This window comes from Aquimarina gracilis, assembly GCF_035285365.1.
Lineage (GTDB): Bacteria > Bacteroidota > Bacteroidia > Flavobacteriales > Flavobacteriaceae > Aquimarina > Aquimarina gracilis.
The window spans coordinates 115,344-230,686 of record NZ_JAYKLX010000003.1 but is presented as its reverse complement, the minus strand read 5'-3'; the positions used below and the strand labels follow the sequence as shown (position 1 = coordinate 230,686).

At 34.4% G+C, this 115,343-nt stretch carries 99 protein-coding genes, 2 tRNA genes and 1 pseudogene (2 of these 102 cut by a window edge); 86 read left to right on the top strand and 16 right to left on the bottom strand.

The genetic code is table 11. The features are described from left to right. Positions 1-177: the 3' portion of a hypothetical protein gene (locus tag U6A24_RS07030; RefSeq protein ID WP_324179236.1), read on the top strand. Its footprint begins 387 nt before the window's first position; the window shows 177 of its 564 coding nt (coding positions 388-564); its start codon lies off the left edge, out of view; its stop codon occupies positions 175-177. A 493-nt stretch (positions 178-670) separates the two neighbouring features. Here the strand turns inward: U6A24_RS07030 and U6A24_RS07025 are convergent, their stop codons facing one another. After that, a complete protein-coding gene (locus tag U6A24_RS07025) occupies positions 671-1,849 on the bottom strand; it encodes an acyl-CoA dehydrogenase family protein (protein ID WP_324179235.1) in 1,179 nt (392 codons plus the stop codon). A gap of 382 nt (positions 1,850-2,231) precedes the next feature. Between U6A24_RS07025 and U6A24_RS07020 the strand changes: the two genes are divergently transcribed. Continuing rightward, the gene (locus U6A24_RS07020) at positions 2,232-2,543 is read left to right on the top strand and encodes a hypothetical protein (protein ID WP_324179234.1); all 312 of its coding nucleotides are present in this window, start codon (positions 2,232-2,234) and stop codon (positions 2,541-2,543) included. Positions 2,544-2,649: 106 nt separating this feature from the next. Here U6A24_RS07020 and U6A24_RS07015 read toward each other — a convergent pair whose 3' ends face one another. From U6A24_RS07015 to U6A24_RS07005, 3 genes are read right to left on the bottom strand one after another with little or no spacing between them, the layout of a single operon-like run. Beyond that, complete coding sequence (locus U6A24_RS07015) at positions 2,650-3,360, bottom strand: tRNA1(Val) (adenine(37)-N6)-methyltransferase (protein ID WP_324179233.1); 711 nt, start codon at positions 3,358-3,360, stop codon at positions 2,650-2,652. A 58-nt stretch (positions 3,361-3,418) separates the two neighbouring features. Further along, entirely contained in the window at positions 3,419-3,943 is a 525-nt protein-coding gene (gene rimM, locus U6A24_RS07010) for a ribosome maturation factor RimM (RefSeq protein ID WP_324179232.1), read from the bottom strand. A 14-nt stretch (positions 3,944-3,957) separates the two neighbouring features. Further along, a complete protein-coding gene (locus U6A24_RS07005; RefSeq protein ID WP_324179231.1) occupies positions 3,958-4,515 on the bottom strand; it encodes a 30S ribosomal protein S16 in 558 nt (185 codons plus the stop codon). A 346-nt stretch (positions 4,516-4,861) separates the two neighbouring features. On the opposite strand from U6A24_RS07005, the gene U6A24_RS07000 reads away from it, so the two are divergent. The 3 genes from U6A24_RS07000 to U6A24_RS06990 all read left to right on the top strand — a co-directional run bounded on the left by U6A24_RS07000 (position 4,862) and on the right by U6A24_RS06990 (position 11,585). Beyond that, a complete protein-coding gene (locus U6A24_RS07000) occupies positions 4,862-5,698 on the top strand; it encodes a DUF6252 family protein (protein WP_324179230.1) in 837 nt (278 codons plus the stop codon). 194 nt (positions 5,699-5,892) lie between these two features. Then, on the top strand, positions 5,893-10,278 hold the full coding sequence (dnaE, locus tag U6A24_RS06995; protein ID WP_324179229.1) for a DNA polymerase III subunit alpha: 4,386 nt from the start codon (positions 5,893-5,895) through the stop codon (positions 10,276-10,278). A gap of 74 nt (positions 10,279-10,352) precedes the next feature. Further along, positions 10,353-11,585 (top strand): multiheme c-type cytochrome, encoded by a 1,233-nt coding sequence (locus tag U6A24_RS06990; protein ID WP_324179228.1) that lies wholly within the window; start codon positions 10,353-10,355, stop codon positions 11,583-11,585. 2 nt (positions 11,586-11,587) lie between these two features. Here the strand turns inward: U6A24_RS06990 and U6A24_RS06985 are convergent, their stop codons facing one another. Continuing rightward, positions 11,588-11,950: a hypothetical protein gene (locus U6A24_RS06985; protein ID WP_324179227.1), complete on the bottom strand. Its 363-nt coding sequence runs from the start codon at positions 11,948-11,950 to the stop codon at positions 11,588-11,590. Between the two features lie 266 nt (positions 11,951-12,216). Between U6A24_RS06985 and trxA the strand changes: the two genes are divergently transcribed. From trxA to U6A24_RS06970, 3 genes are all read left to right on the top strand, one after another. Next, on the top strand, positions 12,217-12,534 hold the full coding sequence (gene trxA, locus U6A24_RS06980; protein ID WP_103865399.1) for a thioredoxin: 318 nt from the start codon (positions 12,217-12,219) through the stop codon (positions 12,532-12,534). Positions 12,535-12,606: 72 nt separating this feature from the next. Next, positions 12,607-13,536: a DUF58 domain-containing protein gene (locus tag U6A24_RS06975; RefSeq protein ID WP_324179226.1), complete on the top strand. Its 930-nt coding sequence runs from the start codon at positions 12,607-12,609 to the stop codon at positions 13,534-13,536. 86 nt (positions 13,537-13,622) lie between these two features. Next, positions 13,623-13,696 (top strand) — tRNA-Asp (locus U6A24_RS06970). A gap of 159 nt (positions 13,697-13,855) precedes the next feature. Here the strand turns inward: U6A24_RS06970 and U6A24_RS06965 are convergent. After that, positions 13,856-14,356 (bottom strand): DUF456 domain-containing protein, encoded by a 501-nt coding sequence (locus U6A24_RS06965; protein WP_324179225.1) that lies wholly within the window; start codon positions 14,354-14,356, stop codon positions 13,856-13,858. A 169-nt stretch (positions 14,357-14,525) separates the two neighbouring features. Here U6A24_RS06965 and U6A24_RS06960 point away from each other — a divergent pair, with 169 nt between their 5' ends. From U6A24_RS06960 to U6A24_RS06940, 5 genes are all read left to right on the top strand, one after another. Further along, positions 14,526-14,975 (top strand): hypothetical protein, encoded by a 450-nt coding sequence (locus tag U6A24_RS06960; RefSeq protein ID WP_324179224.1) that lies wholly within the window; start codon positions 14,526-14,528, stop codon positions 14,973-14,975. 185 nt (positions 14,976-15,160) lie between these two features. Then, positions 15,161-15,520 (top strand): BlaI/MecI/CopY family transcriptional regulator, encoded by a 360-nt coding sequence (locus U6A24_RS06955; RefSeq protein ID WP_324179223.1) that lies wholly within the window; start codon positions 15,161-15,163, stop codon positions 15,518-15,520. A gap of 4 nt (positions 15,521-15,524) precedes the next feature. Then, positions 15,525-17,309, top strand: a complete 1,785-nt coding sequence (locus U6A24_RS06950) for a M56 family metallopeptidase (RefSeq protein WP_324179222.1) — start codon at positions 15,525-15,527, stop codon at positions 17,307-17,309. Positions 17,310-17,339: 30 nt separating this feature from the next. Further along, a complete protein-coding gene (locus U6A24_RS06945; RefSeq protein WP_324179221.1) occupies positions 17,340-19,382 on the top strand; it encodes a M56 family metallopeptidase in 2,043 nt (680 codons plus the stop codon). Further along, positions 19,372-20,565 carry a tetratricopeptide repeat protein gene (locus U6A24_RS06940; protein ID WP_324179220.1) on the top strand — a complete coding sequence of 398 codons (1,194 nt, stop codon included), beginning with the start codon at positions 19,372-19,374 and terminating at the stop codon, positions 20,563-20,565. The genes U6A24_RS06945 and U6A24_RS06940 overlap by 11 nt, the downstream gene beginning before the upstream one ends. 78 nt (positions 20,566-20,643) lie before the next feature. Here U6A24_RS06940 and U6A24_RS06935 read toward each other — a convergent pair whose 3' ends face one another. The 4 genes from U6A24_RS06935 to U6A24_RS06920 all read right to left on the bottom strand — a co-directional run bounded on the left by U6A24_RS06935 (position 20,644) and on the right by U6A24_RS06920 (position 36,067). Beyond that, positions 20,644-24,540, bottom strand: coding sequence for a carbohydrate-binding protein (locus U6A24_RS06935; protein WP_324179219.1), 3,897 nt, complete (start codon positions 24,538-24,540; stop codon positions 20,644-20,646). Between the two features lie 123 nt (positions 24,541-24,663). Beyond that, positions 24,664-27,051: a cellulase family glycosylhydrolase gene (locus U6A24_RS06930; protein WP_324179218.1), complete on the bottom strand. Its 2,388-nt coding sequence runs from the start codon at positions 27,049-27,051 to the stop codon at positions 24,664-24,666. A 66-nt stretch (positions 27,052-27,117) separates the two neighbouring features. Beyond that, positions 27,118-33,465, bottom strand: a complete 6,348-nt coding sequence (locus U6A24_RS06925; protein WP_324179217.1) for a glycoside hydrolase family 48 protein — start codon at positions 33,463-33,465, stop codon at positions 27,118-27,120. 427 nt (positions 33,466-33,892) lie between these two features. Beyond that, positions 33,893-36,067 (bottom strand): RICIN domain-containing protein, encoded by a 2,175-nt coding sequence (locus U6A24_RS06920; RefSeq protein WP_324179216.1) that lies wholly within the window; start codon positions 36,065-36,067, stop codon positions 33,893-33,895. Between the two features lie 529 nt (positions 36,068-36,596). Here U6A24_RS06920 and U6A24_RS06915 point away from each other — a divergent pair. The 58 genes and pseudogenes from U6A24_RS06915 (at position 36,597) to U6A24_RS06635 (ending at position 90,785) form a co-directional block, all read left to right on the top strand. Continuing rightward, complete coding sequence (locus U6A24_RS06915) at positions 36,597-38,324, top strand: tetratricopeptide repeat protein (protein ID WP_324179215.1); 1,728 nt, start codon at positions 36,597-36,599, stop codon at positions 38,322-38,324. Positions 38,325-38,392: 68 nt separating this feature from the next. Next, on the top strand, positions 38,393-38,878 hold the full coding sequence (locus U6A24_RS06910; protein WP_324179214.1) for a hypothetical protein: 486 nt from the start codon (positions 38,393-38,395) through the stop codon (positions 38,876-38,878). A 55-nt stretch (positions 38,879-38,933) separates the two neighbouring features. Next, positions 38,934-39,491: a crossover junction endodeoxyribonuclease RuvC gene (gene ruvC, locus U6A24_RS06905; RefSeq protein ID WP_324179213.1), complete on the top strand. Its 558-nt coding sequence runs from the start codon at positions 38,934-38,936 to the stop codon at positions 39,489-39,491. Between the two features lie 74 nt (positions 39,492-39,565). After that, the gene (gene hemW / locus U6A24_RS06900) at positions 39,566-40,702 is read left to right on the top strand and encodes a radical SAM family heme chaperone HemW (protein ID WP_324179539.1); all 1,137 of its coding nucleotides are present in this window, start codon (positions 39,566-39,568) and stop codon (positions 40,700-40,702) included. Positions 40,703-40,720: 18 nt separating this feature from the next. After that, complete coding sequence (locus tag U6A24_RS06895) at positions 40,721-41,506, top strand: class I SAM-dependent methyltransferase (protein ID WP_324179212.1); 786 nt, start codon at positions 40,721-40,723, stop codon at positions 41,504-41,506. A 9-nt stretch (positions 41,507-41,515) separates the two neighbouring features. After that, a complete protein-coding gene (locus tag U6A24_RS06890) occupies positions 41,516-42,268 on the top strand; it encodes a cyclase family protein (RefSeq protein ID WP_324179211.1) in 753 nt (250 codons plus the stop codon). After that, complete coding sequence (locus U6A24_RS06885) at positions 42,265-42,627, top strand: DUF4260 domain-containing protein (RefSeq protein ID WP_324179210.1); 363 nt, start codon at positions 42,265-42,267, stop codon at positions 42,625-42,627. Before U6A24_RS06890 ends, U6A24_RS06885 begins: the two co-directional genes overlap by 4 nt. A gap of 98 nt (positions 42,628-42,725) precedes the next feature. Next, entirely contained in the window at positions 42,726-43,085 is a 360-nt protein-coding gene (locus tag U6A24_RS06880) for a hypothetical protein (RefSeq protein ID WP_324179209.1), read from the top strand. A 47-nt stretch (positions 43,086-43,132) separates the two neighbouring features. Then, complete coding sequence (locus tag U6A24_RS06875; protein ID WP_324179208.1) at positions 43,133-43,753, top strand: DUF4230 domain-containing protein; 621 nt, start codon at positions 43,133-43,135, stop codon at positions 43,751-43,753. Next, positions 43,753-44,157 (top strand): GNAT family N-acetyltransferase, encoded by a 405-nt coding sequence (locus U6A24_RS06870; RefSeq protein ID WP_324179207.1) that lies wholly within the window; start codon positions 43,753-43,755, stop codon positions 44,155-44,157. The genes U6A24_RS06875 and U6A24_RS06870 overlap by 1 nt, the downstream gene beginning before the upstream one ends. A 4-nt stretch (positions 44,158-44,161) precedes the next feature. After that, positions 44,162-44,518, top strand: a complete 357-nt coding sequence (locus U6A24_RS06865) for an MmcQ/YjbR family DNA-binding protein (protein WP_324179206.1) — start codon at positions 44,162-44,164, stop codon at positions 44,516-44,518. Between the two features lie 94 nt (positions 44,519-44,612). After that, positions 44,613-46,388, top strand: a complete 1,776-nt coding sequence (locus U6A24_RS06860) for a MutS-related protein (protein ID WP_324179205.1) — start codon at positions 44,613-44,615, stop codon at positions 46,386-46,388. Positions 46,389-46,410: 22 nt separating this feature from the next. Beyond that, a pseudogene (locus tag U6A24_RS06855) lies at positions 46,411-46,581 on the top strand (tyrosine-type recombinase/integrase); the annotation flags it as partial. A gap of 68 nt (positions 46,582-46,649) precedes the next feature. Next, on the top strand, positions 46,650-47,321 hold the full coding sequence (locus U6A24_RS06850; protein ID WP_324179203.1) for a hypothetical protein: 672 nt from the start codon (positions 46,650-46,652) through the stop codon (positions 47,319-47,321). A 30-nt stretch (positions 47,322-47,351) separates the two neighbouring features. Next, positions 47,352-47,903, top strand: coding sequence for an HD domain-containing protein (locus U6A24_RS06845; protein ID WP_324179202.1), 552 nt, complete (start codon positions 47,352-47,354; stop codon positions 47,901-47,903). Then, the gene (locus U6A24_RS06840; protein WP_324179201.1) at positions 47,896-48,180 is read left to right on the top strand and encodes a hypothetical protein; all 285 of its coding nucleotides are present in this window, start codon (positions 47,896-47,898) and stop codon (positions 48,178-48,180) included. The genes U6A24_RS06845 and U6A24_RS06840 overlap by 8 nt, the downstream gene beginning before the upstream one ends. Before the next feature lie 120 nt (positions 48,181-48,300). After that, entirely contained in the window at positions 48,301-48,603 is a 303-nt protein-coding gene (locus U6A24_RS06835) for a n-acetylglutamate synthase (RefSeq protein WP_324179200.1), read from the top strand. A 1-nt stretch (position 48,604) separates the two neighbouring features. Continuing rightward, a complete protein-coding gene (locus U6A24_RS06830; RefSeq protein WP_324179199.1) occupies positions 48,605-49,207 on the top strand; it encodes an NAD(P)H-dependent oxidoreductase in 603 nt (200 codons plus the stop codon). A 311-nt stretch (positions 49,208-49,518) separates the two neighbouring features. Continuing rightward, positions 49,519-49,890: a nuclear transport factor 2 family protein gene (locus tag U6A24_RS06825; protein ID WP_324179198.1), complete on the top strand. Its 372-nt coding sequence runs from the start codon at positions 49,519-49,521 to the stop codon at positions 49,888-49,890. Between the two features lie 168 nt (positions 49,891-50,058). After that, positions 50,059-50,601: a hypothetical protein gene (locus U6A24_RS06820; RefSeq protein ID WP_324179197.1), complete on the top strand. Its 543-nt coding sequence runs from the start codon at positions 50,059-50,061 to the stop codon at positions 50,599-50,601. 81 nt (positions 50,602-50,682) lie between these two features. Continuing rightward, a complete protein-coding gene (locus U6A24_RS06815; protein WP_324179196.1) occupies positions 50,683-51,543 on the top strand; it encodes a LytR/AlgR family response regulator transcription factor in 861 nt (286 codons plus the stop codon). A 115-nt stretch (positions 51,544-51,658) separates the two neighbouring features. Continuing rightward, positions 51,659-52,306, top strand: a complete 648-nt coding sequence (locus U6A24_RS06810) for a CPBP family intramembrane glutamic endopeptidase (protein ID WP_324179195.1) — start codon at positions 51,659-51,661, stop codon at positions 52,304-52,306. Between the two features lie 233 nt (positions 52,307-52,539). Further along, on the top strand, positions 52,540-53,943 hold the full coding sequence (locus U6A24_RS06805; RefSeq protein WP_324179194.1) for an AraC family transcriptional regulator: 1,404 nt from the start codon (positions 52,540-52,542) through the stop codon (positions 53,941-53,943). 80 nt (positions 53,944-54,023) lie between these two features. Beyond that, positions 54,024-55,427, top strand: a complete 1,404-nt coding sequence (locus U6A24_RS06800) for an amidohydrolase family protein (protein WP_324179193.1) — start codon at positions 54,024-54,026, stop codon at positions 55,425-55,427. A gap of 89 nt (positions 55,428-55,516) precedes the next feature. After that, positions 55,517-56,212 carry a hypothetical protein gene (locus tag U6A24_RS06795; protein ID WP_324179192.1) on the top strand — a complete coding sequence of 232 codons (696 nt, stop codon included), beginning with the start codon at positions 55,517-55,519 and terminating at the stop codon, positions 56,210-56,212. Between the two features lie 10 nt (positions 56,213-56,222). Then, positions 56,223-57,173 (top strand): nitrilase family protein, encoded by a 951-nt coding sequence (locus U6A24_RS06790; RefSeq protein ID WP_324179191.1) that lies wholly within the window; start codon positions 56,223-56,225, stop codon positions 57,171-57,173. Positions 57,174-57,378: 205 nt separating this feature from the next. Further along, positions 57,379-58,470 (top strand): alpha/beta hydrolase family protein, encoded by a 1,092-nt coding sequence (locus U6A24_RS06785; protein WP_324179190.1) that lies wholly within the window; start codon positions 57,379-57,381, stop codon positions 58,468-58,470. A 398-nt stretch (positions 58,471-58,868) separates the two neighbouring features. Next, positions 58,869-59,396, top strand: a complete 528-nt coding sequence (locus U6A24_RS06780) for a GrpB family protein (protein WP_324179189.1) — start codon at positions 58,869-58,871, stop codon at positions 59,394-59,396. Positions 59,397-59,453: 57 nt separating this feature from the next. Beyond that, on the top strand, positions 59,454-61,196 hold the full coding sequence (locus U6A24_RS06775) for a CocE/NonD family hydrolase (RefSeq protein ID WP_324179188.1): 1,743 nt from the start codon (positions 59,454-59,456) through the stop codon (positions 61,194-61,196). A gap of 564 nt (positions 61,197-61,760) precedes the next feature. Beyond that, positions 61,761-62,039: a hypothetical protein gene (locus U6A24_RS06770; protein ID WP_324179187.1), complete on the top strand. Its 279-nt coding sequence runs from the start codon at positions 61,761-61,763 to the stop codon at positions 62,037-62,039. Between the two features lie 6 nt (positions 62,040-62,045). After that, entirely contained in the window at positions 62,046-62,282 is a 237-nt protein-coding gene (locus tag U6A24_RS06765; protein ID WP_324179186.1) for a hypothetical protein, read from the top strand. A gap of 167 nt (positions 62,283-62,449) precedes the next feature. After that, on the top strand, positions 62,450-63,433 hold the full coding sequence (locus U6A24_RS06760; protein ID WP_324179185.1) for an aldo/keto reductase: 984 nt from the start codon (positions 62,450-62,452) through the stop codon (positions 63,431-63,433). Positions 63,434-63,817: 384 nt separating this feature from the next. Beyond that, the gene (locus U6A24_RS06755) at positions 63,818-64,672 is read left to right on the top strand and encodes a TolB family protein (RefSeq protein ID WP_324179184.1); all 855 of its coding nucleotides are present in this window, start codon (positions 63,818-63,820) and stop codon (positions 64,670-64,672) included. A 117-nt stretch (positions 64,673-64,789) separates the two neighbouring features. Further along, positions 64,790-65,317: a GNAT family N-acetyltransferase gene (locus tag U6A24_RS06750; RefSeq protein ID WP_324179183.1), complete on the top strand. Its 528-nt coding sequence runs from the start codon at positions 64,790-64,792 to the stop codon at positions 65,315-65,317. Positions 65,318-65,426: 109 nt separating this feature from the next. Beyond that, entirely contained in the window at positions 65,427-66,068 is a 642-nt protein-coding gene (locus U6A24_RS06745; protein WP_324179182.1) for a GntR family transcriptional regulator, read from the top strand. Between the two features lie 11 nt (positions 66,069-66,079). Next, positions 66,080-67,558, top strand: a complete 1,479-nt coding sequence (locus U6A24_RS06740; RefSeq protein ID WP_324179181.1) for a serine hydrolase — start codon at positions 66,080-66,082, stop codon at positions 67,556-67,558. Positions 67,559-67,941: 383 nt separating this feature from the next. Continuing rightward, entirely contained in the window at positions 67,942-71,133 is a 3,192-nt protein-coding gene (locus tag U6A24_RS06735) for an AsmA family protein (RefSeq protein WP_324179180.1), read from the top strand. 196 nt (positions 71,134-71,329) lie between these two features. After that, complete coding sequence (locus U6A24_RS06730) at positions 71,330-72,094, top strand: hypothetical protein (protein WP_324179179.1); 765 nt, start codon at positions 71,330-71,332, stop codon at positions 72,092-72,094. A gap of 147 nt (positions 72,095-72,241) precedes the next feature. Continuing rightward, positions 72,242-72,997, top strand: coding sequence for an isocitrate lyase/PEP mutase family protein (locus tag U6A24_RS06725; RefSeq protein WP_324179178.1), 756 nt, complete (start codon positions 72,242-72,244; stop codon positions 72,995-72,997). After that, entirely contained in the window at positions 72,998-74,068 is a 1,071-nt protein-coding gene (locus U6A24_RS06720; protein ID WP_324179177.1) for a bifunctional transcriptional activator/DNA repair enzyme AdaA, read from the top strand. Between the two features lie 252 nt (positions 74,069-74,320). After that, on the top strand, positions 74,321-75,241 hold the full coding sequence (locus U6A24_RS06715) for a GTP-binding protein (protein WP_324179176.1): 921 nt from the start codon (positions 74,321-74,323) through the stop codon (positions 75,239-75,241). A gap of 206 nt (positions 75,242-75,447) precedes the next feature. Then, positions 75,448-76,230 carry a DUF6090 family protein gene (locus U6A24_RS06710; RefSeq protein WP_324179175.1) on the top strand — a complete coding sequence of 261 codons (783 nt, stop codon included), beginning with the start codon at positions 75,448-75,450 and terminating at the stop codon, positions 76,228-76,230. Between the two features lie 390 nt (positions 76,231-76,620). Continuing rightward, the gene (locus U6A24_RS06705; RefSeq protein WP_324179174.1) at positions 76,621-77,538 is read left to right on the top strand and encodes a hypothetical protein; all 918 of its coding nucleotides are present in this window, start codon (positions 76,621-76,623) and stop codon (positions 77,536-77,538) included. A 32-nt stretch (positions 77,539-77,570) separates the two neighbouring features. Continuing rightward, positions 77,571-77,717, top strand: coding sequence for an AraC family transcriptional regulator (locus U6A24_RS23205; protein ID WP_344820962.1), 147 nt, complete (start codon positions 77,571-77,573; stop codon positions 77,715-77,717). 101 nt (positions 77,718-77,818) lie between these two features. Next, positions 77,819-78,358, top strand: coding sequence for a porin family protein (locus tag U6A24_RS06700; RefSeq protein WP_324179173.1), 540 nt, complete (start codon positions 77,819-77,821; stop codon positions 78,356-78,358). Between the two features lie 157 nt (positions 78,359-78,515). Next, positions 78,516-79,088: a hypothetical protein gene (locus U6A24_RS06695; protein WP_324179172.1), complete on the top strand. Its 573-nt coding sequence runs from the start codon at positions 78,516-78,518 to the stop codon at positions 79,086-79,088. A gap of 79 nt (positions 79,089-79,167) precedes the next feature. Further along, positions 79,168-80,382, top strand: coding sequence for a carboxypeptidase-like regulatory domain-containing protein (locus U6A24_RS06690; RefSeq protein WP_324179171.1), 1,215 nt, complete (start codon positions 79,168-79,170; stop codon positions 80,380-80,382). A gap of 181 nt (positions 80,383-80,563) precedes the next feature. Then, on the top strand, positions 80,564-81,049 hold the full coding sequence (locus tag U6A24_RS06685) for a DinB family protein (protein ID WP_324179170.1): 486 nt from the start codon (positions 80,564-80,566) through the stop codon (positions 81,047-81,049). 213 nt (positions 81,050-81,262) lie between these two features. Continuing rightward, the gene (locus tag U6A24_RS06680) at positions 81,263-81,826 is read left to right on the top strand and encodes a Crp/Fnr family transcriptional regulator (protein WP_324179169.1); all 564 of its coding nucleotides are present in this window, start codon (positions 81,263-81,265) and stop codon (positions 81,824-81,826) included. 135 nt (positions 81,827-81,961) lie between these two features. Further along, the gene (locus U6A24_RS06675; protein ID WP_324179168.1) at positions 81,962-82,351 is read left to right on the top strand and encodes a RidA family protein; all 390 of its coding nucleotides are present in this window, start codon (positions 81,962-81,964) and stop codon (positions 82,349-82,351) included. 286 nt (positions 82,352-82,637) lie between these two features. Next, on the top strand, positions 82,638-84,026 hold the full coding sequence (locus U6A24_RS06670; RefSeq protein WP_324179167.1) for an ankyrin repeat domain-containing protein: 1,389 nt from the start codon (positions 82,638-82,640) through the stop codon (positions 84,024-84,026). A gap of 64 nt (positions 84,027-84,090) precedes the next feature. Then, positions 84,091-84,903: an AraC family transcriptional regulator gene (locus tag U6A24_RS06665; protein ID WP_324179166.1), complete on the top strand. Its 813-nt coding sequence runs from the start codon at positions 84,091-84,093 to the stop codon at positions 84,901-84,903. 67 nt (positions 84,904-84,970) lie between these two features. Then, entirely contained in the window at positions 84,971-86,686 is a 1,716-nt protein-coding gene (locus U6A24_RS06660; RefSeq protein WP_324179165.1) for a serine hydrolase domain-containing protein, read from the top strand. Positions 86,687-86,848: 162 nt separating this feature from the next. Then, positions 86,849-87,007 carry a hypothetical protein gene (locus tag U6A24_RS06655; RefSeq protein WP_324179164.1) on the top strand — a complete coding sequence of 53 codons (159 nt, stop codon included), beginning with the start codon at positions 86,849-86,851 and terminating at the stop codon, positions 87,005-87,007. 84 nt (positions 87,008-87,091) lie between these two features. Next, the gene (locus U6A24_RS06650) at positions 87,092-87,616 is read left to right on the top strand and encodes a DMP19 family protein (RefSeq protein WP_324179163.1); all 525 of its coding nucleotides are present in this window, start codon (positions 87,092-87,094) and stop codon (positions 87,614-87,616) included. A gap of 192 nt (positions 87,617-87,808) precedes the next feature. Further along, positions 87,809-88,333, top strand: a complete 525-nt coding sequence (locus tag U6A24_RS06645; RefSeq protein WP_324179162.1) for a DinB family protein — start codon at positions 87,809-87,811, stop codon at positions 88,331-88,333. 32 nt (positions 88,334-88,365) lie between these two features. Beyond that, positions 88,366-89,562, top strand: coding sequence for an alpha/beta hydrolase-fold protein (locus U6A24_RS06640; RefSeq protein WP_324179161.1), 1,197 nt, complete (start codon positions 88,366-88,368; stop codon positions 89,560-89,562). 29 nt (positions 89,563-89,591) lie between these two features. Continuing rightward, the gene (locus U6A24_RS06635; protein ID WP_324179160.1) at positions 89,592-90,785 is read left to right on the top strand and encodes a ligand-binding sensor domain-containing protein; all 1,194 of its coding nucleotides are present in this window, start codon (positions 89,592-89,594) and stop codon (positions 90,783-90,785) included. Positions 90,786-90,793: 8 nt separating this feature from the next. On the opposite strand, the gene U6A24_RS06630 is transcribed toward U6A24_RS06635, so the two are convergent. Next, positions 90,794-91,642, bottom strand: coding sequence for an AraC family transcriptional regulator (locus tag U6A24_RS06630; protein ID WP_324179159.1), 849 nt, complete (start codon positions 91,640-91,642; stop codon positions 90,794-90,796). Positions 91,643-91,770: 128 nt separating this feature from the next. Here U6A24_RS06630 and U6A24_RS06625 point away from each other — a divergent pair, with 128 nt between their 5' ends. Genes U6A24_RS06625 through U6A24_RS06610 form a run of 4 tightly spaced genes read left to right on the top strand, consistent with a single transcriptional unit; the run spans position 91,771 to position 96,609 of the window. Further along, on the top strand, positions 91,771-92,688 hold the full coding sequence (locus tag U6A24_RS06625) for a dihydrodipicolinate synthase family protein (protein WP_324179158.1): 918 nt from the start codon (positions 91,771-91,773) through the stop codon (positions 92,686-92,688). A 37-nt stretch (positions 92,689-92,725) separates the two neighbouring features. Next, positions 92,726-94,309 carry an aldehyde dehydrogenase (NADP(+)) gene (locus tag U6A24_RS06620; RefSeq protein ID WP_324179157.1) on the top strand — a complete coding sequence of 528 codons (1,584 nt, stop codon included), beginning with the start codon at positions 92,726-92,728 and terminating at the stop codon, positions 94,307-94,309. Position 94,310: 1 nt separating this feature from the next. Next, positions 94,311-95,321, top strand: coding sequence for a 4-hydroxyproline epimerase (locus tag U6A24_RS06615; RefSeq protein WP_324179156.1), 1,011 nt, complete (start codon positions 94,311-94,313; stop codon positions 95,319-95,321). A 43-nt stretch (positions 95,322-95,364) separates the two neighbouring features. Next, positions 95,365-96,609: an NAD(P)/FAD-dependent oxidoreductase gene (locus tag U6A24_RS06610; protein ID WP_324179155.1), complete on the top strand. Its 1,245-nt coding sequence runs from the start codon at positions 95,365-95,367 to the stop codon at positions 96,607-96,609. Positions 96,610-96,613: 4 nt separating this feature from the next. On the opposite strand, the gene U6A24_RS06605 is transcribed toward U6A24_RS06610, so the two are convergent. The 4 genes from U6A24_RS06605 to U6A24_RS06590 form a co-directional block, all read right to left on the bottom strand. Continuing rightward, a complete protein-coding gene (locus tag U6A24_RS06605) occupies positions 96,614-97,714 on the bottom strand; it encodes a DUF4407 domain-containing protein (RefSeq protein ID WP_324179154.1) in 1,101 nt (366 codons plus the stop codon). 113 nt (positions 97,715-97,827) lie between these two features. Then, a complete protein-coding gene (locus tag U6A24_RS06600; protein WP_324179153.1) occupies positions 97,828-99,747 on the bottom strand; it encodes a M56 family metallopeptidase in 1,920 nt (639 codons plus the stop codon). Next, positions 99,744-100,115, bottom strand: a complete 372-nt coding sequence (locus U6A24_RS06595) for a BlaI/MecI/CopY family transcriptional regulator (protein ID WP_324179152.1) — start codon at positions 100,113-100,115, stop codon at positions 99,744-99,746. Before U6A24_RS06595 ends, U6A24_RS06600 begins: the two co-directional genes overlap by 4 nt. A gap of 126 nt (positions 100,116-100,241) precedes the next feature. Next, the gene (locus U6A24_RS06590) at positions 100,242-101,633 is read right to left on the bottom strand and encodes a dipeptidase (protein ID WP_324179151.1); all 1,392 of its coding nucleotides are present in this window, start codon (positions 101,631-101,633) and stop codon (positions 100,242-100,244) included. Positions 101,634-101,949: 316 nt separating this feature from the next. Here U6A24_RS06590 and U6A24_RS06585 point away from each other — a divergent pair. Beyond that, positions 101,950-102,031 (top strand) — tRNA-Leu (locus U6A24_RS06585). A 492-nt stretch (positions 102,032-102,523) separates the two neighbouring features. Here U6A24_RS06585 and U6A24_RS06580 read toward each other — a convergent pair. After that, a complete protein-coding gene (locus U6A24_RS06580) occupies positions 102,524-103,498 on the bottom strand; it encodes a helix-turn-helix domain-containing protein (RefSeq protein ID WP_324179150.1) in 975 nt (324 codons plus the stop codon). Positions 103,499-103,751: 253 nt separating this feature from the next. Between U6A24_RS06580 and U6A24_RS06575 the strand changes: the two genes are divergently transcribed. The 10 genes from U6A24_RS06575 to U6A24_RS06530 all read left to right on the top strand — a co-directional run. After that, positions 103,752-105,707: a tetratricopeptide repeat protein gene (locus tag U6A24_RS06575; protein ID WP_324179149.1), complete on the top strand. Its 1,956-nt coding sequence runs from the start codon at positions 103,752-103,754 to the stop codon at positions 105,705-105,707. Positions 105,708-105,718: 11 nt separating this feature from the next. Further along, positions 105,719-108,289, top strand: a complete 2,571-nt coding sequence (locus U6A24_RS06570; protein ID WP_324179148.1) for a sigma-54 dependent transcriptional regulator — start codon at positions 105,719-105,721, stop codon at positions 108,287-108,289. A gap of 448 nt (positions 108,290-108,737) precedes the next feature. Then, on the top strand, positions 108,738-110,198 hold the full coding sequence (locus tag U6A24_RS06565; protein WP_324179147.1) for an alginate export family protein: 1,461 nt from the start codon (positions 108,738-108,740) through the stop codon (positions 110,196-110,198). Positions 110,199-110,235: 37 nt separating this feature from the next. Then, positions 110,236-111,198, top strand: a complete 963-nt coding sequence (locus U6A24_RS06560) for an MBL fold metallo-hydrolase (protein ID WP_324179146.1) — start codon at positions 110,236-110,238, stop codon at positions 111,196-111,198. A gap of 227 nt (positions 111,199-111,425) precedes the next feature. Continuing rightward, complete coding sequence (locus U6A24_RS06555; protein WP_324179145.1) at positions 111,426-112,940, top strand: aldehyde dehydrogenase family protein; 1,515 nt, start codon at positions 111,426-111,428, stop codon at positions 112,938-112,940. Positions 112,941-112,972: 32 nt separating this feature from the next. After that, a complete protein-coding gene (locus U6A24_RS06550; protein ID WP_324179144.1) occupies positions 112,973-113,287 on the top strand; it encodes a hypothetical protein in 315 nt (104 codons plus the stop codon). A 56-nt stretch (positions 113,288-113,343) separates the two neighbouring features. After that, a complete protein-coding gene (locus U6A24_RS06545) occupies positions 113,344-113,811 on the top strand; it encodes a DUF1097 domain-containing protein (protein WP_324179143.1) in 468 nt (155 codons plus the stop codon). Positions 113,812-113,815: 4 nt separating this feature from the next. After that, complete coding sequence (locus U6A24_RS06540; protein ID WP_324179142.1) at positions 113,816-114,466, top strand: SDR family NAD(P)-dependent oxidoreductase; 651 nt, start codon at positions 113,816-113,818, stop codon at positions 114,464-114,466. A 16-nt stretch (positions 114,467-114,482) separates the two neighbouring features. Further along, complete coding sequence (locus tag U6A24_RS06535) at positions 114,483-115,328, top strand: SDR family oxidoreductase (protein ID WP_324179141.1); 846 nt, start codon at positions 114,483-114,485, stop codon at positions 115,326-115,328. Positions 115,329-115,333: 5 nt separating this feature from the next. Next, positions 115,334-115,343 carry the 5' portion of an NAD(P)H-dependent oxidoreductase gene (locus U6A24_RS06530; RefSeq protein ID WP_324179140.1) on the top strand. 623 nt of this gene lie beyond the right edge of the window, so only the first 10 of its 633 coding nucleotides appear in the window; it begins with the start codon at positions 115,334-115,336; its stop codon lies off the right edge, out of view.

The window sequence follows — 115,343 nt, the reverse complement described above, 5'->3', positions numbered from 1 at the left end:
ATAAGAAAGATGGATACCACGTATAAGGAATTCAGGTATTACTTCAATGACAAAAAATTGATCCAAAAGTATTTCTATATCGGGCAAAAAATAAAGAAAAACGCCAATAAAGAAAAGTTTGAAATTGTTCTGAAAAACGGTAAAATTAAACGGTTTACGATTCCCTGTTTTGAATAGGTTTCACTTTAATCTTCGCTATTATTTAATCATGGTTTTTTCACATTTAATTATTACAAATAATTAAACCCGTTTGTCCAAAATACATAACATCCTAATTTGACAAACCAATATTACATTTTCTAGATCAAAAAAATCATAAAAAAATATTCTCAGTTTCAAAAAATGAAACTCACGTGCTGTATCCTTGCACTGTAAATGGGATTTTTCATTTGCAATTTAAGTTTAGCCAATAGGAACACAAAAAAGATCCAATATCCGATGGAGACTAGGGGTAGGCGATATCAATATTGGATCCTAAGGTGGTATAATTACCCCTTAATTTTCGGCGATTTGCTGATTTTTTGTAATTCCCTTGATTCTCCCATGCTTTGGTATGGGAGAATTTTTTCTTGTCAAGAAATCTGTACTTAATCAAGTCGAAGTACTTAGCGTAACGGGATTATATTCTTTGCTGGTTCTACTCTTTGACTCCACTCGGAGTACCCTGTTATTACTTAAAAGCAGAGAAACCTGTAATATCCAGACCAGTAATTAACAAATGAATATCGTGTGTACCTTCATAGGTGATTACACTTTCCAAATTCATCATGTGTCGCATAATACTATACTCTCCTGTAATCCCCATGCCTCCAAGAATCTGTCTCGCTTCTCTTGCAATTTTTATGGCCATTTCCACATTATTACGCTTTGCCATAGATATTTGTGCACTTGTAGCCTTACCTTGGTTACGCAACACTCCTAATCGCCATGCCAGAAGCTGGGCCTTAGTAATTTCGGTAATCATTTCGGCAAGTTTCTTTTGCTGTAATTGAGTCGCACCAATGGGTTTATCAAACTGAATCCGCTCTTTGGCATATCGCAACGCGGTATCATAACAATCCATAGCTGCGCCAATAGCTCCCCAAGCAATGCCGTACCTTGCAGAGTCCAAACATCCTAACGGAGCTCCCAGTCCACTCTTATTAGGTAAGAGATTTTCTTTAGGAACTTTTACATTATCAAAAATCAATTCTCCAGTAGCAGATGCCCTTAATGACCATTTGTTATGCGTCTCGGGAGTTGTAAATCCTTCCATGCCTCGCTCAACGACTAGTCCATGAATTCTGCCTTCTTCATTCTTTGCCCAAACTACAGCAATATCGGCAAATGGCGCGTTAGAAATCCAAAGTTTTGCTCCATTTAACAGATAGTGATCTCCTTTATCTTTAAAATTTGTGGTCATCCCCCCTGGATTTGATCCATGATCAGGTTCTGTAAGTCCGAAACACCCCATAAACTCTCCGGATGCCAATTTGGGAAGGTATTTTTTTCGTTGTTCTTCATTACCATACTTCCAAATAGGATACATCACCAACGACGATTGCACAGAAGATGTGGATCTTACACCAGAATCCCCACGTTCTATCTCTTGCATTATTAACCCATAACTTATTTGATCCAGTCCTGCCCCACCGTATTCTTCGGGGATATACGGACCAAAAGCTCCTATTTCTGCCAATCCTTTAATAATTTGATTAGGAAACTCTGCTCTTTGTGCATACTCCTCTATAATTGGTGACACTTCACGTTTCACCCAACTTCGGGCAGCATCGCGCACTAATTTATGCTCATCGGTAAGCAGTTCGTCTATATTATAATAATCTGGAGCTTCAAAAAGATCTGGTTTCATAAACTATCGGATTAATTTAAGATATCTTCAAAAATAGTGAGATTCATTAAGAAATGATTAAAAAAAGGACGGTATTATTTCTTTTTGTTTCAAAAAGTGTCACCTCTATTGATTAAAGATAAAAATAAGACGAATTTGACTTTTCATGAGATCATCAAGCAACAAACCTAAAACATAATTTTTGGGTACAAATTCCGCAGTTCAACATTTTTTTCTACACAAATAAGAATTTTTTAACATTCAGAGAAACCTTATGTTACTTTACATTAAAACACTGAAAATAAGTATTTTAACTTCAATTCTGGTTTGCATTTTTGGCTCTGGCATAATTCTTCTACATAGTGAGATGTAACAAAATGTAAATCTTAAAAAGAAACGCAAAATGAAAAATTTATTTGTATTACCAGTATTAGCTTTTGGATTATTATTAGGAACTCAGGAAATCAGCGCACAAGAAATTGCTTCAAATGATAATACCGAAGTTACTACTCCTGCTCAGGATAAGTATATTGACCTAGCCGTAGAAAACTTACCACAAAAAGTCTTAGATGCTGTGTCCAAAGATTTTGCCGGAGCTACAATAGAAAAAGCTGCTGCAAAAGAAGATGCTTCAGAATTTAAGCTAATCTTGAAGCAAGGTGAAAAAGAAATGGAGGTATTCTGTGACGCAGACGGGAATTGGATCACCAAATAACAAGAAAATACCAACCAAAACATATAGCTTTATTTCATGATGAAGTAAGCTTCGTAGAGTGATTGAATTTTTGGAAAAGGAGTGTTTTTTATAAATGCTCCTTTTTTTACATTTTGAGATAAAAATCTTTGGTAAGATTACTATACGCATCGGTGTATTGATGACGATTATTTTCAATAACCAACTCATCCAATTCACATTCGCTATGATTAAAACCAAATAAGATCATGCTCCTTTTTATAGCCGAGGTAGCATTCCCTCTAACACGTGTAATTTTTTGTGGAAATAATTGTACTTGTTTTCCTATTTCAATTACATTTTCTTCTTCTTTAAAAGGGAGAATTATTGCCAATTTCCCCTGATCGGACAATAGTCTGGAAGCACCTATAAATAAATGTTCAAATGGAAGTGCATCCTGAAACCTTGCTAAATCGCGCTGCCGGTTTTCGGTCTTATAATCACTTGTGTAAAAAGGAGGGTTGCTAATCAATAAATCGTATTGATCATCTATTTCTTGAAAGAACTCCTGAAAAGATGCATGGTAGCAAAATAAACGATCCCCCCATGGTGATGCTTCAAAATTTTCTACTGCTTGCTCGTACGCATCGGCATCAATTTCTAGGGCATCAATAGTTTCAGCATTTGATCTTTGCGCAGCCATTAAAGCAATAACGCCAGTGCCTGTTCCAACATCCAAAATAGAATTTATCGAAGATTCGATAGGCACCCAGGCACCCAACAAGACTCCATCTGTCCCAATTTTCATTGCACAGCGATCTTGATGGATCGTAAATTGCTTAAATTTAAAAGGTTTCATATTTGAAATTCCAAGTTTTCAATAACTGGAATCTGGTTTTTGAAATTTTGAAGTTTTTTTATAGATAAAGATCTATCAATCCTTCTGGAGTATTTACAATCACCTGTTTGGCTTCTCGATCTATTTTATCGATAAACTCGTCATTCATAGGTATTAAAATCTCAATTCCTTCTCGATCAATTTCAAACAAGGCCTGAGCAGTCGAGTCATTAATAGCTTTTATGATTCCAACAGTTCCAAATGTTTTATCTACAATTGTAAATCCAATTACTTCGTGATAATAGAATTGATCTCCTTCAAGTTTTGGCAATAAGGAAAGTGGGAGATATATTTCTGCTTTCATGAGATCATCGGCATCTTCTTCAGAATCTATATCTTCAAATTTTACTCGAAGTAAATCGCTTTTATGAAGTTTACTTTTTTCAATAAAAAATGGAACCAGATTATTGTTATAATCAATAAATACTGATTCCATTTTTACATAACTTTCGGGTTCATCGGTATCTAATTTAATCAATACCTCTCCCTTAAAACTAAATTTACTTACGATTTTACCCAGATAGAAGCATTCTTCTTTCTTCATCGTCAATAATACAACTATTCTTGTTCGTTGCTAGCTTCTTCAGTTACTTCTTCTGTTGCAGCTTCTGCTTCAGGTGCTTCAGGTGCTTCAGCGGCAGCTTCCTCGGCTTTTACAGCAGCTTCTGCTTCTGCAGCTTCTGCTTCACGCTTAGCATTTACTTCTTTTTCAGCTGCTAGAGCTTTTGCTTTGGCATCTGCTTCAGCTTTTGCTAATGCATCTTTTTTAGCATCAACAGCTCCTTCTTTTTCAGATAACCAAGCTTGGAATTTTTCTTCGGCTTGCTCTTCCGTCAACGCTCCTTTTTTAACTCCACCTGCCAGGTGATTTTTAAGTAAAGCGCCTTTGTAAGATAAGATAGCTCTTGCCGTATCGGTAGGTTGCGCACCATTTTGTAACCATTTTACAGCTCCATCAACATCAAGGTCAATACTTGCTGGGTTTACATTAGGATTGTAAGTACCTAATTTTTCAAGAAATCTACCATCTCTTTTTGATCGTGCATCTGCTGCTACGATCCAGTAAAAAGGTTTTCCTTTTTTACCGTGTCTCTGTAATCTAATTTTAACAGGCATATAAATTAATTTTTGGGTACTCGACCCGGATTATAATTAAGGGCGCAAAGGTAATTATTTTTAATGAAAAGAAATCAATAATCTTAAAGTTTATTCTCTGAAGTAGAATAGTTTATCTTTTACCTACATCTTCTTCTATGGTTTTTTTACACAATCTTGAAGGTAAAATCCCTATAATCTTATGCAAATACCTGAAGAAAAATTCAATTTTGTGTATTTCATCGATAAAATATGTTTTTTTTCGATAAAAAAATTGATTTATCCGATTTTTCATTATATGTTTGTAATGTAAACATTTTTAGTACGATATATTGTATTGTTCTTAAAAAAGCAAAGCCCCAAGCCTATGATCAGAATAACTACACTATTACTGGCAGTTTTCTGCCTTGTTTTTACTTCTTGCTCAACTGATATCGAAATCAACGACCCTGCGTTACAAGCACAAGTTGATGGAGAAAACTTTAGATCCTCTTCGAAAAAAGCTATGATTCATGATGACGGAACATTAGTTATCGTTGGAAGCGAAGGAGACCAATCAATAAGTTTTACAATCGCAGCTACAAAAATGGGTGTCTATAAAATGGGACAAACCCTAAACGAAGTAAGTTTCCAAAAAAATCAGACTAAATTCTTTGTTCAAGACCAAGAAACCGAAGGCGAAGTTACTATCACAGAAATCTATAACAATGAAATTTCTGGAAACTTTTACTTTAAAAACCTAAAGGATAGTAACGGAAATAGTTCTAGTTTTAACAATGGATGGTTCTACAGGTTACCCATTGAAAATGCTGTAATTGAAGACACTGTTGCAGAGGAGATAAATCCTTGTTTGCTTAATGCATCGCTTACTGCAATGGTAGATGGTTATGAAATGATTACAGATGACCATACTGCACGACTGTTTGGCGTTGACAATGTTTCTATAATGATAAAGGCAACAAATGCAGAAAATGAAATTGAAATTGTTTTCCCATCTGATGCTGCACCAGGGACATATGCACTAAGTGGATCTGGAGATTATAGTGCCACATTCACCAAAAGAAAGGACAAGTCTTCTGCACTTAGCGGAACTATTATTATAACAGAACACAATATAGATACCAAATGCCTAAGCGGAAGTTTTGAATTTGAAACCCGAAGCGGTGTCCAGGTATCTGAAGGAGTATTTGATTTTGGTTATTAAAATCACAACTCAACTCAATCACCGAAAACACTCATTATTAAAAATGGGTGTTTTTTTAGTTACTGATAAGTACAAAAAAAACAGATTTAGCAGAATCGTTAATAATTCGGGATAACTTTTCAGAAAAAGAACTTATGATTTTCTGTATTTTTGGAAGTCAATTGTAATTTCAACTTTCTCGAAATATATCTTTTATGTATTTAGTTTTTGATACCGAAACCACCGGATTACCAAAACGATGGGACGCCCCTATTAGCGATACCGATAACTGGCCAAGATGTATACAAATCGCATGGCAGTTACACGATGCTATGGGAAACTGTATCGAACACCAGGACTACCTGGTAAAACCAGATGGTTTTAATATCCCATACGATGCAGAAAAGATTCACGGGATCTCGACCGAACTAGCCGAACAGGATGGGATAACTCTCGAGGAAACATTAGAGAAATTTAAAGTTGCTTTATCAAAAACAAAGTTTATTGTTGGTCAAAATGTTGGCTTTGATGTTAATATCATGGGCGCAGAATTCTACCGTTTGGGAGTAGAAAATAATTTACAAGAACTTCCTGTTTTAGATACATGTACCGAAACTACAGCAGAACTTTGTAAAATTCCGGGTGGTCGGGGAGGTAAATATAAATTACCCACCCTTACAGAACTACACGAGCATTTGTTTGGTGTCGCTTTTAGCGAAGCCCATAATGCAACGGCCGATGTTGAAGCTACCACTCGTTGTTTTCTAGAATTGATTCGTAAACAAGTTTTTACAATAGAAGAACTTGATGTTCAGCCTGATTATTTCGAAAATTTTGAGCAAGCCAATCCAGAACCAATCCAGCTTATTGGGTTAAAGCACATTAATCTAAAGAAAGCTTCTCAAAAAATTAGAGAAGCTCTTGCCCAAGAAGATACTTCAAATTTATCCCAGCAGGAGATTGATGAAAATATCGCTGCCTTAGATGAAGTAGGCTTTGCCCATTTACACAATCACACTCAGTTTTCAGTATTACAGTCTACCACAAGTATCCCAGATTTGGTAAATGTAGCAGCGCAGCATAAAATGAATGCGGTAGCCATGACAGATCATGCAAACATGATGGGAGCATTTCATTTTGTACAAGCAGTTTCTAATCATAATAAAAGTATAAAAGCAAAAAACGCGGAAGCAATAGAAAATGGACAGGAGCCCGAAGGCATAGAGATGAAACCAATTGTTGGCTGTGAGTTTTTTGTATGTGAAAATCATAAGGATAAATCAAGAAAGGATAATGGCTATCAAATTGTATTACTTGCCAAAAATAAAAACGGATATCACAATCTAGCCAAAATGTCGTCTACAGCCTTCGTAGATGGTTTCTATTATGTACCTCGTATTGATAAAGAGGTCATTAAACAATACAAGGAAGATATTATAGTACTTACCGGAAATTTATACGGAGAAGTTCCTAGTAAAGTTTTGAATATTGGTGAAAAACAAGCCGAAGAAGCTTTACAATGGTGGCATCAAGAATTTGGAGATGACCTGTACATCGAGATCATGCGCCATAATCAAGAAGATGAGAACAGAGTAAATCAAGTATTGATTCAATTTGCGAAAAAATATAACATAAAAACCGTTGCCACAAACAACACCTATTATTGCGAAAAGGAAGATGCCAATGCTCACGATATTTTACTATGTGTAAAAGATGGAGAAAAGCAAGCTACACCAATAGGCCGAGGTAGAGGATATCGATACGGCTTACCCAATCAAGAATACTATTTCAAATCACAAGAAGAGATGAAAAACCTCTTCAAAGATTTACCCGAAGCAATTATTAATATTCAGGAAATCGTAGATAAAATAGAACCTTTTGTTCTTGCCAGAGATGTACTTTTACCTGCTTTTGATATTCCTGAAGAGTTTCAATCTGATGAGGATAAAATTGACGGAGGGAAACGAGGAGAAAATGCATACTTAAGACATATTACCTATGAAGGTGCAAAAATTCGATACGGAGAAATCACTCCTGAAATTGATGAACGACTGGATTTCGAACTTAAAGTAATTGAAAATACAGGATACCCTGGATATTTCTTGATTGTTGAAGACTTTATTCGAGCTGCTCGAGACATGGGTGTATCGGTAGGCCCTGGACGGGGATCGGCAGCAGGATCGGCGGTAGCTTATTGTCTTTGGATTACAAATCTGGACCCCATTAAATATGATCTACTTTTTGAGCGTTTCTTAAATCCTGATCGTGTAAGCATGCCCGATATCGATATCGACTTTGATGACGAAGGACGTGGCCGTGTCATGGATTATGTGATCGAAAAATATGGCGCTAATCAAGTGGCACAGATTATCACCTACGGTACTATGGCTGCAAAATCATCTATCAGAGATACGGCTAGAGTACTCGATTTACCTCTTGGTGACGCAGATCGTATCGCCAAGCTAATACCCAACATGTCCAAGCTTGGTAAAATATTTGGAGTAGATGAAGCAACCTTAAAACAAAAATTCAGAGGAGACGAACTTGAAAAAATCAACGAACTTCTCAATATTGCCGAAGGAAGTGATCTAGAAGCCGAAACATTGAATCAGGCACGAGTATTAGAAGGATCTGTTCGCAACACTGGGATTCATGCCTGTGGAGTAATAATTACGCCCGACGACATTACCAAATTTGTTCCCGTGGCACTGGCCAAAGATTCAGACATGTACTGTACTCAGTTTGATAACTCTGTGGTAGAGAGCGCAGGACTTCTAAAAATGGATTTCCTGGGACTTAAAACACTTACTCTAATCAAGGATACCGTAAAAATTGTAAAAGCCAAGCACGGTATAGAGTTAGATCCAGAAAATTTTCCATTGGATGACCAAGAAACCTATGCTCTTTTCCAACGTGGAGAAACTGTAGGAGTGTTCCAATACGAATCCCCCGGGATGCAAAAGTATATGAAAGAGCTTAAACCTACGGTTTTTGCAGATCTTATTGCTATGAATGCCTTGTATAGACCCGGACCACTAGAATATATCCCAAGTTTTATTAATAGAAAACACGGTACCGAGGAAATTATATACGATCTGGAAGCTTGTGAAGAATACCTGAAAGAGACCTACGGAATTACGGTCTACCAAGAGCAGGTGATGCTCCTTTCTCAAAAACTAGCAGATTTTACAAAAGGTGAAGCCGATGTTCTTCGTAAAGCTATGGGTAAAAAACAGAAGGCTGTTCTAGATAAAATGAAACCCAAATTTATCGATCAAGCTGCTGCCAAAGGACACCCAGAAGATAAATTAGAAAAAATCTGGAAAGATTGGGAAGCATTTGCAGCATACGCCTTTAACAAATCACATTCAACATGTTATGCTTGGATTGCATACCAAACCGCTTACTTAAAAGCTCACTACCCTGCAGAATATATGGCTGCTGTACTTTCAAACAATATGAATGATATTAAGCAGGTTACTTTCTTTATGGAAGAATGTAAACGCATGAAACTTGAAGTACTAGGACCAGATGTCAACGAATCTTATCGTAAGTTCTCTGTGAATAAAGACGGAGCCGTGCGTTTTGGAATGGGTGCCATAAAAGGTGTAGGAACCGGAGCGGTAGCAACTATTGTCGAAAACAGAAAAGAAAGCGGACCCTACAAATCTATTTTCGATCTCGCCAAAAGAATTGATCTCCGAGCAGCAAATAAAAAAGCATTTGAAAGCCTTGCCCTGGCAGGAGGGTTTGATTCATTTACTGAAACACATCGGGGACAATACTTTCATGAAGAAGGAGATGGTATTACTTTTCTTGAAAAAGCAATGAAATACGGCTCTAAATACCAGGAAAGCGAAAACTCTTCACAAGTAAGTCTTTTCGGAGAATCTAGTGAAGTGCAAATACCAGAACCTATAGTCCCTCCTTGCGAAGAATGGGGAACTATGGAAAAACTAGCTCGTGAAAAAGAAGTAGTAGGAATCTATCTATCTGGACACCCTCTTGATGATTTTAAATACGAAATGAAATATTTCTGTAACGCTACCCTACTAAATTTTGCTGATCTAGAAAGCAATATTAATAGAGAATTATCATTTGGTGGAGTAATTACTACTGTCGAACACCGTACTTCCAAAAATGGAAAAGGCTGGGCCACTTTTACAATAGAAGATTATAATACGGCTCATGAGTTTAGAATATTCGGAGAGGAATATCTTAAACACAGACCATTTTTGGTAAAAAGCACTTTCGTTTACGCCAAAGCCTTTATAAAAGAAGGCTGGGTAAATCGTGATACAGGTAAAAAAGGAGATCCAAGAATACAATTTAATAGCTTCCAGTTGCTTCATGATGTAATGGAAACATACGCTCGAAAACTTACGATCCAATTAGATATTAATGAGCTATCAGATCACAGAATTAATGGCTTAAAAGAATTATTAACTGAACATTCTGGTAACCATACTTTGAATTTTGTGATTTATGAAATGGCCGAACAATTAAAACTGCATATGCCAAGTAGAAAACAAAAGGTAAATATTTCTCAAGAGTTGCTTGCGGCTCTCGAAAATGACTCTGTGTATTACAAATTAAATTGACCAAGCTTGTTCGAGTTTTAAGATATCTTAAACAAAAATCCTTTATCTTGTAATAGATTAATCCATAATCATCTATGCCAAAAAGGGGATTTTATTTAATTTCAATAAGCATTGTCATCATATTCACTTTAGTTTATTTTCTTCTAAAAAGAGAAAACAAACGTAATACCGATGAATATGTAGCCATTACTCCTATTGCAGTGCACCATAACGGGATGAAATTTATTGACTCCAAAATTTGCATGCAATGTCACCAACAAATTGTAGAGAATCATTATAAAACTGCACATTTCAATTCTTTTCAAATTGCAAATAAAAATACAATCAAAGGAAGCTTTCTAGAAGACAAAAACAGGCTTATCCTTAACGACAAAGAATCTATAAAAATGGTCGAAAAGGATTCTGGTTATTACCAGGAAGCTCGAATCGGAAAACAAGATCGACCTTTTTATAGTGCCAAAATGGATATCGTGATAGGATCAGGAACCAAAGGTCAATCATACCTAATGCGGCATCAGGACCAACTATTTCAACTACAAGCTTCTTATTTTACACCAACCGATAGCTGGATTAATAGTCCAGGCGCTGTAAAAAAACTTGCGCCGGCAAGGCCAGTCATAGAACGTTGCCTAGAATGCCACACTACCTATGCACAAAATGTATCTGGCAATAAAAACGGAAACCGATTTCACAAAACCAATATTGTATATGGAATAGATTGTCAAAGATGTCATGGAGAAGTGTCTGAACATGTAAAATACCACCAATTGCATCCAGAAGAGACCATTGGACAAAACATCATGAAGTATAATTCTTTAAGTAGACAACAACGTCTGGATGCATGTGGATTATGTCATTCCGGATTAAGAAAACAATTCTCAAAAGGCGCTTTTGATTTTAATGCAGGTGATATATTAGACAACCTTTCATCTCCGGATTATGATGAAAATGACCTAGGCAACTTGGACGTACACGGAAATCAATATGGCTTATTAAAAGCCAGTACATGCTTTCAAAAAAGCAATAATCTAGATTGCACTACTTGCCACAACCCGCATAAAAAAGAACGCGGAAACCACGCTAGCTTTAATCAAAAATGTGTTGCATGTCATAGCAAAATGAGCAATCCAATTGCATGCGGTGAAGATCAGTTACAAATTCAAGAAATGGGCAACAACTGCATACAATGCCATATGCCGTTGATTGATAGCAAAACTATGAAAGTACAAGTTTCGAACAAAGATGAAATCTCGGTTAAAGTAAGAACCCACTTAATAGGGTTATACAATGAACAAAATCTCGAATAATACTAATCAAAGAAACTACTTGCCCAATTTTCTGCTTCACTTAATTCATCAAAAAAAGTAAAAGCTTCATTCCATAACGGCTGTTCCTGTAAAGCTCTCTTCATCTCTTCAGGGTTATCTGACACAATAGCAAAACCTATCATATTCTTTAGGATTTTTCCTTTATACACGTTTAGATCTATATCATGCGGAAACTTTCTATGCGTAATAAACACAAAGTTATTCCCATTGTAATATTCTTCAAGCCGCATTGTAATCTCAGACGACGTTTGCATGGTGATTGCCGAACCCTCATGCATAATTAAGATGGCATGGGTTTCTTTGAAAATTAAATCGCAATATGGTAGTTGATTATCTTTGATCATTTCAGGTGTACTTCAACAAATATAATCTTAATTTATTATAAAATTACTTAGTATCTCTTTTGCTCAATTAAAAATTCAGATTGTTTTTATAACAATATAAATTAAACTATATTTCAGCAAAATAATTTGACCATTAACCCAAGTATCAAAAAATCAAATGACTGTATAGTCAAAAGAAATATTACGATTGTAAGCTTTGGGAAAATTATTGACTAATTTTGTGAATATTAAAAGTAAATAAGAATTTTTTTAAATAATAGATTACTATGGCACTAGAAATAACAGACGCTACTTTTGATGAAGTAGTACTTAAAAGTGACAAACCAGTATTAGTTGACTTTTGGGCAGCTTGGTGTGGTCCTTGTAGAATGGTAGGCCCTATCATTGAACAAATAAGTGATGAATACGATGGGAAAGCTGTCGTTGGAAAAGTAGATGTTGATGCAAATCAGGAATTTGCTGCCAAATATGGCGTAAGAAACATTCCAACTGTTTTGGTTTTCCAAAATGGAGAAGTAGTAGGTCGCCAAGTTGGTGTATCTCCTAAAAATGTATATGCCGAAGCATTAGATTCTCTTTTGTAGGAATCTAAAGATAAAACAGCAAAAAGGTTTGACAATTGTCAAACCTTTTTTATTTTCACAAAAATCTGTGACATGGATATCCAAAAAGAAATTAATAAAACCGGAGGATTTACCAATCTAGAGTTGCTGGCAAAGCAGGTAGTCGAAGGTTTTATCTCTGGTATGCATAAAAGTCCTTTTCATGGGTTTTCTGCAGAATTTGCCGAACATAAAGTCTATAATACCGGAGAAAGCACAAAACATATAGACTGGAAACTCTTTGCTAAAACAGACAAACTTTTCACAAAGCGTTATGAAGAAGAAACTAATCTAAGATGCCATATTATTATAGATAGTTCTTCTTCTATGCACTATCCCAAAATAAAAGAGCATCATTTAGGATCTCTCAATAAAATAAGTTTTTCGGTTCTTGCTACGGCTTGTTTGATGAATATACTTAAAAAACAAAGAGACGCTATTGGTCTTAGTATTTATAGTGATAAATATGATTACTATGCTCCTGAGAGAGGTAGTGAAAGACATCACCAAATGCTATTAAATCAACTAAACCAAACGATTGGCAGTACATCAAACCAAAAAAACACAGAAACTTTTAAGTTTTTACACTTAATTGCAGAAAAAATACACCGCAGGTCTCTTATTTTTTTATTTACAGATATGTTTCAGGCATCGACAAGCCCAGAAAAACTATTCGAAGCGCTAAGACACCTAAAGTACAATAAGCATGAGGTAATTCTTTTCCATACATTTGATAGCGAAAAAGAATTGAAATTTGATTTTAGCAATCGCCCTACTCGATTTGTTGATGTAGAAACCGGAGATCATATCAACTTATATGCTGATAACATAAAGGAAAATTATCAAAAAGCCGTCGCTGAATATTTTTATGATTTGAAAATGAAATGTGCTCAGTACGGAATAAAATATGTTGAGGCAGATACAACCAAAGATTTCGACAAAATCTTAACCACATATCTTGTTGAAAGACAGAAATTTGTATAAATAAAGAATATTATATTGAAAAAAAATAAAAAAAACATTTGCGGGTAATAAAATGAGATGTATATTTGCATCCGCAATAAGGCACTGGTCTGGTAGTTCAGTTGGTTAGAATACCTGCCTGTCACGCAGGGGGTCGCGGGTTCGAGTCCCGTCCAGACCGCAAAATTGCAAAAGCTTCAATTACCGTTGAAGCTTTTTTTGGCAATTAAAAATGTTGTGTTGTCTCACGTTTATCGTGAGTGGTTTAGTAGTAAACCAATGAGAAGCTTTTCCATTTATATTTTGGAGAGGCTTTTTTTAATTCTATACATTTCCTACTTTAGAATAAATCCCTCCAATGATTCCAAACTTCTTGAATAAATAGAACCAAAAAAGCCACCGAAACGATAAATTTAATAAAAGTACCAGCCAAGAATCCAATAAAAGAACCAAACGCAGCTTTTAATGCTTTTGAAGTCTCACTACTGTCTCTTATAAATTCTCCTATAAATGCCCCGGCAAATGGGCCTATAATGATCCCAAAAGGCCCTAAAAAAAGTATCCCAACAATTAAGCCCAAAGAACTACCAATCATACCATATTTTGTTCCTCCAAACTTTTTGGTCCCCAAGGCAGGAACAATATAATCCAGCACCCATACCACGATTGAAATTGCTAGTGTTATTCCTAAAAAAGTCCAGTTCTGGGGAACTGCATTTGTAAGATGGAGTATTAACAAACCTATCCATGATGTAAAAGGCCCTGGCAAAACAGGAAGAAAGCTCCCGATAATACCCAGAACACAAAATAGAAGACCAATTATTGTTAATGCTATATCCATATTTTTTGTTTATATGACGAAAATGTTGCTCATTTGTTACGCAAATATTAATTATCCAATTGTTTGTCATCTTACTGTTTACAACCGTTTAATTGCATTTCAAAATAATTATCTTCGGGAAGCAAATGCTAATATACCTAAATAACTGATTTAAAACTACCCCGAAATTATGCAACCATTATCACTCACTATGATTGCGTTAATAACTTGTTTTTTGTCTTTTTCGCAAAGCAACTTTACTACGCAAAAATGTAAAGATGTGACTAACGAGCGCTTAAGAAAAAATTGTATAATTCAAGAAATTCAGAACTATGTAGATGCAAATTATGATATCACTGCAATTTCTTCAGACGCCAAGTTAGGAGCGAATCGTGTTTATACAAGGTTTAGAATTGACCCTACGGGTAAAATCGTTGATATTCAAACCAAGGCTATTGCATTTCCGCTAGAAATTGAAGCTATTAGGGTCTTAGAATCTTTTCCCAGATTAATCCCTTTGTCGCCAAAAGAAGATCCTGGCGGACAGGAAGATATTTTCACCTTACCCATTATATTTAATGTAAAAAAAATAGAAATTGAATTAAATGCAAGTGAAAAATTAACTGGTGGAAACCAATAGCTTTACACTACGCAATCCAGCCTAAATATTTCTTTATCAATTAACTATTAAGTGATTATTGTTTTCCCAAATGTTACCAGTTCAACCAAATCTATATTTTTTAACTAAAAAATTAGTTTAAACTAAATATTTAGTTATATTTGCTTCATACAACTAAATATTTAGTTTAATAATTTATAGTTTATATGAAGCAACTTACCAAAGCTGAAGAAGAAGTAATGCAACTATTGTGGCAACTGCAAGAAGCAAACGTAGCCTCTATTATCGCAGAAATGCCCACGCCTAAACCTGCATATAATACGATTTCTACAATTATTAGAATTCTAGAAAACAAGGAGTTCGTATCTCATCGCAAAGAAGGTAAGGGTTACATCTACTTTCCAATCATACAGAAAGAAGATTACAGTAGCCAATCTTTGAATAAGCTAATGAACAATTACTTTAATGGATCTTTTAGAAATATGGTGTCTTTTTTTGTTAAAAAAAATGATATGGATATCAAAGATCTTGAACAGATTCTAAAAGAACTAGATAAAGAAAAATAGTCCCATGCTACATTATATTCTACAGATCTTGATTTTTCAGGTACTATTTTTGGCTCTATATGATGCATTTCATAAAAAAGATACTTTTTTTAACTGGAACAGATTATACCTACTTATTACTCCTATTCTTTCTTTGGCATTGCCCTTTATAAAAATAGAACTTTTTAAAAATGAAACATCACAAGTAGTAGTAACACAATTGGAAAGGGTAATTACAATATCTTCTGAAAGCTTAACGGTTCTAGGAACAACGGGTACCGAAGAAAGTCCTACAAACTGGTGGCTTATACTCTACTACATTGGCTTAGGGGTAAGTTTGCTTCTACTTATACTTAAATTATACAAACTCAAAGTCTTGACCAGCTTTTCTTTTATCTCCAATATAAATGACAAAAAGGTAGTAACATTACCTAATAGTAACCAAGCCTTTTCATTTTGGAACACCATATATCTGGGTGATCAATTACTAGAAGAAGAAAAAAAGCACATTTTAATTCATGAAATTGTTCATGTCCAACAAAAACACTCCCTTGACCAAATATGGTTTGAAACCTTTAAAATACTTTTTTGGTGGAATCCAATGATGTATATCTATCAATCAAGAATTACCATATTGCACGAATATATTGCAGATGAAGCAGTTACTACAACTATAAACAAAAGAAATTATATAGAACAATTACTAAACTCTGCCTTTCAGACTCAAGAGATCACATTTGCCAATCAATTTTTCAATCAATCATTAATCAAAAAACGAATAGTAATGTTACAAAAGTCCAAATCTAAATCAATTGCTAAGTTTAAATACCTGCTATTGATTCCTGCTATTGCAGGTATCCTCACCTACACTTCATGTCGTCAAGAAACCAATCAATCGACCAATACTAATATTGAAAACCAAGAGAATACTAAAACTTCAGATATCATTCCCAAATATTCAAGTAGAGAACCCGAATGCTCTAATAAAAACTCTGTATATGACATGAACCTGGATAATTACCTAAAAGTGCGTTCAGGTAAAAATGCAGAGGTAATTGTTGACGTGGTTTCAACAGAAACTTCAAAAAAAGTACGAACTGTGTACTTATTAAGAAACATGACCTTTTATATTAGAAATATCCCCGAGGGGAAATATCAACTTCATATAACCTATGGTGATGATTATGCCGAAAAAACTGTGAATGGGGAGTGCCAAGTATACTTCAAAAATCAAAAAGCCACCGAGGTAAGCAATGAAATTCTTGATTTTAATGTATTGGTAACCGATAAAGGGCGCAATGTTCCTTCTTACAATATAAAAGTAGATCTAGTAGATTCTGAATCTTCAAATGAAGATGATATAGTTGCAAAAAAGGGTGAAAAAGACCATACTCATAACAGTCCTATTGGAGATCGAAGTGCAGAACCTGAATGCCCTAATCAAAAGGCTAAATATGATAACAAGCTTGATAATTATTTAAGACTGACTTCTGGAAAAAATGCAGAAATCATTGTTGAAATTGTTATGCTAGAAAGTTCGCAAAGCGTACGAACTATTCATATAAAAAGAGATCAAGTCTATTTTGTAAGAAACATTCCTGAAGGGAAATACAAATTAAACCTAGCCTATGGTGATACGTATAGCGAAAAAATGATCAATGGTGAGTGTAAAGCATATTTTAAAGATGAAAAAGCTACTGAAATTAATGAAAATGTATTAGACTTTACCACAATAACATCAGATAAAGGGCTAAGTGTCCCTTCATACAACATGAAACTTGAATTAGAAGATAGTCAAACAAACTCTTAAACCAAAAAGGAAGAAAAAAAAATATACATTATGGCACAGCATATACTATACATTGTCATTTTTCAATTATTGTTTTTGATTTCGTATGACTTATTTCATAAGAAGGATACTTTTTTCTCCCTAAACAGAGTTTATCTTTTGTTAACCTCAATACTATCCTTAATACTACCCTTCATTAAAGTAGAAAGTATCAGAGAAAATATCCCAGAAGAATATGTTGTTAATTTACCTGCTGTTATTATTGGGCAACGACCTGATCCTGTTACCAATATAGAAGCTGTACATTCAACAACTGCAAATTTAGCTGTGGCAGATATAAATTGGTGGTTATTGCTCTATTTGGCTGGTGTAATTATTACACTTTTATACTTTATTCAAAAAAGCATTAAGCTTTATGCCTTAAAAAGAAGATCAATACGCAGTAAAATTGATGGATACAATTTAATTACCGTACCAAATAGTAAAGATGCCTTTTCCTTTTGGAATACCATTTATTTGGGGGATAAAATTGACTCTTCAGAAAAAGAGCAAATACTTATTCATGAAATCGTTCATCTTAAAGAAAAGCATTCTCTCGATCTATTGTGGTTTGAAATTCTTAAAATAATCTTTTGGTTCAATCCCTTGGTATACATCTATCAATCAAGAATAAACACACTTCATGAATTTATAGCAGATGCGAAGAGTGTTAATACACTTGGAAGACGAAAGTACTATGAGCAATTATTAAACACAGTATTCGATACCGAAAAAATCGAGTTCATTAATCAATTTTTCAATCAATCATTACTCAAAAAACGAATACAAATGTTGCAAAAATCAAAATCAAAAGAAATTGTAAAGTTCAAGTATCTGGCGATATTACCTATTTTGGTCTTAATGGTTGTTTTTTCATCCTTTTCGGAAAAGGAAAAAAGTTTTAGTCCTATTAGCGCTGATAACACCTTTGAATTAATCGATACTACAGATAATGCATTAAAAAAGAAGTTTGAAAAGGAGCTTTTAGAAATGATCGAAAACAAGGCCTCTTTTAAAGACATCAAAGAATCTTTTTCTCTTAAAAGAGATGGCAATAAAATTTCAAAAGAAAATTATCTCAGAGCTCAAGTATTTACTGAATATGTTATAAAAGCCGAATCAAAGAAAAAAGAGGAAAAAGGAGAACTACTTCCTGGAGATGCCATTTTAAATCAAAAGTTACTTGAAAAAATAGGGGTTTCTTATGATGAGTCTATTAGCTCCAAACAAAATACTGAAAAAGAAAATATTGCAAAGGAAGAATCAAACCTTGAATCCAAAATAGCAATTGCCGAAACTATTGAACAGACCATAGAAAAGCCGAAACAACTTGTAATAGACTCGACTAAAAAAGAAATTACATTTGATAAAGTTGATAAAGCTCCTACATCTAAGGCTTGTATGACACTTACTGATTCTAAAGAAATGAAAAAATGCATTTCTCAAGAAATCAAAAACTTTGTAAATGCAAACTTTAATATAGGCGATATGCGCAAATACGCACAACCTGAAGTGAATCGCATATATGTAAAATTCAAAATTGATCCAACAGGTTCGGTTACAGAGGTTCAGGCTCGAGCATCTGCTAAAGAATTAGAACAAGAAGCTATAAGAGTTGTGTCGGCAATACCGCAAATGATTCCTGGTGAAGTAAATGGTGAAAAAGTGACTGTCTTATACACATTACCCATTGTATTTTATATTCCTGTTGATCAAAACAGTACAGAAACTGAAAATCAAACTGAAAAAAAACAATCAAATTCTGAAATAGCGGTTCTTACAGAAACAATTCCTGATGAATTTGATCACGATATAGAATCAGGATATTATTTGGTTACCAATATTTTCAAAAGTAAATCGCGATTCGAAAAAACTATCAATAATTTTAAAAAAGTTGGATTACCTGCACAGGGGTTCCAAAATCCAGTAGATAATTATTATTACTTACATCTAGGAAAATACAACGAGTTAAGCCTAGCAAAAGAGTTGTTATTCAACAATATTAATGGGAGATATCATGGCGACATTTATATATTAAAGATAAATGGTGAATAAAAATATAAAAGGAAATAATTGGGTGGTTCGACTACTTTTATTATTAGCGTTTGGGGTAGTTGTCAAAGCCGAAGCACAGTCTTCGGCTTTGACCGTTGCAGATAGTTTATACACTTTAGGGGATTATTCTACTGCCATAAAAAACTATGAGAAAATTTCACCAAAAGATCAATATACGATTTTACAAATAGCCAGAGCACATAAGGCCAAAGGAACATACAACAAAGCTCTTAATTACTATGAGAAAGCGATAACAGAATACCCTGCTTTGGCTTCAACAAAACTTGAGTATGCAAAGCTATTAACGATCACTCGCAAACTCATAAAGGCAGATAGTGTATATTCCACTCTCGTATCAGAACAACCTAAAAATCCAAATTTTCAATACCGATTAGGATTGACCAAAAAGAGAATAAAAGACTCTACAGCTATAACTTATTTTAAACAAGCTTTTGCATTAGACAGTACTCATCAAAAAAGCTGCTTTGAGATTGCAACTTATTATCTTAAAAAAAGAAATTATGATCTGGTTTGGGAATTTGCAAACCTGGGATTGCACTCTTATCCAGAAAATGCAGAGCTTATAGGTATATTGGGTCAAAACTTTTTACTCAAAGAAGATTACTACAGTGCTCTTCCTTATTTTGAAAAACTATTGGCTTTAAATCATGAAAATGAATTTATACATTCAAAATTAGGTCTGTGCTATACTAAAACCAATGAATTTAAAAAAGGGGCAAAGCATCTCGAAGAAGCTTTGAAGTATGACGATAAAATACCTTCTCGTTATTCTATGTTGGCTTATGCATATCAAAGAATGGAGAAGTATGAAAAAGCTTTAGAAAACTATAAAAAAGCACTAGCTCTAAAAGACCTTTCCCTAGAAGAAGAACTTATGTCTATGGCGATGGTATATCGTTTTCAAGAAAAATGGGAAAAAGCAATACAATACGTCAAGTTGGCCATTAAAGAAAATCCAGATTCCGATATAGCACATTATCAACTTGCTATGTTTACTGATGCCTATGCAAAAGACCCTAAAATTAAACTGAAGTATTACCGGGACTATTTAAAGAAATTTGGGAAAAATAAAAATATAGCCTACTTCAAAAAAATCATAGAAAAACGAATCATTCAACTTGAAAAAGAAGTTAACACCTATAGTGAAAAAGCTGTAGATTAGATCATAAATATTATATGTGCCAAAATAAAAAAGGGTCATTTTAATTCATGACCCTTTTTCTATAAAATCGATTGACTTTTATTGTTTAATCAACTTTTTTGAGGAAATTTCTGAATTGGTTTTATTTAATTCATAAACTTTCAGGATATAATATCCTGAAGGAAGATCTCTAACATCAACGGAGATTTGTTTCTCTTTTAAAGTAACCTCTTTTTGTAGTACTCCTACCGAATTAAATATCTTTACCAGGCATCCTTTAGACGCTCCGGATATATGAACAACATCACGAATAGGATTTGGAAAAGCTTTAATATTTATATTATCATTAACTGAGGAACTTCTTTGTAATGCACTTGTTGTAGTATAGGTAACCACTAGCTTCGGTGCTGAATTTGCTGAATTTTCTTTTGACATAAATGCAAAATCATTACCTGAAGTCATGTTCATTACAAGAGACAATTTATCCCCAGAAATTGAAGCTACGTTAAGATCAACTGTTTTACTATCCCCCAACCCATAAGTTGAAGATAGATTACCCAATAAGACTCCTGTTGTTGGTTTATTGCTATTAGAAATATTATTTTCTGTCCAATTATTAGAATCGCCTTTATGCACGGTAAGATTACCATTACCCGGATCAGAATCTACCTTAAACTTTAATTGCGTCTTTGTAATCGAACCATTGATCGCAGAAAGATCAAACATTAAGTAAGCCGTTCTTTTATTTTGTTCAACACGAATAATGTTTGCATTAAATCCTGTAGGTCCTTGCAAATAGGCGTCATGGATTGGTGACAATGTCACTGTCTGTTCAACTGGAGTTATTTTTGTCGCAACAATCCTATCAATATTGTATAAGTAACCTGCTGTGCCCGTGTACATAAATCTAAGTGTTTTTTGACCTGCAGAAAGGGATATATTGACAGCGTATTTCTTGTAATCATGCCACTGTCCCGTAACGGGTAACGCAATTGAACCTAATATTTGTGAGCCCTCAACAATATCTACTGTACCTCCAACTCCTTTACTAGAGGCATAAAATTCAAACACATATTCCCCATTTGAGGCTATACTCATATCATATTCTGTATAATCTCCATTTTTAATATAGCCTAGGTTTTGATTTGAAGTGCCTGGAGTATTTTCGATACGAACACTTCCTGATTTAGAAGAGAAGTTTTCGGCCTCAAAAGCTCCGGGAATATTAATTGTACCTGAAGGGGGTGAGGTATCTTCTTTTATTTCTATATTCACCGCGTCTGAAGTTGTCACAGCTCCATCATTATCAGTTGCTTTTGCGGTAATCGAGTAATTTCCAGCATTGGCAAATGTTGTTGTTGTATCATAAGGTGCCACATTTTCTGCAGCGATCAAACTACCATTTGCAAAAAACTCAACCTTAGCAATATTTCCATCAGAGTCTGAAGCATTAGCAGTTAATCTTATAGTCGTATCGGGCACATAACTACTTCCGTTTGTAGGAGAAGTAATTGATACTTGAGGAACATTATTATCTCCGCTACAGTCAACCAACACCTCAGCAGGACCTGTTCCAGAAGGTTTTGTGTAAGCTTTAGACAATACGAACTTATCCATTTCGAAGCCATCCTCTCTCATCGAAAATGAAATTGTATGTATCCCAGTCGTTGGCACATCTATAAATATTTTTTGTGCTTCTCCACAGTGGTTTGCGTTGGTACGTTGCTTGCTTTCCCAGGTCCATTGGTTTTTACCAGCACACCATTGCATTCTTTGTCCAGATGCTGGCCATGTTCCATTGATACCAACATGAACTCCATTATCTTCAGATCCAGTTGAATGTGCCCTTACCCAAACAAAATATTTCCCTGGGTTATTAAATTTCACTTTATAATTAATAATTGCAAGGACACCAGGTGCATTAGAAAAACTTTCACCGTTTACCAATGGATCCGAATGGGTAACTCTAGTATCTGGTAATATTTCGAGATATCCTCCTTCACTGGCACCATTTGAATGATCTGGGTCTGGATCTGGTGTAGGCGTAGGTCCTCCACCATTTAACACATACCATTTCCTTTTATCGGTCTTGGTTTGGCTATCAAAATGCTCGGCTTCAACAGCTACAACACCATTTTGCTCTAGAGCTACGCAATCGCCACCACCGTCACCGCCTCCGGTTCCGTCTTTTTTCTTAATAAGGGCTACCCAATCGTTATTATTGGGAGCCACCAAATTATTGCCTAATGTCGTTTTTGCAGTAAGGTTTCCTCCAGAACGGGGGTTATACCATTGTACATCATAATTATTATTTCCCGAAGGCAGACTAAGGCCAGTAGACCCACCATTAGGCCGGTATACTGCATATATTTCACCAGCATTTGCCAATACATAATCATTAGCATCTGCCGTGACGCCATCTGAAGAAACCATCTTGGTTAAATCATTTAACAAATACGAATTGAAAAAAATTAATGCATTTGAAGCATCGGTATATTTTGAGTCTCTGGTTCTATGATTTTGCGCATTCAAATCCGTTCCGTTGGTTTGATATCCATAGTAATATTCTACCCCTGTGCCTCCGGCCATTAATGACCCCCAAAGTACTCTATGCCTAACAAGTTTATTATCTTTTGGGTCGGCGTCTACACCAATATTTGCGCTTCCTTGCTCATCATTGGCCACTACCCATTTTTTGCCAGCATTGCGAGATTTTTCCAACCACCGCTTTACATCATTATGAACCTTGCTTTTATCGGTTTGTATAGAAGCCCCGGTTAGCTCAGAACTATTCCCAAGCAAGGGATTATAACGTTGATCTTGTTGATTAGGGTATGTATGAATCACAATATGGTGATCATAAGGATCTAATTGTTTGATATAACTGGCTGTATTTTTAACAACATTATCAGGTATCGTAGTTTCTTCAGAAAGGTTCCAGTTTAACGCCAGGTGATGCCCAAAACGAGCTATTAACTCACGATAGTAAAGTTTTCTCTGTCTCCCAAAACCATTGCCATCCATGATATTATCATTTTCGGTTTCAAGGGTTTTAAAATGTAAGAACATCCCTTTTTTATCACCATACTCGAACACTTTTTCCCATTGTGCCATTTTAGAAACATCGAATCTGTCTTTGTGTACGCCTTGATTCCATTGCTGCCCGTCATTATATCCATTATATGTATTTATCCCTACTTTTAATAGATGCGGAAATACATTTTCATCATCACCATGTAAGCTAAGTGTAAGAAAAGAAAAAGCGTTAAGGCCTTTGTTAGAAAGGTATCGTATCATTCCTAATATTTCGGTCCCTTTTCCTCCGTTCCAGGTATATGCACTAGCATCTGAAGCTAAATAATCCTGCTGATGCGGCCCCCAGGATTTGCGTCTATTTCCTCTGTTGGGAGTAGCATCAAAATCTTCATATGCCAATGTGTTTTCTGGGGCATCTGGGCCTGCCTTCACAAACCAATTTCCATTTGGGCTTGTAGGGTTAGTCCCGGTATATCTAAGATAGTGTTCGCCAACATACCTCAACATTCCTTTATCTTTTGCGCGATGATCTCTTCCTGTTTTGTCAGATTCTGCAACAGAAAAGGAACCCGTGCTTCCATCCATGAACCCAGCACTGGATCCTCCTCCATTAATCGCAACATTTGATCCTTGTTTAAAAGATGCTGTCCAATTCCAATTTCCAGTTTGATCTGGTGCAAAATGAACTCTCCACTTATTACCAGATGTACAACTATTATTAGCTGCATTCCCACAGGCGGAATAATATCCTGGAACTTTGTAGCTTCGATTACTTTCTTGATGCGTAAAAGTCACTTCAAGATTATAGTCTGAAAAGGGGTTGGGGTTTGCTGTTTCTGAGGTATTTGGCCCATTAAATGTTAATGTAACCTTATGCCACCTCTTTAATTCTCCTTCTGGGGTTTGGGCTTGAGCCAAAAACCCCAGTATGAAGAAAACAATTAAGCAATTGAGTTTCATAAGTTTCATAATTAAATTAATTCTAGTTAAACGTTTGATTTATGTGTTAATAATTTTCGATTAACTAGGGGTAGAAAGGGAGGTACCGCCACCTCCTGTTTTTATGATCTATTCGGTTAATAATTATTTAATCTTTAGTATCTGCTTTACTACAGTCTGTTTCCCTCGACGTATTTTAACAAAGTATAGTCCAGACTCTATTCCATTTGTGGGTATTTTTAATTGTTTCATTATGTTAAATACCTTTTTAGAAAATACCAACCTTCCATTTAAATCAACAATCGTAATTGTAGCACCTTTAAACGTTGTACTACTAGATAAGGTTAAGCTATTTGTAAAAGGATTAGGAAACGTTTGTACCTGGTCTCCAAAATCATTAGAAACTCTTAAAGTATTTTCACAATTAGGTGCTGTAGTATTGTTACTAAAATAAATAGTAAAACCACTATTTTTAGAAACTAAAGCAAAGTTTTCTCCATCTGGTGCTGCATAATATACACCATCCAGATTGGGAAATCCAGTTCCAGAGAGTGTTATACTTGGTTCTGCAGAATTAAAAGTTTGGTTTGTAATATTGTTTAAAAGATTATTCCACCAACTAGGAGAACCATTATTAGTATTCATTGAAAATTGCCAAAGTCCATTATTTTGCAAATTCCAATTGATCGTAAAGTTAGTTACATTACTCAAATCAGGACCACCACTACCTAAAACGTAGATTTGTGTGTATGAAACGTTTGCAATGGTAGGTAACGGATTTGCCAATGGAGCACCAAAATCACAACTTCCACCTGTACCAGGATCAGAAGTAATTGTTATGGTTACTGTAGCCGTGTCTGAATTACCTGCGGCATCTGCAGCTGTTAGTGTTACTGTAAAAGTTCCCGTAGTGGTATACTCATGAGAAGTGGTCACTCCAGTACCTGTACTACCATCTCCAAAATCCCAGGAATAAGTTAATACACTCCCATCAGAACTGGTAGATCCCGATGCATCAAATGAAATGGTTTTTGGCGCTACCCCTCCTGTGTCGCTAGAAGAAATAGTAGCAGAGATCACTACCGGGCTATTAGGGTTAGCCGTAATAGTTTTCACTTCGGTATCATTTAAGGTTCCGTCACTAACCGTAAGAGTTACTTGATACACTCCGGCCTGTTCGAACAAATGAGAAATATTTGCTCCAGAAGCTGTGGTTCCATCTCCAAAATTCCAGGAATAGCTCAAATTATCCCCATCAGGATCTGAAGAGCCAGAAGCATCAAACTGAACGGTAAGCGGAGCATTTCCCGAAGTTACATCTGATGTAAATTGTGCAACGGGTGGTCTATTGTCTGTACCCCCTACAACATTGGGGATTAATGGTGCAAAATAAGGTTTGAGTACATCTAGTTTCCATTGATTAATAGAAACCCAGTCGTCTTGCAAAATCCCTCCTGTATCGCCAGAATTAGGGTTCATACTCCAAAAAGTCCAAGAGTAAATATCTCCCATAAAGCCAGTAAACTCAGTAAACCAGGTAAATGCTATACCCCCAAACGCATCTTGATTTTTTATTCCAAACTCTCCTAAAAATATTGGAGAAATTCCTTCTTCATAGAGATAGTGATAATTATCGCTCCAAATCTGTGGCATATTTTGTGGAAAATCTGGTGCGTCAAACCAATCCTGAGGAGCCACTTCGGGACCGTACTCATGGGCAGAATACATCAGTTTACTAGGATCTGATAATTGGATTGGGTACTTTTTTGCCCCCATCAGCTGTCCTCCCCACCAATATGAATTTCCTTCAAATTCTCCTACACCTTCAACAATAATCAAAACATTTGGGTTTACTTCTAAAATTGCGTTTCCGCATCGTTCTGCAGCTTTATTCCAATCGGTTGCAGGATTGCTGTTCCCCCAAGAAGAGCCATGAGGTTCGTTATTAAGATCCATTCCCACTACAGCGGAATAGTTCTTATATCTTTCAGCCATAAATAACCAATCGTTGATCCATCTTTCTTCAGAATACTCGGGAGTATACCAAACTTCTTCATTCAAAAATCCATCAGCAGCTCTTGAGTGATTATCTAGTACAATTTTGATATCGTTTTCCTGACACCATTGTACAAAAATATCCATCAACTCAATGGGTTTTGTTACTTTTGATTCTTCCTCATTCATAGGAGATATCCCAGTATACGCATCAGATCCATAAGACGGGACATTGATAGTAACACTCGGATTTAGCATCTCATTACACCAAGGAACTCTAATGGTATTAAATCCCAGATCTTTGATCTGCTGTAATACACTTTTCATATCTCGGGTCCATATCCCATGAGGAAAATAATTTTGCGTTTCAAACCCAAACCAGTTTACACCGGTTAGTCTAACCTCTTTCCCTGTATGATCAAACAGTTTGTTGCCCGACACAGAGAGGTAATTTTGTTGTTGTGCGTTAGTTAATCCGAAGATACACAGCATCAATAACAAAATAATTTGCTTTATATTTTTAATTGTATGTTTCATTCTATATAGCTTTTAATTTAAAAAGGGAAGAATATTGGAGTTCCACCCTTTTATTTTAAAATGATATTAGTTTATCACTATTTTTCTTCTAGATCTTTCTTTATAAATATGATCTACTACTTCAAGAACATAAATCCCCGATGGAAGCCCATCTATTGATATACGCGCTTGAATTTGCTGTCTGTTTCTAATATCCTTACTTCGAACTATGTTACCAGAAAGGTCTATCACTCTAATGCTGGCAATAGCCAGATCTTTGGTAGTACTTTTCCCGTTGAAGTTTCTAATGCTTTTAATAGCTACATTAACATATCCCGAAGTAGCCGGGTTAGGAGTTATAGCGACATCTACTTGTTTCGTAATTGCTGTGGCAGGAGCAGCAGGTTGATCTCCAAAAAAGAAACCATATTCTGCATTAGCCAAAGCAACTTCAATTTGTGCCCAACTTCTGTGATAACGTTGTGTAAATTCTTGCCCAGTATCATAGGCAGTTTTTAACCTATCAAACTCTGGATCATTTTTCAAATCAGATCTGATATCGAGGAACGATACTCCTGGCTGAATAACATCTCCATTTGCCATAGTACCTGTAAATCCTTGCGGAACATAAACTTCTTCTTCAAAAATCCTTTTGAAATCTCCACGATCCTCGGGAGAAGACACTCCTTTATCATCTCTATAAGTGGTCCACATTCTGTCGAGTACCTCCTTTGCAAGATCCCTGGCATCTGTATCCAAAGTAGCATACTTTTGTGTTGCAGCTGCATAATAAATTAAGGCCTTTGCCATCGATGCCGCTACACCAAGGTCTTTACCATAATCGGTTACCGTTACACTAAGATTACTATTGGTTCCTGGGTTATTTGGGTTCCAGGTATCAGGTTCTCCTGTCCATTCTAAAGTTGCCGGAATTTCAAAATCACCAGCACCAATAAGTCTTACTTCACTTTTTACCCAATCGGCCCATTTGTCCATTAGGTTTTTGGCCATTGGATCATTGGTTATATAATAGTACTCTGCTACTCTTTCCATAGACCAGGCTTGCCACCCAAACCATGTACCACTTCCTGGATCATGATATACCGGATCTTTATCAAATGCCATATCATAGAAGGTAGATTTCCCAGCCGGATAAGGACTATAATCGCCATTCCAGCTATTGGTAGCTCCTCCAGCTATGGCTCCCTCTCTGGATTGCAACCAGGTATAGAACTCCATTTGTCTTTTCAGACTTTCTTGCCAGTCTCTTTCACCATTTTGAGATTTTGGTTTTAACTCATTTACTTGAGTTAAAGCATAGGCAGCTACTGGGTTTTGATATCCAAAGTGGCAATGACTAGACCCAATTCTAAACGCCCACTGCGAAGTAGGATCTGCAGAACCACCCCAAGACATATACCACGACATTAAGTAGTGAGCACTGTCGTATCCCGATCCCGCTCCGCTGGTAGCACTTTGCACTCCCAAGGGCTTAAAATATTTATCAAACATTGCCAATCTAAGGTAATCTCCCATTTTTGTAGCTTTATCCAAATCAAGACTGCTTAAACTAATGCCCTGTTCTTTGGCATATACTTGCGCCCAATACATTGCTTGTACTGCTCTTGCATCGGCATCTGGAGCACTGGTATATCTCCATTGTTTTGCATAATTTTGATCTTCGATGAACAATGGTAAGAAACCACTTGTTCCTCCCCAATCAAAGCTTTCCCAAGATGGATGAGGTATGGTTTCATACACCGATTCTTGTTCTCCTCTTTGAAAGGTATTGATATAAGAAGGTGTGCTTACTCCATCACCTCGGTTACCATATCCATAGAAGTTATCGTTATCTAATAACCAATGCATCTGATAGATGTCTGGACCATACGTCGCTGTGAGATCTGGTGAAACGGGATCCGACCCTACCGGAGCATTAAACTCTAACGGTGCAGGATAATCGCTTGGTAATGGAAACTCGCTTGCATATGCCGCCGGAGATGCTGGATTATAAGCTGCATTTGTGGGCTGATCTGCAGTTGTAGGGATGATAAACTGTTCAATTTTATCCCACACATTACTTAGAGGAGCCCAATCTCCGGTTACTCTTCCATTCATAGCTTCTAGCCACAACCAATATGAGTATAACTCACTTGTAGATTCATGCCCATGATCAGGAGCCTCTACTATCAATGTTTCGATAGAGTGATGAGGAGAACCATCTGCACTGAAATAACCATTGGCAGGGTCATAGAACTTATTTCTCATTTCTATGAAACGGTCTATGTATTCATTATCTCCAGTAGGTGGATTAATAATAATATCTCCATCGGTTACTGTAATAGTAATTACTGCAGTATCTTCTCCTCCATTACCATCGGAAACCACCAAATTGACTTCATAGGTTCCTTGGGTAGCAAACGTATTTTCTATAGTTACTCCACTTCCAGAATTTCCGTCTCCAAAATCCCAATTATAAGTAAGAGCATCGGCATCGGCATCTGTAGATCCAGATGCATCAAATGCTACCAAAAGAGGCGCTTCTCCCGAAATAGGTGTTGCCGTAATATCTGCAACTGGAGCAGTATTAGGATTTCCTGTATCTCCACAGGTTGGCGCAATTGCTGAAGTACTAAAATATAAAGTAAATCCCCCTGTTTTCGATACCATTACAAAATTACCTTGATCTTGAGTAACCCAATATGAACCGTCTAATCCTGTAATACCCGTTCCTGAGAATGTGGCATCAGGATTAGCAGTATTAAAGTTATAGGTAAGATTACTTCTTAAATCTACATACCAATCAGGCTGACCATTGTTTGTATTTATAGCAAATACGTATAATCCATTATTAACCAGATCCCAATTGATATTAAACTTGGTGATATTATCAAGGTTTGGGCCACCATTTCCTAAAACATAAATATTCTCGAATTCTGAATTAACAGATGGTAAGGCATTGGCCAATGGAGTACCAAATGTACAGTCACCTGCCGTTGAAACAGGATTTCTTACGACTTCTATACTATTCGAAAGGTCAAAATCACCGGCCAAACCAGCAAGTAACCCGTCGGTAGCAAGGCCTGTAATTGTTCCATTATAACTTAAGTGATAAATGAAACAGCTTCCTGCACCAGCACCATCAAAATCGACGGCTTCAGGAGTAGTAGGTAAGCCTAATATTTTTCCTTGATCGTCTGTAACAACCCATTGGCTAGTTTCTCCAATATTTCCAGTAAGCGTGACCCCTGATACGTTATCGGCAACACCATCGCCAACTGTAAATTCAAACGGTCCACCTGCTATGGTTCCTCCATTTACAGAAGGAGGAGTAACGCTACCACAATCAGGTGCTGTAGCCGTGGTACTGAAGTAAATTGTAAATCCTCCTGTTTTTGATACCATAACAAAATTACCCTGATCTTGAGTAACCCAGTATGACCCGTCTAACCCAGTAATACCAGTTCCTGAAAATGTAGCATCTGGATTAGCCGTATTAAAGTTATACGTAAGACTACTTCTTAAATCCACATACCAATCAGGCTGACCATTGTTTGTATTTATAGCAAATACATATAATCCATTATTAGCTAAATCCCAATTGATATTAAAGTTAGTAACGTTATCCAGATTTGGCCCACCATTTCCTAAAACATAAATATTGGTAAACTCTGAGTTAATGGTAGGTAAAGCATCGGCTATTGGTGTTCCAAAGGCGCAACTCACGCTACCCTCTGTAGCAGTAATCGTCTTTGTTTCTGCCGTACTACCCACCGAGTTGGTAACCGTAAGTGTAACCGTATAGGTTCCAAGCGCTGTAAAAGAAGTTGTAGCCGTGGCTCCAGTACCCGTTAATCCGTTTCCGAAATCCCAAGAGTACGATAGTGTCCCTCCGGTTGGATCTGTAGAAGCTGAAGCATCAAAAGAAACATCGAAAGGAATAACCCCTGAATCAACGCTAGCTGTAAAACTTGCCACTGGGCTTCCATCAGTAACATTGATCGTTTCTGTCTTGCTATCTTCCTTACTACCATCACTTACCGTTAATTTAGCGATGTATTCACCAACTGTTGCATACTCGTGATCTATGGTTACTCCTGTTCCTGAAGTACCATCACCAAAATCCCAAGTATACGTTAACGTATCTCCATTTTCGTCTGAAGAAGTTGAAGCGTCAAAACTTACTGTAACCGGTGCAATTCCTGAAGTTGGAGTAGCCGTAAAGTTTGCTACTGGTGCTATGTTTCCATCTAAAACTGTAATGGTAGTACTTGCCTCGGAAGAAACATTGGTCCCATCACTTACAGTAAGTGTTACCAAGTAAGAACCAACAGTATTATAGGTTATAGTTGGATTTATAAGCGTTGATGTAGTCCCATTTCCAAAGTCCCAACTATAGGTCAATGCATCTCCATTTGGATCTGAAGACGCCGAAGCGTCAAACTGCACTTTTAAAGGAACTAGCCCTGAATCTGGAGTTGCGGTGAATGAAGCTGTTGGGGTGTTACCACCATCGGGTTCATTACCAAATACTAAAACGCCATTGTCATAAACGGGAATATTAGTACTTTCAATTTCCGAACCTCCAATTCCTTGAGCTGACCAGTCATTAGTAGTATCATAAGGAACTCCATTAGAAACTCTAAAATTAAGTTGTGTTTCTCTTCTAAATTGTGGGTCGCCGATAGGAGCAATTTGCTCTCCTGCCAAAGAAACCTCTGCATAATAAATATTTCTGCTTGCATCCCAGGTTCCTATAGTAATTGCGCTAGAACCTTGAACTGCGTTTAATGTTGGTTGATAATCTGCAATTGTTAAGCCTTGTGCAACACCTTCAGAAATATCAAAGAAATATCTATACGAAAGTTTATCGGTAACCCTAGCAGGCCATGCTGTTCTATTTTGTACTCGAATTTGAACAGTACTTCCTGAAGCATTATTACTATTGAATTTTGACATGGTTCTTACCTCTGCGCGAGTTGGAATTCCAGCAGAAGCTGGCGGAAAGCTAGCTAAAGGTGTCCCACCAAAATTACTATACATCCATGCTAAAACACCTGTAATTCCTGCATTGTAATCGCAAGCCACCTCATTAGCTATAAATTCGCATCTGTCATCAGCAAAACCATCATTTGCCGGACTTTTGGGCCCTCCAACTACAGCACCATACAAGATATGGCTTGAGGTATCAGGTACTCCAGAACAATTGTTGGTCCATCCTCCATGCGCACCCCTATGATGCGGTTTATTTGCAGGATTGTTACCAAAACCTATCATAAAACTTCTGTTAATAGGATTGTTTCCTAAAGTATAATCAGCCATAAATTTCGCATAATTTCTATAGGCTGTTTGTTGAGCGGCACTTGAAGATACTTTGTCACTATAGACCAGAGCCAAAAATGCTTCATTATTTGCATATCTAAGGGTTCCCCACTGTCTAATATGTGGAAGTCCCCCTGGAGTGGTTGGCACAACTTCACCATTTACTCCTACACCGGTCCACCAGTTCAGGTTTCGTTCGGCATCTTGCTTATACTTATCTTTATTGGTAAGAATTGAAAGCAGAACATAAGCTCCATACGCTTTATCATCCCAAGAAAAAGCTTCTTTGTATTTAGCCGTAGTACTTTGACCTTCCCTTTGCATATTGTCGTACTCAGCTTCTGCCTTGACAAGATATTTATTATCATTTGTAGCTCTGTACAACCACGCGGCACCCCATACTATTTCATCTTCATAATTACTGAATGAACGATAAAAACCTGCAGCATCTGTAATAGAATTAGAATACGCTTCTCTTACTTGATCGGCATACTCGTATAATTCTTCGGCACTTTGTAACAAGCGAGCACTATATACAGGGTCATCATCTTGAAATAAAATACTTACTGCGGCCAGTGCAGCTGCAGTTTCTCCTGCAAGGTCTGATCCACCGTTAGCTCCAGAAATTTTAAATGCTTCTCTTGGCTGTGGATTAACCTCTGCTGGGCCCCACCATGCATGATCAATTCCACCAGCTGCAACTTGCCCCCAAAGTTCCTGAGGTCCTGTATGGCATTTCAGGAAATAATCGGTTACAAATCGTAGATTTCTTTTTAAGATATCATATTGACCTGATTGTATGTAAGCGTCTTTAAATTCAATTCCTCCCCATGCTAAAGTTGTTACTGAGTATGCCATTGGAAAGTTGAATTTTACATGGTCCCCAGCATCATACCAACCTCCTGTAAGGTCTAATCCGACATCAGAGCCATCGTTTAAAGCAGAATCTCCTCTCCAGGGTACTCTATTCCAATCCGGTAATGGTCCAGATTGTTGAGCTTCATAAAAGAAAATAGACTTTTGGAGTGCCTCTCCATAATTAAATTGAGCACTAATTGTAGTGCACACGAGGAACATTATTAGTAATGCCCCCGATTTTATATAATTCTTCATAATCATTCTGATTTGTTTCATTTACTACTATTTAACCATTAGTTTGTGTTTGTTAAGATTTGGTGAGCTTGAATATTTGTGGTGCAATACTCAATTGATTAATGGTCTTTTTTCATAAATACTTCATTTTTAGGGTTGTCATTTTTTTCAACTATCATTTTAAGTTCACTACTAGTGTATAACCATTAGTTTTATGCTGTTAGCATTTTTCGAATCAAATATCTTGTGGTTTCATATTTGATGTTTTAATGGTCTTTCTTCATACGTATTTGGGTTTTTTGGGTTATTTTATTTTTAACTATTTATACAAGTAGTTGCTTACTACTTAACCATTAGTTTTTGTTGTCAACAATTTTTGAAATCAAATATCTTGTGGAGTAACATTTGATTCGTTAATGGTTTTCTTCATAAATACTTATTTTAAAGGTTATTCTTTGATTAATTGTAGTTTTGATTTTTTATTGATTGAGACGATATATATTCCTGCTTCAAAATCTGAAGTGTAGATAATTTCTTTATCTGATTTTGCGACTGTGGTCTTTACTACTACTCCCAAAAGATTATAGATAATAATTTCTTCTCCAGGTTCATGTCCTATAATAGTCACATAATCTTTGGCAGGGTTAGGATACAATCCTATGATGCTTTCGCTTTGATTAAATAATCGATTATTTCCTGCAGGAGCGATTTTCCATTTTTGGTTTTCATTAGAACTATTGTATTCCCATATTTGAACATTGGCATTGATTGCTCCGGCTGCTCTATCCAATCCCGCATTAAGGCAATGCATTGGTTTTAATCCATAAATCCCATTTCCGTTCGAGACTACCTTCCATTTTTTGTGAGTATCATTGGCATTGGTCCAGGTGGCTACATTCTTTCCATTTCCACATTGTGCGTTGGGTACTTCAAGGTATCTATTGGTACCTTTATTTTTGATTGTATATACATTATCTCCTAAATGGTTAAATATCCATCTCTGGTCATCATAGTTGCCAACATCGTGCATTCTAGCACCATGACTCTCTAATGCTCTAGCTAATAACCTTTGGGTGTTTTGTGAAGACATAATGAAATAAGTGCCATTGGCAATGAGCTGTGGATTGGCAGAAACAACTGTTACGTTATTGAACCGATCTGTATCCAAGGCTTGTTGCCAGTTGGTTCCGATAGGTCGAATATGAGACTTATATGAATAACCGCTTCCTAAAGAGGGAGGTGAAGGCAATGTAACTTTTACCGCTTTGGCTCCTGTACCTTTTGATACTCGCTCTACTTTACTGGCTATCCAGGTGTTATTTTTCCAAAAGCTTACCACAATTTCGCGATCAGTAGAGGCGGAATACTCCATATTAAAAGTGTAAGAACTTTGGGGGTTGATAGTAGCAGGAGCATTTTTGAAGGACACCTTATCTTCTAAGGAAACAACTTCTTCTATAGTTACATTATTAATTTGATCCCTGTCCAATGCTTGTTGCCATGAAGTACCAATAGGTCTAATGTGTACTTTATATACATAACCAGAACCTGGTGCAGGTGGCGAAGGCAATGTGACCGTTATCGATTTTGTTCCTCTTCCTTTAGAAACAGTTTCTTTTTGCTGGGTTATCCAATTGGTCGAGGACCAAAATTCTACTACTATTTCCCGATCTGTAGATGCTTCATAGTCAATATCAAATGTATAACTAGTCTTAGGGTTAATAGTAGTTGGAGCATTTTTAAAGCTCACTTCATCTACTGTTCCGATCCCAATATCGTCTACCAGTTTATAGGTTCTCACCCAGTCATAATACGTTGTTCTGTTATCTACCGAATCATTCATCCCATCTTGTCCGGCCTTTGGCGGGTTCCAATCATACGTTTCGGTAACCAAGCGCAAATACATTGGAAGGTTAAAATTGGCAGGTGGTTTTATCTTGTAAACAAATTTTCCATCCAGATAAAACAGGACCTCATCCTTATTTTTCCACCAGGCTCCATAGGTATGGTACCCTTTCCAAGAAGGTTCTCCTAACGAAGCTTTACCTCCTTCTTGCCCTACTGGAGTGTTGTTACAGGTCGTTCCTCTACTATGCGTATTAGAATTCATGCTATTAATTGTAGTATTTACCCAATTGGCACCATTGGAATTTACCCCAACCGTTTCGGTAATATCCAACTCTGTTACTCGCACATCACAATCCGATCCTTCATTTCTTTTATTGATAAGCCAAAATGTTGAAGACATAAATGTCTTATTAGCCTTCATCCTACATTCATAGTACCCATACGTTTGGTTTTTCAAGGATCTTACTAAAGCCCCTGCATGGGTATATACATTGCCATTTACTGTTTCTGGGGAAGATAATTTGTAGGCAGTAAATTGAAGTTTGCCGTCTTTTACCTTAACAGCATTTTGCTTAAAAATGCCGGGAGGGCGTCCTATCCAAGTAGAAACATTAACCGCCCATTTTGAGGTGTTTAATGAATTTCCGTTGAATTCATCAGATAAAGCCTCGACCTTTTCCCATTTTTTTCCGTTGGGTGGTGTTGGTTGAGCATAAAGTTGCACGAGAACAATGCAAAAAACCAGCATTGATAGAATTTGTTTAAGACCATTCATGATGTGTTTAGGTTTATCGGTTAGTTTATAAAGAATCAGGCAGCCATTCGACGGTTCGAATAGTTTTAATTTTCATCAAAATCTTGGGCGTACAATGCTTTTGGTACTACCCTTACTATTTAATGATATTTCTTTCTTGCTAGAATCTGAAGAATTGTAAATAAGCAGATCAGATGACTAGACAATTCATAGGTTTTGAATTGTGTTATTTTGGGAAAGGAAGAAAACCTTAGTAGTATTGTGTTCATGATTGAGATTGAGTTTGTGCGATTAAATTTTGGTTGTTTATCAATAAAATATTATTTTAACATTCCATTTATTTTTTGTTAATTTTTTTAACATTACTTATAGGTTATAGTTATTTTAAGTTGTTGTATTTGAAATACAAAGTTCTTCATTAATAACGTGCAAAACGGCTTTTGCCAGGGGTACATTAAGGGTACATTAAGGAAAAAAAGAATACATAAGGCGTACTATTTTTTAAAAAATACGTTTAAGTAAAATATGTATATCAAACCCAAATACCAATATGAAAACCTTTACCTACAATGTGTTCATGTTTTTTCTTTTGTTTTGTGTTAACTGCATACATTGCCAAGCCCCAAAGGCTTCTAAAAATCAGATTAAGTATATCGACAGCTTATCGGAAATCGCCAAAAAAGATCTTATTGGCAATGGCGATGCCCTAAAACATATCATCAAATTATCTCAAAAAGCTAATTATCCTAAAGGTGAAGTAAGAGGGTTGGTAAACCTTGGTGTTTATTATACAAATAATTCTATGATTGATAGTGCTAACTTTGTCTATGACAAAAGTGAAAAGATCATACAACATCATCCTGATCTAGATTTTGCTCTTTCTTACATTTATAATAATAAAGCCGTTATTTTAACCAATCAGGAATTACACTATCAGGCATTAAAATATTATCACAAGTCGCATAAAATAAATCTAAAGCAAGGTGATAAAAAAATGGCAATGATTACCAAAATGAACATCCTTAATTGTCATTTGGCCCTGGGAGAACCCGATAAAGTAATTGCCTATTCCAACGAATTAATGAAAGATTCTTCTGTTGTTAAACAAGATGACTTAAAATACCAAATATATTCTAGTCTCGCCATGGCTCATTATGATAAAAAAGAATATGGAAAAGCAATTAATTGGTGGAGTGCAAATCTTGAAAACATTAAAGATTCTGATAGACATGGTGAGATCAGTTATCTTATGACCAATATTGCCGATGCTCACAGAAGTATGGGTAATTATAATATAGCACTAGAAAAAGCCCTCAACGCCAAAAACATTATAGAAAACAAACCCCAGTTTAGTGCTTACGCAGCATCTAATGCTATTATTCTCGGAAAAATTTACAATTCTCTTGATAATCCAAAACAAGCTATTTTACATTTTGAGAACGCTACTATAAAGAATCCAGATGATCCTATGGATCTTGCATTTTCTTATAAAAATCTTGGCGCCATATACGAACGTATAGAAACCTGGGATCTCTCGTCAAGATATTATGAAAAATATGGCTCTTTGGTAGATAGTTTGTACCATACCCGAAATGAAGATATTTCTAAAATTTCTGAAGGAAAAATACAGTTACTCGAAGAAGAATACAAGAATGAATTACTCACCAAAGATAATGATATTCTCAGCTATAAAAATGAAAAGCAAAAATTATATATCATATCGCTTCTGGTTGGTTTTTTTAGTCTTTTATTTATTTTGCTATCCTTTATTTTATACAAAAAGTACAATAAAAGTGAACGGCAGGTTGAGCTATTAAAAGAAAAAGAGAAAAAGATTTTAGAAACCCATTTACAAAGCCGGGAAGAAGAATTTTTGGCTACTATGATATCTGTAAATGAAAGATTAGAGAAGCTCACCTACATTAAAAGGAACTTATCATCGGCGATAAAATACAACAATAGAGATGAGATCATTGCTGCCGAAAAGAAGTTAGAAAATTTTATTTCCTCTACCTCAGACCTAACAATTTTAAAAGACCGTATAGAATCTCAATACCCTGGTATCACCGCCCAAATAAATACTCGTTTTCCTGAACTTTCCAGTAATGATGTTCGACATTGTCTTTTGATGAAACTTAATTTGTCTATCAAAGAATCTGCACAATTGTTAAGTGTTTCTACGCATGCCGTAAAAATGGCAAGAAAAAGATTAAAGAAAAAAATGAATATTCCTGAAGACATGACTCTAAAAGACCATCTGCAGAATACCATGTATTAGTTTTCTAAAATATTGGTTTCAAACTATTAAATTTTTTATGTAGTTTGGCTATTCGAAATTTCCAACAAATGGTAAGTAAGAGAATTTGGTGTCTTGTAGGAGTATTGGTCTTTGTATCATTTTCATGTGATAATATAGTTCTCAAAAAAGAGAACAAAGAACAAATCATTAAGGAACGACTGGATAAGCTTAACTGGAATGAAGTAGAACAACCTCCCCTATTTGAAGTTTGCAAAGAAAAGCCTGAAGAAGACTTAGAGCAATGCTTTCAAAATACCATAAGCGAGCATTTTCAAAATCACTTATCTCTCCAAAAATTAACACTTAAAGAACCTGTAAATGATACCATTTGGATTCCGCTATTAATCACAAAAAATAGTATGATTATTGTTGAAGATTTTGAGGTGCCCCATATCATCGATTCAGAAATCCCAAATTTAAAAGACATTATTGAAGAAGGTATTGGCACCCTGCCAAAAGTAGCACCAGCCCATACTCGGGGTACTCCTGTTACTGCTCGATATAAACTTCCGTTGGTAATTCATCTCGATTAAATCTTTTGCTAAGTCCTAATTATGTAGCTTTGTAAATACAAACATGATTCCTGTCTTGAGTAACGAAAAAATTATACTAGGTATTGATCCCGGAACCACAATCATGGGATTTGGTCTTATTAAGGTCCAGAATAAAAAAATGTCCTTTTTACAGTTAAATGAACTTCAATTGGGTAAGTATGAAGATCATTATCTTAAACTAAAACTCATTTTTGAGCGAACCGTGGAGTTAATAGACACCTATCACCCCGACGAAATAGCCATTGAAGCTCCTTTTTTTGGTAAAAATGTGCAATCCATGCTCAAATTAGGGCGTGCACAAGGAGTAGCTATGGCTGCAGGATTAAGCCGTGAAGTCCCTATTACCGAGTATTCTCCTAAAAAAATTAAAATGGCAATAACTGGTAATGGTAACGCTAGTAAAGAGCAGGTTGCCAAAATGCTTCAAAGTCTTTTGCAGCTTAAAAAATTGCCCAAAAACCTTGATTCTACCGATGGATTGGCTGCTGCTGTGTGTCATTTTTACAATATGGGAAGATCCGATATTGTCGGGAAAAGTTATAGCGGATGGGCATCTTTTGTAAAACAAAATGAAGGCCGAATAAAAAAATAATTATGATACGAATCTTGAATTTAGATTGTTCAGTATCGCACATCGTAACATCGTAACTCTAAAATCAAAAAATTATTAGCGGAATTTATATCCATATCCCATTTTGCAAGCAAGCTTGTCATTATTGTGATTTTCATTTTTCGACGTCGTTCAAGAAAAAAGATGAAATGGTAATCGCTTTATGCCAAGAGATTGCTTTACGACGCAACGAAATAGATCACGATCCGCTTATTGAAACCATCTATTTTGGCGGGGGCACCCCTTCGGTTCTATCTATAAATGAGCTAGAATCTATTATTAATATTATTTATGAGAATTACACTATTGACGACCATCCCGAAATTACTATCGAAGCCAACCCAGATGATCTTTCTGAAGAAAAAATAAGAGCACTTGCAAAAAGTAAGGTAAACCGCCTTAGTATTGGTATCCAATCTTTTTTTGAAGAAGATTTGAAGCTTATGAACAGGGCTCATAATGCCCAGGAAGCTATAGATTGTCTTACACTGGCAATCCAGGAGTTTGATAACATTTCGATCGACCTCATCTATGGTATTCCCAATATGTCTGCCAATCGCTGGAGAGAAAATATCCAAAAAGCACTAGAACTTAATATTCCGCATATCTCGTGCTATGCCCTAACGGTAGAACTCAATACCGCCTTGCCCAAGTTGATAGAAAAAGGGAAAATTCCACCGGTAAATGATGAGCTTGCACAGCAACATTTTGAAATTCTGGTTGAAATGCTAGAAAATAATGAATTTGAACATTATGAATTATCCAATTTCGGAAAACCGGGATATTATAGCAAAAATAATACGGCCTATTGGCAAGGAAAATCCTATTTGGGTATTGGACCTTCTGCTCATTCTTATAATGGAAAACAACGAAGCTGGAACATCAACAATAATACAAAATACATCCAGTCATTGGATCAAAATAAACTTCCCAAAGAAATTGAAGATTTAACCCCTAACGATCAATACAATGAATATATAATGACCGGATTGCGAACTATCTGGGGCGTTTCACTTCAGAAAATTGAGAAAGATTTTGGCCATCGCTACAAACAATACCTGGTAGAACAAGCACAAAAGCATATCGAGGAACATTTACTGTTTTTGGATGGAGATACATTATTGGTTACCAGGAAAGGAAAGTTTTTGAGTGATGGCATTGCAAGTGATCTTTTCTTAGTAAATTTAGGGTAACATTCAAATCTAGGGGCAATGCAAGAAAAATATGATGTTATTGGGGTAAACTATAACCGTACCCGCAAGGCAGATCCTTATCTTTTTGAAAGGCTATACCACCTTCTTTCCCCATCTCTTCACGGCACTTATCTGGATATCGGATGTGGTACAGGTAACTATACCTCAAAATTTGCAGAAAAAGGATTTCAATGTATAGGTGTGGATCCTTCTGAAGAAATGCTCAACAAGGCAAAAAGTCAAAATAAAAAGGTTACCTGGAAAATTGGAAAAGCCGAAAACATTGATCTTCCCACAGAAAGTATTGATGGCGTTATTGCAAGTTTAACATTGCATCACTGGCAAGATCTTACACGAGGTTTTTCAGAACTAAACAGAGTTTTAAAACCTAATGGAAAAGTAATCATCTTCACCGCCACACCAGCGCAAATGAAGGGATACTGGCTTAATCACTATTTCCCAAAAATGTTGATCGATTCTATGATCCAAATGCCTTCCTATGAATTTATTGAAGCTTGTTTAACATCAAATAACCTAAAAATTGATAATGCCGAAAACTATTTTATACAGCCCGATTTACAAGATCTCTTTCTTTATTCTGGGAAACACAACCCAAAACTTTACTTTGATCCATCTGTAAGACATGGTATTTCGTCATTTTCGTCTTTATCAAATGCCGAAGAAGTTGAAAAAGGATTAAAAAAATTAGAAAAAGACATACTTTCGGGAGAAAGTAACAGCATCATTAAAAAATATGAAAACACCAAAGGTGATTATCTATTTATGACTGTCAAAAAAGTTTAAACCCCTTCTATGATTACAACCTTACAAAGCGACAACCAAGATTATACGATTGACCTGTCAAAACCTTTAGATATATCAATACCACTAATTGCTTCAAAAAACAATGTAAATGCGTGGTATATTGATGCACCCAAAATTGAACCTGTAAAAGATGGTGATTGGATAGGAAAAGTATCTGAAGGAGCTTCCACAAATTTTAACAACATCTTTTTTAATCCGCATGGCCATGGCACACATACCGAATGCGTAGGTCATATTACTTCAGAATTTCATAGCATTAATAACACGTTAAAGAATTTCTTTTTCCTGGCAGAAGTAATTACAGTTATTCCTAAGCCAAAAGAAAACGATTTTATAATTGATGTACAAGCGCTTAAAAAGGGTATTACTTCAAAAAATTGCAAGGCATTAATTATAAGAACACTTCCTAATACTTTGGGCAAGCTTAACAAACAATATTCACATACCAATTGGCCCTATGTAACCCAAGAAGCAGCCACTTATATTCGAGAATTGGGGATTGATCATTTACTCATTGATTTGCCGTCTGTTGACAAAGAAAAAGATGATGGCAAACTATTGTCTCATAAAGCATTTTGGAACTACCCCAAAGCAACCCGTTACCAGGCAACAATTACCGAGCTTATCTATGTGCGAGATGAAATTAAAGATGGAAACTACCTGCTTAATCTTCAAATAGCCCCTTTTGAAAATGACGCTTCGCCAAGCAAACCTGTTTTATATAAAATTTTAGGAGCATGAAAATAATAGTACAACTTGAAGAAATTGCGATGTTAGGGTTAGGCATCTTTTTGTTTAGTATTTTACCATATCCCTGGTGGTTATTTCTAGTATTGTTTCTTGCACCCGATATCGGAATGATTGGATATCTTGCCAACAACAAAATCGGCGCCTTGGTTTACAACCTATTTCACCATAAAGGACTAGCCATACTACTATATCTGATTGGGATTTATTTAGGGAATCATATCCTGCAATTAATAGGAACCATTCTTTTCAGTCATTCGGCTTTTGATAGAGTTATTGGATATGGATTAAAGTTGGAAAAAGGTTTTAAATTTACACACCTCGGAGAAATAGGTAAAAAAAGTCAAGATTAAGTTATCACCTATGAGATTTTTACAATAATTTCATCTTATTAAAACAACCTTTTTATAAGATTGCATCTTCTACTTACAACACTACTTAAATAAAAAACATGAAAACAAATAGATCATCTCATAGATTTCAAATTTTTCTTTCTTTCTTTTTATTAGTACTTATTTGCTCTGCATGCTCTGCTGTTAATAGTGGCCCAAGTGATTTGACTCGTCTTCAAATCGACACAAAACAATGTTTGGAACCTTGGCTATCTGCAAATGGGGATACACTACAAGAAAAAGTATCTAATTATTTAAAGGGTATTGATATTCAAATTGAAGGTTTTGAAAATCTCTCAGAAAATACTGCTGTTTGCCTTGCATGCGAGGTTTGTGCTGGCCCTTCGGTGATTGTTACAGTAGACAAAAAACATGTTAATCGACTTGAGCAAGAAGGGTTTTATATAGTTACTCAATAAAACTTTATTCGCTCTTCTCAAAACAATATTCTTTCTATCTTTACGGCATGGAGTTATTGTTTATAGGGCTTTTGGGAGGTGCCATTCTCGCTTATTTTATTTTTGCACGATTTAGTGCGGCCAAAAACAAATCTGCCATCAAAACACAATCCACCGTGTTGATGGAAAAGATAAAAAGTGTTTGTAAACTGGTTACTGTCGAAGGGGATTTTGCCGAAATTTATCATTATGAAAGTGTAAAAGAGAAGTTTTTCAACTTACTTACAGGCACCAAAAAGGCATTGATTCTTATTGACGCCAAAGCGTATGTAGGTTTTGATTTGTCTAAAGTAAAATTAGAAAGTGACACCAAAAACAAGAGGATTATCCTTACTCATTTTCCGCAGCCAAAGTTGCTTACCATAGAAACCGATTTTAAATATTATGATAAAAAAGAAGGATGGCTCAACCCTTTCACTTCTACCGATCTTACCGATCTTAATAAAGAGGCAAAACAATTTATTAAAGATAAAATTCCACAGAGTGGGTTAATGGAATCTGCCAAGCGTGAAGCGCTAACCGCCATCTCACTTATGGAAACACTTGCCGCTTCTATTGGATGGACCGTAGACTACTCGGCTTTGGAGCTTGATGACAATAATGATCCCAAAAAAATGTTAGAAGAGTAATGAGTATTCAAATCTCTACAGACAAATCAATATTGGATGTCGATTTTATACATCAATTTTTAACCCGGTCTTATTGGGCAAAAGGAAGAACCCGGGAAGAAGTGCAAACCAGTATCGAACATTGTCTTTGTTTTGGTGTTTATCTAGAGGGCAAGCAAATTGGATTTGCCAGAATGTTAACCGATTATGTTGTTTTTGGATATTTGATGGACGTTTTTATTATTGAAGAACAAAGAGGAAAAGGGTATTCTAAACAATTAATGAAGGCTATTACAGAACACTCAGATTTGCAACACGTAAAAAGATGGATGCTGGCCACTCACGATGCCCATGGTCTATATACTCAGTTTGGATTTAAAGAGATTGAGTATCCATCGAGGTGGATGTCAAAATTAATATCATAATATCATGAATATTGAAGCTTTTAGAGAGTATTGTCTAGCAAAAAAAGGCGTTACCGAAGAATTCCCTTTTGATGAAACTACACTTGTTTTTAAAGTTATGGGAAAATTGTTTGCCTTAACCGGGCTTGATAATATTCCTTTTAGTGTAAACTTAAAATGTGATCCTGATAGGTCCCTAGAGTTACGTGAATATCATCCAGAAATTGCCCCGGGATACCATATGAACAAAAAACACTGGAACACTGTTAACTTTTCTGGAAGTTTGTCTACTAATATGTTATGCGAATTAATAGATCATTCGTATGACCTTGTGGTAAAAGGTCTTACCAAAAAATTAAAACAAGAGCTGGAAGAGCTATAACAATTAAAATTGTATCAATTGTCCCCTTGAGGGGATTATAGGGGTGTTTAACATCTCCCTAACCCCCTTCGAAGGGGGAATTATATTAAACAAAATGAACAACCCAAAAGCATTTTATAGAGAACAGATTTCTCTACATAACATATCACTAAAAAAAGTAAAGAAACAACTCGCGGTTTCGAGCACCATACGTGTATTGGTTTTTATAACTATCATTGCTGCTATCTATTTTGGATATCCCAATACACAAGTCATTATTGGTAGTGTTGTACTGGGAATTGCAGCTTTTATATTTTTGGTAAACCGGCATACCGATCTTACCTATGCCAAAAATAAATTAGAAAAATTGATTGCCATTAATCAATTAGAATTGGATGTATTTGATGGGGATATTAGCCAATTATCTCTTGGCAAAGAATATATAGATACCACTCACCCCTTCAGCCATGATATCGATTTGTTTGGCAGACAATCTTTCTTTCAATATACCAACAGAACAGCCACACAGGCAGGAAAAAATAAATTGGCGGGCACACTTACCGAAAATTTAATTCATAAGATTGAAGAAAAGCAAGAAGCCATAAAAAACATTGCCAGTCTTGCTTCTTGGCGACAGGATTTTGGTGCCACTGCCTCATTGGTAGAAGTTACTTTACCTGTATCGATAATTAGAAATTGGCTAAAAGGTTTCAAACCCTTTCTACCCAAAATCATGAAGGTTCTACCCATAGTTGTTTCTGGAATATCACTTATCATGTTGGTATTGTTATTCTTAAATGTAATCACATTTCAGATTTTTCTTTTTTGGTTCTTCATTGGTTTGGGCATTACCGGCACACAGCTTAAAAAAATCAATGCCTTGTATAATGATGCCAGTAAAGTAAAAGACACCTTTGTACAATATTATAAGCTTGTAAACAAAATAGAAAACACAGTTTTTGATGCCGCTTTGTTACAAGAAAAGCAGCAATTGGTAATTAATGAAAAAGAAAAAGCCTCGCAAACCTTACAACAATTTGCCCGAATTTTGAGTGCCTTTGATCAACGTAACAATATGATGTTTGGGGTATTGGCAAATGGACTGATCTTATGGGATGTCTTACAAAGTTATCGTATTGAACAATGGATCGCCAAAAACCATGACAAAGTGAGTACCTGGTTTGAGGTTATTGCTTTTTTTGATGCCTACAATTCTCTGGGAAATTTTGCCTTTAACCATCCCGAGTATATATATCCCGACATTGTCGCAAACAACATAATTATCAAAGCCAAAGATCTGGGCCATCCATTACTACGAACCGAAAAAAGAGTAGATAACGATATTACCATCGACCAAGAGCAATTTTTGATCATTACCGGGGCCAATATGGCGGGCAAAAGTACTTTTTTAAGAACGGTAGCCTTACAAATTATGATGTCGAATATTGGATTGCCCATTTGCGCAAAATCATGCCAATATCGGCCCATCAAACTAATCTCGAGCATGCGAACTTCAGACTCGTTGAGTGATGATGCTTCCTATTTCTTTTCAGAACTTACCCAGCTTAAGAAAATTGTCGATGCGCTTGAAAACGATGAATATTTTATTATTCTGGACGAAATTCTAAAAGGCACAAATAGTAAAGACAAGGCTGCTGGATCCCGTAAGTTTGTTGAAAAACTAGTAGGTGCCAAAGCTACAGGAATAATCGCTACCCATGACTTGAGTTTATGCGAAATTGCCAATGATTTACCCCAGGTGAAAAACCGATTTTTTGATGCCCAAATTATCAATGACGAGTTGTATTTTGATTACAAATTTAAAGATGGAGTGTGCCAAAATATGAATGCTTCTTTCTTGCTCAAAAAAATGGGAATTGTCTCATCTTAACATAAGAAAATCCTTTTCTTATGTCTGCTTTTATATGTTACGACATAGCTTTGCTACTCATCTTTTGGAAAATGGAACCGACTTACATTACATACAGGTATTACTTGAACATAGCTCTAGTAAGACTACTGAAATTTACACTCATGTAGCTGTAAATAGTTTAAAGATGATCAAAAATCCATTAGATTTGTAAAAAACATAAAGGATATATATACTGGTATATATATCCTAGTTAGCTGTAATTACCAGAACCAAGAATTAATGATAAGTAAAAAACTAAAAGATTTTTCAACAATTGAATTTGCAAAATTCATAGAAAAAAGACCTGGTATGTTTCTTGGAGACCAAATCACTCTCACAAATTTGTGGAATATGCTTTTGGGATTTGATGTGAATTCCACCGAAAGTATTCCACCATTCCACTACTTTAATTATTGGACTAAAAAGAAACTTAATAAGTTAGGAGGCGGCTATAGTTGGAGAAATGCCATTTTGGAGGCTAATAATTCTAATGAAAGACAGGCTTTTGACAACTTTTTTGAATTACTCGATGAATTCCTAACCTTAAAACCGAAAAGTATTAATTCTGTTTTGTTAACCGAAGAAAACTTTACGTTTTACTATAATAAAGAAAACAACAATAAAAGCCGCAGAATAATTGGCGACACAATGGATTCTGCGATCTTATGTCCAGCGCCTTACCAAATAAAGTTAGTAGAATTTGATTATTGCACACACGCCTATCACTATAATTTTTATTATGTAGTTGGCGAGTATGACAAAGGAAAGTATTCTCAAGAGTTTGATGATTTGAACTCAAGTAAGGAAACTTACTCAAAAAAATTCGGGAAATTAGAGTGGACAGAAACTGATTATATGGATATTGAAAATGAATTCCAATTGATAGTTGAAAATGCAAATAACTACAGCTAACATCGTTATCTATAATAGTTAAAACATAATATGACTCAAGAACTATATCAAAAAGCCATCAAATTCGCGGGAGAAAAACATAGTAATCAAAAGGTTCCTGGAACAAATTCAAACTATCTTTTACACGTTTCAAATGTAGCCATGGAAGTACTAGTTTCATATAACTCTGACCAATCCTTCGACATTGATTTTGCGATTCAAACCGCTATTTTGCATGATACAATTGAAGATACAAATACGGATTTTGAAGAGATTAAAACAGAATTTGGTGAGAAAATAGCCCAAGCTGTTCTGGCTTTGACCAAAAACGAAAACCTAGGATCGAAGAAAGAAAAAATGGTGGATAGCTTAAATCGGATAAATGAATTGCAAAAAGAGGTTGGACTTGTCAAAATAGCTGACAGAATAACTAATCTGCAAACACCCCCTAAACATTGGAGTAAAGATAAAGTGATTAATTACTGCGAAGAAGCTAAATTAATTGCATCGACTCTTAGAGGTAAAAATAATTATTTGAATACACGATTAGAGTCAAAAATCAACGAATATGAACAAAAGATAATTGACTTTAAAGATGACTGAGAGATTAAACGTTTTAATTTCTGAAATAAGAGAGAAATGTAATAACGCTAATTGTTTTGAATTCGATTATCATTGGGAATATTATGGACTAATGTGGTATCCGTGGTTCTTAACAATTAACGGAAGTTCTGAATCCTTTTCATTCAACGATATTTCAAATGAGGATTTAAAAGAATTATGTAACGAAGGACTAATTGAACTTATCACAGAATATTCAGATAATGAAAAGCCAGAAGATGAGTTTGACAAAAAGAGATATCGTCTAATAAAAAAGTAGATAACACTATATAACAAAACATAGCTGCTCTTTGGGACTGCAACGTTTGTTATATTTGCTGTTAGACACAATATTGACTAAAAAATGGGAATAAACCTAAATCATAAAAAATTTAAATCCGTGTCTAATTCAGTGAATGGCGAAGTGTCTGATTCAACAATATTTCATTATCATCAGGAAAATGAAATAATTTGGGCTGAATACTGTGGAGGAGATATACATAAAGGTTTTTTAATCGGTAAAATGATTAACCAAACTCTTGAATTTACCTACCAACACCTAAACCAGTCTTTAGAAATAATGACTGGTAAATGTAAAACACATATAGAATTGAACGAAGAAGACAAAATAGAATTACACGAAAAATGGGAATGGACCTGTAAAGATTTTAGTAAAGGAAAATCAATATTAATTGAAGTCTAAGATGAAGATCCAAATAATTTATTGCCATCCAAGCAAAAAATCTTATACGTTCGAAATATTAGAACAGTTGAAATCAAATTTAAACGCAGAGAAACTGGAATACGAAATATCTGATTTGTATGCGATGAACTTCAAAACGGATATGACAGAACAGGAATATGAAAGAGAAGGTTTTGCAAATATTGATTTACCAATCCCAAATGATGTGAAAGAAGAACATTCGAAAATAGAAAAGGCAGATTGTATAATCTTTCTATATCCAGTTTGGTGGAGTGATTGTCCTTCTAAATTGAAAGGTTGGTTTGATAGAATTTATTCTGTTGGCTATGCCTACGGCCACAAAAACTCAAATCACATTGAAAAAATGAAAACCTTGAAATACGGATTAGTAATTTGTACTGCCGGACATCCAAATGATTTTTTACAAGAAATTGGAATTGCAGAAAGTATGAGGAATGTTATGATTGATGATAGACTTGGACAACGCTTCTCAAATAAAGAAATGATTATTTTGGGCGGTACATTGGACAAGGAGAATGTAAGACAAACGCACTCAGAAGTTATAAATTCAATAGGAGAAAAAATAAAAAGATACTGTGCCTAACAGTTTCTATATCGTATATACCGCCTTCATCAAGTAAACGCAACATAAAAAACGTTAGCAACAATTAAATCATTAATATGGAAAATGACCCCTTAATTTTTGAATCAAAAGGATATCCATCGATTAAAATTTATGATGATTATTACATCAATTTAAAGAGAATCAAACTTAAGATGTGTATAGTTCATTTCTGGTAAGGAGATATAACGGAAATTCCTGTGGAATTTCGGCCTCGTTTTGTATTTGCAAAGTTTATCGCCAAATTCACGCAACAAACTATACACCGGGCCTTGACCTATAATTTGAATATAATGAAATCTGAAGAATTTATAAAGGCTTATGAAAATGCTTTAGCAACGCAAAACTGGAAAAATATTGAACCTCTAGTTTCAGAGAATGTAAGTGTTACATTTTCTGATGGAACCATTCACATTGGAAAAGAAAATGTTCAAAAAGCATTTGAGGGAAATTTTAATATAATTAAGAATGAAAAATATGTTATTGAAAATATTAAATGGTTAGTAAAAGATAAAAAGTATGCGGTCTATTTATTCGAATTTAATTGGACTGGAATCATAGATGAAAAACCTGTTTCTGGAAATGGAATTGGGACTTCTGTTTTGATAAAAGAAGATGCTAGATGGAAATTATTGACTGAGCATCTGGGAAGAAAACCAAAATGAATTTGAATAGAAAAGTAGGTAACAAGGTGTATAATTAATTGCCACCGAATTTCCCTATCGGAAATTCACACGCATTAATTATCTTTAGCAACAGCGGAAGGCACTCACGTTCTTTCACACAACTAATCATATACTCACCGTTAGCAACAAGCAGAACTCAACGCAATAATGAAAAACAACTTCAAAGGATTTATTAAAGATATCATCCCTGTTTTATTAGGGGTATTACTCGCTTTATGGATAAATAACTGGAATGAAGAAAGAAAAGACAGAAAATACATAAAGAACTTCTATTCTTCTTTAATAAAGGAATTTAGAGATACCGATAAAGAAATAACCGAAAAAATGCCATCTCAAAAAGCATTAGTGGACTCTCTGGACTTTTACTCGAATAATGAAACATTACCTTTACTTACAGTGATTGAAAAGGCAGGAGGAGTTAATGGTCCACTTATTAAACTTAATTATTGGAAAGCCCTATCGAACTCGAAAATAGAGTTATTGGAATATAAAAAATTAACCATCTTAGCTGATATAGAAGAAGGAAATGAGCTCTTAAAATACAAACGGAATAAACTTTTGGATTTCATCTATTCCAACTTGACTGAAACAGGTAAAAAAGAAAAAATCTTACTGAAACTTATGATGGAAGAATTAATCAATACACAAATAGGTGTACAAAAAAGAATTCGAAAAATACTAAATGAATAAAGCCAGTCGCTAACAGGTTGTGTATTATGTATGCACCTTTCAGGATGCAAATGTAATATGGAAGAAACGTTATACATAAACTTGAAAAATCAAGATGATAGATTAAAATTTTCAATGAAAACAATAATTAACTCTTTTAAAAAACATGTTAGTTTTTCGAATTTTTGGGTTAGAAATGGCTTTATACTTATACTAATTTCAATTTTAGTAAATCATCTTTTTGAGCCAGAAAATTTCCCGTTTCATAAAAACTACACGTTTCCTTTATTTCCTATTGTTGTTTCAATTGTTGGAGGGAGTCTAATGATTATTATAGCTCGTTTTAATTTCAAGTATTTTAAAAATAAATACTTCACTAAAAAGATTAACACGCAACTACTATTACGTTTCTTATTTTCAACTTTAGGTTATATTACTATACTGTATCTCTTTTTATATTATGGTTTAAATGGTTTAATCAATGGAATTGAATCATACAGTATTTATCATTTACTAACGGGACTTTCAGTCTCCCTATTAATATGCACTCTCGGAATTGTTCTTTTATTTTCAATTGATATTTATAGACTTCACAAGCTTCTCTCCATAAAAGGTACACTTAAAGTTCAACAAGGTGGTAAAATAACCTTAGTTAAGTATCCGGACATTGCCTTTATTTATAGTGAAAACAAAATAGTATATATTGTAAAAACAGATGGAACTACAATTATTACCGATTTCACACTCAATGAAGTTGAAAATGAAGTCAGTAAACAAAGTTTTTATAGAGCAAATAGACAAACCATTCTTCATGTTCGTTCTATCGAACAAGTACAGTCAATAGAAAATGGGAAATTATCTGTACTTCTCAAACCCACAATCTCTGACAAAAAAGCTTTTCAAATAAACATTAGTAGATATAAAAAACAAGAATTTATGAACTGGTTTAAGGGTAAGCTATAAAATGCAATGATTATTCAGCTGTTATTTTGATACCATTCAGTAAAAATGAGCTGTATACCACTGTTTTTCTTGCTTTATCGTTTTTACTTCGCTTAAAATTAAAAACGATAAAAAAATGAATAAAACCTTTTTAACTACAAAATTGACACCAGTAATCGCTATTATTCTTTGTTATATTTTATACGTATCAGGACATTTTCAAATGATTATTGCAGCTTTATTACTATTAATAGCAAGCGCAATAGAATATAAAAAAGATGCATTTAGCTCTTTAGGTTTTCAGCGTAAAAGACTAAATGTAAAAAGTATATTAATCATAGCGCCGCTATTTGGTGCGGCTTTCTTCCTATTTTATTACTATGTAATGGTGCCAAGTGTAACGTATCTTACAGGGCAGCCAATAGATTTTTCTGTATTCGAACCTTATAAAGGAAACTTGCCTGCTACCTTAAACTTACTTGTTTTTATTTGGTTATCAGCCGCATTTGGTGAAGAAATTGTGTTCAGAGGGTATCTAATGAGGCAGTTTACCAAGTTTTTTGGATCGAGTAAAGTTAGCCTTGTTATTAACATTCTATTCTTTGGATTTATTTTTGGCTGGATACATGCATATCAAGGAATAAGTGGACAGATCGTGGCGGGCATTACAGGCATACTTTTGGCTGTTATTTTTCATATCCGTAAGAACGATTTGTGGTTCAATATTGCTGTTCACGGATTTATTGACACCGTTGCTCTTGTATTTATATATTATGGGCTATAACACAACTCTTAAAAAGCCTATATATAACAAAGGCCATAATTAATACGGGTATTAGTACTTAATCCAAAGTTGAGAGCTCTAACCTAAGTCAGCCAAATCTTTTTGATTTGACTTTAAAAAAGAAAAGCTAAAACAAAGCAAAAAGTTTTAGCTAAGTGCTTAATCGGAAAATCATTATTTTTAATTCCAGTACTAACCATAGTCCAGACGTTATGTACATTGACAAAAATGAGATGAACAAAACAAGACGAGAATATCTCAAACGAATAAATTTCGTGCTGGATTTCATTGAGAAGAATCTTGATACTGACCTATCACTCAAAAATTTATCCAAGAAAGCCCATTATTCACCTTACCACTTCCACAGAGTATTTTTAACAGTAGTAAACGAAAGACTTAACGAATTCATCAATAGAAAACGAATTGAGCGTATTGCTTCCATTATAGTTATTGAACCAAACTTTCCTATAAAAGATTTAGTCTATAAATATGGTTTCAATAGTGTAAGCTCTTTTTCAAGAGCTTTTAAAAAATACTATGGTATTAGTCCAACTAAATTTAAATCTGAAGGAAAAAAAATACTTAGCAAGATTGGTATAGAATCTTTTTCATCTGAAAAATACATTTGTTCCATTGATGATATTAAACAGTGGATTAAAATGAATGCACAAATAACAATAAAAGAACTTCCAGAACTAAAACTTGCTAGCATATCTCATATTGGAGAATTTGATAAGGCTGCTAATATGTTTCAAAAATTAATGAAGTGGGGACATCAAAAAAGAGTATTAGATACTTCAAATTTCAAAGCCATTATGATTTACCACGACAATCCTAATGTTACTCAAACATCAAAATTAAGATTCAGTACTTGTGTAACCCTCAGAGAAAACATCAAAACAGATGGAGGAATTAGACAACTAACATTAAATAAAGGAGTTTATGCAGTTGGACACTTTGAAATTAAGGCAGAAGAAATTTCCAAAGCGTGGAAAAGCATGTGTGTCTGGGTTATTGAGAATAGGTATGAATTTAGAGATGGAGACTATTTTGAAATATATCATAATGATCACATAACTCACCCTGAACAAAAATTCATAATAGACATTTGTATTCCGCTTGAAAAAACAGATAATATTAAACTTGAGGAAACAAAAAATGTAGATTTTTCAAACAATAAGAAGAGCAATAATCAATACAAAAAAAGCTTAGACTATCATCAGCTTATAGATTATATGAAGGAATTAAGAGCTTTTTTTTATAAAGAATATGAAACGTTCTTTAAACTTGGAAACATTTATCGAGAAAGCCCAGATTATTCCTATTTTTCATTAACGACAGAGAAGTTAAAACAACAAAAACTTAAATTTGTTATTATCTTAGATCACAAAACTTTGTGTTTTTCAATTTGTTTGTCGGGTCAAAACAAAAGTATTCGAAAAAAGTATTGGAAATTTTTTAAAGATAGTGATTGGAATAAATATCATTTGGCAGAATCGATTGATAACAGTTTATCCATTATAGACCAAACTATTGTTAAAGAACCAAATTTTAATAATAAAAAAAGGTTAACCGAACAAATTGAAAAAGAATCAATGAAGTTTATAAAAGAGCTTAAAGATATACTAGAGCAATAAAAAACGACCACACAACAAGATATAAGAAAACGTTAGCGGTAATTAGATAAATGAAAACATTAAAGCGTTTATTAAAAATTATGTTAGCACTCATAGGGGTGTTAGTACTAACTTCAATTATTACGCTTTGGGTTGATTCACGAAAAACTAGTTATCTAAATATCGACAAGAACGAATTAACATCTAATGATTCTTATCTTATTACTAATGTCAATGTAATACCGATGAATCAAGACACTGTTTTAATAAACAAAATGGTGTATATAAAAGAAGGTATAATTGAAAAGATTGCGGATACAATTGAGGTTGATGAAATTCTAATTTTTGACGCAAAAAACAAATACATAACACCAGGTCTTATCGATATGCACGTACATATTTGGGATAGATATGAACTTGGTCTTTACCTGTCAAATGGAGTTACTGCGGTTAGAAATTTATGGGGTATGCCTATGCATTTAAGAATTAAAGAAGACGTTACCAATAACAATATTTTTTCTCCCACCTTTTTTACAACGGGCCCTAAACTAACGGGAACCGAATTTATTGGCGACGATAATTTAAATCTAACCAGTCCAAGTGATGCTAAAGAAAAAGTAATCTCGTATAAAGACAGAGGTTACGATTTAATCAAAACTTACTACGGGTTGGATAAAGAAATCTTTGATGCTGTGATCGAACAGTCCGAAACTTCCAACATTGATATTGTTGCTCATCCTTCGCAAAAAGTGCCATTTCAATATCATTTGAAATCACAAATCAAATCCATCGAACATGCCGAGGAAATTGTACTGCAACCATTGAAATTTGATTTAGACACCACCAAACTACAATCTATTATTAATTCTATCTCGCTTTCAAGGCATATTAGTTATAGCCCTACAATCACTGTATTTAATAATATCTATCAAATGATGATAGATGATTCAATCTTAGATTCAGAATCATTGGAATATATGAATCCACTCATTAAAAAAGTAGACAGTAAAAAACAATTTGATCGCTGGTTTAATGCTAAAAAAACAGATTCAACTGTAGTCAGTAGAATAAAAAATCAACATGACTTTCATATTACTATTGTGCAAAAGCTACATAAAGCAGGCGTAAATATAATTTGTGGAACAGATGGTGGTATTGGTATTACCCTTCCTGGATTTTCAATACATCAGGAACTAAAATTTTACAAAGAAGCCGGGCTTTCTAATTATGAAGTATTGAAAACGGCCACCGTAAATGCTTCTAAAACACATGCTATTATGAATTCTATAGGAACAATTGAAGAAGGTAAAGTTGCTAATCTATTAATAGTAGATAATAACCCTTTGATAACGCTATCGACCCTTGAAGACCCTTTGTCAGTTTTTATAAAAGGACGAAAGTTAGATAGGGAAATACTCAATTCTTTTAATCAGAAAGCCAGGAATAGGAAGAATTTAGTGGCTTCTGCTCTTAGGTATTTAGAAAACTTAGTAATTGAAAAATAGAAACCACAGTTAACAAGGTGTATACATCATTGGTGGCCGCGCCACAACTATTCATACACGAAAAGTTGACTGTAATTAAAGTAAAACGAATGTACTATATAGTAATTACGATACTTATTTTGAGTTGTCAAAATTCACAAAAGAATATTAAAACTACAGATGATAGTTGTAATAACAACAAACTCGTAAATTACGTTTACCCGATTAACATTTTTATCGAGGAAAAAACTTTTGTCTATTCTTTAAAATCAAATAAAGAATCAACCAAAGAATTACTTAGAAAAAGCTATAAATCCAAAATTGATAAGGATTCACTGTTATTTAGTATTTCAAAAAATTCTAAAGGGATAACTACAGATTCAACAATATTCGTTATCAATAAAGGAATACCAAAAATATTGAACACCTATACAAGAGTTGGCTTTTACCCTAATTTACTTCCAGCAAAGAAGACTATAACAGGCAATAGATATTGTGAGTTTACAACGTTTGGTGATTCTTTTGAATATAAAGTTCCCACTGATAATGGAGAAGTTATAACAGAGTTCAAAGGGCAAACAACTCACAAAGAATACGTAAAAAAAGAATTCAACGGAATTGAATATAACTGCGCAATTTTTGAATCAAAAAAGACCATGACTGTCTCATTCAATGGAAAAACTGAAAAACTAAAAGGAACTTGGAAAGGTTGTGCTTGCGAAAACTTAGGTGAGCTATACTCGTCCACCACAACCGAAGATGGTCTAGTTATTGAACAGAAACTTGAAGAAATAATTGAAAAATAACACTACCCAAATGAATGTAGCAGTTGCACAATTTGAACCGAAAGACGGAGATAAAACATATAATTTATCTGTGATTCGTAAGCTTGCCAAAAAAGCAAAGTCTAATGGGGCCGATGTAATCAGTTTTCATGAAATGTCAATAACAGCATACACTTTCACCAAAGACTTAAGTCTGGAACAGATAACAGACTTAGCTGAAGAAGTGCCAAATGGAAAAAGCACGAAAGAATTGATTGAGATTTCCAAAGAATTAAATATTCCAATCTTAGCTGGTCTAGTAGAAAAATCTAACGACAAAATATACAACACTTACATCTGTGTGACAGAAGACGGAATAGTCGCTAAATATCGAAAAATACATCCTTTCATTAACAAATACATGTCTGCTGGAAACGAATATTGTGTATTCGATTTACTTGGTTGGAAGTGTGGAATACTGATTTGTTATGACAATAACGTAATAGAAAACGTTCGAGCAACAAGTCTTTTAGGAGCAGAAATGATTTTTGCCCCTCACGTTACAGGTTGTACTCCATCTGCAATGCCACATCGTGATTATGTGCCAGATAAATATTGGCAAAATCGAGAAAATGACCCTGTTTCATTACGAATGGAATTTGATGGGCCGAAAGGCAGACGTTGGTTAATGCGTTGGCTTCCTGCAAGAGCCTACGACAATGGAGTTTATTATGTATTCACAAATCCAATTGGTTATGATGGCGAACACTTAAAAAATGGTAATTCAATGATAATCGATCCATATGGTGAGGTATTATCTGAGATAAAATCATTTGAAAACGATATAACCATTTCAAAAGTAACAAAAGAAAAAATTGAACTCTCAGGAGGTTGGAGATACAAAAATGCCAGAAGACCAGAACTTTACAAGGATATAATTGGTAGAAATCATAAATCAGATACAACACCTGTATGGATGAAGGAGAAAGGGACCAAAAATTAAAAATCTGTGCATAGCAATGTATATAGGAAATTGGGATCGAAAAGTTTACTGATTTTTTTAAATTGATTTCATAGGTTAACATTCGCTTTAGACAAAAAATAGCGATGGCAATGGTAAAAATTAAACAAAAAATGTAACACTTCTAAAATCTTACAATCTTTACTACAAAGTAACTTTACCGTTTATTGAGTCAACAAAAAAAGATATGAGAAAATTAATAGCTTTTGCCATCATTCTAATTATCTCTTTATTATTGCCAATTCCAAAAGCATTCAGCCAAGTAGTCTCGGAACCCTTTGAATTTAAGTTCGAGAACAAGACCTTAAAAGGATTGATTGAGAAACCAAATAACCAAAAATCTAAAGCAATTGTAATCATTATACCCGGATATGGCAAGACAGATTTTGTTGAAGGCAACTGGTACGCTAACCTAAGGGAAAAACTAGTATCATATGGATTAACAGTATGTTTTTGGGATAAAATGGGATGTGGTAATAGTGATGGCGAATTTGACGCTCAGCAACCTGTGGAGAACTCAGCCAAAGAGGCAATCGCGGCAATCCAGGAAATCAAAAGATTGAAAATTTCTGGATCCGAAAAGATAGGACTTTGGGGAATAAGTCGAGCAGGTTGGATCGTTCCATTAATCAATGAACAATTTCCAATTGATTTTTGGGTTTCCGTTAGTGGAACAGATGACAAGGAAAACTTTGGTTATCTCCTGAAATCAAATTTGATCATTGAAGGAAAAGAAGAGGAAGAAGCTAATAAATTATATAAGGCCTGGAAGCTTGGACACAAAATTTTTAGTACGCGTGGTAAGTACAAAGATTATGTAAATGCAACTCAACCATTAAGACAAGATAGTATGTGTCAGAAACTTTTTGGTTATACCCCTAAATCCAAGGATAACGAAGAAGAAGACAGAAAAGGTTATCTACAACAACAGCTACAATATACAAGCAAAGGACACTTTGATGCAAAAAGCGGTCTATGGGTTTACATAGATAATTTTGACAAAACACTATTAAAAGTAAATTGCCCTGTTTTAGCATTGTTTGGGGCGAATGATTCACAGGTCGATTGGCGGAAAACCAAAAAGTTATATGAAGAAACGATTGGTGTAAATCCAGACTCAAAATTAACTGTAAAGGTATTCGAAAACTGCAATCATACACTGAAAAAGTGTATTACATGTGGGTGGCGTGAAGATTTATCAGCCTTAAAATGGCAAGCTTGTGATAATTATTATGAAACTATGAAAGAGTGGTTAAAAAAAAACAAAATTATAGAATAACCGCGACCAAAACTGTATATGCGCCAACTAAATCAAAAATCGAGAATTATCATTCATAAATTACTTTCATACCTGATTAAATGCATATAATTCACATGGGATTTTTTTATAATTCAAAATTTGAAAAAAATATTTTTGATAATGTAAAAATTGTCGACGTATTAGTGATTGAGACTACTTAATCGTGCAAAAATGTTTCGAAACGAGCTTTTTGCAAGGTGAAATATAATGGACAAATTCATTCAATTAGGATAGGAAATAAACATTGTAAAAATGTATCTGGGAAAAGACAAATAAAAATGAAGCCCAATTTTGTTACTTTAGTGACCCATCGGAATGTTTCCTTCAGAAAATTCCGTAAAAAATCACGCACAGAACGTTTTAAACAATTCTAACAAATGAAAAAACGCTTACTACTATTAATAATTACTTCATTCTTCATCTCCTGCAAAACTGAAAAGAAACAAATCGCAGAGAATGAAATTGAAATAAACACTCAAGTAATCAGTAATGAAAATTATGAACTAATAAAACCTGTTGGAGAATCTAGTGCGGTATTGATTCTGTTTGGAGGCTATCCTGAAAGTGCTAACGATATAAAAAGAATTGGATATACTTGCCTGACTGAACCTAACAATGATAGAGATAATTATATGATTCTTGCAAAGGGTTATAATCTGGATGGCACTTGCGAACAGGTTTTTCATGTCCATGCCTGTCCTCAAGATCATCCTATGTTAGAACAAATTAAATTTAGGGATTATCTAATTCAAAACTCTAAACGTGCCAAAGAATACGAAAGTTTAAAAATCAACTTATCTTTTAAGTTTAAAAATGATCGAAGCGGTTATAGAAATGCTAAGATCAAATTTATAAAAGAAACCCTAAATTTAACTGAAGAAAAAAATACTGGTAACACTGTGTAAAAATGCATTAAAATGTATTTTTACATTAAATGTTATCTACAAGCTAACTCACATCTTATGAGACGACTTTCCATCATTATCATTCTACTTTTTTTCTGTAAGACATCAGTCTACACACAGGAAATTGATATAAAGCTCTATCAAAATATTCCAATGAGGGATGGTATCAATCTATCGGCAAATATCTATTTTCCCAGAAGTAATGAAGAATCATATCCCGTAATACTTATATACACACCTTATGTTAATGATGAAGCAGTGGAAAGAGGAATGTATTTTGCAAGTAACGGTTATGTCTTTATTACACTTGACCTGCGAGGCAGAGGAAATTCAGAGGGAGAATACAAACCATTTGAAAAAGATGGTATAGATGGCTATGATGCCATTCAATGGATAAGTCAACAGGATTGGTGCGATGGAAATATTGGTATGATGGGAGGCTCCTACAGAGGAATGGTACAATGGATGACCTTAAAAAACAAGCCTGAGGCACTTAAAACTATTGTTCCCACTGCTGCAGTCGGCCCAGGGATTGACTTCCCAAAGTCTGGTGGTATATTTAGCAATTATTCTTTGCAGTGGTTAAATTTCACTTCGGGCAAAAGTAGAAACAATAACTTGTTTGGCAATAGTGCTTATTGGAACAGTAAAGCCACAAAAAAATATAAAGGATTTATTCCTTTTAAGGACTGGGACATTTTAGCCCTTAATAAACGAAATCCAATCTTTCAAACTTGGATATCCCATCCAGATTTTGATGAATATTGGCAAGGTTTTTATCCCACGCAAGAAGACTACCTATCATTTGATCTTCCTATTCTTACCATAACAGGTTACTTTGATGCGGATCAGCCGGGTGCAATGACCTATTATGAAGATCATATGCGTTATGGTAATACCTCTGGTAAAGCAAACCATTATTTAATAATTGGTCCTTGGTCTCATGCTGGGACCCGTAAACCTGTAACAGAGTTAGGTGGTCTTACCTTCGGAAATGATTCAAAATTAGATATGAAGCAGCTCCATTTGGATTGGTTCAATTGGACACTCAAAAAAGGAAAAAAACCAGAATTCTTAAAGGATCGGGTAAACTATTATATGATGAATCAAAACAAGTGGATGTATGCAAATCAAATCGGCAATATTTCAAATGATACCATCACCTATTATCTATCTAGTCCGGATTCTGATTCAAAATTATTGATCGATCCTGGACATCTTTCACACCAAATATCTTCGGTGGCTGATACAGATACTATTGTTTATGATCCTTTGGACACAGTAGAGGCAGCAAGCTACTCGGGGTCAGATTATTATACGGCGCCCATACCCGTCGAAGAAAAAGGACGAATAATTTATGTATCAAACGCACTTAATGCCAAAACTCAATTAGTTGGACGATTCGAAGTGGGATTGTATTTATCTTTGAATGTACCTGATACAGATATACAGGTGTCCTTATATTCAATTAATGAAGTTGGGGTAACCAAATACATTGGTTCTGATATGCTTCGATTAAGGTATCGCGAAGGATTGAACCAACCAAAATTAGCGGTACCAGGCGAGGTCTTCTTCTGCAAATTTGATACGCCTTATATAACAGCTCTTGAGGTAGAAAGGGGAAGTAGATTCATTTTATCCATCAATTCTATGAATTTTGCTTATCTACAGAAAAATTATAACTCTGGCCAGGATGTTTCACTGGAAACAAAAAATGACGCTAAAAAAGCAGAAATTACTGTTTATCATTCCCCAGAAAATCCAAGTTATATAAAAATCCCTGCAAGTCTAAAAAATTAATAAAAGTTTGACAAGTATGGTTTCAAAGAAATTAATTGCTGTTAGCCATATTGATGGAATAATCCCAAAAAGACAAAAAAGCAGATAACAAAGTATAAAAAATGCATTAAAACGTCTTTTGCACTAAACGTTAGTAACAATTGAAGGCCTAATGCAATCAATAGGTTAATTGGTATCAATTAAGAAAACGTACTTACTCAACAAAAATGCTGTGATCACTAGCAAATTTGGTTTCATTTATGAAGTGTTTGCTTAAAATTACATATATTTATGTCACATAAATAATTCATATTTTGAGAGTGATTCTAAAATTTATAGTAGCTTAATTATTAGCCATTAAACTTTAAGGTTAGTAATTCTTTGTTCGGATATTCTTCTGAACCAATTTTCATTTAATCAATTTTTCGTGTGTTGTTTTATCAGCGCTGATAAAGTCTGCTAGGCTTTTTAGCTTACAAATTCATATGCGCAAGTGCTAAGGATGACCAGCTCTGAGTTATCGGGGTTTTGACCTATCATCACATACGAATCTTACAATCAATTAAGTAAAAAACATAATTATTCATGAAAAATCAAGAAGGTAAAAAGAATCCAGAGTTTTTAGAATATGTTTTAGAGTTAAATGAGGGTACCGAACTCAAAAAAGCTCTCAAACTTAGTTTGAAAGATATTAATGACATTGATATCGCTCAATTCAACAGAATTGGTTTAAAAACTTATGAAAAAGGTAAATGGACAATTCATAAAATATTACAACATCTCATTGATTGGGAAAGAATTTGGTGTTTCAGAGCTACAATTTTTGCTCGTGGAGAAGGTACTATCCCTGATGCACATGACTAGGAAATCATGGGTAAAAACTCAAATGCAGATGAACTGTCAATTGAGCACTTGGTAAATGAGCTTCGAGTTGTACGTCAATCAACAATAATGATGTTTGAATCTTTCAGTAAGAAAATACTTGAAACTAATTGTGTGTTTTTTGAATATGAAATGCCGTTGTACATCATTGGATTGGCAATAACGGCGCATCAAATCCATCATTTTAATATAATAAAAGAAAGATATTTACCATTGGATAAATAAAGTTTCAATTAATTACTGTTATCATCCGTTGCCAACCTATGATATAGCACATGCCTCTAATAAATTACTTGATACTTTTCTGCAAATCCAATATTTTAGTAGAAATTTAAAAAGGTGAGGCACGTGCCATATCTGGACGTCGGGTACATCAAAAAATCATGAAGACAATGAAAGAAAGACAGTTAGGAAATAACGGATTTCGAATAAGCGAGGTCGGACTCGGTTGCTGGCAATTGGGCGGAGATTGGGGCCATAAAATAAATAAAAAACAGGCAAGGAAAATTCTGGATGAAGCTGTTAATAATGGCATTAATTTTTTTGATACTGCCGACGTATATGGAGATGGGAGAAGTGAAGAATTAATAGGAGAATTTATTAAAGAGTCTAATACCACAATAAAAGTTGCAACAAAGTTTGGACGTAGTGCTCATGTATTTCCAAACAACTATAGTGAGCAAGCACTTAGACAATCTGTCGATACTTCTAGAAAACGTCTTAATAAAGATTGTATTGACCTATTGCAGTTGCATTGTATACCAATAGAAGAGTTAAAAAAAGGTGAGATTTTTGATTGGCTGAGAACCTTAAAAAAAGAAGGAAAAATAGTTCATTTTGGAGCTAGTGTTGAAAGTGTTGAGCAAGGTTTAGTATGCCTTGAACAAGAAGGACTCCAATCACTTCAAGTTATTTATAACATTTTCAGACAAAAGCTGAGCCATGAATTGTTACCAAATGCCTATAAAAAAGGGGTCGGAATTATTGTTCGTTTACCATTAGCGAGTGGTTTACTTTCTGGTAAATTTACAAAAGAAACACAGTTTCATAAAAGTGATCATAGAAATTTCAATCAAGATGGAAAAGCCTTTAATGTTGGGGAAACCTTTGCTGGTGTTCCATTCAAGATTGGGGTAAAACTATCAGATGAATTGAAAGCATTTTGTCCAGAAAATTTATCAATGGCAGCAATGTCTCTACGTTGGATATTGGATCATAAAGAGGTAACAACAGTTATTCCCGGAGCAAGCTCAACAAAACAAGTCATAGAAAATTCAAAAGCAAGTGATTTGCCTTCGCTTTCTCTCCAGCTAATGAATGAATTAGAAGAGTTTTACCATAACAATATCCATAGTAATATTCGAGGCATTTATTAGCAATAGAAAGGATACTTGAAAATGAAGGGAATGTTTGGGATTCTTTAGGAGACGGTTATTTAGCTAAAGGAAATAAAAAAGAAGCAATTGTAAGTTATAACAAAGCGATAGATCTAGGTAGCGACGAGACAATGGAAAAACTGAAAAAGTTACTACAAAATGATTAACAACTACAGCCAACGACGTACACAATAAACAGCTTAGCTCTTGACTATCAAAAAATTGCCCCGGAATTTTCTCTGGCTCCCGAATGTTTGCTAAATTACAAACTAAACTACGCATACACATACCGTTTGTAGAAATCTTGAAAAGAAATGAATTGTTAATTAAAACTCTAAGCATATTATGACACTATCTTTTTTGAAAAAAATAATTTTCACTTGCATGCTTATTGTCATATACAATAAATCAATTGCTCAAGATTATGATTGTAATTATTATGGCTTATCAAAACCCAAAACCATTCCGCAAGATTTCAATCCTAAAATATTAGATTTAAAAGGAAGTTTTAAATTTAACGTTGAAATTAAAAAATGTGACGAGATTTATTTCACAACAATTGATTCACAAGAAAATATCTACTTCTCAAAAAAACATAATGAAAAATGGAGCGAACCAAAAATTGCATCTTTTTCTGACCCGAACTATGGTGATGCCGACCCTTTTTTGACTAAAGAAGGTAATAGGATATACTTTATCTCAAAAAGACCAACCAACCCAAAAGATAAAAAATTAGATTGGAATATCTGGTATGCCGATAATGAAAATGGTGTATGGATAAACCCCAAACCACTTCCTAAACCTATTAACTCAGACGAATTTGACGAGTATTTCTTCTCAATTTCAGATAAAGGAAATGCTTTTTTCTCTTCAAATAGAGCCGGTGGTGAGGGTTCTTTTGATATTTACACTACAAAAGTATTAGATAATAATGAATTTTCGGAACCAAAGAATGTTGGCCCACCATTAAGTACCGAAAAATATGAATTTGACCCTTACATTTCACCAGATGAAAGTTTTATAATTTTCTCAATTAACAAAAATGGTAACAGTAGTCTTTACTATAGTTATAGGAATCAAAAAAACAATTGGACAGAACCTAAAAGTTTAGGAAGTCAAATTAACAATACGCGCCAGGATTTTGCACCATCACTTTCTGCAAATGGAAAGTTTATTTTTTACTCAAATAATGGAAAGTTAAAATGGGTTAGTTCTGAAATAATAAATATCCCCGATTAAAATTAAAAGATTGCACAACAATGGTTCCTATGTAATTGCTTGTTCGCACTAGTTTATAAAATTAAGTCCTAGCCACTACTCATAGCCGAAACTGTAATAAGCACTAAAATGAAAATTTTGATAGAAACAGAAAGGTTATTATTAAGAGAAATTACTCTTGATGATAAAGAGGCACTATTTAAGTTGCATTCCGATCCAGTGGTACAAAAATATACGGGAGAACCTGTGGTGAAATCTATAGAAGAAACAAAAAAAGCCATAGAGACAAGAATTATTGACTATAAAAAAAATGGATTTGGTAGATGGGCTACTATATTAAAAAGTGGAAAGCAATTTGTTGGTTGGGCAGGATTGGCGTATCTGCCAGAATTTGATGAAATTGATCTTGGTTATAGATTCTTACCTAAATATTGGGGAATGGGTTTTGCTACGGAGGCATCTCGTGCAATTTTAAATTACGGATTTGATTCTCTCAAATTAAGAAAGATAATAGCAATTGCTATGAAAGAAAATAAAGCATCTATAAGAGTGATGGAAAAAGTTGGGATGGAATTTGACAAATTTGCGCCTTATGAAACTGGAGGTGAAGATGTTGTCTGGTATTGGTGTGATAAAAAGCTTATAACAAAAAGTAAACGCTATTAAAACAGGCACATATTCAAACCGTTAACAATAATATTCTCCCAGAAAAATGTCTGTTTTAGGAAAATTACTATATTTGTATATTGTATACAATATACAAAAGTTAAAACTTATGATAAATCAAGAATCTTTAAAAAGTAAAATTATAGAAGCCTTATGGGAATTAATTATTGAGGGAAAGATAAAACCAAATGAACCGATGCGTGAAACACACTTGGCAACTTTACTCAACATAAGTAGAACACCACTTAGGGAAGCTCTTCAACAATTAGAGTGGGAAGACATTTTAGTCTCAGAACCTAGAAAAGGTTTTAAATTAGCCAAATATTCTGAAAAAGATATTCTTGAGATTTATCCATTAAGAGCTAGATTAGAATCATTTGCTTTAGAATTATCAGGTATTCCAACAAAACAAGTAATAGATCGACTAATTGATATTAATTCCCAGATAACAAAAGCTAAATCTTCAAAAAAAATAGTAGCGTTAGATGAGCGCTGGCACTTATTATTAATTTCTAATTGCCAAAATAGAAGATTATTGAAAATGATAAAGAATCTTCACAGGCAATCTCAGCGATACGAATATGCTTATATGGATATGAACAACACCATAGAAAAGTCTATTGTTCAACACGAAAACATCATTGCACATTTACAGAAAAATCAACTCAATAAAGCAATAGAAATGTTTGCTGAAAACAATTTGGTTGGTGTCGATTCACTTATTAATTGGTTAAAACAAAACACTAAATAAAACTTCACTTAATGAAAAACATAGTATTACTTATTGCTCTTATAACTTTAGGATGTCAATCACCTCAAAATAAAACGGAACCCCCTTTTAAACAATTATTGAAATTCACAGACCAATATGCCAATGAAGTTTTAAGCAACCACAACATAAACTCCATAAGCTTAGCTATTTACCGCGACGGAAACACATATCACAACTATTACGGTGAGCTCGACAAAGAAGGAAAACACAAACCAAATGATAGTACGCTTTTTGAAATTGCTTCTATTTCAAAGGTTTTCCTGGGCTCGTTAACCGCAAAAGCAGTTTTAGAAAATAAAATCAATTTAGGCGATGATATACGAAAATATCTTAATGATGATTATCCAAATTTAGCATTTAATGGCACTCCCATTACCATTAGAGATTTAGTAACACACACCATTGGTTTTGCCACACCTACTGGACTCAGAAATACGTATGATAATATATCAAAAGGATATTATACCGATAAGGAACTTGACTATAACATGAACAGTCTACTTGAAGAACTCAAAACCGTTGAGTTAACACACAAACCAGGCACTTTTTACAATTATAACAACGTTGGCTCTGAACTCGCAGCGTATATTTTAGAGCAAGTAAATAAACATTCATACAAGGACCAATTACGAAGTTTTTTAAATGAATTGGATATGAAGCAAACATATTTACAAGAGTTTGAAAAACATCGAGAATACCTAGCTATAGGGTATGATGAAGCAAATAATAAAGCTCCTTTTGACAAAAACCCTTTAATAGGTGGTAGTGCAGGAATAATAACTACTTTACCCGATTTAATGAAGTTTATGAAATTTCAACTAGAAAGTGACAATCCACTCATAAAAGAGGCTACCAAAACATTATTTGAAGACGAGAATGGTAATGTTATGGGATATTTGTGGCAAGATATGGGTATTGCAAAAGAAGAAGGCTTTTATTACTCAAAAACAGGAGATGCTAATGGAATAAAAAGTGGAATATTACTATGCCCCGATAGTAATTATGGCCAAATTGTAATTGTAAATAATCAAACTGAAGCAGCTAATAATGATTGGGCGCAGTTATTTAATAAAATAGAAACAGAATTAATCAAATACCCAAAAATCAATTTATATTCTTTAACCAAACCCGATTTCATAAAGAATAAAAAAAAAGCATTAATGAAATTTAATAGCCTAAAGAGAAAAACTGATACATATTATAACACAAATTTGACTTGGACTTTAAATATGATTGGTTATGATTTACTTAACAAAAAAGAGATAGAAAAAGCAATAGAAATGTTTGAGTTTGCTATAGAGCAATCTCCCAATGATTTTAATTTATATGATAGTTTAGGTGAGGCATATTTTATAGCTGAAGACTATAAAAAATCACTCTTAAACTATAAAAAATCTGTTGAATTAAATCCAAATAATGGTAATGCTAAAGAATATATTGAAAAAATAAACACGATATTAAAAAAATAAAAAAGACTATTGCCAACCCCGTATAAAATTAATTGCTAATACAACCCTATTTATACAATTCTGGGGGATTTCTTATTCCGTTTGTGTTTGACGAATTAGTTCTTTAAATATGTAACCGACCTTATGCAAAAAACGTTGACAACAATTATGAATTAAGTTTGAAAAATTAAAGCCACAGATGTTTGTTTTTCTAAATCAACTGAGCAGATCTATGTTTCAAGGAGAAAAGACTCTAAATATTCTAAAGCATTAAAAATTTTAAAATATCTAATCAATAAATACTATTGATCCAAAAACTAAATCATATTCTAAAATAATATTTTTTCATACTAATTCGTTACTTTTAAGGTCAAACACCTTTTCTAACCCTAAAGATATCTACTTTGAAGATTAAAAAATTCTGGAAACGAATTTTATTAGTGCTAATCTTAGTCCCAATTTTATTAGTAGGAGGCCTAATGCTATATATTCAGAGCAACCAATCTGAAATTATTAAAGGGGAGATCGCAAAACTAAACAAAGAACACAAAGGCTTTATTAGTGTTGGTGAAAGTAAATTATCCCTTTTTGGTAACTTTCCATACATCTCTATAAAGGTTTATGACGTACAAATTTTTGAAACAAAAGAAGACAATGCGCCCATCATAATGGATGTAAAAGATATATACATAGGCTTCAACCTATTGGATATGGTGAAAGGGAATTATGATATTCAGTCTTTAGTAGTAGAAGAAGGTGTTTTTAATATTGTGATTCATGAAAATAATACTACGAATATTCAAAACTCCTTAGCAAGTACTTCAGAAACAGAAACATCCTCCACCAATATTCATCTAAAAAAAATTCGATTTAAAAGTCTGGATATCCATACCTTAGATGAAGCTACCAATACAGATGTCGAAAAATTTATGTATGCGGGCACAGGTGGTTTTAGCCAGAGAGACAGTACCATTTCTGGACATATAGATACTCATTTTGAGTTAAATGTGATCAAAGATGGAGATACCACTTTTATCCATAATAAACATTTGGAAGTGCATACCGATGTGGTCTTTAATGAATATACAGGAATTCTTGACATATCACCCTCAAGTATTGTTATGGAAAATGGCGATTTTGAGTTAAAAGGAACTATAGACACAAAGAATGATGTAGACCTTGATCTTTCTATAAAAGGAACAAAGCCCAATTTTGACATGTTGATTGCTTTCGCTCCTGCAGATATTATACCTGTATTAGAAAAATACAAAAATGCTGGAGAAATCTATTTTAATGCTAAGATCCAAGGACCAGCCAACAAAGGGAACAGACCTTTTATCAAGGCCAATTTCGGAGCTGGAAAAGCCTTTTTAGAAAATACCAAAAAAGCCAAAAAGATTGATAAAATGGGCTTTAAAGGTTATTTTACTAATGGAGAAAATAGAGACACAAGTACTATGGAATTTTCTCTAACCGACATGACTGCGTCCTTGGAAAAAGGAGAATTTGAAGGCTCCATTTTTGTGAAGAACTTTGAATCCCCAGAAGTGGATATGCAAATAAAATCGAATTTCAATCTCGATTTTATTGCAGACTTTTTTGAACTAGAGCAAGTACAAGATGCCTCTGGAGAAGTTTCGCTGAAAATGAATTTTCATGATATCATTGATATTGACAACCCTGAAAAGGCGTTACAAAAACTCAATCAAGCCTATTTTACAGAATTGATTGTAAAAGACTTGAGTTTAGTCGCCAAAGGACTTCCCGCTCCTTTGCACGATTTGAATGTACATTTAGTAATGAATGGAAAGGAAGCGACCCTGAACCAGTTTGAACTGTTGATGGGAAATTCAGATCTATCGGTAAGTGGTTTTCTTTCAGACTTACCCGCAATTGTACATCATACTAACATCCCAGTAGAAACCCATTTAGATATTGCCTCCAAATATTTAGATATTTCCCAATTAACCCGTTTTTCAAAACAAGACACTACTAAAACCGGTTTCGATGAACAAATAAAAGAGCTAAAGTTGGGGCTTTCCTTTAAAGCTTCTGCTAAAGATTTTACAGAATCTGAGTATTTACCAAAAGGTGAGTTTTTTATCGATAGTTTGTATGCAGACTTAAAACATTATCCGCATAAACTACATGATTTTCATGCTGATGTGTTAATAGATGACAAAGACTTAGAAATAATAGATTTTACAGGTTATATAGATGATAGTGATTTTCATTTTGACGGGTTGATACATGATTATGCCTTTTGGATGCAACCCGAACTTAAAGGGGATGTAGATTTAGATATCAATCTTACTTCTAATAAATTAAGACTGGAAGATGTATTTTCTTATAGGGGTGAAAATTATGTTCCAAAAGAGTACAGACATGAAGAATTTGATGATTTGACATTGCACTTTGCCTCTAGTATGCATTATAAAGATTCTGCTTTACATTCCATAGATCTGGTTTTAGACAAGTTGGACACAAAAATGAAATTGCACCCACTTCGCTTTCATGATTTTAGAGGAAACATTCATTATGAAGACGAACATCTGGTAATAAAAGACTTTCATGGGGAAATAGGAACCACCAATTTTAATTTCGATTTAAATTATTATTTGGGAGAAGATTCGCAAATAAAGAAAAGAGATAATTATCTGGAATTAAAGGCTAATTATATCGACTTCGATGCACTTTTCAATTTCGATTTAAGTCCGCCAAAACCAACAGAAGTTGTTACTTCAAAAACTGAAGATGTAAAAGAACATGCAGATGCCTTCAATATATACGAGTTGCCATTTACCGATATGCAATTTAAGGCAGATATCACTCACTTTATTTACCATAGAATAGATCTTCAAAATATCAAAGCAGATTTAAGAACAACACCCAATCATTATGTTTATATAGATACGTTACATATGGATGCCGCAGGAGGGAATATTCGATTAAGTGGATATTTTAATGGTAGTGATCCAAAACATATCTACATGCAGCCGGATTTGGTTATGAATAATATTGATTTGGATAAATTGTTGTTCAAATTCGAAAATTTTGGCCAAGACCATCTCGTTTCAGAAAATTTACAAGGAAAACTCACCTCTAAAATTAAAGGTAAAATTAGGGTATACCCAGATATGGTGCCAGATCTGGACCAATCTACTATAGAAATGGATGTAAAAGTATTAAATGGAAGATTAAAAAATTATGATCCAATGCTGGCACTTTCAGAGTATATGGGAGATAAAAACCTGCAAAACATTCGGTTTGACACCTTACAAAATAGTTTAGATATAAAGAAAGGGAAGATTAATATTCCCACTATGACAATCGAATCTACTTTGGGCCATATGGAATTGTCTGGTACGCATGATAATAATCAAAATATTGATTATTATTTACGTATTCCCTGGAAAACTGTAAGAAAAGCTGCTTGGCAAAAATTATTCGGAAACGAGAAGGATGCTGCTATTAATGAGGAGCAAGAAGATGAGATTGTAGAAGTAGATCCTAATGAAAAAATAAAATATCTCAATCTAAAGATCAAAGGGAGCATAGATGACTATAAGGTTTCATTGGGTAAGAAAAAAGATTAGACTTACTGATAATAATAAAAGTTATCAACAATGGATATACCCCAATTGCTTCCCCTTACCCACCCTTCTAATTTTCTAGTTGCTTGTTTTACAATTGGATTGGCCTGTGATATTTCTCACCGTTTGGGTATCTTTGAATAAATCAAGCTCGCCAACGCAACCGTATAGCCAAATCATTTCGGCAAATTAGGACTAAATGAAATTATCTAAATTATTCTTTGTTGTATATATTTTGATAACCGGCTTAAGCTGTAAATCACAAACATCGATATCGCGAATTGAAATAGTTCAACCAACAATAGAACGAGAAGCAACGTCAATTTGGAGAACAATCAACGATTTTACTTTTTTTGAAAAGCAAGACTACAACATTAATCTGCTAAAGAATTCTTTAATCGACTCTTTGATAACAAAATCAAAAAATGGGACTTTTGGAAATGAAGATTTCTCTTCTATTTACTCACTTCTAGAAGCCAAGGTTTTCGAAAAACAGGATTATGAACTGGCAATACAAAAGGTTGAAGATAATATCGACCTTGTTAATAATCTTGTCGATCTAATAGATTCCAAGAAAAATCAATGGGATTGGAATTTCAAAATGTTTGACAAATATAGGGTGGTTTTGACATTATATGGAACAGGAGGTAGTTATGATCCCGAAGAAGGAATTATAACCTTATTAACAAATAAAGAAGGTAGGTTTATGAATTATACGAATCCTGCCAACACAATAATTCATGAAATCACTCATATGGGAATGGAATATTCAATTGTACAGAAATACAGTCTTCCCCATGGACTAAAAGAAAGAATAGTAGACACTTTTGTATACCTTATGTTCCAGAAAAAATTACCCGAATACAAAATTCAAAATATGGGAGACAATAAAATCGATACGTATTTGAACAAGCAAGATGATATAAGTTCTTTGAATGTAATAGTTTCAAAATTTATAAATTAATAAACTTGCCACAACAAAGTATATATATCATACTCCAAGGGATACAACTGATATACAAAGTATTATAGGCAAGCTAAAAAAATACTTGTCCAATTTTCGGTTGCTAAATAAATTTCAGCATTAGTTCTTTGCACAAAACGATTAAAGATGGAATTTAAAAACTTGCATAACCAAGACAAACCTTTATTGATCGCAAATGTTTGGGATGTTCCAAGTGCTAAAGTTGCCGAAGAATTAAACTTTCAAGCAATAGGGACTTCAAGTTCCGCAATTGCATCACTATTAGGGTATAGTGATGGAGAAGAAATGGAATTTTCTGAATTGGAATATTTCGTAAAACGAATATCTCTTAATACAAATCTACCGTTATCTGTTGATTTAGAATCGGGGTATAGCCGTAATCCAAAAGAAATAATTACTCACATTAAAAGATTAGTAGAATTAGGAGTTGTTGGGATTAACATTGAAGATAGTGTTGTTAACGGAAACCGAGTTTTATTAGATGCAAATAGTTTTGCAAAAACATTAACTGTTATAAAAGAAGATTTAGAAAAAGAGAATATTGATGTTTTTATAAATGTACGAACGGATACATTTATCCTACTTCGAGAAAGTATCATAGAAGAAACAAAAAGGAGAATTCAACTTTATCAAAATGCAGGAATAGATGGGATTTTCACACCTTGCATTGAGAAAGAAGTTGATATAAAAGAAATTATAAAGTCCACAAACTTGCCAATTAACGTAATGTCTATGCCCAATCTTCCAAATTTTAATACCTTGACCAAATTAGGAGTAAAGCGAATTAGTATGGGTAATTTTCTTTTTGAAAAAATGTACAATCAATTTAAACAAATAATAAAAACAGTAACAACTCAAAATTCATTCAAATCAATTTTTTAAATGCTCGTAACAGACACTAGAAAAATAGAAACGTATTACAAAGCTTTATTAGAAAGAAAACAAAGCTTTGTTGGAATTTTTTTTGTTGGCGTAAAAACTACGTCTGTTTTTTGTATTGCAACTTGTAGAGCAAGAAAACCCAAGAAAGAAAATGTAGAGTTTTATACTACTTTTAAGGAAGCTCTGGATAATGGCTATAGACCTTGTAAAGTATGCAAGCCAACAGAAAATACAAATCAAGCACCCGATCAGGTTGAGAGTGCAATTATATTGGTTAAAGAAAATCCTAAAGAAAAAATAACAGATTATCAATTAAAACAAAAAGGAATTCGTCCAGAAGCTGTACGAAGGTGGTTTAAGAAAAATTATGGCATGACTTTTCAAGCTTATCAAAGAATGTACAGAATAAACAATGCTTTTCAAGAGCTTAAGCAAGGAAAGAAGACTACGCATACTGCATTTGATACAGGCTATGAATCGTTAAGTGGTTTTGGTTATACGTTTAAAAAACTAGTAGGTAAATCACCAAAGCAGAGTAAAGGTGAAAACCTAATTCTGATAAACCGACTTACAACACCATTGGGACCAATGTTTATTTGTGCAACTGACAATGGAATTTGTTTGCTTGAATTTGTTGATAGACGGATGCTTGAAACAGAATTTAAAGATTTACAAAAACTATTAAATGCAAACATCATTTTGGGTGAGAACAAACACATTAAACAGGTCAAGAAAGAAATTGATGAATATTTTGATGGAACAAGAAAAACTTTTGATGTAAACATAGAAACACCAGGAACTGATTTTCAAAATAAAGTATGGAACTTTTTAAATGAAATAGAATACGGGACAACAACAACTTATCAAGAACAAGCTAAAAAAATAAACAACCCAAAAGCAATTAGAGCAGTAGCTTCTGCAAACGGTTACAATCGCATTTCAATTATTATTCCTTGTCATAGGGTAATTGGAAAAGATGGAAAAATGAAGGGCTATGGTGGAGGAATTGAGCGGAAAAAGTGGTTGATTGAACACGAACAGAAAAATGTCAACACACAATCAGCTATTTGAAAAAGTGGTTTAAGCAAAAAAAGAAAATATTAAGAGATATCGAACCTTTGGCTGTAAATTTTATAAAATGCCAGTGGTTAACAACGTGAAGAGATCATTGCAATTCACTATCTTTCAGTTATAATGGAAAATCATAGTTGACTTTATATAACAAACCATACACAAAATGTTGTAGCACATTAAAGAAGAACTATGAATAGAAATATTTGTGTAGTGTATATAAAAAATAATAAAGACACTTACTAAAAAGAAATGGAAGCTATTATTACGGTTGTTGGTTTTTTGGGGGCAGGAAAAACAACATTATTAAAACACTTGATGATCAGCTATATTGATAAAGGCTGGAATCCTTTTATTATTCTTAATGATTATGAAAACGCAAATCTTGATGCTCAACAATTTATCGAGCAAATAGGACCGAAACAAATCAGGGCACTTAGTGGCAGTTGCATTTGTTGTAGTGGTATAAATGAACTTAGAGATTTTGTGAATAGAGTTCCAAAGCGAACTAATGGAATTACACTTATTGAGGCCAATGGTACTTCTGATGCTTGCTCACTTATGAGTTTTCTTGGAGTTGGTCTCAATAATCGGTTTCTACCACCTATTCAAGTATCTGTCGTTGATGTTAAAAATTGGCAAAAAAGAGGGGAACATAATGAACTTGAAGCAAATCAGATTCAAGTATCTTCTTTGATTGTATTAACGCATATTGAAAATATACCATTGGACAGGTTAACCTTTGTAGTTAAAGAACTACATAAACTCAACCCATTAGCAGAAATTATAAACATCGATGAGATTGATGTTTCTCTTATTCCTAAACTCTCCCCATCTAAAAACAATGCTCAAAAGTTTGAACACCTTAAAGCTCATTGGTCTTCCTGCTCTTCTGACCTACCAAATTTACCGAATTCAAATTGTATTTATGATATTTGTAATACACTTCCGAAAAGTATCATTCGTGTGAAAGGCTGTACTCAAATTGGAAATGAAGAAGAGTACACTTATTTCGAACGAACTCCAAATGGTGAAGTATTTATTAGACCATTTAATGGAGTACCAATAACTGGATCAAAACTTCTAACTATTGGTCCTGGGAGTGAACCTAAACTACTTGAAAAAGCAATAAAAATTAGCCTATTACAACAGAATCAAGTTCACGAAAAATGAATTTAACTGAAATTGAAAAAAGCAAAGCAAAGTTTAGTGTTCGATCAAAAGTCCATTTCCTTTTTTGTAATGGTATAAGATTTTTCTAAGTTTAACAAAAAAATAATCAGACCTATCTGCCAGCAGATAGGCGGATAGGAAAATCGAAAAGCAAGGTTATATTTTGCCTTGTTATGACACATATTTTAACGTTGACAATAATTTAAATGAATAAAATACAAAAAAAGCACATTTATAAATATTTGATTGAAATCATTATAATCGTTATTGGTGTTTTAATCGCATTTTATTTAACTAATTGGGGGAAAGAAATTGAAAAAAGGAAGACCGAAAAAGAAATTATTTCCCAAATATATTTTGAATTAAGTGATAATTTGGTTGATCTAAAAAATGATATAGAACTTCATAAAAACTCACTTAAAAGTCAATCAAAAATTCAAAAGTTTTTGGACACCGACACTATTAATAGTGACTCTTTGATCATGGATTTTTATTGGGCATCTAAAGAGGAATACATTTTTCCAAATACGTCTGCATTTGAAAACTTAAAGAATACAGGAATGAGCATTGTTAAAAATGATTCATTAAGAGATTTAATTACGTTAGTCTATAACAATTATTTCCCAAGAATATCTAAAGGAAATAATTTGCACCCTGATATTAATGACTATTTATCTCCTTATCTTAAAAAAAAATTCAAAGTAAACCGAAACCCAAATATTAAGTATGATTTGTATCTGGGAGATTCATTAAAAATCACCTATCCAAGAAATTTTGGCAATGGAATTAGGCAGATTATAGGATATGTTCCTTTGGATACAAAAAGTTTAAAAAAGGACGAGGAATTCAGGTTTTTGATATCAGAAATATTATGGTTTAGGATATACAAAATACATTATTACCAAACATCAATAACTAATACTGAAAAGATATTGAAACTTATTGAAAAGCAATACCCAAAAACTATTGCCAACAAAAAAAATGAATAACAATTACCTAACGTTAGCTACCAAATATATTCAAACCATTATAAGTTGTTTTGAATGACCATTTTTTAAATAAAATATTAAAGAAATACAGACTTCAAGAAAATATTGAGTGGCAGATTGACAGACAAAAATAAACCCTTACTAGGCAATTAAAAGATCTAACAAGTGAATACTTGTTTTTCTATTTTACCAGAGTATTTTGAGATGCTTATAAATGGGTTTATCCAATTGATTACTATTTATATGAAACATCGCGGAGTATTACCAGTCATTAAAACTAAGTTTCATGTTATGGTAAAGTATCCATCAAAATATTGATCATAAAAAAATCTCAGCTCTAGTAGTCTAAGCTTTTTATCTATATTTTGATATAATTAATTTGCACAAAGATTGAATACAACAATATTAGACATTGCAATTATTGCTAGTATTATTATAGGATTTTTTATAAGTATTTCACTTGTAACCACTTCTTTTTATAGGAGTCGTGCCAATAACTATCTCTCTCTATCGCTATTCTTGATGACACTTTTGACCTTTTTAGATTGGGCCGATGTAGAAAATATCGTTTTGGAGTTTTTAAACAATATCATGCTGGATTTTTTGGTCGCAGTTACTTTATTTACCTATTTTCTTATTCAAATTCAGTATAACTATCTTAGAAAGAGTTGGTATAATTGGCTTTACGTTCCTTTCTTAGGCTCTTTGATCATTGAGGTTTTCATTTCTTTTTCAGATTATGTTTTAAACCTATATAGTCCCAATTTGGATGCCTTGACATATTACCTTAAACTTTTTGTATCGATAGGGCTTAATGTGTTTTTAATCTTTTGGGCGAGGAAATTAATAAAAGCGTCCACTACTATTTCAAAAGATAAAAAACGCTGGTTGTTACGATTAAATCTTTTCATGATATACATTATTATATGTTGGATTTTCTCTTATGTAGAATCTTTTGTTTCAACTTCAGAGTATATTACAAATTTTCTATGGATACAACTTTCTTTTTTATTGTGGTGGATATTGTATTATGGAATATTTAGACTTCAGATCATAGTTCAAAAAGATGAAATACATCAATATTTAGCTTCAAAAAAGGCAAATGGTAATCAAGTAAAAAAGAAAATAAATAGATCTACTACTTCCAAAATTATTACCCAACTTTATAAGTTAATGGAAGAAGAAGAGTTATATAAAAACCCTCTTTTAAGTAGATTAGATCTGGCAACTCGATTGGGAACAAGCGAAGGATATTTATCCCAAATTATAAATCAGGAAGAGTTAATAAAAGTATCATTCAATTTGTAAACGAATATCGAATTGAAGCGGCCAAAAAACTGTTGCATGATCCGGTATTTCATAAGTATTCTGTAGAAGCCATTGGCCTGGAAGCTGGTTTTAAGTCCAAGAGTGCTTTCTATAGTACTTTTAAAGCAAGTCTTGGTATGTCTCCAGGAGCCTTTAGAAAGCTTCAAAACGCGTCCTGATTCGTATACTTCTATTGATTTAGTACCTCTTCAATCCAAAATTATCTTTTTGTTTTTTTGATACGCATACTTTTACACCCGTAAATCAAAAAATACAAAAAATGAAAAAAGTATTAATAACAACTGTTATAGTAGTTTTGGGATTATCAAACGTTAATGCACAAGAAATTAAATTTGGTGCTAAAGCAGGAGTAAACGTTGCTTACATTAGTGGAGATAATATTGAAGACATTGACCCAATAACAGATTTTAATTTTGGCTTTCTAGCGGAAATATCCATTTCTGAAAAATTCTCTTTTCAACCTGAATTAATGTATTCTGGTCAAGGGTCTGAAGTGAACTTAAAATATTTAAACATCCCGCTAATGGGAAAATACTATATGACAAAAGGATTGAGTCTTGAAGCCGGACCACAAATAGGATTTTTACTATCAGCAAAAAATGACGACACAGATGTAAAAGATGTATTTAATACCATTGATTTAGGGCTTAATTTTGGAGTAGGTTACAAATTAAACAACGGGCTTAATTTTGGCGCAAGATATAATTTAGGGTTATCGGATATTAATGATGTGGATGATGTATCCGATAAAAATAGAAATGAAGTATTTCAATTATCTGTTGGCTATTTCTTTTTCTAAGACTTAATAACTGTAACATTATAAAACCCGAGTATATTTACTTGGGTTTTTCTTTATCTAATTAAAAAATCAACTAAATCCAAAAGTAAGGTAACATTATGTCCTTACAGGATACATATAGTAAACGTTATAATACATTAAGCCAAACGAAATACAGATGAAAAAGATTATAGTGCTATCATTATTTTTGACAATTGGATTTACATCCTGCAAAACTTCTGAAAAGGAAATAGACAAAATTGAAATTGCAAAGCAATATTACAAGGCTCTTGACAATTCTAATGGCGCTTCAATGAAAATTTTATTAACCGATAGCCTTAAAACTGAAATACCAGAATACAATTATAAACAGAATTATTCTCTGGAAGAGTATATTGAGAATTGGTTAAAATGGGACTCAGTATTTGACCCTACATACAAAATTCTTCAAATTGAACAGGAAAACGGAGTTGTAAAAGCAAAGGTTTCAAAAATTGACAAAAGGATCTTTTTCCTTCAGCAAGAACCATTTATAACAAATGAGATACTAAGGTTTCGGAAAAACAAAATAAGTGCAATAGAAATAGAATATGTAAATTTTAATGAAGAGGTTTGGGAAAAAAACAGAACAGAAATTTTAAACTGGATTGATGAAAATCATCCCGAATTAAATGGATTTATATACGACCAAACAGAAAAAGGAGGAATAAAATTCTTAAAAGCCATCGAACTATATAAAAACAGAAAATAACGGCCTGCAATGCCTTGAAAATAAAAAATAAAGAAAATAAACTATGTAACAATATTTTACCTAAATCGTCATAAGGATTATGAGCAACTTTTTAAAAACCCGTATCACAATTATTTTTCTTTTGGTTTCCTGTACGGTCTTCTCACAAAATGAAATAACTACAATTTCAGGTCAAATTTTGGACCTGGAAACTTCAGAGCCAATATCTTTTGCTTCAATATATATTAAATCAGCATCTATAGGAACAATAACCAATGAAGATGGATATTTCATATTTCATATCCCTGCCGAACAAAAAGAAAGTATTGTAATGATTTCGATAATCGGTTATTCATCAGTATCAAAAAAAGCAAGTTCTTTTTTAAAAAATGAAAAAATATTCCTTTCAGCAAAAACTACAACCCTTGATGAAGTTGTTATAACATCAACCAAAAAGAAAGAACTTACGGCGAAGGAAATTGTGCAGAAAGCCTATAAAGCAATCAAGAATAACTATCCTAACAAACCCTACATTTTGGAAGGATATATACGAGACCTCCAAAAGGAAGATAACAAATATGTTGAGTTTCTAGAATGCGCAGCTAAATTTTTATACCAAGGCTACAAGATTAAAAGAGAACCCTCTGTAGAACTGTTAGAAATAAAAACAAATTATTTGGCCGAAAAGCATCCCTGGAACAAAAATTGGGAACGAAAGAACTCGATAATAGATTTGGTAGAAGACGATTTAATTCGCTTTGATTACGGACCAATAAAAGGAAAAAATGGTTGGAGGTACAAACTGGAAAGTATTTTGCCATATGGAAATGGATTGGTATATAAAATAACTGGTATCGATAAGCCATTTCAAACTTCTACCCTTTTTATAGATACACAAACATTTGCTTTTGTAAAGATTGAATTAACAAGAGAGGCAATAAAAAATAAATCTTGGAGAAGAAGGTTCTCAAACGGAGCGCTACAAGTATATTATAATTTAGTTCTGGAGTATCAAGAGTATGAAGGTAAAATGTATTTAAAATATCAAAAAGAAGAAGATCATTGGAGAATTTTCAAAGGTTTAGAATCCAACAAAGTGATTTTCACGCAATACCCTAAAAAAGAATTATTTATCAATAAAATTATCATCGATAACGTTGAGAATTATCCCTTTAAAAGAAATATGGATATTGGTACCAGTATTGAAAATCAAGCAAAAGAATTCAACGCCGATTTTTGGAATTCATATAATATCCCAACACAAACGGAAAAAGAAAGTGAAATAATTTCGGAGCTGAAAAGCAGGACTGAATAATGAATAAAACGTTTGGATCCACTTGTCAGCACGAAAACAACCACTAAACGAAACAAATGCAAGTTGTCACACAAAAATCTGAAATTACAGAATACCTTAATGATTGGATATCCGCATATCAAACAGATGGAGTGATAGCTTGTTTGACGGAGTTAGAAAATCAAATATTAAAAACAATTCGATGAACATCTTAATTAATAACATAATTGAACAATTAGTTGAAATACAGAATGGAAAAATATGGATTGGGAGTTCATATGACAGTAAATTGAATGGGATTGATGATAATTTGGTTTTTGTAAGACCTATTAAAAACTTGCATAGTATCGCCGAAATCATTTCGCACCTCACGTTATGGAGAAACGAAGCCATCTTAAAAATCAAAACCGGAAAAGGTAGCAAAACAGATGATTGCGAAGAAAATTGGCTCACGAATGAAAAATTGAAAGCAAAAGGCTGGGACAAAATAAAATCGGAATACGATAACACTTTAACTGAATTAATTACACTACTGAAAAGAAAAGATGATTCATTTTTAAAGAAGGAATACTACGATACCGACTTCAAAGGTAATTATGAATATAGATTCTTATTAAATGGAATGCTTCATCACGATATTTACCATCTAGGACAATTGGGAATAATAACTAAATATTTAAACCAATAACCACAATCTAAAATTGCTATAACTCATTATTGTTTAGGACTTACTTATATAAAACCTGTTATAGGTTTAAGTACAAGCATCCTATTTATTGCAATTTTGTTACCTTAGTGATTCATCAGAAATTTCGCCACGACACATAGACTTATTGTTAGATATAATTTTTGTTAAGAACATAAGAATCTAATTTACTTGTCTGCTAATTTTTATAACTCCATGCATGAGAAACTAAGGAGCCATATAGAAAAAATTGTACCCCTTACTGATAAAGAATTTGAGTTTATACTATCTCATTTTACCACGATGCATTTCAAAAAAAATCATTTCGTTTTTGAGAGAGGTGAAAAAGTAGAGTATGCTTATTACGTCGTCTCTGGACTTCTAAAATTAGTATATACCGATGACTTGGCCAATGAACACATCTTATCTTTTGCAATGGAAGACTGGTGGGAAAGTGACTTCTATGCTTACTTCAACCAAAAAAAGGCAACAATGTCTTTAAAGTGTATCGAAGAATCCAATACGTATTGCCTATCTCTCGAAAGTTACCAAAATCTGTGTATAAATATGCAAAAAATGGAAAGCTTCTTTCTTCAAAAATCAAATTTGGGTTTTATAGGATCGCAACAACGCATATTATCTTTACTTACTACCAATTCCAAAGAGCGTTACGAACAACTTCTTAAACAATACCCTTCATTAATACAAAGAGTATCCAAAACTCAACTTGCCACTTATCTAGGTGTTTCCAGGGAAACACTTAGCAGACTTTACTCTTAAAATATTGCATTTCATAAGTTATCAATAGTATAAGATTACAATTCAAGAATAGTGATATATATCACAGGTTTACCTACCGCTTATCATGCAACTTTGCATAATAAATCAAGCGCATTCGTGCTCAAACAAAAACAAATGAAAAAACAAGTAATTAACCCCTGGAAATGGCAAGATACTCGTGGTTATGTACAAGCTGTAGAAGTAAAAAACGTGGAGAGTACATTATATGTATCTGGGCAAACTGCTATAAATGCCGAAGGTCATGTTAGTACGGCAGACATGAAAACCCAATTGATCGAATCCATACAAAATTTGGAACAAGTTCTTAGAGAAGCTGGCTACGAATGCCAGAATATTGTTCGATTAAATATGTATACTACCTCAACAAAAGAACTTTTGCTCCATTTTGATATTTTCCAAAAGTGGGTGGCTTCGCGAAACATTAAACAAACACTTACGGTAATTGAAGTTGTAAGTCTTTTTGAAACTCTAAAAGTAGAATTAGAAGTTACAGCGGTGAAGTAATGATATTCTAAATAGTTAAAAGAGGAATGAAGAAATAAGGTTTTGAAGAATATAAAATGAGGGGTATCCCGTGCAAAAATGCTAAGCAAAACATTATTGAAGAAATTAAAAAAACTATTATCAACAAATATATAATTTAATATAACAAACTTATTATCTGGACAGGCCTGATATAAATGTAAGAATTTATCGCTATTTTACTATCTTAGAGTCTTTGACAAGAATCACACACACGTGATCTTCCACCACAGATAAATAGGCAAGGTGTTTGCGCAATTGTTACAAAATGAAAAGAGTATTATTTATCATGGTTTTTTCTGTAATAAGCCTAACTGTTGGTGCTCAAAGCATTTACAGAACGGCTTGTAATGGAAATTTGGCCAGATTAGATAGTTTGCTTACAAACACCTCGATTGACATCAAGGATAGTCGGGGGAGATCCCTAATGCATTGGACAGTGGCCTGTAAGAAAAAAGAAGTGTTTGATTACCTCATTAAAAAAGGTATAAACTTGAATCCGGAAGACAATCAGAAAAAAACACCAATTCACGTTACTGTTCAATTCGAAAACGAAAAATACTTTGACCTTCTTGTCAAATTGCAACCCAATACTCATTGGGTGGATAAATATGGAACTTCACTCTTAGAAATGGCTGTACTTAATAAAAGTAAGGTGTTTGTAAGGAAACTCATCGAACTAGGAGTAGATGTAAACAATAAAAATGAAAGAGGAAGCACTCCTTTGGAAATATCTAACAGAATCAATGCCAATGAAATTTATGCTTTACTCCTATCCTTAGGAGCAGATGAAAGTAAAATTCGAACTTTTACAATGTATGGAAAGTACATGGGGCAACAACCTCCTGGTACAACTCCAAAATTATTTGCTCCCAATTTTATTTCTACCGAAGAGCAAGAATTTGGCTCGGTCTTTAACTCAAGTGGCACTGAATTTTATTATGCCGTAGATGTAAATGGAAAAAATGAAATCAGGTATTCCAAAATGATTGGAAATCAATGGAGCACGCCCCAGACTATTCTTTCACACGAACGATATGGCTATAATGATCCTTTTCTTTCGAATGATGAAAATAGATTATACTTTATCTCCAAAAGAGCTTTAGATGGTATAGGAGACCTTAAAGATGTTGATATTTGGTATGTGGAAAGAGTTGAAGGTGGATGGTCCCAACCTATTAATGCAGGACCAAATATTAATACAGATGGAAATGAATATTACATTTCATTTACAAATAATGGAACCATGTATTTTTCATCCAATGGACATCCTCGTGAAGATGTCAAAAGAACAGACCACGATATATACTACTCAAAGCTTGTTGATAAGGAATTTCAAAGGCCTGTGTCGCTCGATGACGCCGTAAATACAGAAAATTATGAGGCCGACGTTTTTGTTTCTCCAGATGAGTCTTATATTATTTTTTGTTCTACTCGCGAAAATGGTTTTGGAAGGGGTGATTTATACATAAGCTTTAAGAACTCTGATAACACATGGACTACAGCCATTAATATGGGTCGGGAAATAAATACAAAACATTATGAATATTGTCCCTATATAACCAAAGATGGAAAATATTTATTTTATACGAGTAATCAAGACATTTATTGGGTAAGCACAAAAATTTTGAATGAAATAAAAGAAAAAAATAAATAACAACGTGTATGGTTCATTCCCTTTTCTGGTTACCACAAAACAGTATACATAAACTCGACATTAAATGAAAATATTAACGAAAGGAAAATATTACGGAAACCAAAAATCTGAGGTATCCTTTAATGGAGTTTTGTTGTCACAATATACCTATACAGCAGAGAGAACAGATTGGCATTACCACGAAAATCCCTATTTCATGTATGTATTAGGTGGTAACATGAAGGATTGCAACACAAAAGTGAAAACACTTTGTCCTCCGGGAAGTTTAATGTTCAACAATTGGCAAGAACCGCACTACGGGTCTAAACATTCTGATAATGCAGGTGGATTTCATCTCGAGTTTGAAAAATCATGGTTAGAAAAGAATGAAATTGCATTAAACCTGCTAGAAGGAAGCCAACTCATTCAAAACCCACAAATACACTTTCTTTTTGCAAAGTTGTATAACGAATTTATTCTTACTGATAATTATAGCGAAGTATCTGTAGAAGTTTTGTTACTTCAAATCTGTGAAAAACTAGCGGGTATAAAAGAAATCAATTCGAGAAACATTCCTACTTGGATTCATGGACTGAAAGAATTGCTTCATTATGATACGACCAACCTTAGTCTTAAATATTTATCTGATGAACTTAAAATACACCCTGTACACATTTCCAGAGCTGCACCAAAATACCTCTCGATGAGCCTTGGAGAATACATAAGGCAACAAAAAATAAAAAAAGCCATTCCTTTGCTATTCGATTCGACCCTTTCCTTAACCGAAATTACCTATCAATTAGACTTTTCTGATCAAAGTCACTTTAATAAAGTATTTAAATCTTACTTTAATATGAATCCAAGCTTATTCAGAAAACAAATTGGCAAAAACTTATAATGTTAATCTGATACAATTTTTAACAATATCTACCGTCTATTTTTGTGTCGTACAAAATCTCGAAAGCATGTTAAGACATATAACCATTTTAGTAATTTTATCTTTTTCATTTTTAAGCTGCGCACAAAGTGACAAGCAAGATTATCAGGGCGAATGGGTCGGTTTTTTGCCTAATAAAAGCAGTTTCAATTTCAATGTATCTATAGAAAAACTAAAAAATAACAATTATCATTTAACCATAGCCAACGATGAAATCATCATAGATAAAAACTTAGAATCGTCAAGCAAGGATTACATACAATTCAATATTAATGATCAATTGTTTTTTGATTTAAAGTACCGTCAAAATCAACAACAACTTACTGGATTTATTAAAAGCGGAAGGTTCTTTTTTCATGTTAACTTGCAAAACACTGGCGACAATAAATTTATTGGAACCTGGAACCCATTTATGGAGGACAGCGGATTACAGTCAGATGATATTATGCTTTATATAGAAAACACAGAAGATGGTAACTTGATCTCTTATCCTTTTCTGGGAGACCAAAGGTTGAGGGGAATTTGGCCAAGCGGGTTTAAAATGCAAGGAAACACACTCCTATTTCGAGATAGTAATGCAGGGTTTAATTTTCGCGCTAAGCTCTTTGAAAGTAAGATCAATCTTGAAATTTATTTAACCGATGTCTTAATTACAAAAACAAGCTTGACACATACCACAACAGGTTGGGAATATAAAACCGATCCGGTCGATCAATCTCAAAACACAGATACACCAATACAATTAAAAGACGGTTGGATTACAGCGAATATTAATAACTTTAATTTTAAAAAACCTGAATTGATTCGCCTCATACATGATATTAATTCTAAAAAATTAGTTAACACACATAGTGTTCTAATTGCAACAAAAGATACATTGGTATTTGAAACGTATTTTGATGGTTTTAACTACAATATTCCCCATGACTTGCGCTCTGCTTCAAAAAGCATTTCATCTGCTATGATAGGTATTGCAATCGACGACAAAATTATCCAAAGTGTTGACGACAAGCTATATGATTTCTTACCACAAGAATATCAACACACAAAGGATTCATTAAAATCTAAAATAAGCCTCAAGGATTTATTAACAATGAGTTCTGGACTAGATGTAAATAATTTGGCTTCAGAAGACTATTACCAAGATCCAAATACTCCTGAAAGTTGGCTTGAAACCGTATTAAAAGCTCCGATGGTAAAAAAACCGGGTACTTATGCCGACTATGGATCTGCCAACCCTTTTTTACTAGGAGTTTGTTTAAATGAGCGTTTAGAGAAACCATTAGAAATCTACATGCATGAAAAGCTTTTTGCGCCTTTAGGAATTACAAATTACATAAATCAAACAGATGATACCGAGGCTATACCTTATTTTGGAGGAGGGATGCTTCTAACACCTAGAGATTTACTCAAATTTGGACAACTTTATCTTAATAAAGGTAGCTGGAAAGGAAAACGAATTATTTCAGAAAAGTGGATTAAAGAATCCTTCAAAAAATATAGAAAATTACAAGATGCAAGGGATAAAAATGAGTATGGTTACCTATGGTGGCATGACACCTATATTGTTAATAAAAAAAGCTTTACAACTATTGAAGCCAGAGGTGCTGGAGGTCAATTTATTTTTATAATTCCAGAATTAGAATCGGTAGTAGTGATTACTTCGGGAAATTTCAGAAATAGAAAAGGAAATCAACCAAGAACAATTTTGAAAGAATATATACTTCCTGCAATTATAAATTAGAGAAGAGTATATAAATATCTATAAAACCAATCTATATAAAGCATTAGAAAAACGACCAATATTCGAATTAACAAAAAAATTGATTTTTCAACCATCTCATTTTATTTAGATATTTTTTTAGTATGTTTAAATAGTATTTATTAACTAAAATATATTTTAATCATGTTAGAAAACATTTCAAATCTCGGTAAACCTTTAAACAAAACAGAGCAAAACTCCATACGTGGAGGAATTTGGGATTCCCTGGCAGAATGTGAAGCCAATTGCGAGGGAATCTGTGCAATAGGATATTTTGGAAATAGATGGGCTTGCTTTGAATAGCAATCTATTCTTCATTTTTTAAAAGAGACTAAAAGTCTCTTTTTTTTATTATTATTTGTTTGATTTATAGTTTAAGTAAATACAATGAAGAATCCTTTACTAATTATATTATCCTTATGTTTTGTTTACTCTAACGCACAAGAATTTGATTTAGACAAAGTTCTTAAAATTGAAAATCAGAATACGATCGTTATCAAAATTGCCTCATACCTCAATAAAAAATCCCAATATGGAAAAAAAATTGAGAAACTTAATTCTTCGCAAAAAACTTTTCTTATTGTAGAAAACTTGGAACGCGAAATAAATAATGGAGGATTCATTCAATTCTATTTCAATTCGAGTGGAGATTTCAGCCAGGAGACTGTAAAAGCTCTCCTTGAAATAGGAGCAAAAAAAACCGCTCAGATTGTCAAAAAAGCCAATGCAGCATTCAAAAACGGAATTGTTCCAAAAAATAGAATTGAAAGACAAAATGAATTGATTTTAATCGAAAAAAAAGCAAAGAAAAATTGGGACCAATGTGATTCTGAATTTTATCAGTATCACGACAATCTTACTAAATTACTGATCACATATGTAATTAAAAATAAAACTGAATTTAAGAAATAGCATGTATTATATTAATAGCCATTGCAATTTCTTGTAGCGCAATGCTACATTTACAATTTAGTCCTATGAAAAAATCATATCCGAAATGAAATCATAGAATGCCAATTAGTAGTGCTCTTAAGCTTAAAAAGATATTATTATAAAATTAAGAAGTATATATAAAGCTAGTTGTATATTTAAGAAAAAGAATTCATGGTTTTTGACATTAACAAATCGATCGAAATTCTACAAAGAACACCTTTGATACTTGAATCTTTATTACAGGGGATATCAAAAGAATGGGTTGAAAATAATGAAGGAGAAAACACCTGGAGCGCGTATGATATTGTGGGACATCTCATTCATGGCGAAAAAACCGATTGGATTCCAAGAGCAAAAGTAATTCTGTCCAAAGCCGAAAATAAAACCTTTGATCCCTTTGACCGATTTGCTCAAATGAATAAGGATCAAGAAAGAACAATTGAAGAATTATTAAAGGAGTTTAAAGAAATCCGAAGTAAAAATATAGAAGAACTTAAGTCCTTTCAAATCAATGAAACCAAGCTTTCAAAAAAAGGAATTCATCCTGAGTTAGGCGAAGTTAATTTAAAAGAACTTTTATCAACATGGGTCGTTCATGATTTGGGGCATATTTCGCAAATATCCAGAGTAATGGCAAAACAATTTAAATCTGAAGTTGGTCCCTGGTCTGCATACTTGGGTATATTAAAAAAGTAGAAAAATAGATAGTCATCTCACCAAAAATTAACATGGAAAAGAAAATCTTCATCGCTCTTCTAACTTGTTTCGTACTGTACTCGGCTTATACACAAACTGAAAAAGCCAATAATTATGTAGGCCAAAACATTGTTATAAAATCAAAGGTTTTAGGTGAAAAAAGAGAAATTCAAATCTTTTTACCTACTACGTATACAGAGTCCAACAGTAAATACCCCGTACTTTTTGTTCTCCATGGGCAACGATATTTTTTACATGCGGTAAGTTTACAAAAATCATTTGTTGGGTTCAGACAAACCCCCGAATTTATTGTTGTTGGCATTACAAAGACACAATCTGAAAGGAATAGAAATTTTAGTTCCAATTCAAAAAAGTTCTTAAACTTTATAGAACATGAGGTAATAGAATTTGTTGACTCAAACTACCGTGCCTCACAAAAAAGATTACTCTTTGGATGGGCCTATGCAGGAGGTTTTACAGTGCAATCTATGATCAAAGAACCAGACTTGTTTGATGCGTATATTGCAGCCAGTCCTTTCCCTGTTTCTGAAAAAATAGCAGCAATTGACAGTTTACTAACCAAACATCCTGATTTTGACAAGTCACTATATTTCTCTTCCGACCTAAGCGAAGGAGCAGTAGTTGAAGGAACTGTTACTTTAAATAAACTTCTAACAAACAAAGCCCCCAGCTCTATGTCCTGGGAGTATAGGGAACTTAATGGAGAAGAACATAGATCCACACCATATTCCACACTTTATCATGGAATTACCAACTATTTCAGATACTACCCAGAACTACAATTTAGTACCATTGAAGAATTCAAAAATTCTGGTGGTTTAGACTATGTATATGATTACTACAAAAAGCGATCCTCACAATTTGGATTTCCAACCGATTTATCAGATTGGACGATGTTTAGTTTAATCCGAAATGCCATTAGAGCAAACGATTTCAAATATTTTGAGACTTTTATAAATGAATTTCAGAAAACAGGAGTAATAGAAAGATTAAGAGTTAATAGAAGTTGTCTAATCGCTGAATTTTATCTAAAAAATAAGCAATACAATAATGCAATTGAATTGTTTTCCCTTTTAGCAGAAAAACATCCAAATTCTGAAAGACCACTATATGGGTTGAGTGATACCTATAAAGAATTACAACAAAATCAAAAGGCCGAAAAATTTTATGAAAAGGCCAATGCACTCTCCAAAAAGAATTCTAACTGATTTCTCATAAATATTAAATCTATTAGAATATGAAAAAAACGAAAAGAAGATTTCGAATTGGTATTTTTATCAACCCCTTACTTTTATTTTCAATTTTTATTACTTCTTGTAGTGGCCAAGACAAAAAAAATAAACTGCAGAATAATACTTTCAAAAAAGATTCCATTTACACCGACCCTACTAAGAAAAATAATACATCAACATTGCAAGATGATAGAAATCCGCTTCAAAATCTTAATGTGGAAGATCAGATGATGCTTGTTTTGCGTAGAATATTTCAAGATACAAAAGGAAATATTTGGTTTGTAGGTGATAATATTTTGTGCTACAATGGGGATACTCTTGTTGATTTATCTAATCATGATGTATTTCATAAAACTGTTGTAAGACAGATTAAAGAGGACGAACGAGGTAATATTTGGTTTGGCTCTTCAGACGGAATAATCAAGTATGATCCTCTAATTAATCCCAATATTGGTTCTACAAATTTCCTTACAGAACGTACTGGATTTATAAAATTTACCAAAGAGGATGGACTAATTGACAATGATGTTTGGAGCTTGGCGATTGATAACAAAGGAACGCTTTGGGTTGGCACCTTGGAAGGAGTAGATACCTTCGATGGCACTAGCTTCTGCACATTCCCTATCCCCGAATCTGAACCAGACACCTCAAGAGGGGTTACAAGCGCCAAAATTGTTCATAGTATTATACAAGATAGTAAAGGAAATATTTGGTTTGGCACCAACGGAGGTGCCTACATCTATGATCCTTCAAACAAACAAAAAGTCGAAAAAATAACACTAACTCATATTTCTAAAGAAGATGGGCTTTGTGGCAATACGGTTAATGATATATTAGAAGACAGATCCGGTAATATTTGGTTTGCGACACACCATAAGGGGGTTTGCTTTTGGGATGGAACATCATTCACTCATATCACCAATAAAGTATCTATAAAAGGAGGTGAATCATGGAGTTTGTATGAAGATAAATCGGGCACCATTTGGTTTCCTATAGAACATGCTGGCATATATAGCTATGATGGAAAGTCTTTTAACAATTTCTATAAAAAAGATGGGCTTGAATTAAGTACTGTCCATTCAGTCATTGAAGATAATTCAGGAATATTCTGGTTTGGTGGTTTTGGAGGGCTCTATCGCTATGATGGAAAATCTTTTGTAAATGTTACCGTAGATTATTCTTGGAAAAATGGTCGTTAATTAGAGTTTTAAAAGTTTAGATTTTTCTTAAACTGCGAAGGAGTTAATCCTTTTATCTTCTTAAACTTCCTGTTGAAATGTGATAGATTTTTAAATCCGCTTGAATAAGAAACTTCGGCAATTGATATTTCTTGATCTTTAGACAGAAGATTACAACAATTTTCAATTCGAACTTCGGTTAAAAACTGAAAAAAAGTTTTATTAGTACGTTGCCTAAAATACCTACAAAACGCATTGGGTGTCATATTTGCAATTCCAGAAACTTCAGAAAGCGTAATATCTCGATAAAAATTATTCATCACCAATTGAAAAACTTTCGCCATTCTTTGACCTTCATTATCTGAATAATTCTTTTTTGAAACAGAATTAGAAATTGTTTCTCCTCTATTTTGTCCCAGAATTTTCAGAATCTGTAGAAAAATGATTAGCCTATCTAACCTATTTTTCTTCTTATGAATTTCTAAAAAACGTTTCTTTAACTTCTCTTTTTCATAAGTAACCCTAATACCGTATCCCGAACGATTAAAAAAACCAGATAAATTCTCAAATTCAACAAGATTAAAAAATTTTTCCCCAAAGGATTCTCTTGTAAAAAAAACTGATATCATATAAGACATAAGAGACGATGCGCTACTCTTTAATACATGAGGAACATGACTTCCAAAAATTAAAATATCATCAGACCTATAACTGGTAACCGTATCTCCAACTATTAAACTTCCTTCACCAGAAACGATCCAGGAAATCTGAATCTCTTCATGCTGATGAAAAGCATCATAAAATGTTGCACCCTTATCTTCTTGAACAATAAGGGTGTCTGCAGTTGATTTTGGTATTTTAAAAGGTAATGCTTTCATAATATTACATCAATATTAATCAATAAATTAATAATTACCTTTATTTAAGGTAATATAGTATCATAATTAGGTAATTTATAAATAATTCTCCCTTGTTATTCCCGATATCTTTGACCAAAACATTAATTATGGCAATACAATGGAAGGGTGTAATGCCCGCAGTAACAACAAAATTTACAGATCAGGATACATTAGATCTGAAAATGTTTGAGGTTAATATAAAAGCTCAATTAGAAGCAGGGGTTCATGGGATAATTTTAGGAGGTACATTAGGAGAAGCAAGTACACTTACCGATGATGAAAAAAGTATTCTAATTTCGACTACCATCGATATTGTTAAAGGTAGAGTTCCCGTAATTATGAATATTGCCGAACAAACCACCAAAGGAGCTATTAAAGCGGCAGATAAAGCAAAAAAAGATGGTGCCAATGGACTTATGATGCTTCCGCCCATGCGATATAAAGCAGGACAAAAAGAAACTACTACTTACTTTAAGGAAGTTGCAAAAAGTACAGATTTACCAATAATGATATACAACAACCCCATTGATTACAAAATTGAAGTCACTTTAGATATGTTTGAAGAACTTTTAGAACTCGATAACATTCAAGCAGTAAAAGAATCGACCAGAGATATATCAAATGTAACCCGAATCAAAAACAGATTTGGTAATCGATTAAAAATTCTTAGCGGTGTAGACACATTAGCCCTGGAAAGTTTACTTATGGGTGCCAATGGCTGGGTGGCAGGATTGGTCGATGCATTTCCTGCTGAAACTGTTGCCATTTATGAACTACAAAAAGCTGGAAAAATCAAAGAAGCACTAAACATTTATCGATGGTTTTTACCATTGCTAGAATTGGATATTAATCCTAAATTAGTACAGAATATTAAACTAGCCGAAGTGGCTACAGGTATTGGTACTGAAAATGTGAGGCCACCAAGATTACCTCTAGAAGGTGAAGAGCGTAAAAGAGTCTTGGAAATTATCGAAAACGGCATAAAAACCCGTCCTTCTTTACCCAATTATAAAGCATTACATTGATTATTTATCATCGTATTAAACTAATAGCACATAAAACATGATCACTGGTAAAAACCATATAGGAAATCGACTTTCTGCCAAGGGAAAGAAAACATACAAGACCTTTAATCCAAAACTGAATCTTGAAAACGAGCCTTTGTTTTATGAAGCATCTCGCGAAGAAATAGAAGAAGCTGTTGATCTTGCTTCAGAAGCTTTTAAAGCATACAGAAAAGTTTCTGGAAAACAAAAGGCCGAATTCCTGAATACTATAGCCGATGAAATTCTGGCTCTGGACGATGTGCTCATAGAAACCTATATTTCCGAAACAGGATTACCCAATGGGCGCGCCAAAGGAGAACGAGGCAGAACCATTGGACAACTAAGAGCATTTGCCGATCTGGTAGCCGAAGGTTCCTGGGTGGATGCTACCATAGATACTGCAGATCCAGATAGAACACCTATCCCTAAACAAGATATTCGTAAAATGTTGATTCCGTTAGGTCCTGTGGTAGTTTTTGGAGCTAGCAACTTTCCACTGGCTTATTCTACCGCCGGAGGAGACACAGCTGCTGCACTTGCTGCGGGATGCCCTGTAATCGTAAAATCGCATCCTATGCATGCTGGTACCGGGGAATTAGTAGCATCGGCTATACAAAGAGCCATACAAAAAACAGGAATGCCAGGCGGTGTTTTTTCTAACCTCAACAGTGCCGGGATTGAGGTAGGGGTGCAGTTAGTACAGCATGAAAAAATTAAAGCTGTAGGCTTTACAGGAAGTATTCGTGGCGGAAGAGCTTTATTTGATTTGGCAGCAAAAAGACCCGAACCTATACCCGTATTTGCAGAAATGGGAAGCATCAACCCTGTTATCCTTTTACCAAAAGCTACCAAAAGTAAAGGAACAGAACTTGCAAAAACATATGCCAATTCTATTACTTTAGGAACGGGGCAATTTTGTACTAATCCAGGCCTGATTTTAGGAATAAAAGGAAGAGATCTGGATAGTTTTATTACTACACTTTCACAAGAAATTATAAAAATCGAGCCATCATGTATGCTCCACCCAAATATCGTTGGGAATTATGAGCAAAATAAAACAGCTGCTTTACAACAGAATGGTCTTGATGTTACTGCAGAGTATCAAGGCGACCTAGCAGTAAATTATGCTAGGCAAACAGTCACCAAAGTAGAGGGTCAAACATTTTTAAAAAATACGACTTTACATCAAGAAGTTTTTGGCCCTTTTTCCATGGTTGTACAATGTGATAATGTGCAACAATTGGAAGAAATCATATCAAATCTTGATGGACAACTTACAGGAACTCTTCTTTCAGAGGGTGACGAGGCATCAGCCTATAATTCTTTGATCGAAACCTTAAAAAATAGGGTTGGAAGAATTATTTTTAATGGAGTGCCTACTGGAGTAGAAGTTTGCCCTTCTATGCTTCATGGTGGCCCGTACCCCGCTTCTACCGACAGTCGATTTACTGCAGTGGGTATTCATTCAATTAAGCGATGGGTACGGCCTTTTAGTTATCAAAGCTGGCCAAATAATCTTCTTCCCGACGAGCTGAAAAACGAAAATCCATTGGATATTTCAAGATTGGTTAACGGGAAACAAACTTTAGAATCTTGGTAAAATGAGCAGAACCATCTTTAAATGTATCGATGCACACACCTGCGGAAACCCGGTTAGAGTCATAACTACAGGACACCCAGCTCTAAAAGGCAATTCAATGAGCGAAAAACGGCAACATTTTATCAAAGAATTCGACTGGATCAGAACGGGGCTAATGTTCGAACCACGAGGACATGATATGATGAGTGGAAGTTTTTTGTTCGAACCTGGCGATCCTAATAATGATGTTGCCATATTATTTATAGAAACCTCTGGATGTTTGCCCATGTGCGGTCATGGCACCATTGGGACCATTACAATTGCTATCGAAGAAAAACTTATTAATCCAAAAATCCCAGGTAAGGTTCGAATGGAAACTCCTGCAGGTTTGGTAGAAATTGAGTATCATCAAACAGATAAAAAGGTAGATTGGGTGAGGCTTAAAAATGTTACTTCTTATCTTGCAGAAGAAGGATTAACTATTGATTGTCCAGAATTAGGAGAACTTTTTTTTGATGTGGCTTACGGAGGTAATTTTTATGCCATCATTGATCCTCAAAAAAACTTTAATGGTATTCAAGAGTTTACCGCTGGTCAATTGATTCAATATTCTCAAGTTTTACGACAAAGAATTAATAACAAATACTCTGATCTTTTTATTCATCCAGAAAATGAAACCATACGAGATGTAAGCCATATTTTATGGACAGGAAATCCTATCGGTCAAGATTCTTCTGGGAGAAATGCTGTTTTTTACGGAGATAAAGCTATAGACCGATCTCCATGCGGAACAGGTACCTCTGCAAGAATGGCGCAATTATACACAAAAAATAAATTGAAAAAAGGAGAAGATTTTATTCATGAAAGTTTTATTGGCAGTACCTTTATAGGAAGAGTTGAAGAAGAGACCGAGCTAGCCGGTAAAAAGGCCATCATTCCTAGCATTCAGGGATGGGCAAAAATATATGGTTACAATACCATTATTATTGATGACGAAGATGATCCATATGCTCATGGGTTTCAGGTAATATAATTAGTATAATAACAAATTGTTTATTCATTAATTCTCTAAATAATTGAAAAAGGTTATTGTCATAGGCGGTGGAATTATAGGACTTTGCTCTGCATACTACTTACAAAAAGAAGGGCACCAAGTAACAGTGATTGATCAATCTAATATGGATTTTGGTGCTTCATATGTAAATGCAGGGTACTTGGCCCCTAGTCATATTATTCCTCTAGCGGCTCCTGGAGTAATGAAAAAAGGTATTCAATGGATGTTTAACTCTTCCAGTCCTTTATTTATAAAACCTCGTCTTTCTTCAGACTTTTTAAAATGGGTATGGGCCTTTAGTAAATCATGTTCGATAAAAAACGTTACTCGAGGTATTCCTGCCATCAAAGATATCGCGATAATGGGCCAGGATCTATATTCAGAAATTAAAAAAACAGAAAACTTCAGTTTTCAATTGGAAAAAAAAGGGTTGTTGATGATCTGTCAAACTCAAAAAATGCTTGAAGAAGAAATTCAAGTTGCAGAAATTGCTAAAAAAGAAGGGTTGGATGTAAAAGAAATTTCCTTTTCTGAGCTAAAAAAAATGCAGCCTGAAGTTGATTTAAATGCTAAAGGAGCCATTTTATATAAATGTGATGCTCATACAACGCCGCGTACCTTTATGGAAGAAATGATCTCCTACTTGGAATCATCTGGTGTGATTATTCACAAAAATGAAGAGATTCATAATTTTAACGCTAAAGAAGGAAAAATCATTTCAATTAGTAATGCTTCACGTACATATATAGCGGATGAATTTGTCCTCGCAACGGGATCGTGGTCCAAAAAATTGAGCAAAAAATTAGGAGTACAATTACTTCTTGAACCTGGTAAGGGATACAGAATCAATTCTGAAAGAGATCTAGGAATTACCATGCCTGCGATTTTGGCTGAAGCCAAAGTTGCCATAACCCCTATGCACGGTTTTACACGTTTTGCAGGAACCATGGAAATAAATGGTATTGATCACAATATTAATAACGTAAGAGTAGAAGCTATTGCCAAAGCCACGCAACAATACTATCCAAACATAAAACTCACTACCGAAGAAAAAAACAATGCCGCCTGTGGTCTTCGACCTGTATCACCCGACGGATTACCCTATATAGGCAAGTCAAAAAAATGCACTAACCTCACCATTGCTACAGGGCATGCTATGATGGGCTGGAGTATGGGTACATCTACCGGGAAGCTAGTTTCAGAACTAATTTCAGAAAAAAGAACCTCATTAAACCTAGAGGTATTTCATCCCGATAGGAGATTTTAAAGATTTATAAAATTCCTGTTTGACGTTTATAAAAAGCATCTTGTTGCTTTTTCATCATTTCTCGAGCAATTTTCTTTTTATAATCGTATAATTCTTCTTCTTCTGTAAGATCCCCATATACTCGATCATTAATAGCAAAATCGGTTTGTAACACTACTTTTCTTTGGGCCTCTTTTTGTGCTACCCATGTCTTAACTTCACCTTCTACATCTTCCAATTTATAATCATATTCCCCCTTGGGCGACAATAGTTTTGCAAAAATTGGTGAAGTTTCGATAGCCAAAAACAATAAGAAAATGAAAAATGAAGGTAACCATGGCAATTCATTCAATGCATTTACCCGTGCCATTAATCCATCAAAATTATCAATTATAGGTTGAGAATTCTCTACCTGATCCTCATATTCAACCGCGAGTTGTACCTTCTGCGCTTCAAGCGTGGTAATCTTATCTGAATTTGTTTTTTTAAGCTCTATGAGTTCTGTAAGAGCCGCATCATGTTTTTCTCGTTTTTCTTTATATACGGGCCCCTTACCAACAATCTCTGTTCCTTTTCTTCCTTCGGCTTCGGCAATATAAGTTTCATACAGATTATTAACCTCGGTTTCTTTGGTGGTGATCTCTTCTTTTAAAGAGCTAATTTCCTCATCAATTGAAGTTACCAAAGGCGTATACTGAGTAGCTATTTGTTCTTGATTAGCTAACGTAAAATCATTCTTTTGTTCAAGTAATACACGATCAATTTCCTTTTCAAAAATTTTAAGTTCAAGTGGTTTTGAGATCACTATTGCAATAATAATCGCCAAAATAATTCTGGGTGAGGCCTGTAAAAGTTCATCCATGAAGTTCTCTTTCTTTCTAATGGTAGATACAATAAATCTATCCAAATTAAAGATTAAGAATCCCCATATTAGCCCAAAAAATATAGCACTAAAATAATTATCGAATACGGTATACAAGGCATAACCAGCAGCTATAAAAGCCATAACAGCTGTAAAGAATACTGTTGCACCAATACCTACATATTTGTTTTGTTCACCGCCTGAGCAATTTTCTAAAATATCGGCATCAGCTCCAGAGCACAAAATAAAAAAGCGTTTTAACATCATCTAAGGGTTTTTGATTGACAATAGACTTATAACGTTGATTTACAACAAAATGTTGCATGAAAAAAACTCCCTAAAGGGAGTTTTGGCTATTAGTAAGAACAAGCATAGTATTAATTTCCTTCTCTATCTATCTTTTTTCTTTCTCTTTGGCGCTTCTTTCTTTCCTTTTCTATTTTTTTTCGAGCTTCTTTTCTGGCCTCCTCTGCTTCTTTTCTAACTTTATCACGTGCCTTTCTCGCTTCATTCAAAATTTCTTTACGTGCTTTTTCAGCTTGTTTTCGTGCCTCTTCGGCTGCTGCTCTGGCCTCATTTAATGCTTTACCTCTTTCTAACATGGCCTGCTCTCTAGCCATTCTAGCTTCCTGCATTACCATTTTTCTTACTTTTTCTGCCTCCAACCTTGCCATTTCGGCTTGTTTCATAGACTTTTCTCTTACTCTGTGAGAATGTTCTCTTTGTCTATGGGCCCTTTCCATTGCTATGGCTCTTGCTTTCTCAGCTTGCTCTCTTGCATCTTCTACATTAACCATTGCGTTTTCGCGAGCTACTTCCGCAACTTGTCTAGCCTGCTCTGCAACTTCCATAGCACTTGCAATTTGAGCTTCATGCATTCTTTCTACTTCTCTTCGATGCATTTCAACCTCATGCTTTACTTGTTCAGCTTCTTCAGCTACTCTTGCCACTTCAGCTTTGATCTGTTCTTCTGTCCGAAAATCAGAAGGTGGTGCCGGTGCTTTTATTGGGGCTGGTGGTGGCGGTATATTACTTTTTTGCCCTTTTCTTACTTTTGGAGCCGGGGCTGGAGGAGGTGGTATATCGCTTACCTCGCCCTTATGCACTTTCGGTGCTGGAGGCAATGGCGGTGCAGGTGGAATTAAATCATGCCCATCTGGATTTGCTTTGTACAATCTTGTGTTACGATATGCCCTATTAAGTTTCTCCATAAGGCCATTCTCTGCATTTTGCATTTGAACACTAAAATTAAACTCTGTTAACTCTTCATCTTTCCATTGTTTTGTAAGATCATCTATAGTTTTTGCAAAATTTGAAAGACTTGTCGAAGTGCCATTTACCTTAATTTCATCCCCGTTTACTTTTATTCTAATCTTCTTGTCGGGATGGGTGTCCTGAATATTTTTCTTATAAGTAACCGTTCTTTGCTGGGCCACTATTTTGTTATTAAATAGTAACATACACCCTAGTAAAATAGGTAAAAGCAGCAGCAATCGAGCTGCTGCCCGGGTTTTAGAAAATTTTTGTGACATCATAATGATTCGTTTTTTGGTTAATGAATAATTAATTGGGCTTGATAACGCAACTTGATTAGAGTCACTTGGATAGTTAACAAGCAGGTTCATATACGTTTGTAAAGAAAATTGCCGTTGTAAGACGGTTTGATCGGCAAGAAATTCATGGTTAAGCTTCATCGACTTTTTAATCCAAATTAATAAGGGATTAAACCAAAAGAATACTTGCAGGATTTCAATAAACAGGATATCTAAAGTGTGTTTTTGAACTACATGTGTTTTTTCATGTAGCAAAACTTCTTCGGGAATACTTTTTTCATGATATTCCTTCTTTGATATAAATATATACTTCAAGAATGTATGAGGAACAATAATATCACTTACCAAAACATTGATATGAGAAGGTTCTTTTAACCGTTCACTGTTTTTTATTTTACTCGTGAGGTTTTTGAGGTTTTTGATAAACCTGAAACCAAAAATCAAAACCCCTGTTCCATACAAACTCCACAGCAGTAAGGAAACATAATTGATCGATGGTTCGATTACGGGAATCTCGTCAGATAAGACCACAGTTGTAACAGCAGGTTCTTTTACCACCAAAGGTTCAGGATAAACATCTGTTGTATAGGTAATCGTGATTAGAGGAATAGTAAGCGAAAAGATTAGGCTAAAAATTAGATAAAACCTTTTCGTAAAATGCATGTTTTCCTTTTCCAAAAACAAGATATAGAACCCCCATAAGAGCAACATACAAAGTGATGATTTTACTAAATAGATTATCATTGTTTTTGCTTTTGAATTTGTTGATCTACTATCTTTTTTAGTTCCTCTAACTCTGAAGTTGACATATTGGTTTCTGAAGTAAAAAACGAAGCAAATTGTGAAGCAGAATCATTGAAGAAATTCTTAATTAAACCATTCACATGCTTGGAAAAGTAGTCTGTCTTCTTTACTAAAGGATAATACTCTCTGGATTTTCCGTATAAAGTGTAATCAACAAAACCTTTGTCTTTCATTCTTTTTAGCAATGTTGCCACAGTCGTTGTGGCAGGTTTTGGCGCTGGAAATGCATCAAGTAAATCCTTCATGAAGGCTTTCTCAAGCTTCCAGAGGTATTTCATGAGTTGCTCTTCGGCTTTTGATAATTGCATTGCTCTACTTAATTAGAATTAACTCTACAAATGTAGAATAAAAAATTGAATAAACAAATTTTGCATACAAAAAAGACCCGATAGTTTTTGGAACCACTGGGCCTTAAATACCTAAATTAGTGTATTTTAAGCTTTTGAAAGCTCTGTGAAATATTTATAAAATAAAGGAATGGTTTCTATTCCTTTTAAGTAGTTCCACACGCCAAAATGCTCATTGGGCGAGTGAATAGCATCACTATCCAAACCAAATCCCATGAGAATAGTTTTGCTTTTTAGCTCCTTTTCAAATAGCGAAACAATAGGAATACTTCCCCCACTGCGTTGTGGGATAGGCGTTTTACCAAAGGTATCCTGGTAGGCCCTACTCGCCGCCTGATATCCAATACTATCTATAGGAGTTACGTAACCCTGTCCACCATGATGCGGAGTTACTTTTACGGTCACAGCCTCTGGAGCAATGTTTTCAAAATGTTTTTTAAAGAGTTCAGTAATTTCCTCCCAGTCCTGGTTTGGCACGAGTCGCATAGATATTTTTGCATAAGCTTTACTTGCAATTACAGTTTTGGCACCTTCACCAGTATATCCTCCCCAGATGCCATTTACATCAAGAGTTGGTCGAATCGAATTGCGCTCATTGGTAGTATACCCTTCTTCACCATAAACGGCATTGATATCTAATGACTTTTTATAAGCATCGAGAGAAAACGGTGCCTTAGCCATTTCAGCCCTTTCTTCTTTGGATAATTCTTCTACTTTGTCATAAAATCCGGGTATTGTAATATGATTGTTTTCATCATGAAGCGAAGCAATCATTTTGGTCAGGATATTAATGGGGTTGGCTACTGCTCCCCCATATAATCCACTATGTAGATCCCTGTTGGGCCCTGTAACTTCCACTTCGACGTAGCTTAAGCCTCTTAATCCTGTTGTAATGGAAGGAACGTCTTTAGCAATCATACCAGTGTCGCTTATCAAAATTACATCGTTAGCAAGCTTTTCTTGATTACGTTCTACAAACCAACCAAGGCTTTTACTTCCAACCTCTTCCTCTCCTTCGATCATAAACTTAACATTGCAAGGTAACTGATTGGTTTTAGTCATAAACTCTAATGCCTTGACATGCATATACATTTGTCCTTTGTCATCACAAGATCCACGAGCAAAAATTGCCCCTTCGGGATGAATCTCCGTATTTTTAATAACAGGTTCAAATGGTGGACTATCCCATAAATCCATTGGATCTGGCGGTTGTACATCATAATGACCATATACTAATACTGTAGGAAGGTTTTTATCTATAATTTTTTCACCATAAACAATTGGGTATCCTGGCGTTTCACAAATTTCTACTGTATCACAACCTGCTTCCTTAAGGCTTTTGCTTACTGCCTCAGCAGTCTTTATAACATCATCTTTGTAGGCAGTATCTGCACTAACAGAAGGTATTTTGAGTAGTTCGATAAGTTCGCTTATAAATCGATCCTTATGCTCTTGGACGTATGAGTGTGTATCTTGCATGGAATTGAGTTAATTTAGGTCTAAAAGTACAAATACCAATTATTATATAAAATAACAGCATAAAATAGTTTCTTTTGGTTTTATACTTCGTCATAAAACAGTATCGATAGTTAGGGCTATCCATAGATTTTCTTCCTTGTCTAAAATCAAAATAATTCTATTTATCAAACGGTCATTTCATATAAGAATTGGTATGAAAGTTTATATTTTTTAGGAAGGTTGTTTTTATTTTAAAACTATTGTTTATATTTGCACCCGCTTACTAATAAAAGTGAGTGTTTTTGTACTGAGTCCTAAGTGGTACAAAATTTAAAATGCGGGCGTGGTGGAATTGGTAGACACGCTAGACTTAGGATCTAGTGCCGCGAGGTGTGAGAGTTCGAGTCTCTCCGCCCGCACAGTAAAAAAAGCTTCTCAATAATGAGAAGCTTTTTTTTATGACTAAAAGTTTGATGTTACTAGGGAGAGATGATAAGTTTATCCTGTGCACAGCGGAAGGGAGTATCTGCGCTCATACTTTTTTAACCGTAATATTTCGGTCATTTTTTTGTTTGGGTGTAATAAACTTTTTAAAAACCCTTCAGTATGCCCTCCTACATTTCGTGAAAATCTATATTTCGAGAAATGAGCTGTTCTTGGACACTAAACCACATTTCTAATGTCTAACAATTCGATTTTCAAAAAAGCTTTATCTTAAGAAAAGTCAGGAAACAACACCCTATATGGCTCATTTTAATTAGTCATTATATTAAATTCATTGCATTTCACTATTTTTGGCTATAGCAGAAAAATTTTGTAGACACTTTCCTCAATAAGTTATATATAAAACCGATAACAACTTGAACTCACTCAACCCATTCGGCCCCGTTCTGCAAGTTTTAGAAGAGGTGTTAAATAGGTGCTAGCATATTCTTTTCAAAGTCTTCTCTGTAAGCTTGTGGAGATATACCCGTCCCTTTTTTAAAAAACCTACTAAAATAGGAAGGATTATCAAACCCTAGAATATAGCCTATCTCTGATACTGAAATATCTGTATGAATCAGTTTGCATTTAGCTGCTAACAAATAACGCTCTGCAATAATAGCTTTTGGGCTTTTGCCAGTATATTTTTTTATGTGGTTGCTTAACACTTTGTATTGTATATGCATTTCTTCGGCAAATTTGTTTACACCCTTACTCGATACGTAATTATGTTTTATGCCTTGAATGAAATGTGATTCTAATCGTTCCAGAAAGTTATTTGCCACTTCGGCGCCAGACTTAGAAATATCTTGAAGTCCGCTAGGTGTATTTATGTAGGCGCGCTTAATAAGTAAAAGAATTTCCATTACCCACAACTGTATAAGTTCATAGGAAAGTTTGTCCTTGGTTTCAAATTGGAAATGTGCCTTATGAAGTAATCTAGTGAGTTTGTCTAGTTCTTCGGTTGGCAAATTGGTCTCTATATTAGTTTTTGGTGCTAGAAAAGGGAACTCTACTAGCATATTTTTTCTATATTTCAGGGAACGCAGATAGTCTTTAGAAAAAGCTATAAAGTAGCCTTCAACATTTTCGGCAAACTGCCAATGCTTCATTTGACCTGGTACTGAGACATAGATGGCATCATTTTTAAAATTTACGTGTTGGGTTTGATTTATTTTAGATATAGTACCACTCTGGAGCGCGTAAATTGAGTAAAAATCTTGTACATAGCTTTTGGGAAGCTTTGGTACTGAGTTTTCCAAGTTGGACAAGGTGTCAACATAAATGCCATTAAGACCACCAAGAAATTTTAATTTTTGTTGGATATATGCCTGTCCTTTAATGTTTGAAACTAATTCATCAAGGTTAAGTCGCGGCACTTGTGTTGTATATTTCTTTTTCATGTACATTGTTTAACTATTTTCATGCCATGTTAAACAAAATTTATAAGCAATTGAAATTCAATTATTTAATACACTTTATATTTATGTTAATATTAAAATTTCTTATTTTTTAGAAATTATACGTAGTAAAATTTTCTAAAATTTAGAAATAAATTGTACATTTAAAATGTTGAAATGGCGTTGAAGAGATTGAAAATGAAGGAATTGAAGACCTTTCTTACATATTAACCTTATTTAAGTAATGCCAATGCGATTGTACTTCACTTTTTTTATCAACATTGCCTTACTTTCTCTTCAGTTAAGTGCTCAAAATACGTTTCAAAAAAGAGTAGATAGTTTAGAGCAAATTATAGCAACTTTTCCTGATGACACACTAAGGGTTAGCGCCCTTAATGCCTTGGCATTTGAGTTTAAATACAAAAATACTGAGAGAGCTTTTCAACTTGCCAATGAGGCATCAGCAATCTCTAAAGAGTTAAAATATCAAAAGGGCTTATTAAAAAGCTATTACTATTTCAGTATTCTATACCGAGAGGATGATAAACTAGATAGTGCTTTCTATTATATCAACAAGGGTATCGTGCTTGCTAAAGAAACAAAAGACTCTATGATTCTTGGTAATTTACACAATGCCGAAGGACGGCTTTATAAAATAAGAGGCAATAATGCAAAGGCGCTAGAAGCCTATCAAAAATCATTGATAATTAATGAACTGCTGGGTGATAATTTGAGTATGGCCAGCACGGCAAATAATATAGCCTCTTTGCATTTGGAATTAAAGAATTATGACCTGGCCTTGGAATATGCGCAACGTGCTGAAAGTGTTGCAGCGCTTATAAATAGTAAACGATTTCAAGCCATGGCACTGTCCAATGTAGCAACGGCGTATTCGTATTTAAATAATAATGAAAAAGCTTTAGAGTATTTTACGAAGTCATTAAATATTGCTAAAGAGGGACGGATGACACAAGGTGTCGTTATTAATTCTATAAAGATTGCTAAAATTCTAATTCAACAAAAAGATTACCTCAAAGCCAGAAAAACCTTAGAGGAAAGCCTACAGCTAAGTCATAAAGTCAATGACAAAATGGGAATTGCGGAGTCTCTGCAATATCTGGCACGGATTAGTCTTAAAACAGATGATTTGGATTTGGCTTTATCAGAAGCAAAAGAAGCTTACAACATTTCCTTAGAAATTGGTTCCGTTGGAAACATAGCAGACATGGCTCTTTTGCTATCTGATGTGTACGAAAAAATGAACCAGCCTAAACGAAGTCTGGAATCTTTTAAAGAATATACCCAGATAAAAGATAGCATATTCAACATAGAAAAGAACAAGCAAATAGAAGAACTCGAAACACAGTATCAAACCGCCGGAAAAGACCAGCAGATTGCTGAGCTTCAAAGCAAAAACGAACTGGAAGCTTTAAAAGCAAGACAAAGAATGAGAATGGCAGTAATACCATTGATAGGTCTTTTTATTTTCATTCTTTTTACAATTTATTTGATTTCACTCAATAAAAAGTACAAAAGAACTAGTGAAGAATTAACTGTCCAAAACAATCTGGTTAAAAAACAAAACTCTCAAATAGAACAAAGCTTAGAAGAAAAGGATTTGTTAATGCACGAGTTAAATCATCGTGTAAAAAACAATCTGCTGATTATTGAAAATCTGTTAACGGCTCAGATTGCTCAACTAAAAAACGCTGAGGCATCAGACATTCTGAATGAAAGCAAAAAAAGAATTCAAAGCATTGCACTCATCCATAGCGAATTGTTTGCTAGTGAATTGCCCGATATGGTGAACATGAAAAACTATCTCACCAAGATTCTGGAAACAAACCTAAAAACCCAGTCAAACATTAAAAGTATAATTAAAGTAGGTGACTTTGCACTAAACTCAAGTAAAGCCTTGGCCATTGGACTAATTACCAATGAGCTAATTACCAATTGCATAAAACATGCCTTTGAGGCCAATCAGCAAGGAACGGTTGAATTAATCCATAAGATGGAAGGAAAAAGCTTATTCTTGGAAATCAAGGACAATGGAAAAAAAGGAAATAAAATCCATAATTCCGTTCAAGATGAAAATGATACAGCGTATTTCGGGCACCAATTAGTAAAAGGGCTCTGTAGGCAGTTAGGGGGTTCGACAGAATTTATTTTTCAAGATGGTTTTCTTGCGCGCCTTGAAATTCCTAATGCTTAGAAGTAGACAATATGAATACAAAATTGAATCTAACCACATCAGCACAAGCATCAATATTAATTGTTGATGATGAATATATTATTGCCCAAGGTCTAAAAGATATGATAACGGCCATGGGTTATCAGGTTCTGGATATGGCACACAGCATTACAGATGCCCAAGAAATAATCAAGGATAAAAAGCCAGATTTAGTGCTTTTAGATTTTGAATTGGGACAACAAAAGTACGGTACGACTTTAGCTGAAGAAACACTTATACCCCAACAAATACCTTTCATATTTATAACATCTCATATTTCGGATAGTGTTCTTAGCAAAGCAAAGCATACCAACCCATATAGTTACCTCATTAAGCCAGTAACCAAAGAACAATTATTCTCTAATATAGAGCTTGCCTTATATAAATCAGAGAATGAAGCAATTAAAAAAGAACAATTATTTAAGGAAACGCTGCTACAAATGAGTAAACAGCTTGCCACGGCTACAACAATTCAAGAGCTTTTAAGGATTTCTATAAATGTTATAGAACCCGTGTTTAGTTTCTCTGAAATTGGATTTTTCGTTATAGATAAACTTCAAAATACAAGAACGGATTTGATGGCAAAATATCCGGATTTTACTCAGAAACAGACTGACAAAGACATTAACTCTTTGGGTTTGGAAACCTCGCCATATATTGGTTCTTCAGTTGAGTACTTATGCAACCAGACCGAAAAAACAAACCTACCGTTTCGTGCTAATTTTCAGGAGCTAATCAGCAAATTTCCCGATGTAAAAGAGTTCAAGAATGTGCCAGGTATAAATAAATGGCAAGATACTTTGGCGTATAACCTTAAAGTAGGTGATGTTACCATTGGAGCTATAAGTATTGTAAGTCAAAAAAGAGATTTTTATGCCAATTATAACTTAGAGCTTTTTAAGTCCATATGTGACCAAATTGCTGTAGCATTAAATGGCGTTTTAAGTAAAGACTCTATTGTAAAGCAGCGTTTGGAAAGTGAGTTGCAGGTTAAACTTATCAATGCACTTAATACTGGCGCTAACTGGAAAGAGAAACTTCTAGCCGTTACCACTACATTGCAGCCTCGTATTCCGTTTGATGTAGTTTTCTATGGGTCTTCTAAAAAAATTACCAATGAACCACACTTAGGTTTTCAAAGACTAGGGGTGAGTGAATACCGTTCCTTTACTCTTGATGATTTTTTACGTCTCAACCAAATGTCAGAGGAAACCTATTATCGGGAAAAGCCCAGGTTTATACTCTCATTACCAGGTATTTTGGAAAAAGAAGAATACGACCAGCTATGCGAAGATAATAGAATTGCTCAGGGCATCCGAAATATTTTTGGAACACGGTCTATGTTACTTTTGCCATTTGAAACTACCAAGGGTCAAGAGTTATATATTGTGTTCTTTAGTAAAGAAGATAATGTTTTTAAGCCAGGCCATATGCAGCTGGTACAAAAGCTAATGGTGTCTTTTAAATTGGCTATGGAAAAGCAATTGGCTTATGATGAAATCAATTCACTAAACGATAAGTTGCGCTTGGAAAAAAATTATCTTGAAGAAGAGCTAAATATGCGTTACGACTTTGGAAATATGATTGGCGAGAGTGACGCTATGAACGCCGTGTTTAGTCAAGTAAGAGAAGTTGCCCAGCTGGATACCCATGTCCTAATTCAAGGAGAGACAGGCACAGGAAAAGAGCTCATTGCCAGGGCGATTCATGAAAACTCTTCAAGAAAGAAGCACTTAATGGTTAGGGTAAACTGCGCAGCCTTACCTGCCAATATTATAGAATCCGAGCTTTTTGGGCATACCAAAGGTGCCTTTACTGGAGCCATTAAAGAACGAATAGGTAAATTTGAACTAGCTGATAAAGGCACTATTTTTTTAGATGAAATAAGTGAACTTCCTTTAGAGCTACAGGCCAAATTACTTAGGGTTATACAAGAAAAGGAGGTAGAACGGTTGGGCAGTAATACCTTAAAAAAACTAGATTTTCGTTTGATTGTGGCCACCAATAGAGATTTAAAAGAAGAAGTGGATAAAGGTAATTTCCGTTCCGATTTGTTTTACCGCCTACATATCTTCCCGATTTACATGCCACCTTTAAGACTTCGAGGTAATGATATCCTACTAATAGGAAGGTCAGTAGGAGAACGATTTACAAGTAAACTGGGAATTCCATTCAAAGGTTTTACACAAGAAACAGAAAAAAGACTTTTGTCTTACAGTTGGCCAGGTAATGTACGTGAGTTACAGAACATTATAGAACAAGCACTTGTTATTAATCGAACCAAACCATTAGACATTAATCCTGACAATCAGGATGGTACCGCCACTTCTAAAAAAGCAAATAATAACTTACCAATAGATATATCTCTTGACAGTCCAGAAGAACTGTCCATACAGCGCATAAAAGAATACAAAGAAGCCTTGGAAAAAGCTTGCATTGAAACTGTTCTAGAACATACAAAATGGCGTGTTAGCGGACCAAAAGGAGCAGCAAAAATTCTTGATATGAATGCAAGCACTTTGGACTCGAGAATGACACGCTTAGGTATTAATCGTAACAGCTAAATCGATAAACATATTTTAGAAAATTCCATGTAAATGTGAACCTTTCTGGTTCACATTTTTTTATGATTTCACTTTTAAAAAGTGCAACTCTTCTTCCGAAAAGTGTCAAGATAGCGATGCTATTGATATTTAGTTTTGAGACACATCGAACAATAAATTTTCCCGTTACAAAATACCTCTATTGAAGATTATAGAAATGACTCAAAAGAAAAACGCCATAGCACTATCAAAACCACCTAAAAAAGGAAAAATGTTCTTGCTCATATGGCTGTGTGTTTTTCCACTAATACTAGTCATCACAAGTCTTTTACGACGGTTGTTTCCTGAGATAACAACAGTGGTTTCAATGTTAATTACCTCATTGATTATTGTAAGTTCTATGGTTTATGTAGTTATTCCATTAATAAATAAAGTATTGGCAAGTTGGATTCGTAAATAATAGTTAAAAATGATTCAAAATAAAACATATCTCTTATTAATAATTGTCTTTGTAGTTACTTGGAATAGTATAGCACAAAACAGAGACATTGTTCAGGATAGTCTCAATGACTCTCAAAAAATAACGGAAGAATATGGTCAGCTTTTTATTAAAAAACGATTCAATTTAATCCGTTTTAGAGATGATTTTTCCTATCTGAAAAATACAGAGAAGACCAAACTTTGGGAAAAACTCAAGTACATCCCGGTAGGAAACTTCTATTTGTCTATTGGTGGCGACGCTCGTACCGAACTAGAATTTTTAAGAACAGATGGTTTAAATCTAGAAACTAGCACAGATGATTATTTTTGGGACCAGCGTTTAATGGCTCATGTTAGCTTAAGAGGCAAACGATTTAGAAGTTTTGTACAGTTAAACAAATCCTGGCGATTAAATAATGAACTTCCGCAATCCCCTAACGATGAAGATGAATTAGCACTACATCAGGCATTTTTTGATATCAAGTTTGATGATAGACCAGAGGCTCAGGCATCTTACCTACGATTAGGAAGACAAGAATTTTTTGTGGGTTCAGGAAGATTCTTTGGTATACGAGAAGGTCCTAATATGAGACTTTCTTACGACGGAATAAGTGGAAGGGCGAACATCAACAATTTTAGGGGAGACTTCTTTTACTTACGTGAAGTTGCGATAAGAGAACATATTTTTGATAACGAAATTTTTGGTGATAATACCATTTATGGTGCCTATGGTACCTATAAGTACGGTAATGATAAAAACGGGCAAAGTGCTGAGCTATATTATGTTGGCTTAGAAAGACCACTAGCCTTTTATCAAGATTTGGTAGGCGAGGATAATCGTCATACTCTTGGAACAAGGTATGTTTTTCGTCATAGAGGTCAGCAAGGTTTTGATATCGATGCTGAATTCAATTATCAATTTGGCGAATTTAATAACCTTGACGTAAGCGCCTATTCATTTTCTCTTAATGCCGATTATTTCTGGAAGACAGTCAATGAAATAGAGCATAGACTAGGCTTTAAGGCAAATTTATATAGTGGAGACAAAGATGCTACAGATAATAAAATAGGCACTTTTAACCCTATTAACCCTGCATTGGGTTTTTTAGGGAGGTTAGTGGTCTTTAGATGGAGTAATCTTGCTGCTTTACATCCATCCTATCGTATATCATTCGGAGATTCATTTGCTATTAATGCTGAGAATGCTTTTCTATGGCGCCCTCAAAAAGAAGATTTTCTTTATGCGCCTTCAACCCTGCCCTACTCTGCAGAAAATAGAAATGGTGAAGAATCTTACGTAGGCATGTTACCAAGTATCGAAGCAGAATGGGCTGTCAATGCATTTCTGAGTTTCGAGATTTACTATGCTGCCTTATTGAAGGGGAACTATTTCATTGATGAAGAAAATGATATCCACAATATAGCAATCACAACCTATTTCAGGTTTTAATAAAGAAAGAAGACTATAAATTTTAAAACAAATAATCATGAAGATAATTATCAATAAGCGTCTTAAATACGCTCTTTACATGGCATTACTAAGCAGTTTGGTAGTGACATTATCTTGTAAGGAAAAGAAAGAAGCTGAAGCCAAAACGACTTCCGAAACGCAATTAAGTATAGACCGCTTTAATATACCGGGAGTAGGGCAAGTAGAAACGGTATTTATCGAAGATGAAAGCGGTATTGTGCTTATAGATGCACAACGAACCAAAAGTGCAGGTAAGCAAGTAATTGAAATGATAAAATCGAAAGATAAAGAACTATATGCCGTTATCATAACTCATCCACACCCTGACCATGTTGGCGGCCTGCCTACAATTTTAGAGGCGTACCCCAATACCCCTGTACTGGGCACAAAAGCCACTAAGGAAGAAATGCGAACCGATAGTGAGGGCGAGTTTTATTTTGCCAGAAAGGTAAATGGAGATGAATACCCAACGGAGCTATCGTTGCCTACACAATTAATAAAAGATGGTGAAACGATAACGTTTGGAGACATAAAACTTGTCGTCGATGAACTTGGCCCAGGAGAAGCTATAGATATGAATGTCTTTTATTCCGAAGATTTAAATGCCTTATTTGTAGGTGACCTTATGGACAATAACCGCCTTGGATTTGTTCTAGAAAAAAGAACAACACCTTGGTTAAAACAATTGGATGAAGTTTTGGAAAACTATAAAGACAGAGCCCCAATGGCATATCCTGGCCATGGAGACCCGGAGAAATTAGAAGTTTTGGTGGAAGAGCAGAAAAAATGGTTGAATGATTTACGCAATTTAGTAGCAGAAAAAATGACAATAGATTCAGAATTGACCGATGCACAGGTAGATGAAATAGAAATCGCATTTCAAAAATTGCACCCTAATCAAATTCCCGTGGCACCTATTCCTGACATGATGAAACTAAATATCAAAGCGGTTGCCGAAGAATTGGCGCTAGAGAAATAAAAACCTTCTAAGAATTAAGCACAGGTAATGTGTTTAACGAATTACGATTTGTAATAAAAGCCCAATGAAAAAGTGAACTCGAAAGGTTCACTTTTTTTGCGGTTTCATCTCTAAAAAGTGCAACTCTTCTTCCGAAAAGTATCAAGTAAATCTTTATGACAAACCAGAACTTTGAAAAGCTATTTAGCAAAAAGAGTAAGTAATGTTAATGCAAAAAGAGATATAAAATGAAGACAATTTTTCCCAAAGGACAATTATTTATCAATGGACAATGGCGGGACAGCTCGTCAGGAGAAACTTTTCCAACCTATAATCCTGCTAGCGAAGAGCATTTAGCAGATATAGCGAAAGGCACAGCCAACGACGCCAATGCTGCGGTGGCTGCTGCAAAAGAGGCCTTTGAGAATGGTCCTTGGGGTAAAATGGGAGGCGCCGAACGTGCAAAAATCCTAAACAAAATTGCGGACAAGATTGAAGAGCACGCAGAAGAGTTAATAGATAGAGAGAGTATGGATGCCGGTAAACTACGGCGCGATGTAACCCGAGTTGATGTTCCACACATAGCCAACATGTTTCGATATTATGCAGGTTGGACAACTAAAATTGACGGTTCGGTAAAGGACCCTGAAGGCGTGCTTGGAGAGCAACTTCTAGGATATTCCAGAAGAGAACCATTAGGGGTGGTCGTGGGAATCACCCCATATAATTTCCCACTCATTTTATCTGTTAGTAAAATAGCCCCCGCACTTGCAGCAGGTAATTGTTTTATTCACAAACCAGCATCGTCTACACCTTTATCAGCAATTACATTGGCAAAAATAATGCAGGAAGCTGGTGTTCCTGATGGTGCATATAATTTGGTGACTGGACCTGGTGGTGCCGTGGGGAGCACACTTACAAAAAATCCTGATGTAGAAAAAATAGCTATTACAGGCTCTACTCAAACAGGAATACAGATTTCAAAAGATGGTGCAGATACCATGAAACATCTTACAATGGAGTTGGGTGGCAAATCGCCCAACATCATTTTTGCAGATGCCGATTTAGACCAGGCAGCGCGTATAGCTGCCATGGGTATTTTTTGGAATAAAGGTGAAGTTTGCGTAGCAGGTTCAAGAATATTGGTTCAAGAATCGGTTTATGATGAATTTCTTGAAAAACTAATCGCTGAAACAAAAAAACTAAAAGTAGGCGACCCTCAAGACCCAACAGCAGATTTAGGGCCAATGGCAGGTAAAGCTGAGTTTGAAAAGGTCATGAAGTATATCGATATAGGCCTCAATGAAGATAAAGCAGACTTGGTTTATGGGGGTAAGCACGTGCCTATAAATGGAAAGGGATACTTTGTAGAACCCACCATATTCGCCAATGCCCATAATAAAATGCGTATTGCACAAGAAGAAATTTTTGGACCTGTGGTACCCGTTATACCATTTAAAGATTTTGATGAAGCTATCGAAATCGCCAACGATACCCCTTACGGTTTAGCATCAGGAGTGCAAACAAAAGATACCGCAAAAGCCATTCGAGCGGCCAATGCCATCAAAGCAGGTACGGTATGGATAAATACTTGGCACGAATATGACCCCAATCAACCTTTTGGTGGATACAAAATGTCCGGTTACGGTCGTGAGCAAGGCAAAGAAGCCTTTGAAGCCTACACGCAAAGCAAATCCATCTGGGTGAGCCTAGGTTTTCCAGAAGAAAAAAATGAATCGACAGAGCTCTGTCTTGAAAAATAAAGAATAAAGTCTAACATTTTAAATTAAGAAACATGCAAATTTTAGTAATCTGGAAAGTAAAACCCGAAGTAGATATGAACGAAGTGATGAAACATATGGTTGCCGAAGAGCACTTCGCTTGGAAAGAATATATGGAAGGCAATCTACGACAGTTTTGGTTAACCGAAAAGCCGGGCTTCGTTGTGATGATACTGGAGTACGATAGTATTGAAGAAGCTAAGGCAGCCAACACAGACCTACCTTTATTAAAAGCGGGGCTTATGGAAGCTGAATTTCACGAGTTAAAACCTTTTCAAAGTTGGGAGTTCTTGTTTAAGGATGAACATAAAATGGTAAATAGAGAGTAAGTTTTAACAACCCAAAGGAATGCTCGGTTAGAGTGTCTAAAGAGTTAATTACAACAATGAAAACAATCATATTGGCAGCAATTGCAACATTAGGTATCGTTTTCCAAAACATATTCGAAATGCATGGATGGATTTTTTACCTCACATTCACAGCCTATTTATTGTTGGTAAAAGACACCAAGGGAGCTATAAAACTCTCGTACAGTTTCCTTTTAGGAATTGTATTGTCCATACTTATTTGGGAAATGACGGGATTATTAAAGGGGTGGACTGGAAGTCTGGGCATCGGTATGTCAATAGCCGCATTCATTGGAATCTGTGCAGTATTATTTGTAAGAAAAATGGCGACATTGAATATGTCGGCGGCGTTTTTCTTCGGGCTTATTGCCTATTACGGTTTAGCCAAACCACCTTCTGTCGAAGTGGTTATGGAAATTATAATCCCTGCCCTTTTAGGAATTGCCGTAGCATTCGGATATGTGTATCTGGAAAAGCAAATAGAAACATCAAAAAAAGAAGCATAATATAATGAGTAAATCAATAATAATAATTGGAGCGGGTCCTGGTATAGGACTTGAAGTAGCCAGAAGGTTTGGTAAAGAAGGCTATGAAATAGGACTTATAAGTCGTACCGAAGAAAAACTGAAGAAGTATCAAAAAGAGTTAGAATCTGAAGGGTATAAAGTAGCTATTGCAGCAGCCGATGCTGGGAAACGAAAACAATTAAGAAAAGCCATAAAAGAGGTGCAGTCCCATCTTGCAACTACAAATGTGTTGCACTACAACGCTGTTGCCTTTAGTCAAAACCCATTGCTATCTACAAAGTATAATGACATTATCAATGACCTAAAAGTCGGTGTTTTTAATGCGGTCGAAAGTATCAAATCAGTTTTGCCTGCGCTTAAAGATAGTAAAGGCACCGTTTTACTTACGGGAGGTGGGTTTGCAGATTATCCTAGTGCTGAGTTTGGCACCATATCACTTTCAAAATCAAGTATACGGCACATCTCGAAGCAATTGAATGAAGCTCTAAATAATGATAATGTATTTGTAGGGTCACTTCAAATCAACGGAATGGTAAAAAGTCATAAAGAAGATGAAAAGTATAACCCAGTTGCAATAGCTAACGCGTTTTGGGCATTATCTCAAGAACGAGATACACCTAATAAAGTATACTAATTAATAATTCCTAAAAATGAAAGTAGTAGTACATAGTGGCAACATTGGTAACGCAGTAGCCGAACAGCTTTTGGAACAAGGACATGATGTTTTTATGCTTGTAAGAAAACCAGGTAAAGTTTCGAATAAACACATTAAGGAACTTGTTGTCGACTTCAATGATGTTGAAAGTTTAATAGAGGCTTTTTCGGGTAAGGATAAATTCTTTTCGGTATCACCACTCATTCCTTCTATGGTAGAGTTGGCCGAGATAAGCGTAAAAGCAGCCATAAATAGCGGGATTAAGCATATTGTGCGTTCGTCTGCTAGAGGTGCCTCTAAGGAAGCACCCATTACCATGGGACAAATGCATGGCACCATTGAGGAGATGATAGAACATGCTGAAATTCCTTACACCTTTATTCAACCTGCCAGTTTTTATCAGAATTTAATGGGCAGTATTCCTACCATAAAAAATGAGGGAGCATTTTACGGTGCCATTGGCAATGGGCAAAATGCCTTTGTAGATGTTAGGGACATAGCAGCAGTTAGCGTTGCAGCTTTAAATGAAGAGCGCCATATAGGACAAACATATGTAGTCACTGGTCCTGAGGTAATCTCATATCAGGATATGGCTAATGAACTCAGCTCACAACTTGGCAGAACTATTAATTACGTAGATATCCCAAGGGATAAATTGGCAGAGGCATACAAAAGCTATGGTATGTCTGATTGGTTAATTGAAACACTTTTAGAGTTGGACGATATCACCAAAAAAGGATATCTGGCAAGTGGTTCTGAGGATGTTAAGAGCGTTTTAGGAAGAGAGCCGATAGCCTTTTCTCAATTTGTAACGGATAACCTTTCTTTGTTCAAACAATAATATTAATGACTAAAA

Coding starts and splice junctions, on each gene's coding strand:
- U6A24_RS07025 (WP_324179235.1), bottom strand. CDS start 1,849: ATGAAACCAGATCTTTTTGAAGCTCCAGATTATTATAATATAGACGAA.
- U6A24_RS07020 (WP_324179234.1), top strand. CDS start 2,232: ATGAAAAATTTATTTGTATTACCAGTATTAGCTTTTGGATTATTATTA.
- U6A24_RS07015 (WP_324179233.1), bottom strand. CDS start 3,360: ATGAAACCTTTTAAATTTAAGCAATTTACGATCCATCAAGATCGCTGT.
- rimM (WP_324179232.1), bottom strand. CDS start 3,943: ATGAAGAAAGAAGAATGCTTCTATCTGGGTAAAATCGTAAGTAAATTT.
- U6A24_RS07005 (WP_324179231.1), bottom strand. CDS start 4,515: ATGCCTGTTAAAATTAGATTACAGAGACACGGTAAAAAAGGAAAACCT.
- U6A24_RS07000 (WP_324179230.1), top strand. CDS start 4,862: ATGATCAGAATAACTACACTATTACTGGCAGTTTTCTGCCTTGTTTTT.
- dnaE (WP_324179229.1), top strand. CDS start 5,893: ATGTATTTAGTTTTTGATACCGAAACCACCGGATTACCAAAACGATGG.
- U6A24_RS06990 (WP_324179228.1), top strand. CDS start 10,353: ATGCCAAAAAGGGGATTTTATTTAATTTCAATAAGCATTGTCATCATA.
- U6A24_RS06985 (WP_324179227.1), bottom strand. CDS start 11,950: ATGATCAAAGATAATCAACTACCATATTGCGATTTAATTTTCAAAGAA.
- trxA (WP_103865399.1), top strand. CDS start 12,217: ATGGCACTAGAAATAACAGACGCTACTTTTGATGAAGTAGTACTTAAA.
- U6A24_RS06975 (WP_324179226.1), top strand. CDS start 12,607: ATGGATATCCAAAAAGAAATTAATAAAACCGGAGGATTTACCAATCTA.
- U6A24_RS06965 (WP_324179225.1), bottom strand. CDS start 14,356: ATGGATATAGCATTAACAATAATTGGTCTTCTATTTTGTGTTCTGGGT.
- U6A24_RS06960 (WP_324179224.1), top strand. CDS start 14,526: ATGCAACCATTATCACTCACTATGATTGCGTTAATAACTTGTTTTTTG.
- U6A24_RS06955 (WP_324179223.1), top strand. CDS start 15,161: ATGAAGCAACTTACCAAAGCTGAAGAAGAAGTAATGCAACTATTGTGG.
- U6A24_RS06950 (WP_324179222.1), top strand. CDS start 15,525: ATGCTACATTATATTCTACAGATCTTGATTTTTCAGGTACTATTTTTG.
- U6A24_RS06945 (WP_324179221.1), top strand. CDS start 17,340: ATGGCACAGCATATACTATACATTGTCATTTTTCAATTATTGTTTTTG.
- U6A24_RS06940 (WP_324179220.1), top strand. CDS start 19,372: ATGGTGAATAAAAATATAAAAGGAAATAATTGGGTGGTTCGACTACTT.
- U6A24_RS06935 (WP_324179219.1), bottom strand. CDS start 24,540: ATGAAACTCAATTGCTTAATTGTTTTCTTCATACTGGGGTTTTTGGCT.
- U6A24_RS06930 (WP_324179218.1), bottom strand. CDS start 27,051: ATGAAACATACAATTAAAAATATAAAGCAAATTATTTTGTTATTGATG.
- U6A24_RS06925 (WP_324179217.1), bottom strand. CDS start 33,465: ATGAAGAATTATATAAAATCGGGGGCATTACTAATAATGTTCCTCGTG.
- U6A24_RS06920 (WP_324179216.1), bottom strand. CDS start 36,067: ATGAATGGTCTTAAACAAATTCTATCAATGCTGGTTTTTTGCATTGTT.
- U6A24_RS06915 (WP_324179215.1), top strand. CDS start 36,597: ATGAAAACCTTTACCTACAATGTGTTCATGTTTTTTCTTTTGTTTTGT.
- U6A24_RS06910 (WP_324179214.1), top strand. CDS start 38,393: ATGGTAAGTAAGAGAATTTGGTGTCTTGTAGGAGTATTGGTCTTTGTA.
- U6A24_RS06895 (WP_324179212.1), top strand. CDS start 40,721: ATGCAAGAAAAATATGATGTTATTGGGGTAAACTATAACCGTACCCGC.
- U6A24_RS06890 (WP_324179211.1), top strand. CDS start 41,516: ATGATTACAACCTTACAAAGCGACAACCAAGATTATACGATTGACCTG.
- U6A24_RS06885 (WP_324179210.1), top strand. CDS start 42,265: ATGAAAATAATAGTACAACTTGAAGAAATTGCGATGTTAGGGTTAGGC.
- U6A24_RS06880 (WP_324179209.1), top strand. CDS start 42,726: ATGAAAACAAATAGATCATCTCATAGATTTCAAATTTTTCTTTCTTTC.
- U6A24_RS06875 (WP_324179208.1), top strand. CDS start 43,133: ATGGAGTTATTGTTTATAGGGCTTTTGGGAGGTGCCATTCTCGCTTAT.
- U6A24_RS06870 (WP_324179207.1), top strand. CDS start 43,753: ATGAGTATTCAAATCTCTACAGACAAATCAATATTGGATGTCGATTTT.
- U6A24_RS06865 (WP_324179206.1), top strand. CDS start 44,162: ATGAATATTGAAGCTTTTAGAGAGTATTGTCTAGCAAAAAAAGGCGTT.
- U6A24_RS06860 (WP_324179205.1), top strand. CDS start 44,613: ATGAACAACCCAAAAGCATTTTATAGAGAACAGATTTCTCTACATAAC.
- U6A24_RS06850 (WP_324179203.1), top strand. CDS start 46,650: ATGATAAGTAAAAAACTAAAAGATTTTTCAACAATTGAATTTGCAAAA.
- U6A24_RS06845 (WP_324179202.1), top strand. CDS start 47,352: ATGACTCAAGAACTATATCAAAAAGCCATCAAATTCGCGGGAGAAAAA.
- U6A24_RS06840 (WP_324179201.1), top strand. CDS start 47,896: ATGACTGAGAGATTAAACGTTTTAATTTCTGAAATAAGAGAGAAATGT.
- U6A24_RS06830 (WP_324179199.1), top strand. CDS start 48,605: ATGAAGATCCAAATAATTTATTGCCATCCAAGCAAAAAATCTTATACG.
- U6A24_RS06825 (WP_324179198.1), top strand. CDS start 49,519: ATGAAATCTGAAGAATTTATAAAGGCTTATGAAAATGCTTTAGCAACG.
- U6A24_RS06820 (WP_324179197.1), top strand. CDS start 50,059: ATGAAAAACAACTTCAAAGGATTTATTAAAGATATCATCCCTGTTTTA.
- U6A24_RS06810 (WP_324179195.1), top strand. CDS start 51,659: ATGAATAAAACCTTTTTAACTACAAAATTGACACCAGTAATCGCTATT.
- U6A24_RS06805 (WP_324179194.1), top strand. CDS start 52,540: ATGAACAAAACAAGACGAGAATATCTCAAACGAATAAATTTCGTGCTG.
- U6A24_RS06800 (WP_324179193.1), top strand. CDS start 54,024: ATGTTAGCACTCATAGGGGTGTTAGTACTAACTTCAATTATTACGCTT.
- U6A24_RS06795 (WP_324179192.1), top strand. CDS start 55,517: ATGTACTATATAGTAATTACGATACTTATTTTGAGTTGTCAAAATTCA.
- U6A24_RS06790 (WP_324179191.1), top strand. CDS start 56,223: ATGAATGTAGCAGTTGCACAATTTGAACCGAAAGACGGAGATAAAACA.
- U6A24_RS06785 (WP_324179190.1), top strand. CDS start 57,379: ATGAGAAAATTAATAGCTTTTGCCATCATTCTAATTATCTCTTTATTA.
- U6A24_RS06780 (WP_324179189.1), top strand. CDS start 58,869: ATGAAAAAACGCTTACTACTATTAATAATTACTTCATTCTTCATCTCC.
- U6A24_RS06775 (WP_324179188.1), top strand. CDS start 59,454: ATGAGACGACTTTCCATCATTATCATTCTACTTTTTTTCTGTAAGACA.
- U6A24_RS06770 (WP_324179187.1), top strand. CDS start 61,761: ATGAAAAATCAAGAAGGTAAAAAGAATCCAGAGTTTTTAGAATATGTT.
- U6A24_RS06765 (WP_324179186.1), top strand. CDS start 62,046: ATGGGTAAAAACTCAAATGCAGATGAACTGTCAATTGAGCACTTGGTA.
- U6A24_RS06760 (WP_324179185.1), top strand. CDS start 62,450: ATGAAAGAAAGACAGTTAGGAAATAACGGATTTCGAATAAGCGAGGTC.
- U6A24_RS06755 (WP_324179184.1), top strand. CDS start 63,818: ATGCTTATTGTCATATACAATAAATCAATTGCTCAAGATTATGATTGT.
- U6A24_RS06745 (WP_324179182.1), top strand. CDS start 65,427: ATGATAAATCAAGAATCTTTAAAAAGTAAAATTATAGAAGCCTTATGG.
- U6A24_RS06740 (WP_324179181.1), top strand. CDS start 66,080: ATGAAAAACATAGTATTACTTATTGCTCTTATAACTTTAGGATGTCAA.
- U6A24_RS06730 (WP_324179179.1), top strand. CDS start 71,330: ATGAAATTATCTAAATTATTCTTTGTTGTATATATTTTGATAACCGGC.
- U6A24_RS06725 (WP_324179178.1), top strand. CDS start 72,242: ATGGAATTTAAAAACTTGCATAACCAAGACAAACCTTTATTGATCGCA.
- U6A24_RS06720 (WP_324179177.1), top strand. CDS start 72,998: ATGCTCGTAACAGACACTAGAAAAATAGAAACGTATTACAAAGCTTTA.
- U6A24_RS06715 (WP_324179176.1), top strand. CDS start 74,321: ATGGAAGCTATTATTACGGTTGTTGGTTTTTTGGGGGCAGGAAAAACA.
- U6A24_RS06710 (WP_324179175.1), top strand. CDS start 75,448: ATGAATAAAATACAAAAAAAGCACATTTATAAATATTTGATTGAAATC.
- U6A24_RS06700 (WP_324179173.1), top strand. CDS start 77,819: ATGAAAAAAGTATTAATAACAACTGTTATAGTAGTTTTGGGATTATCA.
- U6A24_RS06695 (WP_324179172.1), top strand. CDS start 78,516: ATGAAAAAGATTATAGTGCTATCATTATTTTTGACAATTGGATTTACA.
- U6A24_RS06690 (WP_324179171.1), top strand. CDS start 79,168: ATGAGCAACTTTTTAAAAACCCGTATCACAATTATTTTTCTTTTGGTT.
- U6A24_RS06685 (WP_324179170.1), top strand. CDS start 80,564: ATGAACATCTTAATTAATAACATAATTGAACAATTAGTTGAAATACAG.
- U6A24_RS06680 (WP_324179169.1), top strand. CDS start 81,263: ATGCATGAGAAACTAAGGAGCCATATAGAAAAAATTGTACCCCTTACT.
- U6A24_RS06675 (WP_324179168.1), top strand. CDS start 81,962: ATGAAAAAACAAGTAATTAACCCCTGGAAATGGCAAGATACTCGTGGT.
- U6A24_RS06670 (WP_324179167.1), top strand. CDS start 82,638: ATGAAAAGAGTATTATTTATCATGGTTTTTTCTGTAATAAGCCTAACT.
- U6A24_RS06665 (WP_324179166.1), top strand. CDS start 84,091: ATGAAAATATTAACGAAAGGAAAATATTACGGAAACCAAAAATCTGAG.
- U6A24_RS06660 (WP_324179165.1), top strand. CDS start 84,971: ATGTTAAGACATATAACCATTTTAGTAATTTTATCTTTTTCATTTTTA.
- U6A24_RS06655 (WP_324179164.1), top strand. CDS start 86,849: ATGTTAGAAAACATTTCAAATCTCGGTAAACCTTTAAACAAAACAGAG.
- U6A24_RS06650 (WP_324179163.1), top strand. CDS start 87,092: ATGAAGAATCCTTTACTAATTATATTATCCTTATGTTTTGTTTACTCT.
- U6A24_RS06645 (WP_324179162.1), top strand. CDS start 87,809: ATGGTTTTTGACATTAACAAATCGATCGAAATTCTACAAAGAACACCT.
- U6A24_RS06640 (WP_324179161.1), top strand. CDS start 88,366: ATGGAAAAGAAAATCTTCATCGCTCTTCTAACTTGTTTCGTACTGTAC.
- U6A24_RS06635 (WP_324179160.1), top strand. CDS start 89,592: ATGAAAAAAACGAAAAGAAGATTTCGAATTGGTATTTTTATCAACCCC.
- U6A24_RS06630 (WP_324179159.1), bottom strand. CDS start 91,642: ATGAAAGCATTACCTTTTAAAATACCAAAATCAACTGCAGACACCCTT.
- U6A24_RS06625 (WP_324179158.1), top strand. CDS start 91,771: ATGGCAATACAATGGAAGGGTGTAATGCCCGCAGTAACAACAAAATTT.
- U6A24_RS06620 (WP_324179157.1), top strand. CDS start 92,726: ATGATCACTGGTAAAAACCATATAGGAAATCGACTTTCTGCCAAGGGA.
- U6A24_RS06615 (WP_324179156.1), top strand. CDS start 94,311: ATGAGCAGAACCATCTTTAAATGTATCGATGCACACACCTGCGGAAAC.
- U6A24_RS06605 (WP_324179154.1), bottom strand. CDS start 97,714: ATGTTAAAACGCTTTTTTATTTTGTGCTCTGGAGCTGATGCCGATATT.
- U6A24_RS06600 (WP_324179153.1), bottom strand. CDS start 99,747: ATGATAATCTATTTAGTAAAATCATCACTTTGTATGTTGCTCTTATGG.
- U6A24_RS06595 (WP_324179152.1), bottom strand. CDS start 100,115: ATGCAATTATCAAAAGCCGAAGAGCAACTCATGAAATACCTCTGGAAG.
- U6A24_RS06590 (WP_324179151.1), bottom strand. CDS start 101,633: ATGCAAGATACACACTCATACGTCCAAGAGCATAAGGATCGATTTATA.
- U6A24_RS06580 (WP_324179150.1), bottom strand. CDS start 103,498: ATGAAAAAGAAATATACAACACAAGTGCCGCGACTTAACCTTGATGAA.
- U6A24_RS06570 (WP_324179148.1), top strand. CDS start 105,719: ATGAATACAAAATTGAATCTAACCACATCAGCACAAGCATCAATATTA.
- U6A24_RS06565 (WP_324179147.1), top strand. CDS start 108,738: ATGATTCAAAATAAAACATATCTCTTATTAATAATTGTCTTTGTAGTT.
- U6A24_RS06560 (WP_324179146.1), top strand. CDS start 110,236: ATGAAGATAATTATCAATAAGCGTCTTAAATACGCTCTTTACATGGCA.
- U6A24_RS06555 (WP_324179145.1), top strand. CDS start 111,426: ATGAAGACAATTTTTCCCAAAGGACAATTATTTATCAATGGACAATGG.
- U6A24_RS06550 (WP_324179144.1), top strand. CDS start 112,973: ATGCAAATTTTAGTAATCTGGAAAGTAAAACCCGAAGTAGATATGAAC.
- U6A24_RS06545 (WP_324179143.1), top strand. CDS start 113,344: ATGAAAACAATCATATTGGCAGCAATTGCAACATTAGGTATCGTTTTC.
- U6A24_RS06540 (WP_324179142.1), top strand. CDS start 113,816: ATGAGTAAATCAATAATAATAATTGGAGCGGGTCCTGGTATAGGACTT.
- U6A24_RS06535 (WP_324179141.1), top strand. CDS start 114,483: ATGAAAGTAGTAGTACATAGTGGCAACATTGGTAACGCAGTAGCCGAA.